Below are 114,508 nucleotides of genomic sequence, written 5' to 3'. Positions count from 1 at the left end.
CGACATCACCGACGCGCTCAAGCCCGGCCGCACCCAGGAGCTGATCGTCGGCGTGTACGACCCGACCGACGCGGCCGACGGCGAGAACCCGCCCGTCGGCAAGCAGCGCCTGGACCCCAGCGGCATCTGGTACACGTCGAGTTCGGGCATCTGGCAGACGGTGTGGATGGAACCGGTCGCCCGCGACCACGTCGATTCGCTCAAGGTCACGCCGGACGTCCAGAACGGCCGCGTCACCGTCGAGGCGAAGGGCGTCCGCGACGGCGTACCGATCACGGCGACGGCGTACGACGGCAAGCAGAAGGTCGCCGCGGCGCGCGGCCGGACCGGGCAGCCGCTGACGCTGACCATCGACGACCCGCACCTGTGGTCGCCGGACGATCCGTTCCTCTACGACCTGAAGGTGAGCGTCGGTTCGGATCGCGTCGGCAGCTACTTCGGGATGCGTTCCATCGCCGTGGAGAAGGTCGACGGCGTCCCCCGCACCATCCTCAACGGTGAGCCGATCTTCCTGATGGCCACCCTCGACCAGGGCTTCTGGCCCGACGGCCTGCACACCGCACCGACCGACGAGGCCCTGGCCTACGACCTGAAGGTGCACAAGCAGCTCGGCTTCAACTCGGTGCGCAAGCACATCAAGGTCGAGCCGGACCGCTGGTTCTACTGGGCCGACAAGCTGGGCCTGATGGTCTGGCAGGACATGCCCGCGATGACCGCCGGAGTGACCCCGAACGCCGCCTCGCGTGCCCAGTACGAGCGCGAGATGAAGGAGATGATCGACGAGCACATCAGCAGCCCGTCGATCGTCATGTGGGTGACCTTCAACGAGGGCTGGGGCCAGTACGACATCGGCCGCATCGCCGAGCAGGCCAAGGCCTGGGACCCGACCCGGCTGGTCAACGGCCAGTCCGGGCTGAACCTCGGGGCCGACGGCGGCACCGGCGACATCATGGACGAGCACGGCTATCCCAGCCCCGCCCTGCCACCCCGCCCCGACGGTGAACGCGCCCTGGTCAGCGGCGAGTACGGCGGCCTCGGCCTCGCGGTCCCCGGACACGCCTGGTCCGTGCAGCAGTCGTACGTCGACGTCGACCCGGCGACCTACACCGACGACTACCTCACCAAGCTCGACGAGGTGCGCGCCCTGGCCTGCCGGGGCGGCAACGGCGCCGTCTACACCCAGATCGCCGACGTCGAGGGCGAGCTCAACGGCCTGCTGACCTACGACCGCAAGGTCCTCAAGCCGGACGTGGCCCGCGTGAAGGCCGCGCACGAGGCGCTGATCCGTGACATCTCCCGGCCGGTGCCGGCCGGTTGCCCGTAACCCCCCGGAGGAATCGCAGGATGAGATGGACCCGGCACCTGCGCCTGTGGCTGGCCGGGGCGGTGGCAGCGTCCGCGCTGTGCACCGTCCCGGCCGCCCGGGCCGCCGAGCCGCACGACGGGCACCTCACCGATCTGGTCAACCCGTTCATCGGCACGGAGAACGAAGGCAACACCTACCCCGGCGCCGCCGTGCCGTTCGGCATGGTGCAGCTCTCGCCCGACACCGGCCACAACACCGGCTACGACTACTCCCACGACCGCATCCGCGGCTTCTCCCTCGTCCACCTGTCGGGTGTCGGCTGCGGTCTCGGCGGTGACCTGCCCGTACTGCCGACGACGGGTGACGTCACACAGACGGACTACGCGGCCTACGCCGCCGGGTTCAGCCACGACGACGAGAAGGCGAGCCCCGGCTACTACAAGGTCGGCCTGGACTCCGGCATCGACGCCGAACTCACCGCGACCGAGCGCACCGGCGTGCAGCGCTACACCTTCCCGGCCACCGGCAAGGCCAACGTCCTGCTCAACGCGGGCCAGTCGCTGCACAAGACGGTCGCCACGAAGGTCGAGATCCTCGACAGCCGTACCGTGCGCACCGCCATCACCGGCAGCGGCTTCTGCCAGGACACCGAGCCGTACACCGTCTACACGATCACCCGCTTCGACCGGCCCTTCACGGCGTACGGCACCTGGGACGGCAGCGCGGTGACCGCGGGCTCGAAGACCGGCCGGGACGGCGCGTACGTCCGCTTCGACACGACCCGGGACCGCACGGTCGAGGCGACCACCGCGCTGTCGTACGTCGACGCACACGGCGCGGCGGTCAACCTCCGGGCCGAGGGCGGGCGTTCGTTCGACTCCGTCCGTGGCCGGGCCCAGCAGGCGTGGGAGGACCGCCTGGACGACGTACGCGTCCAAGGCGGCGGCGACACCCTGCGCCGTACCTTCTACTCCTCGCTGTACCGGTCGTTCCTCGCGCCCAACATCGGCAGTGACGCCGACGGCCGCTACACCGGCTGGGACCAGAAGATCCATCGCGCGAAGGGCTTCACGTACTACCAGAACTGGTCCCTGTGGGACACCTACCGCACCCAGTCCCAGCTGCTCTCCCTGCTCGCGCCGCGTGAGGCACGGGACATGGCGATCTCGGTGATCAAGATCGACGAGGAGAGCGGCTGGCTGCCCAAATGGGGCTATGGCACGGTCGAGACGAACATCATGACCGGCGACCCGGTGACGCCGTTCCTGACCCATGCGTACCAGCAGGGGCTGCTCAAGGGGTACGAGGAGCGGGCCTACCGGGCGCTGAAGAAGAACGCCGACGGGGTGCCGCCGGCGGACTCACCGGCCGTGGGGCGGGAGGCCAACAAGGAGTACCTCGCCGAGGGCTTCGCGCCGTACATCAAGGGCCGTCCGCATGTGAAGCCCGGTGACTCGGACTACGACCACGGGGCTTCGGCGACGCTGGAGTACGCCCTGTCGGACGCGATGCTCGCACAGATGGCGAGGGACCTGGGCCACTCGGCGGACGCCGCGCGCTATGCCGCCCGCGCCCAGAGCTACCGGAACATCTTCGATCCCTCGACCGGCTTCTTCCGGGCCCGTGACGCCTCCGGCGCCTTCACCGGACCGGCCGACCCGGCGCAGAGCGAGGGCTTCCACGAGGGCACGTCCTGGCAGTACCAGTGGCTCGTACCGCAGGACCTGCCGGGCATGGTCGACCTGATCGGCGGAACGCAGGCCACCAACGACCGGCTCGACTCCTTCTTCGCCTACGAGCAGCTCCTGGCGGACCCGGCGAAGACCGCGCGCGAGGTGTGGGTGAACGGGCCGTACGACTACTACAACGCCGACAAGTACAACCCGCAGAACGAACCCGACCTCATCGCCCCGTACACCTACCTGTCCACCGGTCAGCCGTGGAAGACCACCGACGTGGTGCATGCCGCGCTGACCCTGTTCACCGATACGCCGACCGGCATGACCGGAAACGACGACCTCGGGACGATGTCCGCCTGGAACGTGCTGTCGTCGATCGGGATCTTCCCGGTCCAGCCCGGCTACGACACCTGGGGCCTGTCCACACCCGTCTTCGACCAGGTCGACCTGACGCTGGACCGCCGCTACTACCCGAGGGGCGGGCTCACGATCACGGCGCCCGGCACCTCGGACACCGACCGCTACATCCAGTCGGCCCGGACGGACGGATCGGCCTACGAGCGGACGTATCTGACCACCGCCACTCTGCGGTCCCTGCGGTCGCTCGATTTCACGGTCGGCTCGCGCCCGTCTGAGTGGGGAACGTCGGCGGAGGCGGCGCCACCTGCGCTGAAGTAACCCCAGACGCCTCATGAGTCCCGCCCCTTTCAGAAGGGGCGGGACTTAATCTCTTGTTAACTGTGCGTAGCTTGATCGTACTTGACCGTAATCGGTCGTGGGGGGTTGACTGCTGGCTCACCCTTCGTCGACGCGAGGCAAGCCATTGACTTCTGACCTGCTCGCACCTCTCGACCTGGCGTTCTGGAACATCGAGTCCGACCGGAACCCCATGCACCTGGGCGCGCTCGGCGTCTTCGCCGCGAACTCGCCCACCGCCGGTGCCCACGCGGCCGATCTGCTCGCCGCCCGGGCCGCCGCCGTGCCCGGACTGCGGATGCGGATCCGGGACGTCTGGCAGCCGCTGGCGTTTCCGCCGACGTTCGCGTCCGCCTTCGGTGGCGCCGCGCGTGTGCCCGCCGCCGACTTCGATCCGCTGGACCACATCCGGCTGCATGCCCCGACCGGGGACTTCCACGAGGTGGCGGGGCGGCTCATGGAGCGCCCGCTGGACCGTGCCCGCCCGCCGTGGGAGGCGCATGTGCTGCCCGGGGAGGACGGCGTCTCATTCGCCGTGCTGTTCAAGTTCCACCACGCGCTGGCCGACGGGCTGCGGGCACTGACGCTCGCCGCCGCGGTCCTGGACCCGATCGACCTGCCCGAGCGCCGGCCTCGCCCCGCACCGCCGGGGCGCGGCCTGCTCCCCGACGTGCGCAAGCTGCCGGGGCTGGTGCGGGGTGCCCTGTCCGACGTGGGCCGGGCCCTCGATATCGGCGCCTCCGTCGCCCTGTCCAACCTGGGCGTGAGCTCCTCGCCCGCGCTCACCACCGAGCCCAGCGGCACCCGCAGCACCGCCGGTGCCGTCATCGACATCGACGATGTGCACATCGTCCGCAAGGCCGTCGGCGGCACCGTCAACGACGTGCTGATCGCGGTCGTCGCGGGCGCGCTGCGCCGCTGGCTGGACGAGCGCGGAGACGGCAGCGAGGGCGTGGCACCCCGCGCCCTGATCCCCGTCTCCAAACGCCGCCCGCGGACCGCCCACCCCCAGGGCAACCGGCTCTCCGGCTACCTGATGAGGCTTCCCGTCGGCGACCCCGATCCGCTCGGCCGGCTCGGTACGGTCCGCGCGGCCATGGACCGCAAGAAGGACGCGGGACCGGGCCGGGGCGCCGGTGCCGTCGCGCTGCTCGCCGACCACGTCCCGGCGCTCGCCCACCGGCTCGGCGGCCCCCTGGTCAGCCAGGGCGCCCGCCTCTGGTTTGACATCCTCGTCACCAGCGTCCCCCTCCCCGGCCTCGGCCTGAAACTCGGCGGACACACCCTCACCGAGGTCTACCCCTTCGCCCCCCTGGCCCGCGGCCAGTCCCTCGCCGTCGCGATCTCCACGTACCGCGGCCGCGTCCACTACGGCCTGGTCGCCGACGCGGAGGCCGTCCCGGACCTGGACCGCCTCGCCGCCGCGCTCTCCGAGGAGGTGGAGGCATTGATCGCCGCTTGCGCACCGTGAGCGGTGGCGATGCCTCCCGGCGGGGGGCGCGGGTGGGTGGGGGTGCGCGTAGCGCCATCGGTGTGGGGTGGGGTCGGGGCCGCGGTGGGGGTGTCCGTCCTCGGAACGTCGCGGCTCGGTCCCTCACAGAGGTGCCCGTGTTGACGCGACAACCGCTGCGGGCGGACACCCCCACCACGTCCCCTTACCGCCGTGGGCGACCGCGGGTGCGTGGTCGCATCCGCCGCAGCACGCCGGGCCGCCCGGGCGCGTGGGCAGCTGCGGTCCAAGACCGCCGCGGGTGCGATCACGCGTGCGGGCTGGGCGTCATGGGGGCCAGTGGCCCCTGACTGGTGCGGATGTGATCACCGTTCGCCGTCCGTTGGCACCGCCGGTTCGATCACCGGCCGTAGTCCATGATCAGCGCAGGTTTGGCGTGTGGGCCGGGGCTCCGTAAAATTCCTCGTTCGAAAGCGGACTCGACCGGAGCGCCGCGCGGTGGATCAGGAAGCGGCAGCGGCGATGACGGTGACAGAGGACGGCTCGGCGACCACGGACGAGGTCGTGTACGGGCCCGGCATCGACCCTGAGCGGCTGGCCGTCTGCCTCAGCGTGCTCGAGGAACTCGACAAGCTGGAGGTCGACCACCCCGACGCGATCGCGGTGCGCCGGGCCACGGCCGGCGTCTACCGCACGGTCAAGCAGCGCCGCCGTCAGGAGCGCCGGGCCGCGAAGACCGCGCACGACAAGGCGGTCACGGAGGCCACGGCGACCGGCTCCGCCGAGCGTATCGACGACGAGACCGAGGGCCTGCTGCCCTCCTCACGCACCGAGGAGGGCAGGATCGCGGGGATACTCCAGCGCCCGCGCTCCTGCTACACCTGCAAGACCCGGTACGTCGAGGTCGACTACTTCTACCACCAGCTCTGCCAGCAGTGCGCCGCCTTGAACCGGGCCCACCGCGACTCCCGCGCCGACCTCACCGGCAGGCACGCCCTCCTCACCGGCGGCCGCGCCAAGATCGGCATGTACATCGCGCTGCGGCTGCTGCGGGACGGCGCGCACACCACGATCACCACGCGGTTCCCGAAGGACGCCATCCGCCGCTTCAAGGCGATGGACGACTCGGCGGACTGGATCCACCGCCTGGAGGTCGTCGGCATCGACCTGCGCGACCCCGCCCAGGCCGTGGCCCTGGCCGACCAGGTCGCCGAGCAGGGTCCGCTGGACATCCTGATCAACAACGCGACCCAGACGGTACGCCGCCTGCCCTCCGCGTACGCCGCCCTGGTCGAGGGCGAGAGCGCCCCGCTGCCCGCCGGTGAACTGCCCGCCCACCACGTCATCGGCGCCTTCAACTCCGGCGCCGTCGACGGCCTCGCCGCACTCCCCGTCGGCGTCACCGGCCTGGACGCGCAGAAGGTGGCCGATCTCGCCCTGGTCGCCGGCAACGCCAGCGTGGAGCGGCACCGCGACGGCACCGCCATCGACGCGGGCGGCCTGGTCCCCGACGTCGTCGACTCCAACACCTGGGTGCAGAGCATCGAGCAGATCTCCCCGGTGGAGCTGCTCGAGACGCAGCTGTGCAACTACACCGCGCCGTTCATCCTGATCAGCAAGTTGCGGTCGGTGATGGCCGAGGCCGCGCGCAAGGCGCCCAGCAAGCGCGCGTACGTCGTCAATGTCTCGGCGATGGAGGGCGTGTTCGGCCGCGGCTACAAGGGCGCGGGCCACCCGAACACGAACGCCGCCAAGGCGGCCATGAACATGGTGACGCGGACCAGCGCCCAGGAGATGTTCCAGACCGACGGCATCCTGATGACCTCCGTCGACACCGGCTGGATCACCGACGAGCGCCCGCACTACGACAAGCTGCGCCTCGCCGACGCCGGCTTCCACGCGCCCCTCGACCTGATCGACGGCGCGGCCCGCGTCTACCACCCGATCGTCAGCGGCGAGCAGGGCGAGGACCTGTACGGCGTCTTCCTGAAGGACTACGCGCCGGGCAAGTGGTGAGGCCCGGCGGACGACGAGGGGGCCGTCAGTCGACGGCCCCCAGCCGCGAGTTGCGGGCGGCCACCAGCTCCAGCACCGTGCGCCAGTCCTCCAGCACCCCGGCGTCGAACCCCGCGCTACGGCCCTCCTCCTCGGCCTGACGCAGGCTGACCAGGTCGTCGTCCACGGGGGTGCCGAGCCGGGAGTGGCGGCGTATCAGGCGGGCGACCCGTTCGCCGAGCAGGCCCCGCACCGCGTCGGCCGTACGGTCGTCGTGCCCGGCCGTGTCACCGGGCCACAGCAGCCGGCCGATGGGCTGCACCAGGCCCGCGACTTGGAGCTCCTTGTCGGCGGGACGGCTGCGGCGCAGCAGCGCGGCGGTCCGCAGGGCGTGATCGTGCAGATCGACGCGGTCACCGGCGCGCTGCCGGGTGTCCCACGTGCCCCTGCACGCGTGCAGTAGATCCATCAGCTCCTCGACGCTGCGCAGCTCCATGCGTCAGTCCTCCCGCGAGACAGCCGTTGTCTGACCGCAGCAGATCATGGCGAGCTTTCGGCACAGCCAACGGGACTTGAACTGCGCGACGACCGATACGGCTGTCTCGAATACGTCGTCGCCGGTGTAGGCCGAACGGGTGATGCTCGCGCACGGCATCTCATGACAAAGCCGTGCATTTCATGACCCACCGAACACGGGCGACTTGTGATAGTTACCCCAAGTTTTCAGCCCCATCGAGCGGACCCCCGCTCATTTGGGTACTCTGGAGGGGACGGACAGCAGCACGGGGTCCTACCCAACACCCAGAGTCCGTCCCGGGGACGAGCCGGATATCACAGCCTGCTCTCACCTGAGTTACCGGCGCCACCGCGTCCGAACAGTTCTCGACCCAGACCCGAGCGGGCGTCAGGCGCACAGCAGCAGAGTGGCCGGTATGCCCCGAGGGTGACCCGACACATAAGGAGTGCGCGGTGACACCGGAGAAGACGAATCGCGAACAGCGCCCCAAGGAACGCACGGAGCGCGCGGGCCGGCGGCCCGGGGAGATCGGCAGCCTCGACGTGTGGGCCCGTTCGGCCCCCATCCGCCTGGCCGGTTACGAGGACGACCTCGCCGAGCCCCACATCCTGCCCAGCGTCGACTGACGCCCTCAGTCAGGCCCCTTCGCGATCGCAGCCGCGGCCGATACGACCGGCCGCGGCTTCGGCGTTGCAGGACCCTGGGTGGGCCAGGCAGGTCGGGTGCGAAGTCCGCTGCGGCCCCGCGGCGGAGCCGCATATCGACACAGCCAGGTGCGCTCAGTCGAGCGGTGCCGTCCGCTGCCACGGACGCAGCTTCTCCATCTGCTCCGCCAGCTCCAGCAGCACCGCCTCCGACCCCGGCCGCCCCGCGAGTTGTACGGCACACGGGGCGCCCGAGGGCAGCGAGCCGAACGGGACGGCCAGCGCGGGCCAGCCGGTCAGGTTCCACGGAGGAGTCAGCGGCGAGTAGTTGGTGTCGGCGAGCACATTGCGCAGCCAGCCCCGCTCGTGCCAGGCCACGGCCTTGGGGGAGCGGCGGGCCAGCGCCGGAGTGAGCACCACGTCGTGCTCGGCGAAGAACGGCTCCAGCCTCCTGCGCAGCTGCTCCCTGCTGTCGCCGGAAGTGACACGGCCCACGAAGCGCCGCCCTACGGCGGCATGGACCCGGGTGCGCCGGGTCAGCAGACGCGGGTCGTAATCCCTGGCGTCCACCGCCGTGCCCGCCGTCCAGTGCGCGAGCGAGGTGAAGCTCAGCGACAGCGGATACGGCGGATCGGCACGCCGGATCTGGTGCCCGGCCTTGGCCAGCACCCCGGCCGCCTCCCGGGTCGCCTCCGCATACGGCTTGCTGATGGTGACGCCGGCGAGCGGGCTGCGCAGGGAGACGGCGACCTTGCGCGAGGCAGGCTCGTGCGGTCGTACGGCATCGGTGTCGGCGAGGACCGACAGCATCAGGCGGGCGTCCTCGACGGTCGTCGCCAGGGGGCCGTTCTCGGACATGCCGAACCAGTCGCCCTCGCCGATCCCCGCGGGCACGACACCGTTGCCCGGCTTGATGGTGACGAGGCCGCAGTTGGCCGCCGGGATGCGCAGTGAGCCCATGCCGTCGTTGCCGAGGGCGATCGGCACCAGCCCCGCGGCGACCGCCGCCGCGCTGCCGCCCGAGGAACCGCCCGCCGACCGGGAGGTGTCCCACGGGTTGCGGGCCGTGCCGTGGACGCCCTCGCTGGTACCGAAGACGCACAGCTCCGGCACGTTCGTCAGCCCCACCACCACCGCCCCCGCCGCCCGCAGCCGGGCCACGGTGACATGGTCGTGCTCGGCGGGGGTGTCCGCGGTCGCGGCCGAGCCGATGCGGTTCGACTCGCCCCGTACGGCGAGGTTGTCCTTCACGGCCACCGGCACACCGGCGAGCGGCAGTTCGGCCAGATCCCCGCGCGCCGCCACCTCGTCGGCCTCGGCGAGCGCCGCCTGGGCGCGCACCACACGGAACGCCCCGACGCGGCCGTCGAGCCGCTCGATCCGGGCCAGGTGCTCGGCCACCACCTCCCGGGGTGTGGCCCGCTTCTCCCGTACGGCGGCGGCGATCTCGACGGCGGTCCGGCCGGTCCAGTTGGTCACGTGCGCTCCTTCACAGTGCGTCTACCGGCGAGTATGTAGGGAGAACTGTGCCCGGGACCGGGCGGCACGTCGAGGGGGAGCGGGGCTTGGACATTCGGGCGGCGGTTCTTGGACTTTTCGCGCGGGTGTGCCCAAGAGCCGCCCGCTGAACAGCAGATCCTCCGATCAATCGCTCAACTCTCCTGCCGTTCCGCCCCATTGACAGGCTCAGAGGCCCGCTCAATCATCGGACATCCGATGAATTGGAGCCGCTCATGAGTACGTATCCAAGACGTCTGGTCCTGGGTGTCGCGGCGGGCGTGGCCGCCTCCGCAGCCCTTCCGCTCACCGTGACCGCCGAGGCGCACGCCGCCGGTCAGTGGGTTCCCGTCCCCGACCCGGTCCCCGTCCCGCTGGACGGGCTGTACGACAACGACGGCATCGACACCGCCGCCGCCCGCGGCGGGGACTTCGACGGCTCGGGCTACACCTTCCCGGGCGAGGAACTCCCCTCCGGCCGGGTCGAGGTCGACGGCATTCCCTTCCTCTTCCCGTCCGCGGACGCCGCGAACAACGTTGTCGCGCTCGGCCAGCGCATCGAACTGCCCAAGGGCCGTTACCTTTCGGCCTTCTTCCTCACCGCCGGCAGCTACGGCAACGCCTCCGGCAAGGCCACCGTCCACTACGCCGACGGCGCGACCACGACGGCAGGGCTCGGCGGCGCCGACTGGTACTCGGCGGGCGGCTCACTGTCGGCGCCGTACCGCTACGCCCCGGACGGGACGAAGGACGAGCACAGCGTCGGGATCGGCACGTCGGAGGTGTGGCTCGACCCGCAGCGGGAGGCGGTCGCCGTCACCCTGCCCGTCACCAACCCGGCGGAGGCGAACAAGGCGTCCCTGCATGTCTTCGCGCTCTCCCTCCAACCCGTCGCTCAGGGCCGGGCGTTGGCTCTCCGCGCCGCCCGTTCCACGAACTCGCTGCTGGAGGAGACCGGCGCCCAGAGCGTCGAGGCCACGATCGTCAACGCGGGCACCGTCGCCCTACTCGCCCAAGACGCCGTGTCGGTGCGCGTCGACGTACCCGGCGCCCGCACCGTAGAGCCCGCCCGCATCCGCCGTCTCGACCCCGGCGAGCAGGCCCGGGTCCGCATCGGCATCCGCAACCGCGCGGGCACGGCACCCGGCACCGTCCGGGACGGCTCGGTGACCGTGACCGGCCGAGGGGCACAAGTCACCGCCAAATCAAGCAAGTTGAACCTCGGTGTGGCCGACTACCAGCCCACCGAGGCCTCCCTCTCCGGCCATCAGGCGCCGTACTGGTTCCACTCCGCCAAGTTCGGCATCTTCATCCACTGGGGCGTCTACTCGGTGCCCGCCTGGTCGCCCGTCGGCAAGCAGTACGCCGAGTGGTACTGGAACCACATGCAGGACCCGGCGAACGCCGTGTACGCGTACCACCGCGAGACCTACGGCGAGGACTTCGCGTACGACGACTTCATCCCGATGTTCACGGCGGAGAGGTTCGACCCGCGCGCGTGGGTGGAGCTGTTCCGGGACGCGGGCGCCCAGTACCACGTCCTCACCTCGAAGCACCATGAGGGCTTCGCGCTGTGGGACACCAAGGTCTCCGACCGCAGCTCGGTGAAGATGGGCCCCCGACGGGACCTGATCAAGGAGCTGTTCGAGGCGTCCCGCCGCTACACGCCCGAACTCCACCGGGGCCTGTACTTCTCGATGCCGGAGTGGTTCAACCCGGACAACCCCTGGATGGGCCATGCCCCGCGCAATCCGTACACCCTCGAACCGGTGCCGTACACCGGCTACTCGGCCGGCAAGGATTATGTGAAGGACTATCAGGCGCCGCAGATGCTGGAGCTGATCCACGGCTACGACCCGTCGGTGCTGTGGTGCGACATCGGCGGCGTCAACGACAGCGTCCATGTGCTCGCCGAGTACTTCAACCACGCCAAGAACCGCGCCCGGCCGATCGAGGTCACCGTCAACAACCGCTCCGGCATCGGGTTCCACGACTTCACGACCCCCGAGTACACGACGTACGAGAACACGGTCGTCGCCAAGTGGGAGGCCAGCCGCGGACTCGACCCGTTCAGCTACGGCTACAACAAGGCGACCCCCGACGACGCCTATATGACGGCCGAGGAGGTCGTGCACAGCCTCGTCGACATCGTCTCGAAGAACGGCAACTTCCTCCTCGACATCGGCCCGCGCGCCGACGGCACCATCCCGGAGATCATGCAGACCCGGCTGCGCGAGACGGGCCGTTGGCTCCGCATCAACGGGGAGGCGATCTACGACACCACGTACTGGTCGCGGATGGCGCAACTCGGCGAGGACCTCAGGTTCACGGTCCGTCCGAACGAGGCCTTCTACATTCACTCCCTTGCCCGACCGGGCGCACAGCTCACCGTCGAGGCCCCCGTCCCGGTCCGGGCCGGCGACAAGGTGACGATGCTCGGCCATGACCGGCCCCTCACTTGGACCGTACGGAACGGAGCACTGGTGATCGACGTACCCGAGGCGGCCCGGAAGGCGGGTCGTTACGCGTGGGTGTTCAAGGTGGAGTGGCATGGCTGAGCGCGGGAAGAGACGGTTCGCACTGATCGGTCTCGTCGCGGTGCTGATGCTCTTCGGAGTACCGGCGCAGGCGGCACCGAAGGAGAAAGCGTCACCGGTCACCGTGCCCGCGCTGGCTAACTGGACGGCAGAGCAAGGCAGTTACGCCTACGGGAACGGGACTCGTCTGGTCGCCGGCTCCGGGGCCGAGCGCCGGGTCGCACAGACCCTCGCCGACGATCTGCGGGCCGCGGGACACGGCACGGTTCCTGTCGTACGGGGCGGGGCGCGCGCCGGTGACATCGTGATCGACGTACAGCGCGGGAGGACCTCGCTCGGCAGCCAGGGCTACGAACTCCACGCCGGCAAGCGGCTGTCGGTGACCGGCGCGAGCGAGACCGGCGCCTTCTACGGCACCCGGACCGTCCTGCAACTCCTCGCGCAGGGCGACAGGATCCCCGCCGGACGGACGGTCGACGTGCCGCGTTACGAGGAGCGGGGGGTCGGGGTCTGCGCCTGCTACATCCACATCTCGATGCCCTGGCTGGAGAACCTCGTCCGCGAGATGGCGTACCACAAGCTCAACCAGCTGCTCCTCGAGCTGAAGGTGAAGAGCGACGCCCACCCCGAGGCCAACACCTGGGGCTACTACACCAAGGTCGAGATACGCCGACTCGTCGCCCTCGGCGCCAAGTACCACGTCGAGATCATCCCCGAGATCAACTCCCCGGGCCACATGGACCCGTGGATAGAGAACCGTCCCGACCTGCAGCTCACCGATACAGACGGCAACAAGCAGCCCTCGCGCCTCGACATCACCCGGCCCGAGGCCTTCGCCTACTACACGAGCCTGATGGACGAGTACGCGCAGGTCTTCACGTCCACGTCCTGGCACATGGGCGCCGACGAGTACATGCTCGGCTCCGACTTCGCCAAGTACCCGCACGTCCTGCAGTACGCGCGGGAGAAGTACGGCCCCGACGCCACGCCCCAGGACGCGTTCGTCGACTTCGTCAACCGCGTCCACGCCTACGCGGCGGCCAAGGGCAAGAAGCTGCGCATCTGGAACGACGGGCTCACCGGCGCCAACACCGTGCCCGTGGCGGCGGGCACGACGGTCGAGCACTGGCTGAACGTGGCCGTGAAACCGAGCCAACTCGTTGACCAGGGCTACCCGTTGATGAATGCCGCCTATGCCCTGTACCTCGTCCGCGGCGGCTTCCACTCCGACACCCAGGGTTTGTACGAGCAGAGCTGGGATCCGCGCAGCTTCGAAGGCGAGAAACTCGCCTCGGCCGACGGCATCACCGGCGCGAAGATCAGTCTCTGGCCCGACAACGGCCGCGGGGAGACGGAGAACGAGGTCGCCGAGCGGCTGTGGCCCGCGCTGCGCCATATCGCCCAGGCCACCTGGGGCGATCCGCACCCCGACGCCACGTACGCCGAGTTCACCGCACGCGGTTCGGCCGTGGGGCATGCGCCCGGGTGGCGGGACCTGACCCGGTCGCCGGTGGCGGACGGGACGTACACCTTCCGGACGGACGGGCTGTCGTTCACGGCTCAGGTGAAGCGCACGGCTGACGGCTATCTGACCCTGCGGACCGCGGAGGGCTGCCTTGAGGTGCGCGGCGGAAAGCTGACGCTCAACGTGCCGCTCCAGCCGGGCGCCGAAGCGACCGCGCAGGTCTGCGACGCCACGAACACCATGCAGCGCTGGGAGCTGGAGCCGGTCGCCGGCGGCTACCGGCTCGTCAACGCCATCACGCGGATGACCCTGAGCCCGGACGACGGCCGGCTCGTGCAGTACCCGCCGGACCAACTCCCCTCTACCGTCTGGCACTTGAGCTGAGGAGTCTCACCGATGACTGTCTCCAGACGCCTCTTCGTCACCGGAGCAACCGCCGCCACCGCGCTCGCCGTGACCGGAATCCCCGCGGCGGCCGCACCCTCCGAGGCCGAAGGCCCCTTCTACCGCATCCCCGTCTCCCCGGACGACACCGAGGCGGACCTCGTCCGCAAGGCGTCCCAAGTCCGGCCCACCGCACGGCAGATCGCCTGGCAGCGGCTGGAACGGACCGCGTTCCTGCACTTCGGCGTGAACACCTTCACCGGTCTGGAGTGGGGCACCGGCGACGAGGACCCGGACGTGTTCCAGCCGGCCGGCCTCGACACCGACCAATGGGCCAGAGCCCTGCGCGACGGCGGCTTCCAACTCGCCATTCTCACCGTCAAGCACCACGACGGCTTTGTGCTCCACCCCTCCCGCTACACCGGCCACACCGTGGCCTCCAGCAGCTGGCAGAACGGACAGGGCGACGTGCTCCGCTCCTTCGCCGACTCCATGCGCCGCCACGGCCTCAAGGTCGGTGTCTACATCTCGCCCGCCGACGAGAACCAGTACCTGCACGGCGTGTACGCCAACGGCAGCGCCCGCACCACGCACACCATCCCCACGCTCGTCGAGGGCGACGACCGCACACCGCAGGAGTCGTACAGCCTCCCGGCCACCGACTACGGCGCCCACATGCTCAACCACCTCTACGAAGTGCTCACCGAGTACGGCCCGATCGACGAGGTCTGGTTCGACGGAGCCCAGGGGCGCATCCCGCCGGACAAGGTCGAGAAGTACGACTGGGACAGCTGGTACACCCTGGTGCGGTCGCTCGCCCCGGACGCGGTGATCGCGGTCTCCGGCCCGGATGTGCGGTGGGTCGGCAACGAGGGCGGGCTGGCCCGCGAGGACGAGTGGAGCGTCGTACCGGTCCAGGAGAAGGACTACGGCCGGACCGACTACGCCCTCGCCTATGACGCCCCCGACATGGGCAGCCGTGACGCGCTCGTGGCGGCGCAGCCGGTGGCGGACTACCTCCAGTGGTGGCCGGCCGAGTGCGATGTGTCCATCCGGGACGGCTGGTTCTACCATGCCGACCAACAACCCAAGAGCGTGGGGCAGTTGACGGACATCTACTTCCGGTCCGTCGGGCGCAACTCGGTGCTGCTGCTCAACATCCCGCCGGACACCGACGGGTTGCTGCCCGCCGCCGACGTGGTCCGGTTGCGGGAGTTCCGCGAGCGTGTCGACCGGGAGCTGCCCGAGGACCTGGCGCGGGGAGCCCGTGTCACGGCCTCACCCGGGCGGGTCACCGTCGACCTCGGAAAGGAGCGGGAAGTGGACCGTGTCCGGCTGGCGGAGGACATCCGGCACGGGCAGCAGGTGGAGAGCTTCGTCGTCGAGGCCCACGTGGACGGCGCCTGGACGGAGGTGACCGGGGCGGGGACGGTCGGCGCGAGCCGGATCCTGCTGCTGGCGGCTCCGGTGCGGGCCCGCCGGTGGCGGCTGCGGGTGACCGGCGCCCGGAGTGCCGTACGGATCGCGGAGTTCGGGCTGTACCGGTCCCGGGTCTGAGGGAGCAGGTGGCCACCAGGGCGTCGGCGACCTGGCGGCCACCGTTCAGCGCAGATGCTCCTCGAAGAAGTTCATCGTGGTCTCCATCGAGCGCGGCCACTGCCCGTAGAAGGTGTGGCCCTCGCCGCGATAGGTGCGCAGTTCGACATCCTTGCCCGCCTTCTCGAACGCGGCCACGGTGTGCCGGGTCCAGGCGATGGGGCAGGTGTCGTCGACGGTGCCGTGATGGATCAGGAGCGGCTCGGTGACCCGGTCGACGTACGTGAGCGGGGACACCTCGCGCCAGAACTTCGGATTCTCCTTGGGCGTGCCGTGCTCGGCCTCGATCTGGCCGACGAGCGGGTCCCCTTCGGGTCGCTGGAACTGGTCGATGTTCTCCTCCGGGTGCCCGCTGACCGGAGCGAAGGCGACGGCGGCGTCGAACAGACCGGGAGCCACCACCAGGGAGTTGTAGACGACACCCCCACCCATCGACCGCCCCAGCAGCCCGATCCGGTCACCGTCGATCTCCGCCCGCCCGGACGACCGCAGCGCCTTCGCCGCGCCGATCACGTCCTCGGTATACCCGAGCCGGAGATTGACGTCGTTGTCGGCGTCCTTGTCCGACCTCGCGTGATTGCGGTAGTCGGTGTGCAGCACGACATAGCCATTACGAGCGAGGAGATCCTGCTCGCGCGAGAGCCCCCGGCCGGTGGTGTAGACGTCCGGATCGATATACCCGTGCGCCAGCACCAGTGCCGGGAACGGCCCCTTGCCCGTGGGGATGTTCATAAGCCCGGAGATCGTCAGCCCGTTCGCCTCGTACGTAACTTCGTAGCTGGTGTAGGCGGAGGTGCGGGCCAGCACGGTGCCGAGCTTCAGCCCGGAACCGGTGTGCTCACGCTCGATCAGGCCGGGGATGGACACGGGGTTGACCGGGGTGGGGGAGGGCGTGGGGCTCTGCGTGGTGGTGCGGGCCGACGCCGGTGGACTAGGGCGCGCTTGGTCATCGCCGCCGCCGTCACTAGTCGTACAGCCGACGGCGCCCGACAGCACAAGAGCGAGCACGACACGAGCCGATCCCCTGAACCGCATACGGCCATTGTCCCTGACGAACTCGCCTACGGTCCGGCATCGCCGCCAAGGGGCGCGGGGAACTGCGCGACCAGCTCCTACGGCGCCGCAGACGACGCACGACCGACCCCGGCACTACCCGCGGAGCGCCCCGTACTGTCCCGCACAATCAACCGCGGCACCGGCACCCGAACCGTCCGCGCCGGCCCTCCGTCCACCAGGGCGGTCAGTTCCCTCGCCGCCGTACGCCCGAACTCCACGCTGTCCCGGGACAGGGCGGAGAGCCATGGCTTGACCATGCGGCACAGGGCCGAGTCCTCCCAGGCGACCACCGACACGTCCGCCGGCACCGAGAAGCCCAGCTCGGTGGCGGCGGCGACCCCGGCGAGGGCCATCACGTCGTTGTCGTAGATCAGCGCGGTCGGGGGAGTAGGGGCATCGAGTACGCGGCGGGTCACGGCCGCGCCCTCCGCGTCGGAGTAGTCGGTGGTCACCGAGTCCACGCCGGTGAGCCCGCGCCGGGCGGCCTCGGCGCGCAGCGTGCGGACCCGGCGTTCGGTGTGCGCGAGGCCCGGCAGTCCCGCGATGTGCATGATCCGCCGGTGCCCGAGCGCGTACAGCTCGTCGACGACCGCGGCCATCGCGCCGGCGTCGTCCGCCCACACGGTCGACAAGCCGGGGTGCCGTTCGTCCGGGGCGCCGCCGATCACCACGGCTGGCAGGCCCAGCTCGTCGAGCAGGTCCGGCCGGGGGTCGTCGGTGCGCGGGTCGACCACGAGGACGCCGTCCACGCGGTGCTCGGCCCACCAGCGCCGGTACACCGCGCACTCGTCCTCGATGTCCTCCACCACCTGGAAGAGCAGCCCGAGATGACGCTCCGCCAGCACTTCCTGGATGCCCGAGACGAGTTGCAGGAAGAACGAGTCCACACCCAGCGTCTCGGCCGGCCTGGCGAGGACGAAGCCGACCGTGGCCGCGCCCTCCCCGGACAGCGCGCGGGCGGCCGTACTCGGCCGCCAGCCCAGTTCCTCGGCGACCTGCCGCACCCGGTCGCGGGTGTCCTCGGAGACCCCGGGCCGGCCGTTCAGCGCGAAGGAGACGGCGCTCTGGGAGACCCCGGCGTGCCGGGCGATGTCCTTCATCGTCGGTCTGCGGGTCGGTGACCGCCTGCCTGACATGGTGATTCCTCATTCCCCGACGCATTACGCGGCCAGTATGCACTAATGCGGTTCAGCTCGGTGATCCTAATACGCATTAGTCACTAAAGAAATTAGCTCCGCGAAAGCCATTGACGGGCCGGTGAGGCGGCGTGCAAGGTCTGCGTCGTTGGCCAACTCCGCCGCAAAGGAGGCCGTTCACGGTGCCCATTTCCCGCAGAGCCCTTGCCGCCGCTTTCGCCGTTTCTGTCCTGCTGCCGCTGAGCGCCTGCGGGTCCGGCGACGACGGTGGCTCGACCGACGCCTCGGGCAAGGTCGAGGGCGACATCACCTTCCAGACCTGGAATCTCCGCGCCAACTTCAAGGACTACTTCGAGGGCGTGATCGCGGACTTCGAGAAGAAGTACCCCGGCACGAACGTCAAGTGGGTCGACCAGCCCGCCGAGGGCTACGCCGACAAGATCAGCGCGGACGCCGCCGGCGGCACCCTCCCCGACGTCGTCAACGTCTCGCCCGACCTCGTCGCCCCGCTCGCCAAGGCGGGCCTCGCGCTGGACCTCGACAAGGCCGCCGCCCAGTACAAGAAGGAGTACCTGGACGGCGCCTGGGCCAGCCATCAGATACCGGGCATGACGGGGACGTACGCCTTCCCCTGGTACCTCAACACCGGCCCGCTGTTCTACAACAAGTCCCTGTTCGAGGAGGCCGGACTCGACGCCGACCAGCCGCCGACGACGTACGACGAACTCTTCGCCGACGCCCTGCAGATCGCGGAGAAGACCGACGGCAAGGTCGCCACGCTCGCCAACGTCCCCACCATCGAGGACTTCGGCCGCTACGGCGTCCCCCTCATGAACAAGGAGGGCACCGCCTTCACCTTCAACGATGCGAAGGGCGTCGAACTGCTCACCAAGTACAAGGAGTTGTACGACGCCAAGGCCCTCGACTCGCAGGCGCTGACCGCCACCCCGGAGTCGTCCGGCAAGAAGTTCCTCACCGAGGCCGTCGCCATGAACCCCGGCAGCGCGCTGGACCTCGGTAACTTCAAGAAGCAGGCGCCGAACCTGTACAAGAACATCGGCATCACCGACCAGATCACCAGCACCGGTCACGTCAACATGTATGTGATGGGCGTGATGGTGAACGCGCAGACCAAGCGGACGCCCGCCGCGGTCGCCTTCGCGCACTACGTCACCGACGCCGCGCACCAGATGTCGTTCGCGAAGAAGGTCGCGATCTTCCCGAGCACCGCAGGCTCGCTCGACGACCCGTACTTCACCAAGGAGGACGGGACGGATGAGACGCGGGTGCGGGTGGCCGCCGCCAAGTCGCTGAAGACCGCGGTCAATTACACGCCCGTGCTGTTCAGCGAACAGATGAAGACGGAGCTGCGCAACGAGGTCGCCAAGGCGTTGCAGGGCAAGGAGAGCCCCAAGGAAGCCCTTGACAACGCTGTCGAGGCCTGCGACCGGCTCCTTCAGCAGCAGGGGTAGCGATGTCCACCGTGTCCCGGGTGCGGCGCCAACTACCGGTGAGTCCCTGGCTGTTCGCCACTCCCGGCCTGCTGGTCATCGGCGCCTTCATCCTCTATCCGTTCGTCTCCACGCTGGTCAACGCCTTCACCGACCGCCGCACCCTGATCCCCGGCGAGTTCGTGGGCCTCGCCAACTTCCGCGAGCTGCTGCACGACGACATGTTCTGGATCGGCCTGCGCAACAGCACGCTCTACGTCGTCGGAGTCGTCCCCGCGCTGGTGATCCTGCCCCTGCTCCTCGCACTGCTGGTGCAGAAGAACATCCCCGGCATCACCTTCTTCCGCTCCGCCTTCTACACCCCGGTCGTCGCGTCGATCGTCGTGGTCGGATTGATCTGGGTGTGGCTGCTCGACGAACGCGGCCTGGTGAACTCGCTGTTGGAGACGGTCGGCGTCGGCCGCATCGGTTTCCTCAGCGACCAGTGGCTGCTGCTGCTCAGCGCGATGGCGGTCACGGTCTGGAAGGGCCTCGGCTACTACATGATCATTTACCTGGCTGCGCTCGCCCATGTGCCGCGCGAACTGCACGAAGCCGCCGCTGTGGACGGCGCGGGTGCCGTGCGGCGCTTCCTCAACGTCACGGTGCCGGCTGTCCGGTCGACCATGGTGCTGGTCGGGGCGCTGTCGTCGGTGGCAGCCTTCAAGGTGTTCTCGGAGGTCTACCTGATGGCAGGGCCGAGTGGTGGTCCTGCCGGTGAGGACACGACGCTCGTGATGCTCGTCCAACGCACCGGTACGGGTCTGACGGGTCGTGTCGGTTACGCCTCCGCCATCTCGGTCGTCGTCTTCGTCGTCACCGTCGTGCTGATGCTGCTCGTCCTGAGGGCGGACCGGAGGAGCGAGGCGTGACCATTGCTGATGAACACGGCCGCCGTGTCCGTGGCTGGGAACTCGCCCTGCGGTACGCCCTGTTGCTGGCCGTCCTCGCCCTGACCGTCGGCCCGTTCCTCTGGCAGCTCTCCACGTCGTTGAAGGGCCCGACCGAGGACATCTACACCTCCCCGCCGAAGTTCCTGCCGAGCGACCCGACGCTCCACAACTACGAGCGGGTCTCCGAGACCATCCCGGTCTGGGACTACGCCCTCAACTCGCTCAAGGTCGCCACGGCCAACGTCGTCACCAACTGCGTCGGCTCGGCACTCGCGGGCTACGCCCTCGCCCGGCTCCGCTACCGGGGCCGCCGGGCCGCCACGCTCGCCTTCATCCTGGCGATGCTCGTTCCGGTGGAGGGCATCATCATCGCCCAGTTCACCACCATGCGGGAGCTGGGCCTCAACAACACCCTGGTCGGCGTGGTCCTGCCGGGCTGTATCGGCGCGATGAACGTGCTGCTGATGCGCAACGCCTTCCTCAACCTGCCGTACGAGATCGAGGAGGCGGCCTTCGTCGACGGCGCCAACGTGTGGCAGCGGTTCGCGCGGATCGCCCTGCCGTCCGTGAAGGGCACCCTCGCCGTCGTCGCCATCTTCGCCTTCATGGGCGCCTGGGACGACTTCCTGTGGCCGCTCATCGTGCTGAGCGATCCGTCCAAGTTCACGCTGACCATCGGCCTCAACTATCTGCACGGCACCTTCGCCAACGACGAACGGCTCGTCGCCGCGGGCACGGTCATCGCCGTGGCACCGCTGATCGTCCTCTTCGCCTGTCTCCAGCGGTACTTCTTCCGCGGGGTCGGCGAGGGAGCGGTGAAGGGCTGACACCCCTCCTTTCGTGTTTGACCGTGTTTGACAAGGACACCGCATGCCTGCTGCCGTGCGCTTCGGCGTCAACTACACCCCCAGCGTGGGGTGGTTCCACCACTGGCTCGACTTCGACCTGGATTCCATCCGCGCCGACCTCGACTCGATCGCCGCACTGGACCTGGACCACATCCGGGTCTTCCCGCTGTGGCCCTACTTCCAGCCCAACCGCACCCTCATCCGCCCACGGGCCGTCGAGCAGCTCCGCCAGCTCGTCGACGCCGCCGCCGAACGCGGACTCGACGTCAACGTGGACGGCCTGCAAGGGCACTTGAGCAGCTTCGACTTCCTGCCGTCCTGGACGCAGACCTGGCACCGCCGCAACCTGTTCACCGACCCGGACGTCATCGAGGGCCAGGCGACCTTCCTGCGCACCCTCGCCGCCGCGCTCGCCGACCGGCCCAACTTCCTCGGCATGACCCTGGGCAACGAGGTCAACCAGTTCTCCGCCGGTCCGCATCCCGACCCCGACCGGGCCACCGGCGCGCAGATCGACGCCTGGCTGGAGCGGATGCTCGCCGCCTGCGAGGAGGGCGCCCCCGGCAAGCTCCATCTGCACGCCGAGTACGACGCGACGTGGTACCAGGACGACCAGCCGTTCACCCCGGCCCAGGCCGCCCGGCGCGGCGCGCTGACGGCCGTACACTCCTGGGTCTTCAACGGCACCGCCCAGCGACACGGCCGTACGTCCGTGCCCACTGAGCACCACGCCGCCTATCTCATCGAGCTGAGCAAGGCGTGGGCCGACGATCCACGCCGGCCCGTCTGGCTCCAGGAGGTCGGCGCCCCCGCGCCGCTGATCCCGGCCGAGCACGCCGCCGCGTTCACCGAGGCGACCGTCACGCACGCGTTGGACTGCACGGACCTGTGGGGCATCACCTGGTGGTGCTCCCACGACGTGTCCCGGGACCTGGCCGACTTTCCCGAACTCGAGTACGGGCTCGGGTTGTTGACCAACGACCGGCGGCCCAAGGAAGCGGCGCTCGTGCTGGCGCGCGCTGCCCGGGAGCACACCTACGCCCCCAAGCCCCGGGTCATCGCACTCGTCGTACCCGACGACCCCGCAGCTCGCTCCGCGTGTGCTCCAGGCGGACCCGTCTTCGAGGCGTTCTTCCGGCTCACCGCCGACGGCGCCCGCCCCACCACCGTCCTCGACGTGCGCGCCGACGACAAGGACCACCTCGCCGCGCGTGGCATCACCGAGGTCGTACGTCCCGACCAGGTACTCCCCACCCCACAAGGAGGCACCCGCTCGTGAACCCCACCAGACGCACCGTCCTGCTCGCCGGAGCCGGCACAGCGGCCGCGCTGCTGCCCTCGTGGCAGGCGGTGGCCGCTCCGAAGGCCGCCGCCTCCGCGCCGTACGCCTCGTACTGGTACCCGGACTCGCTGCCCTCCGGCTCCCCGGGCACCGGCATCACCTGGCGCAGCCTCAAGGCGTGGCGCGCGGCCGACGACGCCGACCTGGCCTTCAACGCGGCGTCCGTTCCGCTCGCCGCGCGCTTCACGCCGGCCCCGGCGAATCCGACCGCCCGTGCCGGACAGGCCCGCATCCAGTCGCTGGTGTCCTTCGGGCCGACGGCGAGCAACCCCTCGCAGGGGTCGGCGACCGCCGACTACTACGCGCTCACGCACTGGGCGTACATCGACGAGCTGGTGTTCTGGGGCGGCTCGTCGGGCGAGGGGCTGATCCTCGCCCCCAACGCGCCGATCGTGGATGCAGCCCACCGCCATGGCGTGACCGTCCTCGGCAACATCTTCCTGCCGCCGGTCGCCTACGGCGGGCAGCTGCAGTGGACGCGGGATCTGGTGCAGAAGGACTCCGCCGGGCGGTATCCGCTCGCCGCTCGGCTCGTCGCGGTCGCGGAGGCGTACGGGTTCGACGGGTGGTTCGTGAACGCCGAGACCGGGGGCGGGAACGCCGCCCTCGGTGCGGACATGCTCGGGTTCATGCGGGAGCTGAAGACGCTCGCCAGGGCCAAGGGGCAGCGGGTGACCTGGTACGACTCGATGACCGTGAACGGATCGGTGAGCTGGCAGGGGGCGCTGAACTCGCAGAACCAGCCGTTCTTCGAGGCCGCCGACGACATGTTCGTGGACTTCCGCTGGACGGCGAGCAGTCTGGCTTCCTCGGGGCAGCGGGCGGATCAACTGGGCCGTAGCCGCTATGAGTTGTGGGCGGGGGTGGACGTCGAGGCCAACGGCTGGAACAAGTCCGTGAACTGGGACGCGATGGTGCCGACGGGCAGCGCGCATGTCGTGTCCGTCGGTTTCTACCGGCCCGAGTGGACACGCAACCATCTGCCCGAGGGCCGTACGCCCGGCGACTTCCACGCCGCCGACGACCGCTTCTGGACGGGACGGTCACTGGATCCCTCGAAGCCGGACGGTGCGGACAGCTGGCGGGCGCCCGCGGTGTCCGTCGCGGATCGATCCACGGTGACGTCCGTGCCGTTCGCCAGTGTGTTCAACACCGGGCACGGGCTGCGGTGGTACGAGGACGGGAAGGTCACGTCCCAGACGCCCTGGAACCATCTGGGGCTTCAGGACCGGTTGCCGTCCCGGCGGTGGGTGGTCCGTACGGAGGGTGAACGGCCGTCCGTCACCTTCGACTTCGCGGACGCCTGGCGGGGCGGCAGCAGTGTGCTGGTCGACGGTGCACTGGACGAGCCCACGATCGTGGATCTCTATGCGACGCGGCTGCCGGTCACCGGCGACACGGTGGTCGAGCTGACCCATCGGGTCGACGCCGGGGCCGTGAGCGTCGAGCTGGCCGTCGCGACCGCCGAGCCGGGCACGCCGGGCGGGACACCGCCGTACACCTACATCCCGGTGAACTCGGCAGGCGGCTGGCAGACCGTGACCGTCCCGCTCACCGGCCTGACCGGGACCGTCCGCTCCCTCGGCGTCCGGCTCACCGCCACCGACGGCCCCGTCCGCTGGCGGCTCGGCGCTCTGGCCGTACGCGGCGGTCGGCCCCCGGCCCCGGCCGCCCCCGTCGGCCTCCGGATCACCGGCGCGAGCGGTGGCGACCTGCGCTTCGCCTGGAACGCCACACCCGGCGACGTACGCCACTACACCCTCCACCGCCTCCTGTCCGACGGCACCCGGCGCTTCCTCGGCGGCACCTGCCAGCGGGCCTACTTCGTCGGCGGCCTGCGGCCCGAGCAGGGCGAGCAGGTGGCGCGGTTCGAAGTGCGTGCCGTGGGGGAGCTGTACACCTCGTCGGCACCTGTGACCATCAGCCACACCTGGTAAGCACCCGCACCCGGACGAACTGAGCACTCGGCCCGGACGACCTACGGAGCACCCCGCATGCATGACGACCGCAGCCTGGTCGAAGCCCGTCTCAAGCGCGTCCTCGACGAACGCGTCCGCCCCGCCGTGTACCCCGAGTCCGTACCGCTGGACGTGGCGGTGTGGCATGCGCCCGGTGAGCCCGTGCCGGTCGAGGAAGGGCTCGCGGCCGTACCCGAGCCGATCGAGGTGGGCGCCCGCTGGGGTGCTCCGTGGGGCACCAGCTGGTTCCGGGTCACCGGGACCGTCCCCGAGGCGTGGGCCGGGCGGACCGTCGAGGCGCTTCTCGATCTCGGCTTCGACGAGAACATGCCCGGCTTCCAGTGCGAGGGCCTGGTCTACCGGCCCGACGGCACCCCGGTGAAGGGACTCAACCCGCGCAACCAGTGGGTGCGGATCGGGACGCCCGTCGAGGGCGGCGAGGAGGTCCGGCTGCACATCGAGGCCGCGTCCAACCCCGTCATCCTCGACTATCACCCCTTCCTGCCGACGCAGTTGGGGGACAAGGAGACCGCGGGCAGCGACCCGCAGTACACGCTCACCCGCATGGATCTCGCCGTCTTCGACGAGACCGTGTGGCAGCTCGTCCTCGACCTGGAGGTGCTCGGCGAGCTGATGGCCGAGCTGCCGGTCGACTCGGCACGGCGCTGGGACATCCTGCGGGCGGTGGAGAGGGCCCTGGACGCCATCGACCTTCAGGATGTCAACGGCACCGCGGCGCGGGCGCGTTCACAGCTCACCGGTGTCCTCGCCACCCCCGCCGAGCCGTCCGCGCACCGCGTCAGCGCCGTCGGGCACGCGCACATCGACTCGGCGTGGCTGTGGCCGCTGCGTGAGACCGTGCGCAAGGTGGCCCGTACGACCTCGAACATGACCGCGCTGATCGAGGACGAGCCCGAGTTCGTCTTCGCCATGTCGCAGGCCCAGCAGTGGGCGTGGGTGAAGGAGCACCGGCCCGAGGTGTGGGCGCGGGTGAAGAAGGCCGTGGCGGACGGGCGGTTCGTGCCGGCCGGGGGCATGTGGGTGGAGTCCGACACCAACATGCCGGGCTCGGAGGCGATGGCCCGGCAGTTCGTGCACGGGAAGCGGTTCTTCCTCGACGAGTTCGGCATCGAGAACGACGAGGCCTGGCTGCCCGACACCTTCGGCTTCGCCGCGGGACTGCCGCAGATCATCAAGGCGGCCGGCTCCAAGTGGCTGCTTACGCAGAAGATCTCCTGGTCCCGGACCAACACGTTCCCGCACCACACCTTCACCTGGGAGGGCATCGACGGCACGCGCATCTTCACGCACTTTCCGCCCGTCGACACCTACAACTGCTCCATGAAGGGCAGCGAACTCGCCCACGCCGCCCGCAACTTCAAGGACAAGGGCAGGGCCCGGCACTCCCTCGCGCCCACCGGCTGGGGCGACGGGGGCGGCGGCACCACGCGCGAGATGGTCGCCAAGGCGGCCCGCCTTCGTGACCTGGAAGGATCGGCGACCGTGGTGTGGGAGACCCCGGCCGCGTTCTTCGAGAAGGCGGAGGCCGAATACCCGAACCCGCCGGTCTGGGTCGGCGAGCTCTACCTCGAACTCCACCGCGCCACCCTGACCAGCCAGGCGAAGACCAAGCAGGGCAACCGCCGCAGCGAACACCTCCTGCGCGAGGCCGAACTCTGGGCGGCCACCGCGGCCGTACGCACCGGATTCCCCTACCCCTACGAGGAGTTGGACCGCATCTGGAAGACGGTCCTGCTGCACCAGTTCCACGACATCCTGCCCGGCTCGTCCATCGCCTGGGTCCACCGCGAGGCCCGCGCGACGTATGAGCGACTCGCCGACGAGCTGAACGGGATCATCGCGGCGGCCCAGCGCGCGCTGGCGGGGGAAGGCTCGACTCCGCTCGTCTTCAACGCGGCCCCGCACGCGCGCGGCGGCGTCCCGGCCGGCGGCGCGCAAGCCCCCGTCACCGAAGGCCGTACCACGCTCGCCCCGCGCACCGACGGCAGCCACGTCCTCGACAACGGTCTGCTGCGGATCGAGATCGACAACCGGGGTCTCGTCGTCTCCGCCTACGACATCGAGGCCGACCGCGAGTCGATCGCCCCCGGACGGGCCGCGAACCTCCTCCAACTCCATCCCGACTTCCCGAACATGTGGGACGCCTGGGATGTCGACGAGTTCTACCGCAACACCGTCACCGACCTCACCGACGCCGACGAGATCACCGCAGGTGATGACGGCGTGTCGGTCCGGATCGTACGGTCCTTCGGCGCGTCGCGGGTCACGCAGGTGCTGTCGCTCGCGCCGGGGGAGCGGCGGCTGGTGCTGGACACCGAGGTCGACTGGCACGAGACCGAGAAGTTCCTCAAGCTCGCCTTCCCGCTCGACGTGCACGCCGAACGCTACGCGTCCGAGACCCAGTTCGGGCACTTCCACCGGCCCACGCACACCAACACCAGCTGGGAGGCGGCCAAGTTCGAGGCGTGCAACCACCGGTTCGTGCATCTGGAGGAGCCGGGCTGGGGTGTGGCGATCGTCAACGACTCGACGTACGGCCATGACGTGACCCGTGCCGTCCGCACGGACGCCGACGGCGGTACGACCACGACCGTGCGCGTGTCCTTGTTGCGCGCCCCGCGCTTCCCCGACCCGGAGACCGACCAGGGCATCCACCGGTTCCGGCACGCCCTGGTGCCGGGTGCGCACATCAGCGACGCCGTCCGCGAGGGCTGGCGGATCAACCAGCCGGAGCGGAGGATCACGGGCGCGTCCGACGTGGCGCCGCTGGTGAGCGTCGACCAGGACGCGGTCGTCGTCACGGCCGTCAAGCTCGCGGACGACGGCAGCGGCGATGTGGTGGTCCGGTTCCACGAAGCACACGGTGGCCGCGCCCGTGCGACGCTCACCGCCGGGTTTGAGGTCGCGGGCGTGGAGGTGACGGACCTGCTGGAACGCCCGCTGCCGGAAGCCTCGCCTCAGCGCGACGGCAACAGGATCACCGTACGACTGCGGCCTTTCCAGCTGATGACCCTGAGGTTGAAGCGGGCCTGACCCGATGGGTGCGGGCTCAGCCGGCCAGCTGGGCCCGCAGCCACTCCTCCACCTCGCCCACATGCGCGGCCGCCGCCGCTCGTGCCGCCTCCGGGTCGCGGGCGGCGAGGGCGCGGTGGATCGCGGCGTGTTCGCGGCGGGTGCGGGCGAAGGCGCCCTCTTCCTGGTAGCCGCGCCAGACGCGGGCGCGGAAGGTGCGGGAGGAGAGGCCCTCCAGGATGGCGGCCATGGTGTCGTTGCCGGCGGCGACGGCGATCTCGCGGTGGAAGGCGAGGTCGTGGGCGAGGATCTCGTCGGGGTCGTCGGTGGCGTTCATCGCCGTGAGGTGCTTCTCCACCTCGGCGAGCTGGTCCGGGGTGATGCGCGCGGCGGCCAGCGCGGTGGCCGTGGACTCCAGGATGCGGCGGACCTCCAGCAACTCCACCAGGCGCGGGCCGCGGGAGAGGTCAGCGACCACCCCGAACGTCTCCAGCAGGTCACCGGCCTGGAGCTGGGTGACGTAGATACCGGAGCCGTGCCGCGCCTCCAGGACGCCGAGCACGGTGAGCGCGCGGATCGCCTCGCGCATCGAGCTGCGGGAGATGCCCAGCTGGACCGCGAGATCGCGCTCGGTCGGCAGCCGCTGGCCCGGCTCCAGCCGGCCCTCGCCGATCATCGCCTTGATCTGCTCGATGGCGCGCTGCGTCACCGTGCCCTTCTGCGGGGCGGTCTCGTCCACGCCACTCCTCCTGTCGACGGTGCGCCCGCAGTCTAATCTCCGATGTGGTCGGACCACTATGGCCAGAAACCGGCAATATTTGCTGCGCGAGGGTGTTGTCAGGCCGAAGTGGTCTGATAAATATGCGGGCAACTGCTCGATCACGCTCGATGAGGAGCTGGCAGATGGCCGACGGATCTGTGCGGAACGGACGGTGGCGGGTTTCCCCGCGGATGGTGCGAGCGGCGGCGGTTGCCGTCTGCGGCGCCCTCGCGCTCACGGCATGCGGCAGCACCAAGGACACCGGGTCCGCGAGTGCCGGGGACGGCGGCACCGGCAAGGTCGGGGTGATCCTGCCCCTGCTGACCTCGCCGTTCTGGCAGTCGTACAACGACTACGTACCGAAGATGGCCAAGTCCGAAGGGGTGGACGCGCTGAAGACGGTCAACTCCAACAGCGATCCCTCCCAGCAGATCACCGACATCAACAACCAGCTCAACCAGGGCGTGAAGGGCGTGGTCGTGGCCCCGCTGGACAGCGCCGCCATCGAGGCCGGGCTCGACCAGGCCGAGCGCAAGGGCGTGCCCGTGGTCGCCGTCGATGTGGCGCCCGAGAAGGGCAAGGTCGCCATGGTCGTACGCGCCAACAACGTCGCGTACGGCGAGAAGGCCTGCGAGTACCTCGGCAAGCAGATCCCCTCCGGCAAGGTCGTACAGATCATGGGCGACCTCGCCTCGGTCAACGGCCGTGACCGCTCGGAGGCGTTCCGCGACTGCGTCAAGAAGAACTACCCGAAGCTGAAGGTCCTGGAGATACCGGCCAAGTGGGAGTCGGACACGGCGGCCTCCAAGCTCGACACGCTGTTGAACGCCAACCCGGACATCAAGGGCATCTACATGCAGGCGGGCGGCGTCTATCTCGCGCCCACGCTCCAGACCCTGAAGTCCAAGGGCATGCTGAAGAAGACGGGCCAGGCGGGCCACATCACGATCGTCTCCAACGACGGCATCCCGCAGGAGTACGACGCCATCCGCAAGGGCGAGATCGACGCCACCGTCTCCCAGCCCGCCGACCTGTACGCCAAGTACGGCATGTACTACATCAAGGCGGCGATGGAGGGGAAGACCTTCAAGCCGGGCCCGACGGACCACGGTTCCGAGATCGTCAAGCTGCCCAGCGGCATCCTCGAGGACCAGCTGCCCGCGCCGCTGGTCACCAAGGAGAACGTCGACGACCCCGAGCTGTGGGGCAACACGGTCGGATGAGCACCCCACTTGTCGAGGCGCGTGGCATCACCAAGCGGTACGGCCCCACCACCGCCCTGTACGAAGGCCAACTCACCGTGCTCCCCGGCGAGTCCCACGGTCTCGTCGGCCGCAACGGCGCCGGAAAGTCCACGCTGGTGAACATCCTCACCGGCCTCCAGCCCGCCGACGAGGGCACGGTCCGCTTCGACGGCGAGCCCGCACCGCCGCTCGCCGACCGGGACGCCTGGCGCCGCAAGGTGGCCTGCGTCTATCAGAAGCCCACGGTCGTCCCCGAGCTGACCGTCGCCGAGAACCTGTTCATCAACCGGCAGCCGTTGCAGCGCGGCTTCATCAGCTGGCGCACGCTCAGGTCCGAGGCCGCCGCGCTCCTCGACACCTGGGACGTGCGCGTCGACCCCGAGGCCCGCACCGCCGACCTCAAGGTCGAGGACCGCCAAATGGTGGAGATCGCCCGCGCGTTGAGCTTCGGCGCCCGGTTCATCGTGCTCGACGAACCCACCGCCCAGCTCGACAACCGGGAGATCGAGCGGCTCTTCACCCGCATGCGCGCACTCCAGGACTCCGGCGTCACCTTCCTGTTCATCTCGCACCACCTCCAGGAGGTGTACGAGGTCTGCCAGACCGTCACCGTGCTGCGTGACGCCCGCTGGATCACCACGGCTCCGGTCGCCGAACTCCCGCGGCAGGCCCTGGTGGAGGCGATGGCGGGGGAGTCCATCGAGACCATCGCCGAACAGGCCGTGGACCCCGGGGATGTCGACCACGACGCCCCCGTCCTCCTCGAAGCCCGCGGGCTCACCTCCCCGTCGTACCGGAACATCGACCTCACCGTCCGCCGCGGCGAGGTCGTCGGACTGGCCGGCATCAGCGGCAGCGGCAAGGTCGAACTCGCCGAGTCCTTCGCCGGACTGCACACCCCGACGGGCGGGAGTGCTCAACTGGACGGTGAGCGGCTCCCGTTCGGCGATGTGCAGGCCGCCCTCAAGGCGGGCGTCGGTTGTGTGCCGCGGGACCGGCACGAGCAGGGACTGGTCGCCGGCATGACCGTCGGCGACAACGCCACGATGAGCGTCCTGAACCGGCTCGGCCGGTACGGCTTCGTCGGCACCGACCGCAAGCGCGGATTCGCCACCGCCCTCATCGACCGCCTCGACATCCACACCGAGGGCCCCGACCAGCCCGTCTCCGACCTGTCCGGCGGCAACGCGCAGAAGGTCGTCATGGCCCGTGCCCTCGCCTCCGACCCCAAGCTCCTGGTCCTCATCAACCCCACCGCGGGCGTCGACGTGAAGTCCAAGGAGTCCCTGCTGGCCCGGATGGACAGCGCCCGCGAGGACGGCACCGCCGTGCTGGTCGTCTCCGACGAACTCGACGACCTGCGGCGCTGCGACCGCGTTCTCGTCCTCTTCCACGGCCGTGTCGTCGCCGAGCACCCGGCGGGCTGGCGCGACCACGAGCTGATCGCCTCCATCGAAGGAGTGGACCATGGCTGACACCAAGGCTCCGCCGGTGAAGCAGCTGCGGGTGCCCGAGGCCCGGGCGGCCCGCACGGTACTGCTGCGTCGCGCCCGCGAACTGGCCCTCGTACCGGCCCTGTTGCTGCTCATGGTGCTCGGCGCGGTGGTCAACGACTCGTTCCTCACCGAGCGTAACCTGATCTCGATCCTCGGCGCCTCGGCGGCGCTCGCGATGGTGGTGCTGGCCGAGTCGCTGGTGCTGATCACCGGAAAGTTCGACCTGTCGCTGGAATCGGTCGTCGGTATCGCGCCCGCCGTCGGAGCGCTGCTCGTGCTGCCCGTCGCGCAGTCCGGCTGGGGCACCGAATTCCCGGCCGCGCTCTCGCTGCTGGCGGTCCTGGTGGTCGGTGCGGCGATCGGCGGGTTCAACGGGATCCTGGTCGTGAAGTTCCGGCTGAACGCGTTCATCGTGACGCTGGCGATGCTGATCGTGCTGCGTGGTCTGCTGGTCGGCGCGACCAAGGGCAAGACGCTGTTCGGGATGCCCGACAGCTTCTACTCCCTCGCGACGACGACCTTCCTCAACGTCCCGATGTCGGTGTGGCTGGCGGCCATCGCCTTCGCGGTCGCCGGGCTGGTGCTGAAGTACCACCGCATCGGGCGCGCGCTGTACGCCATCGGCGGCAACGCGGACGCGGCCCGGGCGGCCGGAATCCGGGTCGAGCGCGTGATGCTCGGCGTGTTCGTCGTCGCCGGTGTGCTGGCGGCGGTCGGCGGGATCATGCAGACCGGCTACGTCGGTGCGATCAGCGCCAACCAGGGCAACAACATGATCTTCACCGTGTTCGCGGCGGCGGTGATCGGCGGCATCAGCCTGGACGGCGGCAAGGGGACCATGTTCGGCGCCCTGACCGGCGTACTGCTCCTGGGCGTCGTACAGAACCTGCTCACCCTCGCCCAGGTGCCGTCCTTCTGGATCCAGGCCATCTACGGCGGAATCATCCTCGTCGCCCTCATGATCGCCCGCGTCACGACGGGCCGCGCCCAGGACTGACCCGCGTTGTTCCCCGCCAGCGACCGAAAGGCCCTCTGTGTCCCAGACGCCCGTCCGCATCATCGCGGTCGATACCCATGACATCCGTTTCCCCACCTCGCGCGAGCTCGACGGCTCCGACGCGATGAACCCGGACCCCGACTACTCGGCCGCCTATGTCGTGCTGCGCACGGACGCCGAGGACGGTCCGGAGGGGCACGGTTTCACCTTCACCATCGGGCGGGGCAACGAGGTCCAGGTCGCCGCGATCCACGCACTGCGCCATCATGTGGTCGGACGGTCCGTCGACGAGGTGTGCGCCGACCCCGGAGTGCTGTTCCGGGATCTGATCGGCGACAGCCAACTGCGCTGGCTCGGGCCCGAGAAGGGCGTGATGCACATGGCGATCGGCGCGGTGACCAACGCCGTGTGGGACCTCGCCGCCAAGCGGGCGCGCAAGCCGCTGTGGCAGTTCCTCGCCGACGCCGACCCCGAGTGGCTGGTCGGCCAGATCGACTTCCGCTACCTCACCGACGCGCTCACCCCCGAGGAGGCGCTGATCCTCCTCCGACGTGGCCGGGACGGCGCCGAGGACCGCAGGGCCCGGCTCCTGGAGCGCGGCTACCCCGCCTACACCACCTCCGCCGGCTGGCTCGGCTACGACGACGAGAAACTCACCCGGCTCGCCGCCGAGGCGGTCGCCGATGGCTTCCGGCAGATCAAGCTGAAGGTCGGCGCCGATCTGGAGGACGACATCCGGCGCTGCCGGGTCGCCCGGTCCGTGGTCGGCCCGGACATCCGCATGGCGATCGACGCCAACCAGCGCTGGGACGTCGACGAGGCGATCCGCTGGACCAAGGCCCTCGCCGAGTTCGACCCGTACTGGATCGAGGAACCCACCAGCCCCGACGACGTCCTCGGGCACGCCGCGATCCGCAAGGCCGTGACCCCGGTGAAGGTCGCCACCGGAGAGCACGTCCACAACCGGGTCGTCTTCAAGCAACTGCTCCAGGCCGGCGCGATCGACGTCCTCCAGATCGACGCGGCCCGCGTCGCCGGCGTCAACGAGAACCTCGCGATCCTGCTGCTCGCCGCCAAGTTCGGCGTGCCGGTGTGCCCGCACGCGGGCGGCGTCGGCCTGTGCGAACTCGTCCAGCACCTCTCGATGTTCGACTACGTCGCCGTCTCCGGCACCACCGACGACCGCGTCATCGAGTACGTCGACCATCTGCACGACCACTTCCTCGACCCGGTGGTGATCCGCGACGGTCACTACACGGCACCCACCGCGCCGGGCTTCTCCGCGGACATGCGGCCCGAGTCCATCGCCCGGTACACGTTCCCCGGCGGCGCCTTCTGGGCCGCCGACCTCCAGACGCAGCAGAAGGGGCAGGCGGCATGAACGACTTCGAGGGACTGAGGGCCCTGGTGACGGGTGGTGCCTCCGGCATCGGCCGGGCCACCGCGGAACTCCTGGCCGCGCGCGGCGCCCAGGTCGCCGTCCTCGACCTGGACCCCTCCTCCGTGGAGAAGCCGCTGCTCGCCCACCGCGCCGACGTCACCGACGACGCCTCCGTCCGCGAGGCCGTCGCCGCCGCGGTCGCCGAACTCGGCGGACTCGACATCCTGATCAACAACGCGGGCATCGGCGCCCAGGGCACCGTCGAGGACAACGACGACGCCGAATGGCACCGCGTGATGGACGTCAACGTCGTGGGGATGGTGCGCGCCGCCCGCGCCTCCCTCCCGCACCTGCGCGAGTCCTCGCACGCCGCGATCGTCAACACCTGCTCCATCGCCGCCACCGCGGGCCTCCCGCAACGCGCCCTGTACAGCGCGACCAAGGGTGCCGTGTACTCCCTCACCCTCGCCATGGCCGCCGACCACGTCCGCGAGGGCATCCGCGTCAACTGCGTCAACCCCGGCACCGTGGACACCCCGTGGGTCGGCCGCCTCCTCGGTGCCGCCGCCGACCCGGCCGCCGAACGCGCCGCCCTGGAGGCCCGCCAGCCCACCGGCCGCCTGGTCAGCGCGGCCGAAGTCGCGGGCGCCATCGCCTACTTGGCGAGCCCCCTCTCCGGCGCCACCACCGGCACGGCCCTGGCCGTCGACGGCGGCATGCAGGGTCTGCGCCTGCGCCCGGCGGCCCAGTGAGCACCCCGCCTGCGCCCGGCGCGCGGCCGGTGAACACCCTCGGGGGAAGCGGCGTCGAGGTCACCCCGCTCGCCCTCGGCGCCGCCCCCATCGGCAACCTCTTCGCCGAGGTCACGGAAGAGCAGGCGCACGAAACTGTCGCCGCCGCCTGGCAGCAGGGCATCCGCTACTTCGACACCGCCCCGCACTACGGCCTCGGCCTGTCCGAACGCCGCCTGGGCGCCGCCCTGCGCGAGCACCCACGGGACGCGTACACGATCTCGACGAAGGTCGGCCGCCGCCTGGAACCGGTCGACACCCCGGGCGACGACCTCGCGCACGGCTTCGCCGTACCCGCCTCCCACCGCCGCGTCTGGGACTTCAGCGCCGACGGCATACGACGCACCCTCGACGCCAGCCTGGAACGGCTCGGCCTCGACCGCGTCGACGTCGTCTACCTCCACGACCCCGACGACCACGCCGAACAGGCCTTCCACGAGGGCTATCCGGCGCTGGAGAAGCTGCGCTCCGAGGGCGTCGTCGGCGCCATCGGCGCGGGCATGAACCAGGCCGGGATGCTGACCCGCTTCGTCCGCGACACGGACGTCGACGTGGTGCTGTGCGCCGGCCGTTACACGCTGCTCGACCAGAGCGCGCTCACCGAACTCCTGCCCGCCGCCGTGGACCGCGGCACGTCCGTCGTCATCGGCGGCGCCTTCAACTCCGGCCTGCTGGCGGACCCGAGACCGGAATCGACGTACAACTACGACCGGGCACCACAGGAGATGCTGGACCGCGCCCTGCGCATGCGGTCCGTCGCCGACCGCCACGGCATCACCCTGCGGGCCGCCGCCCTCGCCTACTGCGCCGCGCACCCGGCCGTCGCGAGCGTCCTCGTCGGTGCGCGATCGGCGGCCGAAGTCCGGGACTGCGCCGAGCAGTTCGCGTCTCAGGTGCCGGAGGCGTTCTGGCGGGAGCTGAGAGAGACCGGCCTGCTGTCCGACGAGGAGCCGTCATGAGAGTCGCCCTGCACACCAAGGTCCGCGCGGACCGGGTCGCGGAGTACGAGGCCGCGCACCGCGAGGTCCCGAAGGAGCTGACGGACGCCATCCGCGCCGCCGGCGCCACCTCCTGGACGATCTGGCGCAGTGGCACCGACCTCTTCCACGTCCTGGAGTGCGCGGACTACGCCCGGCTCCTCGCCGAGCTGGAGCAGCTACCGGTCAACGTCGCCTGGCAGGCGCGGATGGCGGAACTCCTCGACGTGGTGCACGACTACAGCGACGAGGGAGCCGACGCGGGCCTGCCCGTCGTATGGGAGCTGCCGTGACCGTCGACGCCCACCACCACGTCTGGGACCTGTCCGTACGCGACCAGGACTGGATCACCGGAGAAGAACTCCGGCCGATCCGGCGGAACTTCGGCCTCGCCGACCTGGAACCCGAGGCGCGGGCCGCCGGAGTGGTCCGTACCATCCTCGTCCAGACGGTCACCGTGCCCGACGAGACCCCGGAGTTCCTCGCCCTCGCCGCCGCGCACCACCTGATCGCCGGGGTCGTCGGGTGGACGGACCTCACCCGCCCGGACGTCGCCGACGAGCTGGCGCGGCTGCGTGAACTCCCCGGCGGCGACCACCTGAAGGGCATTCGCCACCAGGTCCAGGGCGAACCCGACCCGGAGTGGCTGCTGCGTCCCGACGTCCGCCGCGGACTCGCCGCCGTCGCCGACGCGGGCCTGGTCTACGACCTCGTCGTCCTGCCCCACCAGCTGCCCGCCTGCGCCAAGGCAGCCGCGGACCACCCGAACCTCACCTTCGTCCTGGACCACCTCGGCAAACCCCCCATTGCCTCCGGCCGGCAGGAACCCTGGGCGAGCGCCGTCCGCACTCTCGCCGCACTGCCCAACACGGTCTGCAAGCTCTCCGGCATGGTCACCGAGGCCGACCCGAGGTCCTGGACGGCCGACGACCTGCGCCCGTACGCCGACACCGTCCTCGAGGCCTTCGGCCCGGACCGCCTGATGTTCGGCTCGGACTGGCCGGTGTGTACGCTGGCCGCGACCTACGGTGAAGTGCTGTCGGCGGCAAGGGAGTTGACGGACGCGAGCGACCGCTCCCGTATCTTCGAGGCCACCGCCACCCGCGTCTACGACCTCTGAGCCACCTCCGCCAGCCGCGTCGGCGGCAGATACTCCCGCACATACGTCCGCTCCCAGCACGCGCCCGTCTCCCGCAGCTCACGCCAGGTCGTGTAGCGGTAACGGAAGAGACGGGCACGGACGAACCGCGGAGGCTCGTCGGGCGGGAAGGGCGAGCGGCGCAGCAGCTTCAGCGTGGCGCGGTCGTTCTCCAGGAGCCGCTCCACCAGCGCGCCGAACCAGGAGCCGGCATACGCGGGCGACAGCGCGGCGAACCACATCATCCAGTCGAGCCGCAGATGGTACGGCGCGAACTGGCGCGGCCAGTGCCGGGGATCACCCGGCTTGCCCTTGAACTCGTACTCCCGCCAGTCCGAGTCCTCGTGCGGCACCGGATCGGTCGTGCCCTCGACGACCACCTCGTAGCGGATCCGGCTGACGCTGCCGAACGCCCCGTACGTGTTGACCAGGTGCAGCGGATCGAAGGAGCGGTTCATCACCTGGCGGCGGGAGATCATGTTGCGGACTGGCTGGTAGCTCAGGCCCACGAGCAGCGCGGCGACGGCGAGGACGACGATCTCGTACCAGAGCGGTGCGTCGGCGACGGACGGCGGCGTGGTGGGGAACTCGATCGCGGACAGGGCCAGCACGATCGTGATCCAGTTCAGCCAGGAGAAGTTGCCCGACAGGACCAACCACAGCTGGGTGACGATCATCAAGGACGCCGCGGCCGTCGCGATCGGCTGCGGGGTGAACAGCAGGACGGGCACGACGAGCTGGGTGACGTGGTTCGCGGCCACCTCCGCGCGGTGCAGGGGCCGGGGGAGATGGTGGAAGAACCAGCTCAGCGGGCCCGGCATCGGCTGGGTCTCGTGGTGGTGGTACAGGCACGTCAGGTTCCGCCAGCAGGCGTCACCGCGCATCTTGATCAGCCCGGCGCCGAACTCCACCCGGAACAGGATCCAGCGCAGCAGGAAGAGGACGACGATCGGCGGGGCCACTTCGTCATTGCCGAGGAAGACCGCGAGGAAGCCGACCTCCAGGAGCAGCGACTCCCAGCCGAAGCCGTACCAGGTCTGGCCGACGTTGACGATCGACAGATACAGCACCCACGGCACCAGCCACAGCAGCATGCCGCCCCACAGCGGCAGCAGCGAGTCCAGCCCCGCCAGCAGCGCCGCCGACACCGCGCAGCCCGCCCAGGCCGAGGCCGCGAAGAACCGGTCCGAGTAGTGCAGTTGGAACAGGCTCGGCGCCTGCTTGAAAGGCACCCGCGCGACGAACCGGGGGATCGGCAGCATGCCGCGCTCGCCCAGCAGCGCACGGAACTGCAGCGCCGCCGTGAGGAACGCGACCAGATACACGGCGGCCAGAGCCCGCTGGAAGACCAGCCGACTCAGCCAGTAGTCGGGTGCGATGAACCACTCCACGGCCCTCTCCTGACCCCATTGTCGCGCCGGAACCTCAGGTCACTCTCTGTATCCATTGGTATGCCGTACCCACCGGCACCGTCGTCATGGCCCGCGCTCTCCCGACGACCGCCAGATTGTTTGCGGGAACTCCGCTCACCGGTCGAAGAATCAGTCGAATCCTGGCAAGGTAGGCCCATGGTTGATCGGGGAGCGAGCGCCCTGTCACTCCCGGACGACTGGCCCGCCCACCCGGATCCGATCCTGGCGCTCAATCGCATGGGCAGCTTCGACTGGGACCTGGACACCGGCCTCTTCCACATGGACGCCCAGGCCCACGAGGTCTTCGACCTGCGCCCCGACGAATACGACGGCAACCCCGAGACCCTCGGCGTCCGGGTCCCGCCCCCGGAGGGCTACCGGCTCGACGGCCTGGTCGCCCAGGCCATGAAGGACGGCAGCGAGAACTACGGCACCTACTTCCGCATCCGGCGCCGCGACGGCAGCCTCCGCTGGACCCACACCCAGGGCTACATCCGCCGCGACGAGACCGGCCGGCCGCGCCGGATCATCGGCATCGTCCGGGACGCCACCCAGGAATTCGAAGAGATCGAGGCTCGCCGGGACCAGGCGGCCCAGGACGAGGCCCGCCGCCGGCAGACCAACGTCGTCCAGCTCACCACCGCCGCCCTCGCGCACGCCCGTACCGTCCAGGACGTCATCGACGTCCTCAAGGACACCCACGGCCTCACTCATCTCGGCGCCACCAGCCTGGTCATGGGCCTGGTCGAGGCCGGCCGGATCCGGCTGATCGCCGAGGGCCCTGCGGGCAGCTTCGTGCCCGGCACCCTCGTCACCCGCATCGACGAGCCCTACCCCATGGGCGAGGTCGTCCGCACCCTCGCCCCGCGGTTCATCGAGTCGCCGGAGGAGTTCGCCGAGCGCTATCCGATCCTGTGGCCGCACATCACCGACCTGAACATCACGTCGGCCGCCTATCTGCCGCTGATCGCCCAGGCGAAACCCATCGGCGCGATGGGCCTGCTCTACAGCGACCGGCGCGGCTTCACCCCCGACGAGCGCAACGTCCTCGTCGCCCTCGGCTCCAGCATCGCGCAGAGCCTGCAGCGGGCCATGTTCTACGAGCAGGAGAAGGACCTCGCCACCGGCCTCCAGCAGGCCATGCTGCCGCGCACCATCCCCAGCGTGCCCGGCGCCGACATCGCCGTCCGCTACCGCGCCGGTTCCGCCGCGGGCTCCCTGGGCCGGGACATCGGCGGCGACTGGTACGACCTGATACCGCTGCCGGGCGGCCGGGTCGGCGCCGTCATCGGCGACGTCCAGGGCCACGACACACACGCCGCCGCCGTCATGGGACAGCTCCGCATCGTCCTGCGCGCCTACGCCGCCGAGGGCCACACCCCCGCCACCGTGATGGCCCGCGCCTCCGTCTTCCTGCACGAACTCGACACCGACCGCTTCGCGACCTGCCTGTACGCGGAGGCCGACCTGTCCACCGGAGTCGTCCAGGTGGTCCGGGCCGGCCATATCGACCCGCTGATCCGGCAGACCGACGGGACCTGCCGCCGGATAGCCGTCGAGGGCGGGCTGCCGCTCGGTCTGTCCGCCGAGTTCGGCCGCCTCGAATACCCGGTCGGCACCATCGAGCTCGACCCCGGCCACACCCTGCTGCTGTGCACCGACGGTCTGGTCGAACAGCCCGGCGCCGACCTCGACGACGGCATGCAGACTCTCGTGGCCATGATCAAGACCGGCCCGGACGACGTACACGACCTCGCCGAGCGGCTCATCGACGTGGCCGAGGAACGCGGCGGCGGCGACGACGTGGCCCTGCTCCTGCTACGCCGCCGCACCCTGGACACCCCCCAGTCCGGCGGCCGGCTCCAGCAGCACGTCGCCCCCGGCGACCCCGAGGCCCTCACCCAGGCCCGGCACATGATCCGCGCCGCAGTCCTCGCCTGGGGCGCCCGCGAGCGCGCCGACGAGATCGAACTCGTCGCCGACGAGCTGATCACCAACGCCCTGATGCACACCGAGGGCTCCGCCGTCGTCACCCTGCGGGTACTGACCGCCACCGACCGGCGGCTGCGCGTCGACGTCGAGGACTCCTCCAGCGCCCTGCCCCGCCGCCGCGACGCCGGCGAGTCGGGCGTCTCCGGGCGCGGACTGCTCCTCGTCGACCTGCTCACGGACGTGTGGGGCGTGGAGGCGCGGGGCGGCGGGAAATGCGTGTGGTGCGAGTTCGTGGTGGGGGAACGGGGCTGAGTCCGCCGGTCCCGGATGGCACTCTGGACGTATGCCGGAACTGCCCGAGGTGGAAGCGCTCAAGGACTTCCTGACCGAGAACCTGGTCGGCCACGAGATCGTCCGGGTGCTGCCCGTCGCGATCAGCGTGCTGAAGACGTACGACCCTCCGCTCACGGCGGTCGAGGGCCACGCGGTCACCGCCGTGCACCGGCACGGCAAGTTCCTCGACCTCGAGACCGACGGCGGCCCGCACTTCGTCACCCACCTCGCCCGCGCCGGCTGGCTGCACTGGAAGGACAAGCTCCCCGACGGTCCGCCCAAGCCCGGCAAGGGCCCCCTCGCGCTGCGCGTCGCCCTGGAGACCGGCGAGGGCTTCGACCTGACGGAGGCCGGCACCCAGAAGCGGCTCGCGGTGTATGTCGTCCACGACCCCCAGGAGGTCCCGGGCGTCGCCCGCCTCGGCCCCGACCCGCTCGCCGACAACTTCGACGAACCCCGGTTCGCGGCCCTGCTCAAGGGCGAGCGACGGCAGCTCAAGGGTGCCCTGCGCGACCAGAGCCTGATCGCCGGCGTGGGCAACGCCTACAGCGACGAGATCCTGCACGCCGCGAAGATGTCCCCCTTCAAACTGGCCGCGTCCCTCACCCCCGAGGAGACCACCCGCCTGTACCAGGCGCTGCGCGGCACCCTCACCGAGGCCGTCGAGCGCACCCGCGGCCTCGCCGCCGGACGCCTCAAGGCCGAGAAGAAGAGCGGCCTGCGCGTACACGGCAAGACGGGCGAGCCCTGCCCGGTGTGCGGCGACACGATCCGCGAGGTCTCCTTCAGCGACTCCTCACTCCAGTACTGCCCGACCTGCCAGACGGGCGGCAAGCCACTGGCCGACCGGAGGATGTCCCGGCTGCTGAAGTGAGACGTCGGTCAGCTCACCGGTCTCCGCCGTCGCCGCCTGGTCTACTGCGCGTCGAGTGTCACCAGATGCTCGCCGTCCGTCGTGCGGACCTCGTACCGGGCGATCTGGTCCGTGTGCATCGACGAACTGCCGTGCATGGTGTTCGGGCGGGCGTCGTGGCGGGGTGTCATCCAGTGGGTGACCGTCTCCTCCGAGCCGTCCTGGCCCAGGACGACCAGGCGGCAGGGGCGCGGTCCGGCCCCGTCCTTCACCCGCAGCTCGATCTGACTGCCCGAGGCCGCGTTCTCCGCCGTGACCTGCGCCCATACGCCCGACCGCTCGTCGGTCGCGGTGATGCGCACGGAGCCGTCGCCGCCGCCCGCCGTGATCGCCACCGCGGGCGCCGCCACAGCGATCGCCACCGAGGCCGCCACGGCGTACAGCACCCGCCTGCGCCCGACCCGTCGCCGTGCCGTCACCTCGCCGAGCAGCCGGTCCAGCAGCCGGTTTCCGGGCTGGGTCAGGGGGTTCACAAAGCGCGGCGTGGCCCGTCGGTACAACATCAACTGCCGGGTCACCGGCCCGAACTCGGTCACGTGTGCCGAACAGCTGGGGCACTCCATGAGGTGGTCCTCGAAGCGGAAGGCGTCCGCCTCGTCCAGCACGCCGAGCGCGTACGCGGCGACGTCGCGATGCCTCTCCAGGGACCTCATGCCGAATCCTCGTGCCGTTGGGTGCGGGTGGGGTTACTCCTTGCTCCCATCGGTACGCACCAAGCCGAAGAATCACTCAAGCCCCTTACCGAATCGCAACCTAAGGATTCGGAGCGGCTCGGGCCGAGGATTGGTCGGATCGGCGCCGAATCTCAAAAAAGATGGATGGCGAGATGTCCCAGCGGCAGCCCCAGCTGCCAGGCCGGCGTCCACACCTTCGGCCCCTCGTCCTCACCGGCCATCGCGGCGCCTCCAGGCACCGCGTTCAGGTCGGGCGCGAGCAGCTCGGTCTCCTCCAGCCAGCGCCAGGCCGCCTCCGCCAGCTCCAGGTCGGGTGCGGGGTCCCCCGTCTCGATCGTCTCGGCGGCGAGCTTCGCAAGACGCTCGCGCACCCAGTCCTGCCACGGCTGGTCGTACGCCGTCAGCGAAAGCCAGGTCTCCAGCTGGGTGACGACCCGGATGCCCGACAGCTCGCCGTCGGTGTCGGACAGGAAGATGGTCAGCGCCAGGGCATCCCGTCCGGCGCGGAACTCGAAGGACGTCGGCGGCATCAGATCGCCGGTCCGCAGCAGCTCGTCGGCAATGTACTCGGCGTACAACCACGCCATGGGGACGGTCAGTTCACCGCCGCCGGTGCCGTCCGTGCTCTCTTGACCTCTGTGCAGCATCCCTTCCTGCCTTCCTCCGGTGCGTGCGCGTCGCCCGACCCCGGGCCCCAGTCCGGAACACGGATGAAGACAGCTGATTGCTCAACGGGGGTCTTCAGCAAGGCGCTTTACGGAGGTTTGACTCACCCATTGGTTTCACCGCAGGTCGGCCGCGTATCCCGGAAGCACCCTGCGCAGGGCGCGCAGCGCATAGTACGCGCGGGACTTCACCGTACCGGGAGGAATTCCGAGCGCCGCCGCGGCCTCCGCCACACTCGCCCCGTGGAAATACACGAGCACCAGGACTTCACGGTGCTCCGGAGTGAGTGTCTTCACAGCCTCGCGCACATCGAGTGCCGCCGCTGCCCGTTCGGCATGGTCGGCGATCACACGCGCGTTCTCCAGGACCGCGTCCCCGACCTCGGCGGGCCGCGCCTGCCGGGCCCGCCGCGCGTCGATGGCGAGCCGCCGTCCCACGGTCAGCAGCCAGGGCCGTACGGAGTCGAAGTCATCGGCGCGTAGCGCCTCGGGATGCTGCCAGGCGCGTACGAGCGTCTCCTGCACGAGGTCCTCGGCGCGCTGCCGGTCACCGTCGCAGAGCCGGAGCAGCAGCGCGAAAAGAGGCCGGCCGTGCTCCCGCTGCAGTGCGGCGAGCTCGTGCTCGGCGGTCGTCGTCCCGTTTGAGAGGGTGATTCCGGCCGTCATGGCCGTATGGCATCGCAGGGTGTGCCTTTCGGACAGAGCGCGCACACGGATCTGCGGCGGACGGTCGATCGCGTCGACGAACGGTACGACGAACGGTTCGTTCCGCTGCCGGTGAGCGCCGGACGGGCTAATGAAACCAGTCAGGTTGTTTGCGGAAGCGTTCAGATTCATACCTATTTGTCTGTAAATATGATCGCGACGGGGTGAGCGATGATTGCACGCAGACAGCAGGTTGCCCTGGCCCTCACGGCCGTCCTCGCCGCAGGCGCCGCCTGCCAGGCCGAGGCCCGCGACGACACCGATCCGGCGGGGCGTCCGGCCCCCTCGGCGGCCGGTGGATTCACGCTCGTCGCCTCCGGCGACGTCCTCCCGCACAGCACGATCATCGACCGGGCGCGCTTCGACGCGGGCGGCACCGGCTACGACTTCCGCCCGATGTTCTCCGGGGTCGAACCCGTCGTCTCCCGCGCCGACCTGGCGCTGTGTCACATGGAGACGGTGTACGGAGAGAACGGCGAGTACACCGGCTACCCCACCTTCAAGTCCCCGCCCGAGGTCGCGACCGGCCTCGCCGCCAGCGGCTACGACGGCTGCTCCACCGCCTCCAACCACAGCCTGGACGACGGCGCGGACGGCATCCGCCGCACGCTGGACACCCTCGACCGCGCGGGCGTACGGCACGCCGGATCGGCGCGCAACGAAGCCGAGGCGCGCACCGCCACCGTCCTGCCCGCGGGCAAGGCGAAGGTCGCCCACCTCGCCTACACCTACGGCACGAACGGCTTCCCGCTGCCGCCGGGACAGCCCTGGGCCGTCAACCTGATCGACGAGCAGAAGATCATCGCGGACGCCCGCGCCGCCCGGCAGTCCGGCGCCGACGTGGTCGTGGTGTCCATGCACTGGGGCACGGAATGGCAGGACGCCCCCGACCGGCGCCAGCAGTCCCTGGCCCGGACCCTCACCGCCGCCCGCACCGGGAACCGCCCGGACATCGACCTGATCCTCGGCACCCACGCCCACGTCCCGCAGGCCTACGAGAAGGTCAACGGCACCTGGGTCGTCTACGGAATGGGCGACCAGATCGCCGGCGCCATGTTCAACCACCAGGGCGTACAGGACCCGCGCGGCAACCAGTCCACCCTCGCCCGCTTCACCTTCACCCCGCCCGCGAATCCCGGCGCCCGCTGGGCGGTGACAAAGGCCGAGTTCATCCCACAACTGTTCGACATCGACGCCGGCCGCGTGGTGAACCTCAACGAGGCACTGAAGAACGGCGCCGAGGTACAGGGCGTACGCGACCAAATCAGAGACGCGGTCCTCAGCCGAGGCGCAGCAAAAGACGGCCTGGTGATGAGCGCCCCGTAGGGGCGCGGGGAACTGCGCGACCAGCCACGACGACGCTGCAGCCGACCGACGGCGTAACCCGGCACTACCAGCGGAGCGTCACGGCACGACCGTCACCGGCCACCGCCCCGCCTTCACCAGCCGAATCGCGACCGACCCGATGATCCGGTGGCCCGCCTGCTCCGACGCGCCCACCACCACGGCGTCCGCCTTGAGCTCGTCGGCCGCCTTGACCAGGCCGCTGTAGGGGTCGCCGCGGAACGTGTGGAACTCCCAGCGGACGTCGAATATCCCCTTCACGCGCTCCGTCGCGTCCCTGATCTCCGCGACGATGCCCTCGGCGATCGCGTCCGTCGTCTCCGCGACCGGCGCCCCGAGCGCCGCGCCGGCGCTCATCACGGGCTGGACGTACACGATCGCGAGGAGTGCGCGTTGCCGCCGGGCCAGTCCACCGGCGTAGGCCGCGGCCCGCAGCGAGGAGTCGGAGCCGTCCACGCCGACGACGATGACCTTCGGCCCGTCCGTGCCCCGTTCGAACCCTTGCGAGGGCGAGTGCTGCTGATCCGTCACGCCTGTGAGGCTATCGGAACCCGCAGGTCCCCCAGCCGTTGCCGGGCTTCCCATCGATTCGCCCACCCGGGAGACACCCGCCGTTTCCCTGACGAACCGTCATACGCCGCCCGGGTGGAATCATGCCGCCGCTGAGGTGCCTGCGTGGTGCGTCGGGGCCCCGAGGGGCGACTGATGAGTCATGAAGAAGGATCAGTTGCTCACCCGGCGCCGGGCGTTGGCCGTCGGCGCCGCCACGGTCGGGGCGGCCGGCACCGCCGGACTGCTCACGGTGCGCGCGGGCGACCAGCCGGTCCGGCCGCCCGCCGCGGGGGCCGCGGGCCCGCAGGCGCGCAGCGCCCTCAAGCCCTCCGCGTACCGGCTGCAGCCCCTGCCCGGGCTGGGTGCGGGGCGGCGCGCGGCTGGGCGGCTCTTCGTGCGGCGCGAACTCTTCGTGGGCATCTCCGGCCGCGGCCGGACCATGGTGCTGACCTTCGACGACGGCCCGGACCCCCGCTACACCCCGGACATCCTGGACACGCTGCAGGCGTACGACGTCCGCGCGATGTTCTTCGTCTGCGGCGAGATGGCCGCCGAGAACCCGGACCTGGTGGAGCGCATGGCCGACGAAGGGCATGTCGTCGGCAACCACACCTGGTCCCACCCGCTGCTCACCCGCCTCACCCGGAGGCAGATCCGCTCCGAGATGAAACGTACCTGCGAGGTCATCGAGGACGCGTCCGGCGAGTGGCCCCGCTGGTTCCGCGCCCCCTACGGTGCCTGGAACCGCGCGGCCTTCCAGCTCGGCGCCGAACTGGGCATGGAGCCGCTGGCGTGGACGGTCGACACCCTCGACTGGACCGAGCCCGGCGCCCGCACCATCGTCGACCGGGTCGAGAACGGCGCCGCCCCCGGCGTCGTGGTACTCGCGCACGACGCCGGGGGCGACCGCTCGGAGAGCGTCCGGGCCCTGCGCGACTATCTGCCCCAACTGCTGGACGACGGCTACCACATCACCGTCCCGCGCCGACGGCACGTCTGACGGGCCGCGCCCGCCCGGCCGCGACGCTCAGCGCACCTCGACCAGGCGGGCGAAGACGACGACGTTCCCGTCGTAGCCGTTCTGCTTGGAGAAACCGCCGCCGCAGGTGATGACCCGCAATTCGGGGCTGCCCTTGGAGGCGTAGACACGGTCGCCGGGGAAGTTGTTCTTCTCGAAGACCTCGATGCCGTAGATCTCGAATACGGCCGTCTTCGCGTCCTTGCGCGCGACCTCGACGCGATATCCCTTCTTGAGGGCCCCGAGTCCGTAGAACACGGCGGGACCCTGCGTGTTGTCGACATGGCCGACGATCACGGCGGTGCCCTTTTCGCCGGGGGTGACGGCGCCGGTGAACCAACCGGCGAGATTCGGGTCCTCCGGCGGTGGTGCGTCGACCCAGCCGGCCGCGTCCAGGCCGACCGGCATCATGGGCGCGTCGACCTGGATCGCCGGGATCCTGACTCGGTCCGGCACGGCGTACGGCAGCGCGTCCGGGGCCCGCAGGAAGGCGCCCTGCGGTGTCCGGGCCTCCGCGGCGGCTGCCGAGGCGGGCTGCGGGGGCCCCTCGTCGAACTCTCCCGAACCATTGCGAATGAGCGCGAGGCCGGTCAGCAGAACAAGCGCTATCACGCCCCAAGGAGCGCGCTTCTTCCGATGCTCCTCCTCTTCGGCCACCTCGTACCCAGACATTCGACTTCCCCTCTCGACGCGGCCGTCGCCACGTCAATGGCGCATAGGAGAACGCTAAGTCCCGCGGGCACCGCCAGCGACGGGGCAGAAGCGAACGGGTGGCCCGAACGCCACCGTGGTGCGCCATCCGAGTCGCCGCGAACAGGAATTTTCTGACGGTGCGTGACCTGCGGCAATATCCGATTGTGTGGTTTTCCTTCGGCGTGTCTTCTCACCAGGACGGACCATTCCCGAAATGCGGGCGCGAGCAGGGCATCTGAGGGTCTTTCTTGGAGGCGCTTTCTCGCCGATCGACCGGGGACGGGTCCCGGGGCGTCTTCCGCGGAGGATCACATGCGTACTACTCGTTCCCTGGCGGTCTCGGCCGCCGCGGTCGCCGTCCTCGGGCTCGCCGCTCCCGCGGCCGTCGCCTGGGACGGCATGAACGACGCCGACGGCAGCGGCGGCTACGGCGGTGGGTTCGGTGGCAACGGCGACCACCACGGTGGCTTCGGCGGAAATGGCGGCTTCGGCGGCGACGGCTTTGGTGGCGACGGCTTCGGTGGCAATGGTGGTGGGTTCGGTGGCAATGGCGACCACCACGGTGGCTTCGGCGGAAATGGCGGCGGACACGGCGGGCACCACGGCGGCAACGGCCGGTTCTTCCCGAGCAATATCGTCGTGCTGCCCCGGGTCATCGCCCGAGGCGGTCAGCTGACCATCACGGTCGACGGCTGCCCCAACGGCGGCACCGCGACCTCCCGTGCCTTCCCACGGGCCAGGCTGTTCCCGATCAGAGGCGCCAACGACACAGCGAGAGGCACCGCGACCGTCCACACCAACGCCAGACCCGGCCCGTACGACGTCACCGTCCACTGCTCCGGCTCCACCCTGACCCGGCCGAACGCCTTCACCGTCATCGGCGGTGTCCGCGGCGGCATCGGCGGCAGCAGCTCCACCGGGGCGACCCCGACCGACATGGTCATCGGCGGCGGTCTCGTGGCCGCGGCCGTCGTCGGCGGCGGAGTGTTCTGGATGCGGCGCCGGTCCGAGAAGCGGATCTGACCGCCACCGATCCCCGGAACCGATTCGCCCCGGACCCTTCGAAGGGTCCGGGGCGAAGGTCTGTGCGGGTGGGGGGAGAGGGTCGGTCAGGCGCCGTCCTCGTCCGTGCGGCGCCGTGAGAAGTGGTACGCCGCTCCGACCGCGCCGGTGATGAGCGCGAGGCCGAGCCCGATCTCCTGGAGGTTGAAACCGCCGAGGCTGCCGCCTTCACCGGCGTGGACGCCCTTCGGCGGGACCCGGTGGTGGCCCGGGCGGCCCTCGGCGATGGTGAGGTCCACCTCCTGCCAGAAGGTGCCGCAGCTGAACTTCACCGAGTACACCGCGCCCTCGCGCGCGTCCCGGTCGACCACCGCCGTGGCCGAGTTCTGGCCCCTGCGGATCGTCACCGTGTCGAAGACCCCCGAGGAGACGTACACATCCTGGTCGCAGCCGGTGACGCGCAGGGACACCTGCCCGCCGGGCTCGATGGTCGTCGGCAGCACACTGGCCCGGAAGCCGGTGTGCTCGTCACCGCGTGCGTGAGCGGCGGGAGAGGCCAGTGCCAGGGCGGTGGCGCCCAGCAGTGCGGCCGAGGCGACGCGTATCGCGCGCATGGTGGATCCTCCGGTCCCCGAGGAGCAGCTGCGGACCTTTTCCGCTTGCGCCAGAAATGCACCTCGATGATCGAAACGCTAGAAAGGTGCATGCGGGGGCGCGATCGCAGTAGCGCGAACGGGTCAACCGTGTGGGCCGTACAGGGGACGGTGCTGCCTCGATCGGGGGACCGCCGCGGTGTGGCGGCCGTCCCCCGAGGATGTCCCGGCGCGGGGTCCGTCAGCCGCCGATGTGGGGGAAGAGGTCCAGGAACGGATCGGCCGAGGCCGTGACACCCCGGCTGTAGGGCGCGTCGAAGTCCCAGATGAGGAAGAGCAGGAAGGCGATCAGCGCCGAGAACAGCCCGGCGAGGATCAGCTCCCGTGTCGTACGTCGGATCTGCAGGGCGAAGATCATCCCGATCGTCACCACGGCCCCGGCAATCAGCCCGAACCACACCACCCCCGGCATCGTCTCCCCGGTCGCGCCGGCGCGGGCACTGCGTGCCTGGTCCGCAGCGGTGACCTGGTCGACGAGCGGCTGGTAGGCCTGCGCCTCGAAGTCGGTCCTCGGCTGGTAGTCGGTGACGTCCTCGCGGATGCGGTCGAGGAGCTCGGTGCCGCGCTCGGTGACCTTGCCGTCGTCAGACATCACCTTCCACTCGGTGTTCACGACGTGTCCGACATAGGTGTTGACATCGTCCCGAATGCGGTCGCGGATGTCGGTGGGATAGACCCGCACCCGCTCCGAGATCTCGTGCAGGGCGACCGCCTCGGCCTGGACGTGGTCCTGCGCGGCGCTGCGGCCCTCCCAGACACCGGCGATGGCCAGGCCCAGGACGATGGCGTACACCACTCCGATCCACATCGTCATGTACTCGATGACGTCGGGTGTCTCGTTGGGATCCTCGTCGTCCGCCGCCGTCCGATGGCGGAGGACGGTGATGATGACCACCACGACGCAGACAGCCAGCATCGCGAGGATGAGAACAAGCCATTCCGGCAAGAGGTGCCTCCAGAAATCAGCGGGGACGCAGCGCGGCGATCGCGGCCACCGCGGGCACGGTGATGAGCAGGACGAAGGTGAGCGGCGACGTAGCACTGTGCGTCGCCCGCTTGCGCGGTGCCGGGTGGTACGCCGGATAGCTCACGGGGGTCACGGACGGACGCGGGGTCGGCTTGGCCGACGGTGTCGGTGTCGGTGTGGGGCTGGGCGGGGGTGTGGGTGCCGGACGTGAGGCCGCGGGCTGCGGAGCCGGTGGGGCCGGTGCGGGCGGCGGCTCGGGGGGCGGCGTGGGCCGTGGCTTCGGCGGCGGCTTCGGCGTGGGCGTCGGGTCCGGGGTGGGGGTGGGCTTCGGCGGCTCAGGCGTCGGCGTCGGGGTGGGCGTCGGTGTCGGTGTCGGCGTGGGGGCCGGGCACGAGGGGTGGGTGGGCCAGGTCGCGGGAGTGGGCCAGGTGGCGCTCCCGACGACCGCCACCGCCTCCGTGCCGCCGGGGCCGGTCGACGCGTACGCGCAGACGTCGGCGACCGCCGTGCCCGCCGGGGCGCCGACGACCATCCATGCCAGCGTGACGAGGGACAACACCCGTATGGCGATGGTGCCTTGGGTCGGTTCGGGTCCATGCACGACGAAGATCATGGGCCTTTGCGCACCGGCGTACGCCCGAGCGCCGGGGGAATGCCCCGAAGGAGGGACAGCGGGGCGTCGCCGGTTTGATCCGCGCGCGTCCGCGTGTCCGGGGAACCGCACGCTCATACGAGCGTCGTCGCGGCAGGGGCGCAGGTCGCGGGCGCGGTGTGGCACACGTTTCGGAAAGAAATCCGCGGGGCGTTTGAACACAACGGCGGTCACTGCTCGTACATAGGACCGTGCGCGGCGCAGCAGGGCGCTGCAACATCGTTGCGATGATCGGGGAGTTGAAGATGAAGACCTCCTGGCGGAGCGCCTCACTCGTGGCGAGCGCTGCGGCTGTTCTGGCGCTGACGACGGCGTGCGGTCAGGAAAGCAGCCCGTCGCCGAGCCAGAACGTGGGCGCCACGGCCGCGGCCGGTGACTACGGACAGGCAGGCGCCGGGGCCGGAGCCGGCACCGGCGCCCAGAACGAACAGAGCAACGCCAACCAGGCTTCTCTCGCAGGCCAGTTGGCAGTCTCCGCCAACGCGGAAGTCGGCAACATGGTGACCGACAGTGCGGGCATGACCCTGTACCGGTTCGACCAGGACACCGCCGAGCCGCCGAAGACGAACTGTGACGGCGACTGTGCCACGACCTGGCCTCCGGTACCGGCGGACGACGCCACGGCCGGCGCCGGCATCGACAAGGCGCTGCTCGGCGAGGTCACCCGCGCCGACGGCACCAAGCAGCTGACCGTCGGCGGCTGGCCGGCGTACCGCTACGCGAAGGACACCACCCCCGGCGACGTCAAGGGCCAGGGTGTGGGCGGCAAGTGGTACGCGCTGGCGCCCGACGGCAAGAAGGCCCAGCAGGGCGGTGACGCCGATCAGGGCGGTGGGGTCGAGCAGGCCGGACTGCCCGGGCTGTCCACCCGCAACGACCCGGAACTCGGCGAGATCGTCGTCGACAAGAACGGCCACACGGTCTACCGCTTCCTGAAGGACTCGCCCTGGCCGATGAAGACGGCGTGCACCGGCGACTGCCTGGAGAAGTGGCCGGTCATCGAGCCGGTCGACGCCAAGAACACCAAGGGCATCGACCTGAAGGGGTCCGGTCCCAGGGGTCAGGGTTACGTGGTCTTCGACCGGCCCGACGGACTGAAGCAGCAGACCATCGACTGTGTCCCGATCTACACCTTCGCCGGTGACAAGAAGCCCGGGGACACCAACGGCCAGGGTGTGGCCGGTGCTTGGTACGCCGTCGCACCCGACGGAAAGGCCGTGAAGGGCTGACCACAGCCTTCCGCCATCAACCCCGGTTCGCCCCCTCCGCGCCGCACGGAGGGGGCGGCCGGTTTTGCCGTTGGGAACTCTCCGGAACGCCTCGGACACTTTTAGTAGAGGCGATACAGGGCATCAATTCGGCACGTGCCGCAGGCAGTGACCGGGAACGGATGGTCAATTTCCGTTTCCGCTCGCTCCTTTGGCGGGCGATCAGTAGCCTCAGCTCGAACACCGGATCGCCTACGCCTTGGAGAGATTGATGGAGCGTCCCGCCTGGGCCCCCCGGAGCATCGACATCTCGGTGCCCAGCGTGTCCCGGATCTACGACTTCTACCTGGGCGGTTCGCACAACTTCGAGGTCGACCGGGAGGCGGCCCGCAAGGCCATGGAGTTCATGCCGGGGCTCCCCAAAATCATGCAGGCGAACCGGGCGTTCATGCGCCGCGCGGTGCGCTTCGCCGTCGACGAGGGCATCACCCAGTTCCTGGACATCGGCTCCGGCATCCCGACCTTCGGCAACGTCCACGAGGTGGCCCAGACGGCGAGCCCCGGCGCGCATGTCGTCTACGTCGACCACGACCCGGTGGCCGTCGCGCACAGCCAGGCGGTCCTCGAGGGCAACGCCGGCACCGACGTGGTCGCGGCCGACCTGCGCAAGCCCCAGGAGATCCTCGCCGCCCCTCAGGTGCGGCGACTGATCGATCTGAACCGCCCGGTGGCGCTGCTTCTCGTTGCCATACTGCACTTCGTGGAAGACGCGGACGACCCGTACGGAGCGGTGGCCGAGCTGCGCGACGCGCTCGCGCCCGGCAGCCTGCTGATCCTCACCCATGCCTCGTACGAGGGAATCCCTCTTCCGGCGGAGCGGGCCGAGGGCACGGTGGGCGTATACAAGGACATTCGCAACCCGCTGATCATGCGCTCGCGCGAGAAGATCGCGCAGTTCTTCGAGGGGTACGACATGGTGGAACCCGGACTGGTGGCTATGCCGCGCTGGCGGCCGGACACCGCGCCGGAGGACGAGGATCCGTATGCCTTCTCCGGCTTCGCCGGCGTGGGGCGCAAGGCGTGAGCGCGGAGGAGCCGGACGGGCCGGAGGACAGACTGCGCCGGTTCGCGACGATCTGGAGCCGGGCGGTCTTCCCGGTGACCTCGACGTCGCTGACCCGGCCCGAGCTGGAGGAGCAACTGCTGCCGCTCGCCCGGCGGTTGAGCGAGGGGCTGCGGGCCAGGACCTTCCAGGCGGACGAGGCACAGGCGGTGGGCGCCGCGCTGGTCGCCGCGCACTGCACCGACCCGGAGGCGCTCAGCCGCACCCTGGACTGCGTCGACGCCTACCTGGTGCTGTACTGCGGCGGGGACGGCACGCAGGACCAACTGCGCGCGCGTTCCTCGCGGTTGCAGCACGCCATGGCCGCCGGGTTCGCCACGGCGCTGCGTGAGCGGACCCTCGTCGAGCAGGAGGCGATCTCCTCGGCCGCGCTGAAGGCGCAGGGCGTGGTGGCGCAGGCCCTGCACGCGACCGAGGCCCGCTTCCGCGCGGTCTTCGAGGGCGCCGCCATAGGCATCGGGATCGCCGACCTGGAGGGCAACATACTGCAGGTCAACGAGGCGTTGGTGCGGATGTTCGGCGGCGTCGAGCAGACGGTGCGCACCCGCAACGTGATGGAGTGGACCCACCCCGAGGACGCGCCCCAGATCTGGCGGCTGTACGAGGAACTCGTACGCGGCGAGCGCGAGCACTACCACGTGGAGAAGGCGTTCTACCGCCCCGACGGAACGGTCCTGTGGACCAATCTGACGGTCTCGCTGCTCCGCGACGCGGACGGCAACCCCGAGTACCAGCTCGCCCTGATGGAAGACACCACCGAGCGGCGGCTGCTCAACCTCCGGCTGCGCTACGAGGCGACGCACGACGCGCTCACCGGACTGCCCAACCGCACGCTGTTCTTCGAGCGCCTGGAGAAGGCCCTCACCGCGGGCGAGGGCCAGCGCTTCGGCCTGTGCTATCTCGACCTCGACGGCTTCAAGACCATCAACGACAGCCTCGGCCACGCGGCCGGCGACCGGCTGCTCGTCGAGGTCGCCGACCGGCTGCAGTCCTGCGCGACCGCGCCCGGCGAGATGGTCGCCCGGCTCGGCGGCGACGAGTTCGTGGCGCTGACCACCGGCACCGACACCGAGCGCGAGGTCGACGAGCTGGCCGCGCGCATCATGAACGCGTTGGTCGCCCCGGTCAGCGTCGACGGCCGGGAGCTGACCGTGCGCGGCAGCATCGGCATCGTCGAGGGGCCGGCGGGGGAGCGGAGCGCGGCCGAGGTGCTGCGCAGCGCCGACATCACCATGTACCGCGCCAAGTCGGCGGGCGGCAACCGCTTCGAGCTGGCCGACGCCGAGGCCGACGCCCGCGCCATCACTCGGCACGGGCTGACCACCTCACTGCCGACGGCCCTGGACCGCGGCGAGTTCTTCATCGAGTACCAGCCGCTGGTGCACCTCGGCGACGGCAGCGTCCGCGGCGCCGAGGCCCTGGTGCGCTGGCTCCATCCGCAGCACGGCGTCCTCAGCCCGGACCGGTTCATTCCGCTCGCCGAGCACACGGGGCTGATCGTTCCGCTGGGCCGCTGGGTGCTGGAGCAGTCGGTGCGCCAGGCCCGCGAGTGGCGGGAGCGGTACGGCGCGACCGGGGCCGGTGGCCCGCTGCGCATCAACGTCAACCTCTCGCCCTGCCAGCTCACGCATCCCGGACTGGTCCAGGACACCGTCGACATCCTGGAGCGCGCGGGCGTCGCACCCGACGCGCTCTGCCTGGAGGTGACCGAGTCGGCGTTGATCGGCGCCGACGACGCCCTGCTCAAGCCGCTGCGCCGGCTGGCCGAGATGGGCGTCGATATCGCCCTGGACGACTTCGGCACCGGCTACTCGAACCTCGCCAATCTGCGCCGGCTGCCGGTGAGCATCCTCAAGCTGGATCGGTCCTTCACCCAGAGCATGCAGCGCTTCCCGGCGGACTCCGTCGACCTCAAGATCGTCGAAGGGATCGTTTCTCTCGCCCACAGCCTGAACCTCGCGGTGACGGTGGAGGGCGTGGAGACGGGCGCTCAGGCCGAGCAGCTCCGGATACTGGGCTGCGACACGGCCCAGGGCTGGTACTACGCCCGCCCGGGCCCACCGGAGCGGCTGCACGAGCTGGCGTTGGTCGACGCGACGGGGTGAGCCGTCACGGTCGTACGGCCTCGGCCACGGTCGTGGGGGGGGGGGGCGGCCCCCCCCCCGCGGCCGGGCGGGGGCGGGGCGGGCGGGGCGTGTGGAGGGGAGCGGGGGGGGGGGGGGGCCCCCGCCGGGGGGGGTGTCCCGTTGGGGGGTTGGGCCGCCCGGCGGGGTTCCCCCTTCCGGGTCTCCGGCCCGCCCCCCGGGGGGGGGGGGGGGCCCCCCGCCCCCCCACGGCCGTCGACCGGGACTGCTGCGGCCAGGCGATGACGAGGACCGCGGGCGGGGCGTCCAGCACCGGCCGGTAGACGACGCCGGGGCGCGGATAGCGGGCGGCGACGGAGGCCGGCAGGAGCGGGACGGCCTCGCCCAGGCCGACGAGCGTGAGCAGTTGGGCGAGGTCGCGGCCCCTGCTGCGGGTCGCGCGGAGGTACGGGCCCACGGTGCCGGGGTCCAGGCCAAGGCCGGCGAGGGTCAGCTGCTCGTGGGCGGCGAGCGGATGCCCGGCGGCGAGCGCCGCGACACGCGGCTCGGTGGTCAGCGCCTCGGTGTCCAGGCCGGTGCGGTCGAACGGCTCGTAGATCAGCGCCGCGTCGGCTTCGCCCTGGCGCAGGAGTCCCGGCTGTTCGAGCCAGCCGCTCAGCTGGATTGAGACCGGGACGGCTGCCTCCTCCGACGCGTAGCGCGCCAGGATCGGTTCCAGCAGACCCGCGTCCCCGTCCGCTTTGACGGTCAGGATCAGTTTCGGCTCCGGGGCGGCCGCGCGCTGTGCTCGCCGTCCGGCGGCCTCCAGGGCATCCAGGGCGACCCGTGCCTCGTCGAGGAGCACCGTGCCGGCCGGCGTGAGGGCCACACTGTGGGTGGTCCGCTCGAAGAGGGTCACGCCGAGGTCCGACTCCAACTGACGGATCGCGCGGGACAGCGGCGGCGGGGAGATGCCCAACCGCTCGGCGGCGCGGGCGAAGTTGAGTTCCTCGGCGACGGCGACGAAGTAGCGCAGCGGGCGGGATTCCATGGTCTCTCCCTGGCCTCGGTATTGCCCTGAGGGTAACAAGCGGGAGCGGATCGATCCTTCAGTTCGGGGGCGCCAGCCAGCAGGCTCGACGGCATCCACTGAAGCATCCCCCTTGGAGCTCTTCATGATCGTCGTCACCACCCCGACCGGCCAGATCGGCCGACTGGTCCTCGACCGTCTCCTCGACTCCCCGGACGCCACTCCCGGCATCCGGGTCATCGCCCGTGACCCCGACCGTCTCCCCGCGCGCGTGCGTGAGCACGTCGAGGTCGTCCAGGGATCGCACGCCGACCCCGCCGTCCTGAAGGAGGCGTGCGCGGGCGCCGACCGCGTGTTCTGGCTGGTACCCCCGATGCCCTCCACCGACAGCGTCGAGGACCACTTCCACGCCTTCACCGGGGCCCTCTGCGAGGCCATCGGAAGCCAGGGCATCGAACGGGTCGTCGCCGTCTCCTCACTGGGCCGCGGCATCGCCGAGAACGCGGGCCAGATATCGGCGTCGCTCGCCATGGACGACACCATCGCGGCCACGGGCGTGCACTACCGGGCGCTGTGCGCGCCGTTCCTGATGGAGAACTTCCTGCGCCACACCGAGTCGCTCGCGACCGGGGGCGCGTTGCCCATAGCACTCGCCCCCGACCGCGTCCTGCGCACCTGCGCCGTCGCCGACATCGCCACCACAGCGGCCCGGCTCCTGCTGGACACCACCTGGACCGGCCGTGCCGACGTCCCGCTCGTCGGCCCCGACGACCTGACCCTTGAGGACATGGCGCAGATCATCGCCGACGTCCTGGACCGCCCCGTACACATGAAGCCGGTCACCAGCACAGACCAGAAGCAGATGCTCCTGAACCGCGGCATGAGCGAGGCCTGGGCCCAGGCATACGCCGACATGGTGAACGCCCAGAACGACCAGGGCCTGTACGGCGCCACAGCCCCGAGCACACCCGAGGAAGCGCCCACATCATTCCGCCAGTGGTGCGAGGAGGTACTCAAGCCAGCTGTATTGGCCTAAGTAAGACGCGCCCCATAGGGGCGCGGGGAACTGCGCGACCAGCCACAACGGCGCCGCAGACGACAAACGACCCATCGCTGCCCGCCCCCGCAGAGCGCAGCGTCACCGCTCCAGCAGCATCCGCTGCAACTCCCGCGCCGCCCGCGGCGGAGCCACATCACTGCGATGCGCCAGCGCAATCGTCCGATGCAGCCCGGGCCGGGCCAACGGCGTCACCCGCAGCCCGCGCCCGGCCCGCGTCGCCACCATGCGCGGCACGACGGCCATCCCCAACCCGGCCCGCACGAAGCCCAGGACCGCGTCCATCTCCCCGCCCTCCACCGCGAAATCCGGCTCGAACCCAGCGGAGCGACACGCGGCCACGGTCAGTTCGCGCAGGTCGTAGCCGTGCCGGAACATCACAAGCCGTTCGCCCTCCAGGTCGGCGATGCGCACGGTACGCCGGCCGTGGCCGGGCTTGGGGGCGTCCGGCGAGGAGACCACGACGAGGTCCTCGCGCAGCAACTCCACCGAGGTGAGCGCCGGGGAGGGCGTCGGCAGCGGCAGGACGATCAGCGCGAGGTCGAGGGCGCCGCGCGCGAGTTCCCGTACGAGATCGTGCGAGCCGCCTTCCTCGATCATCAGCCGGATGCCGGGATAGCGGTCGTGGAAGGCGCGCAGCACGTCCGGCAGCAGACCGGTGCACAGGCTCGGAGTCGCGCCCAGCCGGACCCGTCCGCTACGCAGCTGCACCAGTTCCTGCACCTCGTGCCGGGCCGTGTCCGCGTCGGCCAGGATCCGGCGGGCCAGCGGCAGCAGCGCCTCGCCCGCGTCGGTGAGCGTGATGTTGCCGCGCGCTCGCAGGAACAGATCCGCGCCCAACTCCCGCTCCAGCGCCTTGATCTGCTGCGACAGGGAGGGCTGCGCCACGTGGACCAGATCGGCGGCCCGGGTGAAGTGCCGGGTCTCGGCGACCGCCACGAAGTACTGGAGCTGCTGGAACTGCATAGCCCTACGATAGCCATCACCTATGGAATCGAGCCGGACCATGTCTTGGACCGATCGGCTGCCCGGGCCCTAGCGTCTTGAGTCATGGCTCTGGTAACGCGGACGGACCGACGGCCGTCCATGGCACGCACGGTGTGGGACAGCTCCGTCGGCAAGAAGACCGTGATGGCGGTCAGCGGGCTGATCATGCTGCTGTACCTGGTCGTCCACATGATCGGAAACCTGAAGATCTTCTTCGGGCCCGGCGAGTTCAACCACTACGCGCACTGGCTGCGCACCATCGGCGAGCCGTTCATGCACTACGAGTGGACGCTCTGGCTCATCCGTGTCGTCCTCGTGGTCGCGGTCGTCGCCCACGCCACCTCCGCCTACCAGCTCAGCCGCCGCGACATCAAGGCACGCCCCACCAAGTACGTGCACAAGAAGCCGCGGGCCAGCTATGCGACGCGCACCATGCGCTGGGGCGGGATCATCCTCGGCCTGTTCATCGTCTGGCACATCCTCGACCTGACGACCGGCACCGTGCACTCCGGCGGCTTCCAGGAGGGCCACCCCTACCAGAACGTCGTGGACACCTTCTCCACCTGGTACGGCAACGTCATCTACCTCGTCGCGATGCTCGCCCTCGGCCTGCACATCCAGCACGGCTTCTGGAGCGCCGCCCAGACCCTCGGCGCCGGCAGCCGCACCCGCGACCGCGCCCTGAAGACCACCGCCAACGCCCTCGCGCTGCTCCTCACAGTCGGCTTCATCGCCGTACCCGTGGGTGTCATGACTGGAGTCGTGAGCTGATGACCTACACCGACTACGAGACCGGCGCACCGGTCGTCGACACCAAGGCCCCTTCCGGGCCCGTCAACGAGCGCTGGGACAAGCGCCGTTTCGAGGCCAAGCTGGTCAACCCCGCCAACCGGCGCAAGCACACCGTCATCGTCGTCGGCACCGGCCTCGCGGGCGGCTCCGCGGGCGCCACGCTGGCCGAACAGGGCTACCACGTCGTCCAGTTCTGCTACCAGGACTCCCCGCGCCGCGCTCACTCGATCGCCGCGCAGGGCGGCATCAACGCGGCGAAGAACTACCGCAACGACGGCGACTCCATCCACCGGCTGTTCTACGACACCGTCAAGGGCGGCGACTTCAGGGCGCGCGAGTCCAATGTGCACCGGCTCGCGCAGATCTCCGTGGAGATCATCGACCAGTGCGTGGCGCAGGGCGTGCCGTTCGCGCGGGAGTACGGCGGTCTGCTCGACACCCGCTCCTTCGGCGGCGTCCAGGTGTCCCGCACCTTCTACGCCCGCGGTCAGACGGGCCAGCAGCTGCTGCTCGGCGCCTACCAGGCCCTGTCCCGGCAGATCGCCGCGGGCAACGTCGAGATGCACCCGCGCACCGAGATGCTGGACCTGATCGTCATCGACGGACGGGCGCGCGGGATCGTGGCCCGCGATCTGATCACGGGTCGCATCGACACGTACTTCGCGGACGCCGTCGTACTGGCGAGTGGTGGTTACGGAAACGTCTTCTACCTGTCGACCAACGCCATGAACTCCAACGCCACCGCGATCTGGCGGGCGCACCGGCGTGGCGCGTACTTCGCCAACCCCTGCTTCACCCAGATCCATCCGACCTGCATCCCGCGCACCGGCGACCACCAGTCCAAGCTCACGCTGATGAGCGAGTCGCTGCGCAACGACGGCCGGATCTGGGTGCCGAAGGCCAAGGGGGACACCCGGCCCGCGAGCCAGATCCCCGAGGACGAGCGCGACTACTACCTGGAGCGCATCTATCCGTCCTTCGGCAACCTGGTCCCGCGCGACATCGCCTCCCGCGCCGCGAAGAACGTCTGCGACGAGGGCAGGGGAGTGGGCCCCGGCGGACAGGGCGTCTATCTGGACTTCGCGGACGCCATCAAGCGCATGGGCCGAAAGGCCGTCGAGGCGAAGTACGGCAACCTCTTCGACATGTACCAGCGGATCACCGACGAGGATCCGTACGAGGTGCCGATGCGGATCTACCCCGCCGTGCACTACACGATGGGCGGACTGTGGGTCGACTACGACCTCCAGACCACGATCCCCGGTCTGTTCGCGATCGGCGAGGCCAACTTCTCCGACCACGGGGCCAACCGGCTCGGCGCCTCCGCGCTGATGCAGGGCCTGGCCGACGGCTACTTCGTGCTCCCGGCGACGATCAACGACTACCTCGCGCGCAACCCGCACCAGGAGTCCGTCACCGCCGAACACCCCGTTGTACAGGAGGTGTTGGCCGAGACCGAGGACCGGCTCAACCTTCTCCTGTCCGTCGACGGCGACCGCACTCCCGACTCCTTCCACCGCGAGGTCGGCGAACTCATGTGGGAGTTCTGCGGTATGGCCCGCACCGACTCCGGACTGCGCAAGGCGCTGGAGCGGATCCCGCAGATCCGCGAGGAGTTCTGGCGGCGGATCAAGGTGCCCGGGACCGGCGAGGAGTTCAACCAGTCGCTGGAGAAGGCCAACCGCGTCGTCGACTACCTGGAGCTCGCCGAGCTGATGTGCCTCGACGCGCTGCACCGGTCCGAGTCCTGCGGCGGCCACTTCCGCGAGGAGTCCCAGACCCCCGACGGCGAAGCCGCCCGCAGGGACGACGAGTTCACCTACGCGGCCGCCTGGGAGTTCACGGGCACGGGCGAGGCCCCGGCCCTGCACAAGGAAGACCTGGTCTTCGAGTACGTCCACCCCACTCAGCGGAGCTACGCATGAAGCTCACCCTGCGCGTCTGGCGGCAGCCGAACGCCGACGCCGACGGCGCCATGTCCACATACGAGGTCGATGGCATCTCTTCGGACATGTCCTTCTTGGAGATGCTCGACACGCTCAACGAGGAACTCATCCTCAAGGGCGAGGACCCCGTCGCCTTCGACCACGACTGCCGCGAGGGTATCTGCGGGGCCTGCTCGCTCGTGATCAACGGCGACGCCCACGGACCCGAACGCACCACCACCTGCCAGCTGCACATGCGGTCCTTCAAGGACGGCGACACGATCGACGTCGAGCCGTGGCGGGCTTCCGCCTTCCCGGTGATCAAGGACCTGGTGGTGGACCGGACCGCGTTCGACCGGATCATCCAGGCGGGCGGCTACATCACCGCCCCGACCGGCGCAGCGCCGGAGGCCCACGCGACGCCCGTGCCGAAGCCGGACGCCGACTTCGCCTTCGAGCACGCCGAGTGCATCGGCTGCGGCGCCTGTGTGGCCGCCTGCCCGAACGGCGCCGCGATGCTCTTCACCTCCGCCAAGGTCAACCACCTGAACGTGCTGCCGCAGGGCACGCCAGAGCGCGAAACCCGGGTGCTCGACATGGTGGCGCAGATGGACGAGGAGGGCTTCGGTGGCTGCACGCTTACCGGAGAGTGTGCCACCGCGTGTCCGAAGGGCATCCCGCTGGTGTCCATCACGAGCATGAACAAGGAGTGGCTGCGCGCGACCCGGAAGGTGACCGGGCGCTAGACGCCGCAGCTCAAGGAACGTTCGCCGACAGGGTGCGGACGGGCGGGACCGGGGTGGTGCTCAGGCCCGGTCCCGCCAGGCACCCCTGGCATTCAACAAGCCCACACCCGCTCTCCCTTCGCGGGTCACGCGCACGACGCCCGGCATAGGAAGAACTGTTGCGGCCGGACGTAGTGAACCGGCCAGCAAGCCGCTCAGCCGTCCCCGGCCCGTGTTCAGGAGAGTGCCATGACCGGCGTTTCCACGCTCGACCGCCCCCCGCAGCCGTCGGCGCCCACCCGCTACACCGTCACCGTCGCGCGAACGGAGGAGGACGTCCGGGCCGCGCAGCGGCTGCGCCACGACGTCTTCGCCGGTGAGATGGGCGCGCTCCTGTCCACCCCGCAGCCGGGTCACGACATCGACGCCTTCGACGCGTACTGCGACCACCTGCTGGTCCGCGACACGATCACCGATCAGGTCGTCGGCACGTACCGGCTGCTTCCGCCGGACCGCGCCGCGGTCGCCGGACGCCTGTACTCGGAGGGCGAGTTCGACCTCTCCGCGCTCGACCCGATCCGCCCGGGCCTCGTCGAGGTCGGCCGCTCCTGCGTCCACCCCGACCACCGGGACGGCGCGGTCATCGGCCTCATCTGGGCCGGGATAGCGCGTTACATGGTCGCGGGCGGCCACGAGTGGCTCGCCGGCTGCTGCTCCATCCCGCTCGCCGACGGCGGCGCCCTCGCGGCCGGCACCTGGGACCGGGTGCAGGACAAGTACCTGGCTCCTGAGGAGTACCGGGTCCGTCCGCTGCTGCCCTGGAGCGCGGAGGGCGTGGCACGTCCCGCCACCCGGACCGAGCTGCCGCCCCTGCTGCGCGGCTACCTCCGCCTCGGCGCCTGGGTGTGCGCGGAGCCCGCTCACGACCCGGACTTCGGGGTCGCCGACCTGTACGTGCTGCTGTCGATGCGCCGGGTCAACCCGCGCTATCTGAAGCACTTCCTCTCCCTCGTCCCGGCCTGATGAGCGTCCTGCGCACGGGACTGCCGCAGCGCCTCGGCCCGGCCGCGGCCGTCGGACGGACCTGGACCCAGCGGCGCGGGGCCGGGGCGACGGCCGTGCACCGCCCCGTCATACCGAGCAGCGCCTGGCTGCCCACCGCACCCTGCTCGCCGCAGATCTGTGTCACGTCCGTGCGGTCTCTGGCGGACGTGCCGCGCGCCGTGCTGCGGATCGTGGCGATGCTGTCGGTGCTCCTGTTCGGCATCATGCTGATGCCGGTGTTCGGGAGCTTCCCCGCGGCCCGGCGCGACGCGCTGGTCCGCTACTGGAGCCGGACCGTGGTGCAGGCGGCCGGCGTCCGCGTCCGCATCACCGGCGCGGCCGCGCCCACCGGGGGCATGCTGCTCGTCGCCAACCACATCTCATGGCTGGACATCCCGCTGCTCGCCGCCGTACGCCCGGCCCGCATGCTCGCCAAGGCGGAGATCCGGCAGTGGCCGGTGGCGGGCGGGCTCACCGCCGCCAGCGGCGCCCTGTTCATCGAGCGGGACCGCCTGCGGGCGCTGCCCGAGACGGTCGCCCGGATCGCCGAGGCGATGCGGGCGGGAGCCGCGGTCGTGGCCTTCCCGGAGGGCAGCACCTGGTGCGGCCGGGCTCAGGGACCCTTCCGCCGGGCGGTGTTCCAGGCCGCGCTCGACGCGGGCGTGCCCGTCCAGCCGGTCCGCCTCCACTACCGGTTCGACAACGGGCCGTCCAGCACGGCTCCCGCCTTCGTCGGCGAGGACTCCCTGCTCTCCTCGATGTGGCGGGTGGTCACGGCCCGTGGGCTCGTCGCCGAGGTCGAGATACGGGACGAGATCCCCGCGGGCAGCCACCCCGACCGCCGCGCACTCGCCCATGCCGCCCAGCCCGGCATGATGGGCGCCGAACTGGGCTGGGCCCACGCCGCCCTGATCTCCGAGGAGTCACGGGCACGCACGCTCGCCGTCTCGGCCAGGGGCTCCTCGCAGAGCCAAGCAGGAACGGAGGGTCTTCCCTCCGACGACTACGCGGAGGGAAGACTCGCCCGACCCGCGATCCGGGCGAGCCGCCGGTAGGAGTCCAGCAGGGCCTCCCGGTCGTACGTGCTCGTGGTGACCAGGACCTCCTGCGCGCCCGTCTCCTTGAGCGCCGTCTCCAGTTCGTCGGTGACCTGCTCCTCGGTTCCGGCGAGATGTCCGGTGAGGCCGGACTCGTAGAAGCCGCGCTCCTTGGTGGTCATGGCAAGGGTCTCGACGCGTTCGGCGGGTGGCAGGGGCGGGAAGATGCCGTGGGTGCGTGAGTGGGCCATCGACCAGGCCTCGGGGACGAGGAGGCGCCGGGCTTCTTCGGGGGTGGCGGCGACGGCGATGGTGCCGGAGATGACGACGTACGGTTCGCTCGCCCAAGGCGACGGGCGGAAGTGGGCGCGGTAGTGGTCGATGCCGCGCTGCATCTTGTCGCGGTTGCGCAGGTCGCCGATCACCATCGGCAGGCCCGCGCGGGCGGCGATCGCGGCGCCCTCGCCCATGGCCAGCACGAACGGCGGGACGGCCAGGCCCTCCGCGGGACGCGCGTGCACACCCGTCGGGGACGTACCGGTGAACCAGCTCAGCAACTCGTCGAGTTGGGCCGCGAAGTCCTCGGCGTCGTCCTTGTCGCGCCCCAGTGCCCTGCGGACGCCGTCCGTGAAGCCGACGGACCGGCCGAGACCCATGTCGATCCGGCCCGGGTAGAGGGACTCCAGCACCCCGAACTGCTCGGCCACGACCAGGGGCCGGTGATTGGGCAGCATCACACCGCCCGTCCCGACCCGGATCGTCCGGGTCGCCCCCGCCACGGCGGCGGCCAGCACGGTGGGCGCGGAACCGGCGACACCGGGGACGCCATGGTGCTCCGAGACCCAGAAGCGGTGATAGCCGAGCTCCTCCAGCTGCCGCGCGAACCGTACGGTGTCGCGCAGTGCCTCGGCGTTGGTGCCGCCCTCGCGGGTGCGGGAACGGTCGAGCACGGAGAAGCGGGTCGAGGCGATCAGGGAGCTCATACGGGGTTCAACGCCCGGGTGACGGTGGCATTCCCGCCGTCACCCAGGATGGCGCCCGGTCAGCTTTCGGGTCGCAGCAGGCCGCGCTCGTAGGCCTTGACCAGGTGCTGCGGTACAAGGTGACGGACGCCGTCGACCGTGACCGGAACCAGCTGCGCGGGCGTGGCCTTCCACTGGGCGCGGCGGTGCCGGGTGTTGCTGCGGGACATCTTCCGCTTGGGGACGGCCATGGGACTCCTTCTTCGCGAGCGGTGCGGGGTGCACCGGCGTGCACCCCGCGACGCTATATGAAAATGGATCCCATTAACAAACGAGGCTTGCCCCCTTGGCTAGAGTGAGGGCGTGACAGACAGCAACCACCGCCCGTTGGCCGTGTTCGATCTGGACAACACCCTCGCCGATACGGCCCATCGGCAGCGGTTCCTGGAGCGCAAGCCGCGCGACTGGGACGCCTTCTTCGCCGCCGCACCGCAGGACCCGCCGATCGCGGAGGGCGTCGCGCTGCTGCTGGAGAGCGCCGAGGAGTGCGAGGTCGTCTATCTGACCGGGCGGCCCGAGCGCTGCCGGCGGGACACGCTCGACTGGCTGGCGGCGCAAGGGCTGCCGGAGGGGCGGGTCTTCATGCGGCGCAACGCAGGGCGGGCGGGTGGGAGAAGAGGTGACTTCCGGCCCGCTCGGCACACCAAGCTGGAGATCCTGCGTCGCCTCGCCCGGGACCGGGAGATCAAGGTTCTCGTGGACGACGACGAGCTGGTGTGCGAGGACGCCGAACGGGCCGGGTTCACCGTCGTACGGGCGCGCTGGACCGCCCCTTCCGCCGCGCTGAAGGTGGCGCAGGAACGGGAGGGGCGGACCTGAGCGCCGGTGTCCGAACCTCAGCCCGGCTCGTCCAGCCGGAACCCCACCTTCAGGCCGACCTGCCAGTGCGCGATCTGCCCCTCCTCGATCTGGCCCCTCACCTGGGTCACCTCGAACCAGTCCAGGTTGTGCAGGGTCTGCGAGGCACGGGTGATGCCGTTGCGGATGGCCTGGTCGACACCGTCTGGCGAGGTGCCGACGATCTCGGTGACCCGGTAGATGTGGTTCGTCATGCGGGTGCTCCTCTCCGCCGTGACACCTGCGTCACATCGTCACTCCACCGTGCCCCAAGGCGCGGCGGAACGCGACACGCGGCGGCCAGGGGCCGCCGCGCCACGGAGTGTTCGTCGGGTGTGCGGGATCAGCCGGGCGCCGCTGTTGCCGCCGTGGGGGACACGGCGCGACCCGTCTGCGTGGAGATCATGCCGGCGCACAGATTGCGTGCGGCCAGCCCCTGTGCGATGCGTGGGATCGCGGCGACCGTGTTGGCGGGCCCGTCGTGCATGAGGATGACCTGGCCGTTGGTGAGCCGGCCGGCGGCTGCCACGATCGCGTCGGTGCCGGCGCCGTTCCAGTCCTGCGAGTCCACGTCCCAGAGGATCTCGGTGAGCCCGTACTTGGCCGCGACCGCTTTCACCGTCGCGTTGGTCTCGCCGTAGGGCGGGCGGAACAGTTTCGGCGTACCACCGCCCGCGCCCGCGATGGCCTGCTGGGTCCGGGAGATCTCCGCGTCGATCTGGGCCTGGCCGAGCCGGGTCAGGTGCGGGTGGGTGTAGGTGTGGTTGCCGACCCACATGCCCGCGGCGACCTGGGCCCTCACCTGTGCCGGGTAGGCGGCTGCGTCCTGGCCCTCGTTGAACATCGTGGCCCGCAGCCCGTTCTGCTGCAGCGCGTTGAGCAGGGCGGGTGTGGTGCCGGAGGGGCCGTCGTCGAAGGTGAGTCCGACGTATCCGTTGCAGGCGGCGGCCTGCGCCGGGGTGGCGTGGACGGTGAGGGCGCCCGTGGCGGCCAGCGTGACGGCGGCCAGGGTCGCCGTCAGGGGACGTAACGGGACACCCGGTGCGGTGCTCATCCCGCCACCGTGATGTTGGAGTTCCCGCTGCTCTGGTATCCCTCGGTCGCCATGATCATGTAGTACCGGAAACTGCCGAGGGGCATCCCGGCGCGGCCCCAGGCATCGAAGTGGTTGCCGGTGGTGATCGAGCCGCCCGTCCGCTTCTGCTGCCGCACGCTCCAGTACTGGTTGAAGGTCCTGGTGCCTTCGACGGAGGGGGCGTTGTACCGCGTCGTCTGGTAGATGTCGTACGTACCGCCGTCGCTGTTGACGGTGCCCTTGTACGTTCCCGTGGGCCGGTAGGTGCCCCAGTTGTCGACGATGTAGTACTCGACGAGCGGACTCGACGTCCATCCGTACAGCGTCAGGTAGGCGTTGCCGGACGGGTTGAAGCTGCCCGAGTAGGACACGGTCCTGCGTGAGCCGTTGCTCCAGCCCTTGCCGGCGACGAAGTTCCCGGTGTTGCGCCAGCTGGTGCTGTAGTTGCCGCCGTTGTTCAGGGTCATGGAGACCGTGCCCTGCGCGTCGGTCCAGAACGAGTAGTAGAAGCCGTTGTTGGTGCCCTCCTGGTTCGTGGTGATGACCGTGGCGGCGCGGGCGGTCCCGGGCAGGGCCAGCGCCGTCGTCGTGCCCAGCAGCAGCGCGCAGGCGGTCCTGCGGTTCATCGGGTGTGCGGATGCGATGTTCATGTGCGGGTTTCCTCCTCGTTGGCCGGGGCCGGGTTTTGGTCCATCAGTGTTGGCCTGTCTCTGTCAAGCGTCAACAGTTTCGGCAATGATCGCGAAACATTCGTGGTTCTGTGCAGCTGGTATGTGTTGATGTGTGTAATTGAGAGGCCATGGCCGAGAGTCATCGTTCGAATGTTTCGAAGAAATTCCGGACAAGAAAGTGGGGCAGGTGCCAAAACGGCACCTGCCCCAGCTGCGTGGGCAAACGTCAGCGCACGACGCTCAGCGACAGTGCGAACCGGCCCTCGCCGTCCGTCCACCAGTGGGCCAGATCGAGCCCCGCCGCGGACAACTCGGCGCGCACGCCCTCCTTCCGGAACTTCGCCGACACCTCCGTGCGCAGTTCCTCGCCCGCCGCGAAATCGATGGCGAGATCGAGCGCCGGCACCTTCACGGTCTGCACGGTAAGGGAGCGCAGCCGCATCTCGATCCATTCGTTCTCGGTGTCCCAGAGCGCCACGTGCTCGAACGCCTCGGGGTCGAAGTCGGCGCCCAACTCACGGTTGACGACGGTCAGTACGTTCTTGTTGAACGCGGCCGTCACCCCGGCCGCGTCGTCGTACGCCCGCACCAGGACCTGCTCGTCCTTGACCAGGTCCGTGCCGAGCAGCAGCGTGTCGCCGGGGGAGAGCAGGGCACGGATCGAGGCGAAGAAGGTCGCACGTTCCGCGGGCAGCAGATTGCCGATCGTGCCGCCGAGGAAGGCCAGCAGCCGGGGGCCCGGCGTGTCCGGCAGCTCCACCCGGGCGGTGAAGTCGGCGATCAGCGCGTGCACGCTCAGCCCCGGCCGCTCCTCGATGAGGGCGTGCCCGGCCTGGGTGAGGGCGCTGTCGCTGACGTCGACCGGGACGTAGGTGTGCAGGTCGGTGAGTGCGTCGATGAGGTAGCGGGTTTTCTCGGAGGAGCCGGAGCCGAGTTCGACCAGGGTGCGCGCGTGGGTCGCTGCGGCGATCTCATCGGCCCGGGTGATCAGGATCTCCCGTTCGGCGCGGGTCGGGTAGTACTCGGCCAACTCGGTGATCTGCTCGAAGAGTTCGCTGCCGTGGGCGTCGTAGAACCACTTCGGCGGCAGTGTCTTGGGCGTGCGGGTCAGGCCGTGCAGGACGTCGGCGCGCAGGGCGGCCTCGGTGGCGTCCTCGGGAAGGGTGCGGGTGAGGTGGAACGGGCTCACGTACGGGGCTCCTTCGGTGGTGCCGTTGCCATGTCGCCGGTGGGGTCCTTGAGCGGGGTGAGCAGCACGTCGGTGCGGCTCGCCGTGAGGAGGGTGCGGTCGGGGACCTCCTGCCAGCGCGGGTCGTCGTCGTAGGGCTCGGAGGCCACGACCGTGCCGGGGCCCGGGAGGTACCAGAGGGTGTCGCCCCAGGCCGTCGCGGCGATCGTCGCGCCGTCCGTGAGGAGCAGGTTGAGCCGGGAGCCGGGGGCCGCCGCGGCGACCTCCGTGACCGTGTCGGCGAGCGCCTGGCCGGCGTCGTCGCCGGTGCGCAGCCGGTTCAGCACCACGGCCCAGACGAGTGCCGAGTCGCAGCGGGCCTCCAGTGACAGCAGGTCCGCGGCGGGCAGTTGACGGGCGAGCGGGGCGAGTGAGCCGGGCCAGCCCTTGACGGCGCCGTTGTGGCTGAACAGCCAGCGGTCCGCGGCGAACGGTGCCGCCGCGGCCTCCCCGTCCGCGCCTGCCTCGGTCGCGTCCCGGACGGCGGCGAGCAGCGCCGTCGTCCGGACGACCCGGGCGAGGTCCGCGAAGGAGAGGTCCGCCCAGATGGGCCCGGCGCGGCGGTAACGTGCCGGGACCGGGTCTCCCTCCGCGTACCAACCGACGCCGAAACCATCGGCGTTGACGGTGCCGTACCGCTGCCGCCGGGGCGCCCACGACTGCTGGTACAGGCCGTGCGGCGGCTCCACCAGCAGTCGGCGCGCCGGCAACAGCGGGCCGACGTACGCCAGATGACGGCACATCAGACGTCCCCCGAGCGGGCCGTGCGGAAGCCGGAGAAGATCTGCCGCCGGATCGGATAGTCCCAGTTGCGGAAGGTGCCCCGGCACGCGACCGCGTCCACGGCGAACGCGCCGCCGCGCAGCACCTTGTAATCGGGGCCGAAGAACACCTCCGAGTACTCCTTGTACGGGAACGCCTGGAACCCCGGGTACGGCAGGAAGTCGCTCGCCGTCCACTCCCACACGTCGCCGATCAACTGCCGTACGCCCAGCGGCGATTCGCCCTCCGGATAGCTGCCCGCCGGGGCCGGGCGAAGGTGCCGCTGACCCAGGTTGGCGTGTTCCGGCGCCGGATCGGCGTCGCCCCACGGGTAGCGCATCGAGCGGTCGCCGGCCGGGTCGTGGCGGGCCGCCTTCTCCCACTCCGCCTCGGTGGGCAGCCGGCGCCCGGCCCAGCGGGCGTAGGCGTCCGCCTCGTACCAGCACACGTGCAGCACCGGCTCGTCGGTCGGCACGACCTCGGTCACGCCGAAGCGGCGGCGCAGCCACTGCTTGCCGTCGCGGTTCCAGTACAGCGGCGCGGTGACGGCGTTCTTGCGGATGTGCGCCCAGCCCTCGGACGTCCACCAGCGCGGGTCGTCGTAGCCGCCGTCCTCGATGAACGCCTGGTAGGCGCCGTTCGTCACCGGAGTCGTGTCGATGTAGAAGGGCGCCACCTCGCGCCGGTGCGCGGGACGTTCGTTGTCCAGGGCCCAGGGCTCGGTGGAGGTGCCCATGGTGAACGGGCCGCCGGGGACCAGGACTTCGGCCGGACCGGTGAACAGAGGAACGGGCTCAGGGTCCGGGGCGGTGAGTGCCTGCGGGCCCTTGCGGAGCTGATGGGTGATCAGCATCGTCTCGTCGTGCTGCTGTTCGTGCTGGGCGATCATCCCGAAGGCGAACCCGGCCTCCGTGAGCCGCGTCCCGTGGAACGCGGTGCTCTCCAGCACGTCCATGACCCGTCCGCGCACCTCCGACGCGTACCGCCGGGCCTCGTCGGGCGGCAGCAGCGGCAGCGAGGGGCGCTCCGCGCGCGGGTGCTCGAAGGCGTCGTACAGGCCGTCGATCTCGGGCCGCATCGCCTCCCGCCCGGCGACGGTCCGCAGCAGCCACTGCTCCTCCTGGTTGCCGATGTGGGCGAGGTCCCACACCAGCGGGGACATCAGCGGCGAGTGCTGCGCGGTGAGGTCGGGGTCCTCGACACAGGAGGTGAGGAGCGTGGTGCGGTCGCGGGCCGTGGTGAGAGTGGCCAGCGCCTGCTCCCGGAGCTTGTCTTCTTCGGGGGCGGTCATGTGCGGATGTCCTTCCCGTGTGAGGGCCCGTGCGAGGGGCTGCTCGTGCCGTTCAACCCGTCCAACAAGTCGTCGGCTGGACAGCGGCCCTTGATGACATAGCGGTCCAGGTACGCCTGGACGGCGTCCGTGACCTGGGTGGTGGCGCCGAGCCGGGGCAGGGCGTCCAGCGTGGCCGTGAAGCAGGCGACCGCCGCCTCGTGCAGCTCGGGGTCGGCCAGCCCGTGCCGGGCCGCGTCGAGCCAGAGCGGATTGTGCGGCGCGGGCAGCGCCACGGCGCGCTCGGCCAGCGGTTTCACGGTCCGGTAGGCGGTCTCGGCGGCCTCCGGGTCGTCGAAGAGGGCCGTCGTCACGGCAAGCGGCACGATCCACCCGTCGTCGCCGGGCTGCGCGTCGATCATGCGCAGTTCCAGATGGCCGCGCGGTCTGACCGGCGGGAACAGGGTCGTGAGGTGGTAGTCGAGATCCTCGTGGGTCGGCGGCCGTGGAGCGGCCGATCTGGTCCACTCCCGGAAGGTCAGCCCGTCCGGGACGTCCCAGGGGCCGCCGTCCTGCCGTACGCACATCACGGGCGAGTCCAGCACATGCCGGGCCCAGGTGGCACGAGGGTCCCCGTCCAGCGGGGGCGCTCCCGCGCGGCCCGCGCCGATCTCGACCCACTGCAGCTGCCGGCTGGAGCGCCAGCCGGTGGGCTGCCGAGCGGCGAGCGGGGAGTTGGCGAACGCGGCGAGGAGCACCGCGCCCAGCTGGTGCGCCAGCCACCAGCGCCGCCCGTGCCCGAGGGGGCCGGGCTCCTCGTATCCCGCGTCCAGGCAGACCTGCACCGATGCCGAGGTGCACATCATGGCGCGGCCGGCCGGGCCGGTGCGGTCGAAATAGGTCTCCATGGCTTCGTAGCGCGGTTCGTGGAGGAACCGGCGGGGCGAGTGCCAGGGATCCTGGCCGACGCCGACGAGGCCGAGATCACTCCCGGCGAGCACCGTACGGACGGCGTCGAGGTCGGCGGAGACGGTACCGATGCACTCCATCAGGGAGGCGGCGGGCGGCGAGCTGAGCTCCAGCTGGCCGCCGGGCTCGACGGTGAGCGCCGACCTCAGGGGCACGGTACGCAGTGCGGCGTAGGCCGCCGCGAGTCGTTCGGGTGTCACGGGGAGCTGCGGTGTCCGCAGCTCGTGGACGAGCCATTCCACTTCGACCCCGAGGCTGCGGGGCGGGCCGGTCTTGAAGCAGATGCCGCGGACGAGCGCTTCGACCTCGGCTTCGGAGATGGATGTACGAGGCTTCGTACAACCACTTGCCGAATCGGACATGTCGGGATCCTCCTGAGATTCCACCATGCCGCCGGCCCGGCTTCCGGGTAGGCCGGAGGCGGCACACCGATCCACCCAAGACCCTCGCGTCGCTTCGCACAAGAGTGCGTACCGGCACGTTCGGGACCCGTAACCTCCGCGTCCCGGGTGCTTGTCCGGGCGTTTTCCGGGGGCGGAAAACTCTGTTGCACCGCATGACCAGCATCGCTCACGATGCCTGCATGAGCACGACGGGGGAGCGCGCGGGGCGCGCGTTCATGACGCCTACGGGGGTGGCGCCATGAGCGCGCGCCTCCGTGGCATCGCACGAGAGACCGAGCAGATCGTGGCGGCCGGCGCGTACCGCGCCTCCGACGGCCGCGAGGTGTCCCTCGCGGCGGCGATCGAGGCCGCCCGGTCCGGCACGCGGATGTACGGCCCGGACCCGGTGCCGGTGACTGCGACGCCTTCGGCGGACACGTTCTTCGAGGTCACCGGCGAGAGCAGCCTCGAGGCGGCCCGCCGGCTCGGCCCCGGAACGGCCGTCCTGAACTTCGCCTCGGCCCGCAACCCCGGCGGCGGCTTCCTCAACGGCGCGCAGGCCCAGGAAGAGGCCCTGTGCCGGGCCTCCGCGCTGTACACGTGCCTGGTCGGGGTGCGGGAGTTCTACGACCACCACCGCGCCCACCGCGACGTCTTTTACACGGACCGCGTCATCCACTCACCGGCCGTACCCGTCTTCCGCGACGACCGCGGCCACCTGCTGGACGAGCCGCACACCGCCGGATTCCTGACGGCGGCGGCACCGAATGCGGGGGTGGTGCTGCGTACGGTGCCGGAGCGCGCGCAAGAGCTGCCGCGGGCCCTGGCGGTGCGGGCCGAGCGCGTACTGGAGACGGCCGCGGCGAACGGCTACCGACGGCTGGTGCTGGGCGCCTGGGGCTGCGGGGTGTTCCGCAACGATCCGGCGCAGGTGGCGGGGGTGTTTCGGGGACTGCTGGTCGAGGGCCGGTTCGCCGGGTGCTTCGAGCACGTGGTGTTCGGGGTGCTGGACCGCACGCCGGGAGCCGGGGTGCGAGAAGCGTTCGTACGGGCGTTTCCGGAGCGTCAGCTCCAGCCGTAACGCAACCGCAGCCGGTGCACCACCAGGTTGAACCTCATGCGGTCCAGCGCGCACGCCTCCCGCCGCATGCCCTGCTCGTGCAGCCGCAGCACCCGGTCGACGTCGACCCACGAGTCGCGCCCGGACTTGTCCCACGGCCCGTTCCCGATCGGCACCCACTCACGGTCGCCGTCATGCCGCTTGCTGGACAACTGCACGGCGAGAAACGTCCCGGCGGCCTCGCGGGCGACCACGAGAACGGGCCGGTCCTTGCCGCGCCCGTCGTTCTCTTCATACGGCACCCACGTCCACACGATCTCCCCGGGATCGGGGTCGCCGTCGTGCGCGGGCGAGTACTCGGTGCGCACCCGGCCGACCTCACGGGGGTCGGCCTCGATGGTGGCGGTGGGACCGTAGCGGCCGGGGATGTCATCGGTGGGTGCGCTCACCCGGCTCACAGTAGAGGGTGAGTGCGGGCCCCCGGCAACGAGGGCCCGCGGTCGGTCAGTTCGGGTCCTTCTCCACCGGCACCGGCTGCGCGGGCGTTGGCGTCCCGTTCGGGCTCTGCCCGTTCTGGTTCATGGACGCCAGCAGCTGCCGGGCCAGCCCCAGCCCCGTGCCGCCCATCGTGAGTGCCTTGGCCAGCATGTCGGCCATACCGTCGGCGCCGTTGAGCACCACCATGTTGTCGACACTGCCGAAGGCGCTCGCGCCCGCCTTCACGATCTCCGGCCAGTTCTCGGCGAGTTGCTGGGCGACCACGGCCTCCTGGTTCTCCGCCAGCGCGGCGGCCCGCGCCTTGATGGTCTCCGCCTCGGCGAGGCCCTTGGCCTTGGTCGCCTCGGCCGCCGCCAGACCCTTGGCCTGAGCGGCAGCCGCCTCGGCCTCACCGGTGGCCTTGGTCGCCGTAGCCGCCGCGGCGCCCCGCGCCTTCGTCGCCTCGGCCTCGGCGCCCGCGGCCGTCTTCACCCGCGTCGCCTCGGCGGCGGCCGCCAGCTCCGTCTCCTTCGCCTTGGCCTGCGCGGCAGAGATCCGCGCGTCGCGTTCCGCCTCCGCCAGCGTCCGCTTCTCGTACGCCTGCGCGTCCGCGGGCTTACGGACGTCCGCCTGGAGCTGCTGCTCACGCCGGTGCGCCTCCAACTCGGCGACCCGCGTCTCCTGGACGACGACTTCCTGGCGGGACGCGGCATCGGCGAGCGGCCCCGCCTGACGCGCCTCGGCCGCCGCCTTGTCCCGCTCCGCCTGGTAGCCGGCCTGGAGGATCTCGCTGTCCCGGGTGGCCTCCGACATCCTGGCCGCCGCCTGCTGCTCGGCCTCGGTGGCACGCCGGTTCGCCTCGGCCTGCGCGATGCGCGCGTCCCGCTGCACGGCGGCGGCGTGCGGCATCGCGAGATTCTTGATGTACCCGGTCGGATCCTCGATCTCATGGATCTGCAACGAGTCGACGATCAGACCCAGCTTCTCCATCTCCGTGCCGCACGCGGCCCGGGTCTGCCCGGTCAGTTTCTCCCGGTCCCGGATCATGTCCTCGACCGTCAACCCGCCCACGATGGACCGCAGATGACCGGCGAACACGTTGTGCACCCGCTCCGCCATCAGCTTCTGCTGGTCCAGAAAGCGGCGGCCGGCGTTGGCGATCGACACGAAGTCGTCGCCCACCTTGAAGATGACCACGCCGCGCACCTTGAGCGGAATGCCCTGGTGGGTCACGCAGTCCACGGACAGTTCGGTCTCGTTCAGGTCGAGCGAGAGCTTGCGCACCGCCTGCACACCGGGCAGCACCAGCGTGCCGCGCCCGGTGACGATGCGGAATCCCATGCCCTCCTCGAGGCCCTCGGTCCGGTGTTTGGACCCGGAGATGATCAATGCCTCGTTCGGTTCCGCGACCCGCCACATCAGCTTGAACAGACCGATCACGACGAGGACGGCGACCAGCGCCACCCCCGCTACGACGCCGACAACCATCGGCATTCGCCCCCTTTTCATGGTGCCCGCTCGGCACCGAATGAAGGGGAGTGTGCGCCTGTCCGGGGCCGGGGTGAAGACGCTGGCGGATCCTTGTCACAACCTTGACGCATACGGCTCTCACCTGCGCCGGTGCGGACTCAACTGTCGTACGCCGCCTGGACGTAGACGGTCCTCGGCGGCAGGTACTCCACGACCATCACCACTGTGCCGCGCTCGATGCGGTCCGTCCCCGACGCGGGATAGGCGAGGAAGTGCTCGGCGCCCCCGCGCACCCGGACGATCACCTCGCCGACCAGCCCGGGCCCGATCGTCCCGGTGACCCGCCCCATGAGCCCGACCATCGACGCATCGTCCATCGTCACAGCGTACGGGCTCCATGGTCACGGCGTTATGGGGCGAACGCCCTTACGCCGCCGGGGAATCAGCGGTGGCCTGCCGCGGCGGCCACCGGTCGTGCCAGCGCCGGTCCGCCTCCAGCTGGGCGGCCAGGGACACCAGCAGGGGCTCGCTGTTCGCCGGTCCGAGGAGTTGCGCGCCGACCGGCAGTCCGCCGGTGGCGAAGCCCGCGGGGACGTTCACGCCGGGCCAGCCCAGCACGTTCCACGGCCAGGCGTAGGGGCAGGCGGCGATCATCGCGCGGTCGGTGGCCAGGCCGCCGAGGTTCAGCATCGAGCCGATGCGCGGCGGGGGAGCGGCCGTCGTGGGCGCGAGGATCACGTCGTACGACGTGAAGAACGCGCCGATACGGCGGTGCAGGACCGCCTCGGCCCGCCGCGCGGCACGCAGCGGGGGCCCGCCCAGCAGCCTGCCGAGGCGCGCGGCGTCCCGGGTGCGCCGGTCGAGGAGGTCGGGGAAGGGCACGTCGCGGACGCGCTCGGCGATTCCGACGGTCGCGCGGGGGACGAAGGTCAGGCCGATCTGCCCGTACGGTGGGTCGGCCTCCTCGACGGTGTGCCCCAACCGGCCCAGTTTCTCGGCGAGTTCGATGACGCGGTCCCGCACTTCCGGCAGCAGCCGCGCGGGCAGGGCGGTGAAGGGCGGTTTGAGGGAGAGCGCGATACGCAGCCGTCCGGGGTCGCGCCCCACCGCCTCGGAGAGGTTCAGGGCGGGCGGCCGGTGCGGGTCCTGTGCGTGGTTGCCGCTTGCCGCGTCGAGGAGCAGGGCGGCGTCGGCGACCGTGCGGGCGAGGGTGCCGTTGACGGTGATGCCCTGGAACGACTCGCCGCGCGGCCAGGTGGAGATGCGCCCGCGCTGCGGCTTGATGCCGATCAGATGGGTCCAGGACGCCGGGATCCGCACCGAACCGGCGCCGTCCGAACCGAGCGCGGCCGGCACCAGGCCTGCGGCGACCGCTGCCGCCGAGCCGCCGGACGAGCCGCCCGGAGTGTGCTCCGGGTGCCATGGATTGCGGGTCGCGCCGAAGGACGGTCCCTCGGTGAACGGCCACTGACCCAGCTCGCAGGTGTTGGTCTTGCCGACGATCACGGCTCCGGCCGCGCGCAGCCGCCGTACCGCCTCACCGTCCTCCGCGACGGGCGGGAACTCGCCCGCACACCCGAACGCCGTCGGTTCCCCCGCCACGTCCATGTCGTCCTTCACGGCCACCGGCACCCCGAGCAGCGGCCGGCGCACCCCGGACGCCAGTTCCTTGTCGGCGGCGTCCGCCTCGGCGAGCGCGGCCTCGGCCCGTACGATCCGAAAGGCGTTCAGCGATCCCTGGCTCGCCTCGATCCGCGCCAGGGCCTCGGCCACCATGGCCCGGGACGTCATCTCCCCGTCGGCCAGCGCACGGACGGACTCCGTGAGGCCTGCGGCACGGTCGAGCGTCATACGGACACCTCCGGAAGGACATTGTCTACCGAACGGTAACGTCCGCGCGGCGGTGACGGAACGTCCCTGGCCGGACAGGCGCTTTCCCGGATGTCACACCGGTGTCACCGGCTCGCGTCCAAAGCATTGACGGCCCTCCACCTCGCCCTTACCTTCTGATCGACTTGCCGAACTGTGTTCGACATCTCGTACACCCGTGTTTGCGGCCCAGTGTCTTTTGCGGGCCCAGTGTCTGAGGGAGAGCCGCCCGTGACCACCACACGTCCCCCCACGCCGTCCCGCCGCACCCTGCTGCGCGCGATGGCCGCCCTGCCCGCCACGGCACTCGTACTGGGCGAAGTGCCGGGCCTCCTCGGCACGGCCGCGGCCGCGGCACCGCCGAGCGGGTCGGCCACCCGCTACACGATCGTGCCGTTCCTCAACAGCGACGACGGCACGGTGAACGTCTACACGTCGGACGACGCGACCGACTTCCGCCTGGCCCGGTCCTCCGCGTACACCCCGCCGAGCAACCGCATCCGCGACGCGAGCATCTTCAGACACACGAACGGCTACTACTACATCACCTACACCACACACACCTGGCAGGACACCAGCACCACCATCGGCTTCGCCCGCAGCTCCGACCGCGTCAACTGGACCTTCCTGTACGACTACACGGTCCCGATCGCCAACCTGTCCCGAGCCTGGGCGCCGGAGTGGTTCGTCGACAGTGACGGCAGCGTGAACGTGATCGTGTCCTGCTCGACCACGAACGACGAGTGGATCTTCACGCCGTACCTGCTGAAGGCGACCAACTCGGCGCTCACGGCGTGGAGTTCACCGGTGGCCCTGTCGGGCATCGGCGCCAACCACATCGACACGTTCATCGTGAAGACCGGCTCGACGTACCACGCGTTCACGAAGAACGAGACGACGAAGTACATCGAGTACGGCACCGCGTCGAGCCTCACCGGCCCCTACACCATCAGCCGGACCGGCAACTGGGCAGGCTGGGGCAGCTACCGCGAGGGCCCGGCGCTGGTGCAACTCGACAACGGCGGCTGGCGCATCTTCTTCGACGGCTACGGCGACGGCACGTACTACTACAGCGACAGCTACGACACGTTCGCCGCTTGGTCCGCCCCGGCCGGACTCCCCGCCGTATCCGGAACGGCCCGCCACTTCACGGTGATCAAGGAGACGGTCTCCGGCGGCCCGGCCCTCGCCAAGGGCATCACCCGCTCCTTCCAGTCCGCCAACTACCCCACCCGCTACTGGCAGACCCAGTCCTCCCTGCTCAACCTCCCCGTGGTCAGCGGCTCCAGCACGACGGCGGAGAAGCAGGCCGCCACCTTCTCGGTGGTCGCCGGCCTGGCCGACGCGAACGCCTACTCCTTCCGTGACGCGTCCGGCAACTACCTGCGCCACTACGACTTCCGCGCCCGCTTCGACGCCCACGACGGCACGACCACCTTCGCCAGAGACGCCACTTTCATCGCCCGCACCGGCACGAGCGGCGGCGCGCTGCGCTTCGAGTCCTACAACTACCCGGGCCACTACCTGCGCCACTACGGCTACCAACTACGCGTTGAGCGCTCGAACGGGACGGATCTCTTCCGGCAGGACAGCTCGTTCGTGCCGGTGGGGGCCTGGGGCTGAGCTGAGTACTTGCTGACCTGGGGAGTTGCTGTAGCGACTGCGGAATACTTCCCTCCAGTTCTCTGGATTTCCCGGGAGTTCCCGGCCACAACAGTTGTGGCTGAGCACGCTGGTTGGTGCTGACCGCTCTTCCGTGGTGGCTACGCCCCTTGCCGGAGCACCAGGTCCTGTGTGAGGCGGTGCAGGCGCAGTGCGGCGTCCTGGTCGAAAGCTGTGCCTTTAAGGGGTAGTTGGCGTGTGGTGCGGTAGGCGGTGAAGCGTTCGTCCGGCGGTTCGTCCAGGAGATGAGACATCGGGATGACGGCCTTTGCCACGGAGGTGGCGAGCAGGGCGAAGGACGTCTTGGTGAGGGCGCGCAGCGGCTGTGAAAGGTGGTTGGGCATGCCGGTCGCTACGACGCCAGGGTTGTAGCCGATGTAGCGGATCGGGGTGTTGGCGTGCACCGCGGCGAAGGCCACGCCGAGCAGGTCGTTGGCGCGGAAGGACTGCAGGGTGGCTTGGGTGCCGTTGTAGCGGCGCGTCAGCTGCAGGTCGTCCCAGTGGATCCGGCCCAGGGGGATGCCGGGGGTGCCGACGTTCATGATGACCGGTCGCGGTGCGGACTCCAATGTCTTGCGCAGGCCGTGGCTGAGGAAGTATCGGCTCAGGTAGGCGAGGGCGAAGCTGTGCTCGAATCCTTCGCGGGTGACGGTGCGGGGGCCGAAGAGCCGGTATCGCTGGGCGCACAGGATGAGTTTGTCCACCGAGGAACAGGTGCTCTCGATCGTGGTGATGAGTTCCTGGGTCGCTGTTACGGAGGTCAGGTCGGCCTGCAGGAAAGTGGCACGGTCACCGGCTGAGAGGGTCGTCGCCTCCGCCAGGAGGGCCTCGCCCTTGGCGGGCGTGCTGCCCACGGCGAGCACGCGCGCTCCTTGGTGCAGGTAGTGCAGTGCGAGCCCTTTGCCGAGCCCGTCGGTTCCTCCGGTGATGACCACGGTCTGCATCCCTGACTCTCCTTCCCCTCCGAGCTGTGCGACCGGCACGCAGCCCGATGCCACGGAACCACTATGTGGATATCGCGTATCCGCTTACGCGAGGACCGTACCACGAAGCGGATATGATTTATCCGGTTCGGGTTCGGGCACAGCAGAAGGAGTCGTTCATGGGCAGGCAGACTGCAGGCGCGGAACCCGCTGCGGCAGGGGGGCGTCCGCTGAGGCGGGATGCCGAGCTCAATCGTCGGCGCATTCTCGAGGCCGGACGCGAGGTCTTCGCCGCACGCGGCCTTCAGGCCACGCTCAACGATGTCGCGCACCACGCCGGCCTCGGAGTCGGCACCGTCTACCGGAAGTACCCCGACAAGCAGGCGCTCGCGGAGGCCGTCTTCGGTGCAGAGCTCGGCGAGATCGCAGCGATGGCGCGGGAGGCTCGGGCCGAGGACGACGCATTCGCCGCCTTGGCCAGCTTCCTTGAGAGGGCCCTGGCGCGGGCCGCGCACAACCGCGGGCTGCGTGAGCTGATGCGGCACGGCATCATCGAAGGCACCGGCCTTGCCCGAGCGCGGCAGGAGATCACCTCGCACTGCGAGCAACTACTGGCACGGGCCCGTACGCAGGGCGCGCTGCGTGACGGAGTCACCGAGGCCGACATCGCACCCATCGCCGCGATGATCGACGCCGTCATGGCCCTGCCCGCCGAACACCCCTCCGAGACGTGGCGACGCTATCTGGCGATCCTTCTCGACGGGCTGCGCGCCCGTCCCCACCAGGCGCCGCTGCCCAGTCTTGGCCGCGCTGACTGACCTCGGCTTTCACCAGGCCGCCTTCAGCAGCCCCAATCTCTGACTCCGCAGTGGCCCCGGCTTGGCACAGCCCGGACTGCAGGACCGTTCCGCCTGGGAATCCCGCTGGCATGCGGGTGGAGACGCGCGAGGATGTCCTCTTGCCGGGCGTGAACCTCGAAGTACGGCAACTCGTAGTCAACGCCGGACCGTCGTGGAACAGGTGACGGGCCTGACCGAACCGCGGCGCCGTTCTTCCGCGCCAGCACGCTCGGCGACGAGGGAGGTCGCGAGAGAACTCGGCGGGCGCCCCGGGCTAGCGTCTAAACACTGACTGCACCGGCGACACCCCTCCTTGACCAAGTACGCCAACGCCACAGGGACGTGAACGAACTGGCCACTGGGCGCCGTAGTTGGCCATTCCGGCGCTCAGTGGCAAAGGGCATCTGTTCAGTCGAGGACCGCGGTGGCTTCGATCTCGACCAGATGGTCGGGGACGTCCAGTGCCGCGACGCCTATCAGCGTGGCCGGCGGGGCCGGGGTGATCCCGAGCTTCGCGGTTGCCCGGGAGATGCCTTCCAGGAGTGAGGGCATCTTGTCGGGGGTCCAGTCGACGACGTAGAAGGTCAGCTTCGCCACGTCGTCGAAGGAGCCACCGGCCTCGGCCAGGGCGGTGCCGACGTTGAGATAGCTCTGCTCGACCTGGGCGGCGAGGTCGCCTTCGCCGATCGTGACGCCCTCGGCGTCCCAGGCGACCTGCCCGGCGATAAAGACGAGCCTCGACCCGGATGCGATCGACACCTGCCGGTAGACGTCGATCTTGGGCAATCCGTCGGGGTTCACAAAGGTGATGGCCATGCTGTCTGTCTCCTCGTCCTGAGCGCCTGTGGGCTCGCGCGCGCGCCGACCAAGACGCTGTCGGTCTCTTGTGGTTACTCGGGAACTGTAAGAGAGTGGGCGCTGACGTGGAAGAACGCACTTTTCAGTGACTGGAGAACCTTATGGTGACCAAGCAGTTCACAGGCTTGCCCGAGGATGCAGACCTGGCGCGTGCGGACTCCTTGGCACGAGAGATCTTCTCCGACGTCGCCAACAAGTGGGCGTTCCTCATCGTCGAGGGTCTCGGTGATCGCACCCTGCGCTTCACCGAACTGCGGAACGAGATCGAGGGCATCAGCCACAAGATGCTCACCCAGAACCTGCGCATGCTGGAGCGCAACGGCCTGGTCGAGCGCACCGTGCACCCCACCGTTCCACCGCGGGTTGAATACACCCTCACCGAGCCGGGTCAAGCCCTGCGCGCAACGGTCGACGGAATGTGCGGCTGGACCCACCAGTACTTCGGTCACATCGAGGCCGCTCGCCGCCGCTTCGACGCCTGACGGTCGGCTGCGTGCTCAGCGTAGCCAACCAGCGGGTTGTGACCGCCCTTCCGTGAGTCCTCGATCTTGTAGAGGCGGGTCCGCTGGCCTGCAGGGCTGAGGTGTCGGTTGCGGTGGGTGGGCGTCGTTGAGTTGAGTTACTCGCGGACCTGAGCGTTCGCCGTGGGATGCGCGTCGCCGCTGTCCGCGCCCAGGCCCGCGAGCAGGCGCAGCCCGTCCTCGGCGGGGCTGCCGGGGGCCGGGGACAGCACCAGCAGCTCCATGCCTGATTCGTCCGGTAGTGCGAAGTTCTCCTGGTGCAGTTCCAGGAGTCCGACCAGCGGGTGCCGGTACGCCTTGCGTCCATGTGTGCGGGCGCGCACGTCCGCGCGGGCCCAGAGGCGGCGGAAACGCTCGCTGCCCATCGCCAGCTCGCCGATGAGCGAGGCCAGGCGCGGGTCCTCGGGGTATTTGCCGGCGGCCAGCCGCAGGTGCCCGACCACGTCGAGGGTGCATTTCTCCCAGTCCGCGTAAAGACCGCGCTCGGCCTCCTCGAGAAAGATGTGCCGGGCGGTGTTCAGACCCGGCATCGGCCGGCCGTAGAGGAGCCCGGCGAGGCGGTTCCCGGCGAGCACGTCCAGGCGGTGGTCCACGATCAGCGCGGGTGCGTCGGCGACCAGGTCGAGGACGCGCAGCAGCTCCGGCCGGACCCGCCCGCCCGGCGCCTTCGCGCGGCGGCGGCGCTGCCGGGCGAGCCGGTAGAGGTGCCCGCGTTCGGTCTCGTCGAGGCCGAGGACGCGGGCGAGTGCGTCGAGGACCTGCTCGGAGGGCTGGGTCGCGCGGCCCTGCTCCAGGCGTACGTAGTAGTCGACGCTGACTCCGGACAGGTGCGCGACCTCTTCGCGGCGCAGCCCTTCGACCCGGCGGCGGCTGTCGGTGGGGATGCCGACGGCCGCCGGGTCGACCCGGGAACGCCGGGTCCGCAGGAAGCCCGCAAGATCGTCCATGTTCCCAGTATCGCGTCGGTGGCGCCCTTGAAGGTGGTCCTGCCAGTACCAGGAAGTCCCGTCCGATGGAAGAGGAGCCCCTGAACGCCGGACGCCGCTGCGCCCAGGATCGACGGCATCCGATCCGAAGGAGTTCCCATGAAGACGCTGATCGTCTACGCCCACCCGGAGCCGCAGTCGCTCAACAGCTCGCTGAAGGACCTCGCGGTGTCCACGTTGGAGACCGCCGGGCACGAGGTACGGGTGAGCGATCTGTACGCGATGAACTGGAAGGCGGTCGTGGACGCCGCGGACTACGGCCCCAACGCCTCAAGTCCGCTGAAGGTCGCCCTGGACTCGGGCCGGGCCTTCGACGCCGGGACGCTCACCCCGGACGTCCTCGCCGAGCAGGAGAAGCTGCTGTGGGCCGACACGATCATCTTCCAGTTCCCGCTGTGGTGGTATACGATGCCCGCGATCCTCAAGGGCTGGGTGGACCGGGTGTTCACCTACCACTTCGCGTACGGCGTCGGCGAGCACAGCGACACCAAGTACGGCGAGCGCTTCGGCGAAGGCACCCTCGCAGGCAGGAAGGCGCTGCTGTCGGTGACCGCCGGCGGCCCGGAGTCGCATTACGCCGCTCGCGGGATCAACGGCCCCATCGACGATCTGCTGTTCCCGATCCACCACGGCATCCTCTACTACCCGGGCATCGAGGCGCTGCCGCCGTTCGTGCTGTACGGCACCGACCGGATGCGCGACGAGGACTACCCGGACGTCGCCAAGGCATGGGAGCAGCGCCTGCTCACCCTGGAGTCGACCGAGCCGATCGCGTTCCGGCGGCAGAACTTCGGTGACTACGAGATCCCCTCGCTGCACCTGAAGGAGGGACTGGAGCCGGCGGGCCGCACGGGTTTCGGGCTGCACGTGCGCGGCTGACCGCCGACCCGACACCCTGAGCTGGGCGGCCGCTGGAGTCGGCCTCTCCGTGCGCGTACGCGACTCCACAGCTCCTCTTGTGGAACAGGGTTCCTCACGGCAGGCCGCCGGGCAGCCGGCTCGCGTCGAAGGCGTCCAGGATGCGCCGTTTCAGACGGCGAGTAGACGGGGCGCAGGAGAAGGGACCTCCCACACGCAGGCAGGACTCAGCCCGACCTCGACATCACGCGGCGCCGGTCGCGCCGGAACAGGACAAAGGGCGTAGTCCTACGATGACGTCGGCGAGGGGAGGCAGGGTGGCGAAGGACTTGAGCAGGCGGGCCTACCGCACGCAGAGATGGGCGGCGAGGACAGCGCTGGCCGCGGCCGCGCTCGCGGTCGTCGTCCCCCTCGCCTACGACGGCATCGGCGGCGTACTGCTGCTGGTGGCCGCGGCGGCGGGCCTGGCCGTCACCGCGGCCGCGGTGTGGTGGACGCTCACCCTGCGCGGTCCGGTGCGCGCAGCCGCGGCGGTCCTGGCCGTGGCGGTGCCCGCTGTCCTCGTCGTCCTGTTCGCAGCCACCTTCTTCTGGGCCCTGCCGCTGTCCCTGGCGCTGTGGGCGGTGGCCGTCTGGGCTGGCCGGTACGCCCTGCGAGGCACCGGCGATCACCGGAGCCGTGTGATGAGGGAGCGCCGTACGCCGCCACCCCGGCGCCCGTTCCTGATCATGAATCCGCGCTCCGGCGGCGGCAAAGTGACCCGGTTCGACCTCAAGGACAAAGCGGAACGGCTGGGCGCGCGCGTCGTTCTGCTGGACCCGGAGTCCCCCCACGACGTCGCCGCCCTCGCCCGTGACGCCGTCGCGTACGGCGCGGACCTGCTGGGCGTCGCCGGCGGCGACGGCACCCAGGCACTGGTCGCGGCCGTCGCCGCCGAGCACGACATCCCCTTCCTGGTGATCAGCGCGGGGACCCGCAACCACTTCGCCATGGACCTCGGCCTCGACCGGGCCGACCCCGCCACCTGCCTCGACGCACTCACCGACGGTGTGGAGGTCCGCGTCGACCTCGGCTTCGCCGGCCGGCACCCCTTCGTCAACAACGCCTCGTTCGGCGCGTATGCGGCCGTCGTCCAGAGCCCCGCGTACCGCGAAGACAAAATCGGCACCAGTCTCGACCTGCTACCCGATCTCCTCACCCGGCAGCAGGGCCCGCGGCTCACCGCCCGCGCCGGGGTCAGCACCCTCACCGACCCGCAGGCCGTGCTGGTCAGCAACAATCCCTACCGCACGGACGACCCCTTCGGATTCGGTCGGCGCGAACGCCTCGACAGCGCCGCGCTCGGCGTCCTGGGCGTCCGGGTGGACAGCGCGGCCGAGGCCGCCGCGCTGCTCCTGGACCCCGAACCGGACGGTCTCACCATCCTCACCGCTCCCGAGGTCGTCATCGACGCCGACCGTGCGGAGATCGAGGTCGGCCTCGACGGCGAAGCCCTTGTCCTGCCCACCCCGGTGCACTGCCGAATCGCCCCCGGCGCGCTGCGCGTCCGCCTTCCCCGCAAGCGGCCCGGCGTTCCCAAGCGTCAACCGCCCCTGAACTGGCGCCGCTTGCGCAAACTGGCGGCCACGGTCGGCCGCACGGCGGCACCCCGCCGCGGTCACGGACACGGTCACTCGAGCATGCGCTGACCCGACCCTCCGTGAGGACGGACCACGTCGACCTCGGCCGTGCGGGCGCGCTTGGGAAGGGTCTGGGCGAGCGGGACCTCGGTCGGTTGGTCAGCCAGCGGTGCCTGTGGGCGAGTGGGCGCCAGGCTCGTCGACGGGGACCCGTCGGGCGTGGGCCATCCGCTCCGCGGGAGTGTTCGAGTGGCGTCGTGAGGTGTGCAGGAGGCCGCCGCCGTACGGGGTGATCCGGGGCAGCACCTTTTCCTCGTTCCTCGGTGGTCAAGCGCTCGGTTGCTCAGCCCCCGTCGGGCTCTGCCCGTATTCCGCTCGCGTGAACCCGTGGCTCCGCTCCACTTTCGCCACGTGCAGCGTGTAGCTCTGGTACCACTCGGCTCGCCCGCGCTTTTGTGCCGCGCGGTGCTCGGTGTTGGTCCGCCACTCCGTGAGGGCGTCGGCGTCGCGGAAGTACCCGACGGTGATGCCCAGCCCGCCGGGAGTCTGGGCGTGGTCCATTCCCAGGAACCCAGGGATGTCCTTCACCAGGTCTTCCATGCGTGCGTTGGTCTCGCTGTAGCCGCTCTGGTCCTGGGTTCGCACCGTGGTGAAGACGGCGACGTAGTAGGGAGGTTCATGGGCCTCGACGGGCGCGACAGGCGCTTCCGAGTGATCGCTCATGACGCCACCGTATGCGGAGCACACGATGTAATTCCGGGGGAACTGTCGATCCGGCCGTCTCCCATTCGACGCAGGGGTGAGAGGCAGGGAAGGCCCCGCCCGGCGACAGCACAGGAGAACCCATGGATCAGCTGCTGAGAGTGCAGAACTTCAACGTCTCGAGTGACGGAGTGGGCGCCGGCGTGGACCAGAGCTTCGAGAGTCCGTTCGGCCTCCCCGATGCCGCGAGGCTGTTCTCCTGGGCCGGTGCCACGGCGAGCTGGCCCAACCGCACCGACCCCGGGGGCAGCCGGGGCCTCGACGACTACTTCACTCGGGACTTCGCATGCAACATCGGCGCCGAGATCATGGGCCGCAACAAGTTCGGCCCCCAGCGTGGGCCCTGGCACGACCATGAGTGGCGCGGCTGGTGGGGGGACGAGCCCCCGTTCCGTACGCCGGTGTTCGTCATGACGCACCACAAGCGTCCGTCGTTCACCCTCTCCGACACGACGTTCCACTTCGTCGACGGGGACCCTGCCACCGTCCTGGAGCAGGCCCGGGAGGCGGCGCAGGGCAAGGACGTCCGGCTCGGCGGCGGGGTCACCACCATCCGGCAGTTCCTTGACGCGGACCTCGTCGACACGATGCATGTGGCGGTCTCGCCGGTGAAGCTCGGGTCAGGAATTCGCCTCTGGGAGTCGCCCGATGAACTGCTCGACCGGTTCCACCTGGACGTCGTGCCCAGCCCGAGCGGCGTGACGCACCACCTCTTCTGGCGGAAGTGACACTCCCCTCAGGACTCCCTCAGGAGGACTCCCCTCAGGATCGCCCCGCCGAGAACACCGCCCGCACCTCCCACCCCGCGCCGCCCCGCGGCCCGGCCTCCAGTTCGCCGCCCAGGGCGGTCACCCGTTCCTTCAGGCCGACGAGACCGAAGCCGCCGCCGTGGGCGGCGGCCGGGAGTTGGGTGCCGCCGCGGCCGTCGTCCGCCACCGACACCACCAGGCGCTCGGTGTCGGTGTCGTATCGCAGGCGGACCTCGATGTGCGTGGCGTCGGCCGCGTGCCGGCGGATGTTGGTGAGGGCCTCCTGGACCACCCGGAAGGCCGCCGCCTGCACCTCGTGGGGGAGGGTGTCGGGGGACAGGGCGGGGTCGCGGTGCAGGGCGACCTGCTGGCCCGGCGTCGCGAAGCCCTCGACCAGTTCCGCGATGCCCGCGAGGTCGCCTACCGGGCGGCGGTCGGCCGCCTCGGGACCGGTGTCGCGCAGCACGCCGACGGTGCGCCGCATCGAGGCGAGGGCCTCGGTCGCGGCGCGTTCGATGCCGGCCAGGACGGGGTCCAGGTCCTGTGGCTGGGTGGTCGCCATCATGCGGGCCACCTGGGTCTGCACGAGGATGCCCGTCACGTGGTGGGCGACGAAGTCGTGCAGGTCGGCGGCGATGGCCAGGCGTTCGCTGCGGCGGGTATCGCTGACGGCGACGGTGCGGCGGTAGTCCATCGAGCGCAGATAGCCCGCGAACCCCGCGACGAGGCCGACCAGCAGCAGACCGAGGATCTGCAGGCCCAGCACATCGCTGCTCAGCGCTACGCCGTGGCGCACTGGCAGAACCAGCAGCGCGCCCGCGTCGAGGGCGCCGCATACCACGGCCCAGCGCGGCGGGCAGTGCCGTACAGCGATGAAGAGCAGGCACAGCAGGATCATGATCTCGCCCGGGCCGAGCATGACCGCCTCCAGGACCAGCAGCGAAGCGGCTGTGAGGAGGGCCGAGAGGAGAGCGGGCACGGCAGTGCGCACCTGCGGCGTGAGCCACTCGGGCCGCCGCCCGGTCGGCCACAGCACGGCGGCCAGCCCGACGAGCACCATGGCCAGGGTCGGCCAGACGGGACCCGCCATCGGCAGGACGCTCGTCCCGTCGGAGCCCGCGAAGAGCACGTCGACGACACATGCGGCGAGCAGGACACCGACGGCGAGGCCGCGGACGCAGCCCTGGGCGGAAACGGAGTTCATGCCGATCACCGTAGGCCGAACCCCCGGCAGCGGGATCGGCCGAATGACCGAGGGAGCTGCCGAGACGCCGACCTTATGGCCGAGGCGCGCTGGGGCGCGCGGGCGAGGGTGGGCCCGCACCCTCACCACGGGCATCCCTCACCCCGGACATCAGGAGTACGCGACGCGGCGCAACAAGTTCCGACTTCACCGACCACAAGCCTGCTCGCGCCCCCGCCGTCCGCCCCGCGCACCACAGCCTGACCGAATCACCGAGCTCCGCTCGAACGTCGTCGCCCCCTACGTCACCCTGGACCGCGACAGCGAGGGCCCCATCACCCGGCACGCCGACGGCACCGCCGTACGCGACTACACCTACGACCCCGCGGGCCAACTCGTCGCCGCGCACCTCACGCGCGCCGGTACGACGGTCGCCACCGACGCCGGCTACGACATCGCCGGCAACCGCACCATGACTGTCACCGACGGCCACGCCACGCGCTATCTGTACGGCGCCGCCGACCAGTTGGTCGCCATCGAGTCGACGGGACGGCGGATCCGCTACACCTACGACGGTGCCGGACGCCTGACGCGCGCGGACGACGGCGACGGCTACCTGGTCCGCCGGCAGGGCCGTACCGGCGACGACTCCGCTCCGCACACCGAGGTCTGCTACCAGTGGACGGTCGGCGACAGCCTCCCGCAGATCCTCCACCAGCACATCGACACGAAGGTGCCGCAGAACTCCAACACCGCCCCTGTCGGCCGTGACTTGGCCACCGCGCGCTTCTCCTACGGAACAGCAATTGGACCAATACCTGACGAACGGCGCCGTGCGGAACCTGCTGTTCCTCAAGGGCAAGGAACTCCAGGACTGGGCCGACTCGGTAGACGTCATCACCGGGCTGCGCTGAAGGCCGAGGGGAACCGCGAACAGCGCGAATTCAATCAGCAGCAACCGCCGCTCCCGATCCCCATCCCCATCCCCATCCCCGTATCCGTCCCGGTGCCGGTCTGACGGAACGGCCCGACCGGAGAACACCATGCCGAACAGCAACGGCCCTCAGGACATCGAGATCACCTCCCAACTCGTGGAAGCGCTGCGCGACTACGCGGACGTCACGCTCAGCATCACCGTCTTTGCCGACGCTCCGCCCGAGCGCGTCAAGCCCGCACTCCGCCGCATCTGGGAGGCCCTGTGGGAGGTGGGCAGCACCACCCCGCTGCCCACCGGCGACCTCCCGACGCCGTCCTACATCTCCCAGCCGGCGGGCGCGGGGCACGGGCCCTGGGACATCACCGTGGACTTCGGCCACGCCCCGAGGGACGAACGGGGCCGCGTGCCGGCCTTGATCGCCGACATCCTCTGCGAGTACGACGCCACGCCCGCGGTCCTGGACGTCGCCCCGCTCACGGAGGAGGACTAGGCACCAAAATGTTGAAGAAGTGACGTATTGCCACGCCTGGGAAAAGATGCGTGCTCTGTGACTCTGTGGTGATCTGGGTTGTGGAGGGGGTGAACCCAGAGGAGATGGTGATATGCCTTCCACTGACAAGGCGTTCAAGGAATTCACGGAGGTCCGGAGCATCGACATCGAGGCGGCGCTAGACCCCGCGGAGCCCGACGGTGTCTTCCGCGACAGCCGGGAGTGCGCCGCACTGGCGCTGCTCTCCGCCGACACCAAGCTGCTGCTGTCCCCGCCGACCCCTCGCCCCAAGAAGGGCTGAGCGGACGACGGGAGCAGCTGAGAATGGAGCAGTCAGGCGCTACGACCCTCTTGCAGGGCGCGGTGCAGGACGTTGCGTCGGACGTGGTCTCCGCCCTGCGTGGCGGGGACCACGTGCGAGTGTCCGGCACAGAGGCCGTCGACGGCCATGGGGGAAGCCTCGCGCTCGCAGCCGTACGCGTGTTGGGAGCGGATCTGCTGCTGCCGCACGTCCTCTTCCGCACCCCGCCCGCTCCGGAGACCCTCACCGTGTTCCGGGAGACAGTGGAGGCCTTTCCGCCTCGCGCGGACGCGGCTCCCACCGTCATGTGGAGCCACTGGGCCATGCGTCGCACGCTACGGCGGCTCGACCCACCCACGACCGGCCCGCCCGGCACGGACGCGACCGCGGAGCCCGACGCCCGCTGGCTCGACGAGGCGACCTGGCAGGTGCTGACCCACCAACTCGCCGTCCTGGCCCCGCTCGCGGTGCCCGGCGAGGACTGCGCGGTGGCGCGCGCGGCCCGGCGCCGCACGGTCGACGTGGCCCGGGGCTTCGTACGGGCGGTGCGCCGCAGGGACTGGCAGCAGGCGGCCGGCGCCGGACGCTGGCTGACCCTGCTGGAGGACGTACCGGACGCACTCGGCCTCGAGGCGGGACTGGACTTCGTGGAACTGATGGGCGGCACGGACCCCCGTGTGGCTCTCCAGGCACAGGCGGCACGCGTCATACGGGCCGCCGGAGCGCTCGTATGACGGCAATGGACGTCGGCGAGATCCGGGACGTGGCAGCGGGCGCCTTCGCCTGGCTGTCCGCGCACCGCGTCGACTTCACGCTGGGGGAGGACGCGCTCACCGCGGACGGCCACGTGGACGCGACCTGGAAACCCCTCGGGGAACTCGCCCAGACCTGCGCGAGCGTACGCGCGCACACCCCACCGTCGGACCCGCTGCACGCCTGCGCCTCCGACCTGTTGGGGTTCGCGTGGCGGCAGACCGGCCGGGGTGAGCTGTTCCTGCGGCTCCAGGCGCTGGAGCCCTTCGCGACGTACCCCCTGGAGGTCTACTCCGTCTTCGCCTCGGCCGGACTGCGGCACTCCGGGTACGAGGCCGCCGCGGCCACGACGGCCCGCACGCGGGGCTGGCGGCTGACCGAGCAGGAACCGACCCGCAGGCTCGGCGTCCTGAAGGCCGAGCACCGCAGCGGCATCCACCGGCCGGAACAGGACACGCGGTTACTGCGCCGCACCTGGCTGGGCGGACTGCCGGAACCATGGACGTTCGAGCGCTCCTCGGGGTACGCGCTCACTCACGTCGTCTTCCACCTCACCGCCTGGGGCCGCACCCCTGAGGGCGTCCCCGCGGACCTGGCCGCCTACCTCGCCGACTGGCTGCCCCCCTGGCTCGACACCTGCCTGGACGCCGGGATGTGGGACCTCAGCTGCGAGCTGCTGATCGTCGCCGCGAGCCTCCCGTCCCCGCCCGACCCCGCGACCCTTCAGCACGCCTGGCCGCGGATCGCGCAGGCGCAGCACGCCTCGGGTGCGCTCCCGGAACAGGGCCCGCAGGGCGACGAAGGAGCAGATCCGGAGCCGGACTTCCGCCGCTGCTACCACTCCACCTTGATGGCCGCGTTCGCGGCGGCACAGACCCTCAAGTGCCTTACGGACGAGGGCGGTACGCACCACGGGTACGAGGAACAAGGAGCGCCCGGATGACCGACACCCGTCTCATACACACCGTCGGCGTCCGCGCCCTGGAGTGGCTGTGGGCCCATCGCGACGGATTCCGCCTGGAGCCCGACGTCGATCCGGAAGTGGGCTTCCTCGAGCGCTTCAAACCGGTCGGCGAACTGGCCCTGATCTGCCGGGTGTTGTTCCGCGAGGGCGTGGCCGGATCGCAGCAGGCCGAGCTGGCGCGCAAGCTCGTGGACCACACCTGGCGGCACACCCTGGACGGCGGCCGCATGCTGGTCCGCGGGCAGCGCATCGAGCCGCTCTCGCCCATCCCCTTCGAGGTGTACCTCCCTTACAAGGAACTCGGGTACAGCGAACCCGAGGTGGAGCGCGCCACCGTCCTCTACCACCGGCTCGACAGCTGGGCGGCCCTCGAACTCGATCCGACCCGACGCCTCGGACTGGCCGCGTTCCAGCGCCGTTTCGGCCTCACGCCCAGCCCGCCCGAGGCGGACCTCGTCGGCGCCACCTGGCTGGCCCGCACGCCCGAGCCCTGGACGGTCAGCGGGCACATCGCCTACGACGTCACCCACGCGGTGTTCCACCTCACCGACTGGGGAGAGCACCCCGACGGCCTGCCCCCGGACATCGCCGACTACCTCGCCATGTGGCTGCCGGTCTGGATCGACGACTGGCTGGACCTGAAGCGCTGGGACCTGCTCGGCGAACTCCTCGTCGTCGACGCCTGTCTGCCCCGCCCCACCCTGGACGTACGGGCATGGGAGGGCTTCGCCGCCGCACAGCAGCCCGACGGTGCCATGCCCGCCTTCGGGACGATGCCCGAGGGCGACCCGGACGAGGTGTTCGACCTCGTCTACCACCCGACGCTGGTCGCCGCCTTCGCATCCGTGCTGGCCACCTCCCGCGCCCTGACCGAGCTGGCGCACGCCACCCCATGACCGGCCGCTCCACGCCCTGGCCGGGCGGCGCCGACGACATCGACCGGCACGGCACGGGCGGCACCCCCGGCAGCGACGACACGGTGCGGGAGCGGCTGGAGAGCGCCGTCCACGCCGTCGACGCGCCCGACGCCGTCTTCGCCGTCTCACGGGCGGGCCGTCGCACCCTGTACTGCGGCGGCACGGCCCCGCCCCCGCCGGTCCCCCGCGAAGACCTGCGGTACGAGATCGGGTCGGCGTCCAAGACGTTCACGGGACTGCTGCTGGCCCAGCTCATCCAGCGCGGCCTGCTGACCGGCGGCGAGCCGGCCGCCGCCTGCCTGGACCCGGCCCGGCGGACCGAACCGGCCCCGGTGACGCTCGCCCACCTCATCACGCACACCGCCGGACTGCCCACCCTGCCGGCCGACTTCTACGTGCGGGCGCTTCCCGCCTGGCGCACCAACCCCTACGGCCGCTATCCCGCCGAGCGCGTGACCCGGGCGTTCCTGCGACACCGCCCCCGGCACCGGCCCGGCACACGATGGGAGTACTCCAACTTCGGCGTCGCCGTGCTCGGCCACGCCCTCGCCGCGGTCACGGGCACGGCCTGGGACGAGCTGCTCGGCGCGCACATACTGCGTCCTCTCGGCCTGAGCGGCACCGCGCTTCGGCCGGAGGACCCCAAGACCGACGCCGTCGGACACGGCAAGGACGGCCGCACCCGCACCGCCGCCTTCGACGCGGGCGGCTTCCCGGCGGCCGGTGCCGTCCGCGCCACCCCGCACGATCTGCTGACCTTTCTCGAAGCCCACCTCGACCCGGTCGGCTCCCCGCTGGCCGGCGCACTGCGGGCGGTACGCACGCCCCTGCTGCGCCGCGGTCTTGGACACCGGCACACGCACACGATGGCGTGGTTCCGGCATCCCACGAACGGCGGACCGATGTACTTCCACAGCGGGGCGACCCTCGGCCAGCAGGCCTTCCTCGGCTTCAGGCCCGACACGGGCACGGCCCTGGTCGCGCTGTGCACCCGACGGTTCCGCGCCCGCGACTCCTTCGTCGCCACCGCGTACGCGCTCCTCGCGGAGGAGTAGCAGGCGATGGGGGAGCGGACGGTGCGGGAGCAGCGCCCCCGCACCCGACGTCGTACAACGCTTACAGCTTCTGCCACAGGGCCGGAGTCGCACTCGGCGACCACACGCCCTGCGCCTGGTGGGTCTGCAGGCACAGGTAGCGCACACCGGAGTGGGTCACCGTGTCGCCGGCCTCGTAGACGCGGCCGGCGGCCCATGCGCCCTGCACCGCGTTGTCCTGCTGACCGGGCGGCAGGGCCTCGGCGGACGCGGTCTTCAGGACGAGGCCGAAGTCCTTGAGGATCGGGTTGACCGGCTGGTAGTAGGTGGTCCCGCCGCTGGTGCAGTCGCCCGAGCCGCCGGAGGTCACGCCCTGCGCCTGGCTGCCGGAGACGTACGGGCCGCCGGAGTCACCCGGCTCGGCGCACACGCTGGTCTTGGTGACGCCGTCGACGGTGCCCTGGGAGTAGTCGACACTCGTGTCGTGCTGCTGGACGGTGCCGCAGTGCCATCCGGTGGTGGAGCCGGAGCGGCAGACCGACGCCCCGACGAGTGCCTGGACCGAGCCGGTGATCTCCGTCTTCTCGCCGCCCTCGCCCTTGACGTCGGGCGTGGCGGTCCATTCGGTGTTGACGGCGACCCAGGACATGTCCTTGCCGGGGAACGTGGAGGCCTTGAACGTGCCCTGGTCGGCCTTGTTGTAGCCGGTGGTCTTGTCGCCGCTGTCGCCGCAGTGGCCGGCCGAGGCGAAGCCCTGCTGCGTGCCCTTGGTGACGGAGAAGCCGATGGAGCAGCGGGCCGTGGTCTCGATGTAGTAGGCGTCGCCGCCGACGATGTCCGCCAGCAGCCGTGGCCGCGCCGACGACACGCGGACGCCGACGTCCTGGCCCTGGAGGCCGGCCGCCTTGATGAAGGCGGTGGCGGCCGACTGTCTGACCGCCTCGACGACGACCCGGTTCGCCGGTACGTCGACGTACCAGACCGGAGTGTCCCGTGTCGTGACCCGGGTGGCGGCCGTGTCCAGCTTCTCCTTGACGGCCTGCAGCTGGCTCAACGACCGCTTGACGACCGCGGCCTTCGCGCCCTGGGCCCGGATGGTGGCCACGTCGGCGGCCCGCGTGGTCGCGACGGTGAGCTCGGCGGAGGTCGCCCCCCGCAGCCAGGCCCCCGCGAAGCGCTCGCCCAGGGCGCTGCGGAGGCGGCCCGCACGGACGCCCGCCTCCGCCTCGTTGACCAGTCGCTCGGCCGCCTGGCCCGGCGTCAGCCCGAGGTCACGCTGCAGCGCACGCAGCAGCGCCGCCGACGGCCGGTCGGCACCGACCGTCTGGGCGGCGGTGGACCCGGGCACCGGCTTGGGCGGCTCGGCCGCCGCGGCCGAGGTGATCCCGGTGAGGGCGAGGATCCCGAGAGCGGTCAGGGCGGTGCGGCGACCGGCCGCGGCATGTCTGCCGATCATGCGATGTACCTCCATCGAGTACGGGTGAGAATGCGACGGAGTCAAGGCGTTCACGGAAAGACATGAGTTCATGTCAAAGGCGCTGATTTTTCGCGCTTTGGGGGACGTTGAGCGTGCCATGTGCGCTATGCAGGCCGCACGCGAACCGGAGGAGAGGAAGGACCGAAGTGGCCGACTACGCACTGACCCTCAGCGACTCGGAGATCGAGCGCTACCGGCTCATGGCCGATGCCGCCGAGCGGCGGGAGCACGATCTGTGGGTGGCCGCCGGCGCGGTGCCCGGCGCGCGGATCGCCGACGTGGGATGCGGACCGGGCGCGATCGCGGTGCGGCTGGCGGGCATGGCGGCCCCGGACGGTGCCGTGTGGGCGGTCGACCGGGACGGCGACACGCTGGCTGTCGCCTCCGTACTAGCCGCACGAACCGGCGTACCCGTGCACACTTCTGCCGGGTCCGCCGACGCCACCGGGCTGGCCGAGGGCACCTTCGACCTGGTGATGCTCCGGCATGTGCTGGCCCACAACGGCGGCCGTGAGCAGGCGATCGTCGACCACCTCGCCGCGCTGGCCCGGCCCGGCGGCGGCGCGGTGTACCTCGTGGACATCGACCTGAACTCCTCCGGTCTGCGGAACGCCCCTCCCGAGTTCGACGAGATGGACGCCCGCTACCGCGAACTGCACCGGCGCCGCGGCAACGACCTGACCGTGGGCACCCGGCTCGACGAACTGCTCACCGCAGCGGGCCTGGACGTCGTCACCTTCGAAGGCCACATCGACGTCTTCACGCCCCCGCCCGGGATGCGCGGACCCGTCTGGGCCGCCCGCGACACCCTCGTCGCCGAGGGCCTGGCGACCCCGGACGACATCGCCCGCTGGGACGACGCCTTCCGCCGGGCCGAACAGACCGCGAGCGGACACCGCTTCTTCGCCGCCCACTTCATCGCCGTGGGCCGACGCCCCTGAGAGCCGCTTCGGCAGACGGTCAGCCCGCGCGGCGCAGCGCCGCCGGTGTCGTACCGAGGTGGGAGCGGAGCACCCTGGTCAGGTGCTCCTGGTGGGAGAAGCCGCACGCGGCGGCCACTTGCGCGATCGGCAGGGTGCCCGCACGCAGCAGCCGGGCCGCCTGCTCCACCCGCAGCCGCACGAGATACCGGTGCGGAGGGCACCCGGTGCGGGCCTTGAACCGCCGGGCGAACTGGCTGACGCTCAGCCCGGTGGCCGATGCGAGGTCCGCCAGCGAGAGCGGCTCGGAGAGCCGGGCGTCGAGAAGTTCCCGGACGGCCGCGAACTGCCGGTCGCTGAGCCCCACTTGCCGCTGGGGCTCGTCGGTGTCGCGCTGACGCACACTGTGTCTCCGGCCCAGCTGCGCCGCGGTCATGAGGGCGAGTTGGTCCGCGTAGACGGCCCCGCTGGGCTCCCAGCGCCGTACGACTCCGTCGAGCGCGAGCACGAGCTGTTCCAGCAGCGGGTCCGTGGTGCCGAACTCCTCCTTCAGCCGCACGGTCCGCTCGTCGTCCGCCGTCGCCTGGAGCGCGGCGTCCGAGAGGTAGACATGCACCGTGTTGAGATGGCCGCCGAGTTCCACGTCCAGCTCCGTGGCGGCCGGATGCAGGAACAGTCCGCCCGGGGGCACCTGCCGGGCGGCGGTCAGTCCTCGGCGTCCGCGCCGGACGGTCACGGGTCCGTCCAGGTGCAGGATCAGCAGATGGCTGTCGGCTCCGGGGAAGGCGTCCCGGTACGGCACTTCCCGCTGCGTCGACACGAACAGCCGCTCCCAGCCGAGCCCCGCGCTGCTGCGGACGGGACGCACGCCCGGCCGCGCCAGGATGCCGTGGGTGTCACCGAGTCCCATCTCGCCCATACGGCCCTCCTTCGCGCCCCGGTCAGTCTCCCGTTCCCGCGCTCACGTGGGCAAGCGGCAGCGAATGTCGCCGTTTTCGTGCAGCGGGATGCGGCGATTGTGCAGGCGCGAGGCGCCACCGGGTACGGATACTGCCGCAGACGCCTCGACCCCCACAGAGCACAGCATGGAGAGCGGCCTCATGAGGAGTTTCGTCCATACGGCCGGACCGAGCCGGGTGATCTTCGGTGCGGGCACCCTCGACCGGGTACGCGAGGAGGCCGAGCGGCTCGGCGGGTCCCGCGTGATGCTCCTGTCGGGCGGGTCACGCGCGCTGCGCAAGGACACCGAGCGGCTCCGTGGAGTCCTGGGCGAGCTGGTGACGGCCGAGTTCGCGGGTGCGGCCATGCACACGCCCGTCGAGGTGACCGAGCAGGCCCTGCGCCTGCTGCGGGACCGGAGTGTGGACTGCCTGGTGGCGATCGGCGGCGGTTCGACGACCGGCCTCGCGAAGGCGCTGGCGGTCCGCACGGATCTGCCTCAGGTCATCGTGCCGACCACGTACGCCGGGTCCGAGGTCACCCCCGTGCTCGGCGAGACCGTCGACGGCCGCAAGACCACCCGCTCCGCGCCCGCGATCCTGCCGGAAACGGTCGTGTACGACGTCGAGCTCACCCTCGGCCTGCCCGTCCCGGCGACAGTGACCAGCGGCATCAACGCCCTGGCCCACGCCGTGGAGGCCCTCTACTCGCCGGACGCCACTCCGGTCACCGACGCCATGGCCGTGGAGGCGGTCACCGCCATCGGCAGGGCGCTCCCCGCCCTCCACGACGACCCGACCGACGCAGAGGCACGGGCCGAGCTGCTGCAGGCCGCCTGGCTGGCGGGCATGTGCCTGGGGGCCGTAGGCATGGGGCTGCACCACAAGCTCTGCCACACACTGGGCGGCGCCTTCGGCCTGCCGCACGCCGAGACCCACACCGTGGTCCTCCCGCACGCGATGGCGTACAACGCGCCCGCCGCACCGGAGACGATGGAGCGCGTCGCACGCGCCCTGGGCGTGCCCGACGCCCCCGCGGGCGTCTTCGACCTGATCCACCGGGTCGGCGGCCCCACCTCCCTGCGCGAACTCGGCCTGTCCGAATCCGACCTGGACCGCGCGGCGGAACTGGCCACCGCACAGCCGTACCCCAACCCGCGCGAACTGACCCGCACCGGAGTCGCCGGCCTGCTGCGGAACGCCTGGCAGGGCCGCCGCCCCGAAGGGCCTCCCGACCTGCGTCCGCTCACCGAAGAGGTCGTGGCGAGCTTCGCCGGCTGCGAGAACCCGCGCCTCAGACAGCTCCTGACCGATCTCGCCCGCACCCTCCACGGCTACACGATCCGCAACGACCTCACCCCGCAGGAGTGGCAGTTCGCGATCGACTTCCTCACCGAGGCCGGTCACATCACCACCGACACCAGGCAGGAGTTCATCCTGCTCTCCGACACCCTCGGCGTGTCCAGCGTGGTCGACGCCCTCACCAACTCCCGTACGCCCGACACCACTTCGTCGGCGATCCTCGGCCCCTTCTACGTGGCCGGGCCACCCTCCGCCGAACATGGCAGCGACATCGCGGGAGACTTCACCGGCACACCGCTGTGGGCGGACATCCGGGTCACCGACCGCGAGGGCGCACCGGTCCCCGGGGCCGTCGTGGACGTGTGGCAGTCCAACGAGGAGGGCTTCTACGACGTCCAACTCCCGGATCTGGACGGGCCGGTGCTGCGCGCCCGGTTCACCACCGACGAGGACGGGCGGTTCACGTTCTGGTCGATCCTCCCGTCCGAGTACCCGATCCCGGACGACGGGCCGGTCGGCAGGATGCTCTCCGCGGTGGGCCGCCACCCCTACCGCGCACCGCACGTGCACTTTCTGATCGATGCCCCCGGATACCAGCCCCTGATCACCCAGCTGTTCGTCCGCGGCGGCGCCTACCTCGACGGCGCCCCCGGGCAGCGCGACGCGGTCTTCGGCGTCAAGGACGACCTGATCACGGACTTCGTCCCGCGCACCGGCCCCACACCCGACGGCCGGCCGGTCGAGGGGGAGTGGCGGCTGCTCGAGTTCACGTTCCACATCGCGCGCCTCGGCGACTGAACAGCCCTTCTTCTCACGGTTTTTGACACTGCTTCACGGAGACAGCATGAGTACGCCTGAGCAGCACTACGACACCGACGTCCTCGTCATCGGCAGCGGCCCCGCCGGCGGTACCGCGGCCCTGCTGCTGGCGACCTACGGTGTGCGCACCCACCTGGTCACCAAGTACGGGTGGCTCGCGGACACCCCACGCGCCCACATCACCAACCAGCGCGCGATGGAGGTCTTCCGCGACCTGGGAATCGAGCAGGAGGCCCTGGAGAAGGGCACACCGAGCCATCTGATGGGTGACACCGTCTTCGCCACGTCGCTCCTCGGCGACGAGATAGGCCGCATCCGTACCTGGGGCACCGCGGACGAGAGCCTGACCGAGTACGCGGCACAGAGCCCCTGCGGGATGATCGACCTTCCGCAGACCTACCTGGAGCCGATCCTCCTGTCCAACGCGGCCAAGCGGGGCGCCGTGGTCAGGCTCAACACCGAACTGGTCGACTTCGAGCAGGACGCGGACGGCGTCACCGCCACCCTCCGCGACCGGCCCGGCGGCACCGAACACACCGTACGCGCCCGGTACATGATCGGCGCCGACGGCGGCCGCAGCCTCGTCGCGGAGAAGCTCGCGCTGCCCATGGAGGGGCAGATGGGCAAGGCGGGCAGCATGAACATCGTCTTCAAGGCCGACCTCGCGCGGTACGTCGAGCACCGCCCCAGCGTCCTGTACTGGATCATGCGCCCGGGCGCCGACGTCGGCGGGATCGGCATGGGCCTGCTGCGCATGGTGCGGCCGTGGGACGAGTGGCTCATCGTCTGGGGCTACGACATCGACAACCCTCCGCCGGAGGTCACCGACGAGACGGCGGCGGCGATCGTCCGCGACCTCGTCGGCGACGACCAGCTCGACGTCCGCATCGACAACGCCTCCCTCTGGACCGTCAACCACGCCTACGCGACCCGGCTGCACGCCGGACGCGTCTTCTGCGCCGGGGACGCCGTCCACCGGCACCCGCCGTCCAACGGCCTCGGCTCCAACACCTCCGTCCAGGACTCCTACAACCTGGCCTGGAAGCTGGCGGCCGTCCTCAAGGGGCACGCCGGGCCCGAACTGCTGGACACCTACTCCGACGAACGCGCCCCGGTCGCCCGGCAGATCGTCGAGCGCGCGAACCTCTCCCGGGACCAGTTCCTGCCCCTCTTCGAAGCCCTCGGCGTCGTCGGCGGGGACGAGGAGGGCATCACCAAGGCCCTGCACGCGGCGCGGCAGCCGGACGCCGAGGGCGCGAAGAAGCGACGGGCCATCCGCGAGGCGATCGAGCTGAAGCACTACGAGTTCAACGCCCACGGCGTCGAGCACAACCAGCGCTACGAGTCGGCCGCCGTCCTCCCCGACGGCACCGTCGAGACGATCACCCGCGACGACGAACTCTTCGGCTGCCCGACGTCCCGCCCCGGCGCCAAGCTGCCGCACGCCTGGCTCGTCGACCACAAGGGCGGCCGTATCTCGACGCTCGACCTGGTCGGCAGGGGCGGATTCCGCGTCGTCACCGGTCTCGCCGGTGTGCGATGGGCCGAGGCCGCCGACGCCCTGGCCCAGGAACTCGGCCTCGACCTGCGCGGCGTCGTCATCGACCGCGACGCCCATGACGCGTACGGCGAGTGGAGCCGCCGCGCGGAGATCGACGAGGAGGGCGTGCTGCTGGTCCGGCCCGACGGGTACGTGGCCTGGCGCCGGGGGAGTGGCGCCGCTGACGCCGACGAAGCCGTAAGCCTGCTGCGGGACGCGCTGACGGCGGTTCTCTGCCGGCCTGCGTAACGGTCGGTCCTGCGCCCGCTCGTTCTGATCGATTGATCGGTAGAATGGAGATGTCGCGGGCGATCGATCGGAAACGGTGAGGGCATGCGGGAGTCGGCGGAGCAGCGGCAGGCCCGGATCGCGGAGCTGGTGCGGGTGCGGGGTGTCGCGCGCCTCACCGATCTCGCCGACGAACTCGGCGTCTCGGTCGTCACGATGCGCCGGGACGTCGAGGACCTGGCCCGACGCGGAGAGGTGCGCCGGGGGCACGGGGTGGCGCGGTCGCTGCGGCCGGTAGCCGAAGAGAGCCTGGCCGGGGGCGACGCCGTCGCCATGATCGTGCCCGAGCGGAACACGTATCTCACCGAGGCCGTCCAAGGCGCCCGCGAGGCCGCGGAGAAGGCCGGGCTGCGGCTCGAACTGCACATCGCGGCCGACGACGGCGGGGCGGAGCGGGAGGCGGTGCGGCAGGCGCTCGACGGCGGCGCGCGCGGGCTGCTGCTGTCGCCGCACTGGCGCACGCGCGCCGAGGAGATGGACGCGGACCATGCGTGGCTGGCCGCCCTGGACGTACCCGTCGTGCTGGTGGAGCGGCGCCCCGCCCGCACCAGCGCCATCTACCCGCTGGACTCCGTGCGCTCGGATCACGCGTACGGCGTGCACCTGGCGCTGGAGCATCTGGCCGGCCTCGGCCACCGGCGGATCGTCCTGGCCGCACGCGACGACAGCCCCACCGCGCGCGTGATCCGTGACGAGTTCGCCGGGCAGACCGCCGCCCGGGGTCTCGCCGCGGGCTGCCGGACCATCCTCAGCTCACGTACCGCGGGCCCCGACCCGTCCGCCGCCGACCCGCGCTCGGCGGACCTGGTGGACGCGGTGCGGAAGACCGGCGCGACGGCGGTGCTGATCCACAGCGACATGGACGCGCTGGTGCTGGTGCAGCGGCTGCAGGCGGCCGGGATCGATGTGCCGGGGCGCTGCTCGGTGGTGGCGTACAACGACGTGGTCGCCGACATGGGCCCGGTCCCGCTGACGGCCGTCGCCCCGCCCAAGACCGAGCTCGGCCGGATCGGTTTCGGCCTGCTGCTGCGCCGCCTCCGTGCGGCCCGCGAGGGACTGCGCCCCGGGGCGACACGGCACGTGGAGTTGCTGCCGAGCCTGGTGATCCGGGAGTCCACGGGCACGCGCACCGGTCGCTGACACCCACGACTTGTTCGTTTGACCGCTTTAGTTTCTTCTGTTCGATGTATTGACGCCTTTTTCGTCTCCCGCTCAGGATTTGGGTAACCCAGCAAGGACGCGGGAGGCCCCATGCCGGCTCGACGACGCGTACGCCTGGCCACAGCCGCCCTGTTCACCGCCATGACCCTGTTGCTCGCCGGCTGCTCCTCGGGCGGCGGCGACACCGCCGGGACCGGGCCGGTGCGTCTCACCTTCTGGTCGGCGCTGCGCGGCACCCAGGAGGTCGTGGACGAGTACAACCGCAGCCAGGACAAGATCCGGGTCGACTATCAGCAGGTCCCGTCCGGCCCCCAGGGCGGCTGGGCCAAGCTCAGCAACGCCGCCCGCGCAGGCAACGCCCCCGACGTCGCCACCATCGAGTACCCCCAGCTGCCCGGCTACGCCATCGACGGCGTGCCCCGCGACCTCACCGACCTGCTCCCCGACGACGTACGCCGAACGTTCCTCCCGCAGGCCCTCGACCTCACCACCCTCGACGGCCGCATCTACTCCGTGCCGGTGGACATCGAGCCGATGATGTTCTTCTACCGCAAGGACGTGCTCACCCGGTACGGCATCCAAGTCCCCCGGACCTGGGCCGAGTTCGAGACCGCGGCCCGTGCGCTGAAGAAGGCCGACCCCGGCTCCCGGCTCGCCAGCTTCTTCACCAACGGCTCCCAGCACATGGCCGGTTTCGCCTGGCAGGCCGGCGCCCAGTGGTTCCGGACCGCCGACGACACCTGGCGGATCACCATGGACGACGCCCCGACCCGCAAGGTCGCCGCCTACTGGCAGCGCCTCGTCGACCAGGACCTGGTGCGTGTCGAGCCCGTGGACAGCCAGCAGTGGCGGGCGCACCTTCAGAACGGCGAGACCGTCGGCTATATGGCGGGCGCCTGGGCGGCCGGCTCGCTGATGAACTCCACCCCCGGCGGCAAGGGCAAGTGGGCGATCGCGCCGCTCCCGCAGTGGGACCCCGCGAAACCGTCCCTCGGCACCCAGGGCGGCTCCACCTTCGCCGTCACCAAGGACAGCCAACACCCCGAAGAGGCGCTGGAGTTCATCATCTGGATGGTCACCAGCCCGGACGCCCTGCGCGCCAAGCTCTCCAGCGGCATCAGCAGCGCCTACCCCGCCGTACCCCCGCTCGTCCCCGTGGCCCGCAAGGAGATGGACACCGCCTACTACTCCGGCCAGGACATCTTCGGGCTCTTCCAGCAGTCCGCCCGGCTGGTCTCCCCGCGCTGGCAGTGGGGCCCGCGCATGACCTCCACCATCACCTCCGTCGAGGACGGGTTCGCCAAGGCCGGAGCCGGCAGCGGCAGCATCATCGGCGCCCTGCGCCAAGGGGAGCGCAGAACGCTGCCCGACCTCAGCAGCCTCGGCCTGTCGGTCACCACCCACTGAGGAGCAGCCGTGAGCACAGTGCTCTCCGAAGAAGAACGCACGGGAACGAAACCCCCCGCCACGCGTCCCGCCCGCACCCGCCGCGCCGGACGCCGCCAGCAACTCCTCGCCTGCGTCACGCTCCTCGCCCCGTTCACGGCCCTGCTCATCGCCGTGTTCCTGGTCCCCGTCGGCTACTCGGTCTACCTCAGCCTCTTCTCCCAGGACCACGAGGGTCTCGGCTTCGGCGGCGGCACCACCGTCTTCACCGGGCTGCGCAGCTATCTCGCGGTCCTCGACGACCCGAGCTTCCGCTCCGGCTTCGCCGTGATCGCCCTGTACTGCGTGATCTTCGTCCCGGTGGTCGTCGTCGGCGCCCTCGCACTCGCCCTGCTCCTCGACTCCGGCCTCGTCCGGCTGCGCCGCACCGCGCAGATGATGCTGTACCTCCCGCACGCGGTGCCCGGCATCATCGCCGCGGTGATCTGGCTGTACCTGTACACGCCCGGTCTCAGCCCCGTCATCAAGGTGTTCGCCGAGGCGGACATCCACATCGACTTCCTCGGCCTGCACACCGTGCTGCCGGCCATCGTCAACATCGCGCTGTGGAGTGGCCTCGGCTACAACATGGTGATCTTCTACGCCGCCCTCCAGGCCCTGCCGCGGGAGGTGATCGAGGCCGCCCGCATCGACGGCGCGGGCGGCCTGCGCACCGCGCTGTGGGTCAAGGTGCCCATCATCCGCGGCTCGGTCGTCATGGTCTGCATGTTCGCCCTGATCGGCGCGCTCCAGCTGTTCACCGAACCCACCCTGATGAACCAGGCCACCCCGATGGTCAACTCCCGCTACACGCCGAACATGTACATCTACGACGCCGCCTTCCGCCGCAACAACTACGGCCTGGCCTCCGCCGCCTCCGTGATCCTCCTCGTCGTCACCTGCGCTCTGTCGTACGCCGTCACCCGCTGGGCCGGCCGCCGCGAACGGAGCCCGCGATGACCACGAGCAGACTCACCAGCCGCGCCGTCGCCAACGTCGTCGTCCTCGTCGCGGCCCTCTACACCCTGCTGCCCGGCCTGTGGCTGCTGCTGGCCTCCACCAAGAACTCCGACGCGCTCTTCAGCAGCGACATCCTCAGCCTCGGCGACTTCTCGCTCGGGCGGAACCTCGCCGACCTGTTCGCCATGGAGGGCGGCGTCTACGGCCGCTGGTACCTCAACAGCCTGCTGTACGCGGTCGTCGGCGCCCTCGTCGGTTCGCTGATCAGCGTCGCCGCCGGGTACGCCTTCGACAAGTACGACTTCCCGCACAAGGAGAAGCTGTTCGGCCTGGTCCTCACCGGCGTCATGGTCCCGCCGACCGTGCTCGCCCTGCCGCTCTACCTGGTGGCGTCCAACATCGGCCTGGTGAACACCTTCTGGGCGGTGTTCATCCCGGTGCTGTTCAACCCCTTCGGCGTCTACCTGGCCCGGCTGCTCAGCAGCGGCTATGTGCCGACCGAGGTGCTGGAGGCGTCCCGGGTGGACGGCGCGGGGGAGTTGCAGACGTATCTGCGGGTCAGCCTGCGCATGCTCGGCCCCGGCTTCGTCACCGTCTTCCTCTTCCAGCTCACCGCGATCTGGAACAACTTCTTCCTGCCCATGGTGATGCTCTCCGACCAGAACCTGTATCCGCTCAGCCTCGGCCTCTACACCTGGAACAGCTCCGCCACCGTCTCGCCCGAGTATTACCCGCTCGGCGTCATCGGCTCGCTGCTCGCCGTCGTCCCGCTGATCGTCGCGTTCGTGACGCTGCAGCGGTACTGGAAGTCGGGCCTGACCGCCGGAAGCGTGAAATGACCGAACCCCGCCCTCACCGGCGCCGCCCGCGCGCCGTCCTGGCCATGGCGCAGCGGACCGCCCGCCAGGTCCTCGACGCCGACGCGCGGGCCCGCCTCGCCGACCTCACCGACATCGACCCGCACCTCGTCCTGGACGACCTGACCACGTCCGCCGCCCACCGAGCCCTCGCCGACGCCGAGTTGCTCGTCACCGGCTGGGGCTGCCCGCCCCTCGACGCGGCCGTGCTGCATGCCGCGCCCCGGCTGCGTGCGGTCATCCACACCGCGGGCACGGTACGCCACCACATCACCCCGGCCTGCTGGGAGCGCGGCCTCGCGGTCTCCTCCGCCGCCGCGGCCAACGCCGTACCGGTCGCCGAATACACCCTCGCCATGATCCTGCTCGCCAACAAACGCGTCCTGGAGACCGCCCGCGTCTACCGCGCCGAGCGCCGCCGCGTCGACTGGAACGAACGCCACCCCGACGCGGGCAACTACCGCCGCACGGTGGGCATCCTGAGCGCCTCGATCATCGGCCGCCGCGTCATCGACCTGCTCCGCCCGCACGACCTGACGGTGCTCCTCCACGACCCCTACGTATCCGACGCCGAGGCCCGCGCCCTCGGCGCCCAGCCGGTGCCGCTGCCCGAGCTGTTCGCGCGCTGCGACACCGTCAGCGTCCACACGCCGCTGCTGCCCGAGACCCGCGGCCTCGTCAGCCGCGACCTCCTCGCCGGGCTGCGCACCGGCGGCACCCTGATCAACACCGCACGCGGCGCCGTCGTCGACCAGGACGCCCTCACCGACGAGGTGGTATCGGGACGACTCCACGCCGTCCTGGACGTCACCGAGCCGGACGTCCTGCCCGCCGACTCCCCGCTCTACGACTGCCCGAACGTCCTGCTCACCCCGCACATCGCCGGCTCCAAGGGCGGTGAGCTGCGCCGCCTCGCCGAACTGGCCCTGGCCGAGGTCGAGTCGTACGTCCTCGGCCGCCCCTTCGCCCACCCCGTCCGGCCCGAACGCCTGGCACGTCTCGCCTGAGGCGAGCCCGAGACGAACAGGAGGCGTGGCCCGGCCATGCCCGAACTCCCGCTCCCGCCCGAAGACCGCACCCTCAGTCCGTACACCGGCTACACCCGCGCCCACTGGGAAGCCGTGGCCGACCACCTGCTCACCGCCGCGCTCCGCTACACCACCCCCGGCCAGGCCCTCATCGACCTGCCCGGCCCGCCCTCGAAGTCCGGCGTGCGCTCCGACGGCCTGGAGGGCTTCGCCCGTACGTTCCTGCTCGCCGCCCTCCGCACCGCCGGGGCCTCGGGCAAGGACCCGCACGGCTTCCTGGACCGCTACACCGCCGGCCTCGTCCGCGGCACCCGCGCCCCGGGCCGCGACGACACCGAGTCCTGGCCGGAGATCGGCCACCACGGCATCCAGGGCCAGCCCATGGTGGAGTCCGCGTCGGTGGCCCTCGCCCTCCGTCTCACCGCGCCCTGGACCTGGGACACCCTCTCCGCCGCCGACCAGGACCGCGTCGAACGCTGGCTGCGCGGCGCGCTCACGCACACGCCCGCACCCAACAACTGGTACCTCTTCCCGCTGACGGTCGCCGGTTTCCTGGAGTCCGCGGGCCGGGGCGACACGGAGACGCGCCGAGCGATCCAGCGGGGCCTCGACCTGCTGGACGGCTGGTACCAGGGCCAGGGCTGGTACTCCGACGGCGACGGCCGCGCCTTCGACCACTACAACGGCTGGGCCCTGCACCTCTACCCCCTCCTCCACGCCCACCTGGCCGGAGACGGCCCCCTCCTGGAGCGGCTCGGCCCCCGCCTCCGCGAGTTCCTCGACGGCTTCGCCCTCCTCTTCGACGCGAACGGCGCCCCGATCCACCACGGCCGCTCCCTGACGTACCGCTTCGCCGCGACCGCGGCCGTGGCCCTGGGCGCCCTCACCGACCGCACCCCACTCGCCCCCGGCACCACCCGCCGCATCCTCAGCGGAGCCCTGCGCCACTTCCTCGACCGAGGCGCCCTCACCGAGGACGGCATCCTCACCCTCGGCTGGTACGGCCCGCACGCGGCAACGCTCCAGCGCTACTCGGGGCCGGGCTCCCCGTACTGGGCGTCGAAGGGCTTCCTCGCCCTGCTGCTCCCGCCCGAGGACCCGGTGTGGACGGCGACGGAGGAGCGAGCCCCCGCCGAGGGCCCCGACCGCGCACTCGCCCTGCGAGCCCCCGGACTGCTCGTCCAGACCACCGCCCGGGACGGCCTGGTCCGCCTGCACAACCACGGCAGCTACAAGCTCGACTCCCGCGAGCCGGAGCGGGCGCCCGGCAACCCCCTCTACGCCCGCCTCGCCTACTCCACCCGCACCGGCCCCACCAGCGCCGCCAACACCCCCGACAACCACATCGCCCTGGAGGCCCGCGGCACCCGCAGCGCCCGCATCCGCATCAACCCCCTTGCCGGCGGCCCGAACTGGCTCGCCTCCTGGCACCGCCCGGTCTTCCCCGAAGGCGGCCCCGTCCTGCCGTCGGCCCGCATCGAAAGCCTGACCCTCGCCCACGGCAACCTCGAACTACGCGTGCACCGCACGGTCGGCGTACCGCCGGGAACGCCCGTCCACCACACCGGCTGGGCGGTCGCCCTGTCACCAGAGGCGGCCCCCGAAGCCGGACAAGCCGACGAGATCCGCATCACCGGCGAGGAGGTGACCAGCCAACTCCTGGGCCTGCACGGCTGGCACCACCAGAGCATCGCCCGCGCCCCCCAGGGCACGGCCTACGGCCCCTGGGCCCTCCTCCCCGAACTCACCGGAACCGTCACCGACACCCCCTCCGGCACAATCTTCGCCGCCCTGGCCTCCCTCACCGCCGAACCGGACCCACCTCCACTCACAGACCAAGTCACCGCCGAGGTGGACGACTTGACCCTCACCGCCCACTGGATGGACGGCACCAGCACGATCGTCCACCTCGGCGAGGCCGGCCCCATGGTCACCACGTTCACAACAGCGCCCCGATAGGGGCGCGGGGAACTGCGCGACCAGCCCCCACGACCCGCACGGTGAACCACTACCCGCAGCTCACACGCCCTTCTTCCGCCGGACAAACCCGCGCAGCAAACCCACCGTTCGCAGGCACATCCACAACAAGCCGTGAATCAGCAGTCACCTCACGCGTCTCGACGCCAAGACCACCACCCGGAGCATCCCAATAGAGATCGAGGAGCCAGTGCCCGGACCCAAGGAACCCGAGCGACGCGTCCAGCGTCCGCGCACCCCCAGAAGTCACCGCCCCCAGGAACCACTCACCCCCCGCCCGCCGAGCGAACACCGCCCGATCCCCAGGCGCCCCATCAACCAACTCGGTGTCGTCCCAAACCGTCGGCACCCCCGCCAGGAACCGCTCCGCAAGCGGCCGGGCCGCATACGACTCGACACTGTCGGCGAAGTGCTGCACCCCGGACTCGTACACCACCGACAACGCCAACTCGGCCGCATCACTGGTGGGCCGCACACCGGTGAAGGTGACCGGCGTGAAGTCCATGGACCCGGTGAGATTACGAGTGAACGGCAGCGTCGTGTAATGCCCCGCAGGGAACGGCTCACGCCCCGGCCGCGGACGCGTACCCTCCGCGCCCCGCACCGCCTCGACGGTCATCAACTGCGGCCACGTCCGCTGCTGCCCACGGGGAATCGTGCCGCCGTGGAAGTTCAGCATCAGCTCGTACTTCGCGCTCCCGGCGAAGATCGCGTCGTACCAGCGCATCCGGTCCTGCCCGTCCGACTCCATGAAGTCGATCTTCAGCCCGACCGCACCCCAGGACTTCCAGCGCGGCAGCAACGTGTTGATCTCGCTCGCCGCGTCGATGGTCTGCCACCGCACCCACAGCCAGACTCCGACGCCCTTCTCCCGGGCGTACGCGGTGAGTTCGGGCATCCAGTCGTTGCTCCAGCCCGAGTCGACGAGCACATACTCCCAGCCCTGTTCCGCGGCGAAGTCGACGAACTTCTTCTGCGCGGCGAGGCTGGTCGGGCTCTGCCCGTCGGACCACCAGGACCAGGCCGCCTTGCCGGGTTTGATCCACGAGGTGTCGGCGACCTTGGACGGCGCCGCGAGATCGGTGATCAGGTCGCTCTCGGTGACGGTGGCGAGATCGCCGATCACCATCGTGCGCCAGGGAGTCGCGAAGGGCGCCGTGGCCACCTCGGCGGGGTCGGGCAGCTTCAGGCTGAAGCGGCCCGCGTCCGCGTCGACGCGGTCGAGGGTGAGGCGGGAGCCCGCGTAGGAGCTGTCGAGGCCGGACTCGCCGAGGAGCATCCAGCTGTCGGCGTCGACGCGGAACAGGGACGGGTAGCCGTAGTCGGTACCGGTCTTGGCCTGCGCGAGCGTCGTGTGCTGGTGGATGGACTCGTAGTCCTGGCGGCCGTTGTCGTACGGCAGCAGATACGAGTCCGCCTGCGCGGGCACCGCGTACTGCGAGGTCTCGCCCAGCACGGTGACGGTTCCGGAGTCGCCGTCGCCCCGCGGGAGTTCATAGTGGTAGGCGACGCCGTCTGCGGCGACCCGCAGGGCGATCCGCAGCATGCGGTCCTGCTTGCGGAAGGTGAAGACGGATTCGGTGGCGTCGAGGGTGTGCCGGGTCCGGGCGCCGCTGGTCGTCGTGTACGTCTCATGGACCGTCTGGTCCCGGCGGCTGACGAAGCTCAGCCCGGCGGAGAAGTCGGTGACGGCGGTACGGATGCCGAGGGCGGACGGCCGCAGCACCGTCGTACGGCCGTCGCGGGCGGTCAGGGTCAGGCCGCCGGAGTCGGTGAGGGACAGCTGGGCGGAGACGGGGCCGTTGCCGGGGGCCGCGGTGCGCCAGCTCCGCTCCGGGCCGGCGTCCTGGCCTTCGGCGGCGGTCGGAACGCACAGCGCCGCCAGGCAGGCGGCGACCGTCAGGGCTCTGGTGACTGTGGATCGTACGACACGCATGTGTGCCTCCCACTCACGAGTCATCGGGTGAATCTGTCGTGCTGTTCGGTGTATTGACGCATCATTAGCCGCTTCTTACGCTCCCGTCTAGCCAAGTCATCGGATCAATCTGAGGGAGATCGATGATGAGAGTCAGCAGACGAGGCTTTCTCGGAGGTGTCGCCGCCGGTGCCGCGACGTCGGTCGCCGCACCGGCGGCGGCCGCTCAACAGGGCGGCGGCGCCGGGGGCCTGGTCGGTATGCGGACCGACCGCGAGTGGCAGGAGTTCCTCGCCGCACAGGACCCGGTGTGGAGGCGGCTGCCGCGCACCTGGTACGAGGGGCCCTTCCTCGGCAACGGGCTGCTCGGCTCGATCGTGTACCAGGAGCCCGGCCGCAACGCCCTGCGCTTCACCGTGCACCACAGCGAAGTCCAGGACCACCGGCCGGAGTTCGGCAGCGACTGGGGCGTGGCCCGCCTCCCGGTCGGCAACCTGCTGTTACACCCCGTCGGCACCATCACCGGCGCCGATCTGCGCCTCGACCTGTGGAACGCGGAGGTCACCGGCACCCTCACCACCGACAAGGGCGCCATCCGGCTGCGCGCGCTGGTCCACAACGACCGCACGCTGCTGGTCGTCACGGCCCGCGCGGACGCGGGCGAGCGGAACTTCCGCTGGGAGTACGTCCCTTCACCCGCCGTCAGCCCGCGCATCGTCCGCGAGGATCCGCCCGACGACCTGGAACCCAACCCCGCACCGGTGACCACGAAGGAGCCGGACGGCACGACTCTGGTGGTGCAGTCGCTTGTCGCGGGCGGGCAGACGGCCAGCGCCCACCGCGAACGCGCCCACGGCGACGACCGGACGTTCTGCCTGGCCGTCACCCACTCCCACCCCGGCACCGACGCCGAGGGCCGGGCCCGCACGGCGGTCCGCAAGGCGTCCGCGCTGCCCGTCTCCACCCTGCTGCGCACCCACCGCGACTGGTGGCACGCCTTCTACCGCAAGAGCTTCGTCTCACTCCCGGACGGCATGCTCCAGAGCTTCTACTGGCTCCAGCTCTACAAGCTCGCCTCCGCCGCCCGCGAGCACGCCCCCGTCATGGCCACCACCGGCCCCTGGCTGGAACCCACCCCCTGGCCCGCCGTCTGGTGGAACCTCAACGTGCAGCTGGAGTACTGGCCGGTGCACGGCTCCAACCACCTGGAGCTGGACGCGATCCCCCGCACCCTCGCCGAGAACACCGACATCCTCATCGGCGCCCTGAAGCCGGAGTACCGGGCCGACTCGGCGGGCCTGCGCCGCTCCACCGACGCCCAGTGCGAGGACAACGGCAGCGTCGCCGTCCCCGGCGGCTCCGGTGACCCGGAGGTCGGCAACCTGCCCTGGGCGCTGCACAACGTCTGGCTCACCTACCGCCACACCATGGACCGGGGCCTGCTGGAGGACATCCTCTACCCGCTTCTGCGCCGCTCCACCACCTACTACCTGCACTTCCTGTCCGAGGGCGACGACGGCCGGCTCCACCTCCCGAAGACCTTCTCACCGGAGTACGGCAGCGCCCCCGACTGCAACTACGACCTGGCGCTGCTGCGCTGGAGCTGCGCCACCCTGCTCGACACCGTCGAACTGCTCGGCGTGGAGGATGAGTTGGCGCCCAAGTGGCGGCACGTCCTGGACCGGCTCACCGACTACCCGGTGGACGCGAACGGCTTCATGATCGGCGCCGGGGTTCCCTTCGCGAAGTCGCATCGCCACTACTCCCACATGCTCGCCGTGTACCCCCTCTACCTCGTCAACTGGGAACAGCCCGAGCAACGCGACCTCATCGAGCGGTCGTTGAAGCACTGGATCGGCTTCGAGGGCGCCCTGCGCGGCTACAGCTTCTCCGGTGCCGCGTCCCTCTCCGCGATGATGGGCCGGGGCGACGACTCGCTGACGTATCTGCGGGAGCTGGTGGCCCGGTTCGTCCAGCCCAACACCATGTACTACGAGGCCGGCCCGGTCATCGAGACTCCGCTGTCGGCCGCGCAGAGCCTGCACGACATGCTCTGCACGAGCTGGGGCGACACCATCCGGATCTTCCCCGCGGTGCCGGGGGAGTGGCGGGACGTCACGCTGCACGACTTCCGCACCCAGGGCGCGTTCCTCGTCAGCGCCGTCCGCCGGGGCGGCCGTACCCGCTGGGTACGCGTCCGCAGTCTCGCCGGAGAGCCCTGCCGGGTGCGCCATTCACTGGGCGGGCGCGTCACGGTCGCCGGGATCGGCGGCCCGGCTCCCGACTGGCGCGACCTCGGCGACGGCGTCGTCGAACTCGACCTGCCCCAGGGCGCGGAGGCCGTGATCCACCCGGCGGGCCGGCGCCCCGAGCTGCGGATCGCCCCCGTACCGATCTCCGCTCCCGCCGACCGGTGGGGCCTGCCGGAGCTGCCGCAGACCGGTACCGTCACCCAGCTCGACCTGACGGGCCACTTCGACAACGACGGCATCACCACCGAGATGTACTACGGCGACGGGGACTTCGACGGCACCGGCCGCACCTACCCCATGGCCCAGCTCCCGCAGACCGGCCAGACCTCCGACAGCGGGATCGGCTTCGCCTTCACCAACGGCAGCGAGGGAACGAACAACAACGTCGTCGCGGGCGGCCAGGACATCTCCGTACCGCAGGGCGCCTACGGCACGTTGCATGTGCTCGGTGCGGGCGACACGGGGAACGTCACCGTCCCGGCGACGCTCCGGTACGCCGACGGGACCACCGCCTCCACACAGCTCCGGCTCACCGGCTGGCTGGCGTCGGGACCCGCGTACGGCGAGACGGCAGCGGTGACGACCAGTCAGGTCCATACGCGCAACGGGCCGTTGGGCACCAAGGCGGCCATCTTCCACCAGGTCGTCGAGGTCGACGCGACCCGGCAGCTCACCGGGATCACCCTGGCCGCGCCGACGGGTGGCACCGCCCGGGCCCACGTCTTCGCGCTCTCGCTGGAGGCGGTCGGCGGGTAGGCGGGGCACCGCATGAGTCGAGGCCGCGGCACGGGTCCACCGTGTCCGCGGCCTCGGTCCCGCCCGCTCAGGCGCCGTCCCGCTTCGCGGAACGCCCGGTCTGCTTGATCCGCTCCTGCGCCTTCCCCTTGAGCTTCTTGGCTTCTGCGCGCGCTTGCTCGAGCTTGCCCTCGGTCTGCATCTCGCGATCGCCGGTGACCTTTCCGGTCATCTCCTTGGCCTTGCCCTTCATCTTGTCCGCGCGGCCCTTGTCGGCCATGGCTCCTCCTTGGGTGAGACAGGGCTTGCCCGCCCAAAGTAAGCGGGTGGGGCAGACCCCGCGCGTCGGACGATGACGCTGTGTGAGCACCGCGCCGCCGAACGGCCGGGGCGGGCCTTCCGGACGCGGTCAGCCGTTCAGCCGCGTACGCAGCAACTGCTTGCCCAGTTCGGCGCCCTTGCGGCTGTCGGCCTGCGCCTTGCGGAACAGGTCCACGACCTCCGTGTCCTTCTCGCGCTCCGCGTCCTGGATGTACGTCTCGAGCCGCAGCGCGTTGCTCAGGCAGGCCTCGACGTACCAGATCAGGTTGTAGTCCTTGTCCGGCGTGCCCGTGACGCCACCGGTCTCCGTGCTGCTGGTCATGGTGAACCTCCTCCGGTCCCGAACGGAACGATCGAGTACCCCGAGCGGCGAGGCGTACACGGCCTCCCGAGCGCTGGTGACCAGGGGATGACGACGGCCGTGGCGGGCACCTGGAGCGGATGGGTGCTCTGCTCGCCCTGGCCTCCGCGGTCTGCTACGGCATCGTCGACTTCGCCGGCGGACTGCTGTCCCGCCGCGTCCACTTCGCCGTCGTCACCTTCCTCGGACAGGTCGGAGGCTTGCTCCTGGCGGTCGTCGCCGCGCTGCTGATACCCGCGACGGCGGTCCGGTCCACGGATGTCGCCTGGGGCGCGGCCTCCGGCGCCGGAAGCGCCGTGGCCATGCACTTCCTCAACCGCGGTCTGAGCCGTGGCGCCATGAGCATCGTGATCCCCGTGAGCGCGGTCACCGGGGTGGCGCTGTCCGTGCTGTGCGGGGTCTTCCTGCTGGGCGACCGGCCCACTCCGCTCGCCTGGCTGGGCATCTGCGCCACCGTTCCCGCTCTGTGGTTCGTCTCCGCCGGCGGCGACGGCCACGGAAGCCGAGCCCCGTCCGGGCGGCGGCTGCCGGTGGACGGTCTGATCGCCAGTGGGGGCGTGGCGGTCCAGTACATCGGCCTCGCCCAGGCGGACCCGGCGAGCGGCCTGTGGCCCGTGGCGGCCGGCCGGGTCGCCGCGGTTCTCCTCCTGCTCCCGGGCATCCGGCGGCACGCTTCCGAGTTCCGCCGGCCCGTCCGGTCGCTGGGCTGTGCGGTGCTGATCGGGACGGGAGCGGCGCTCGGGCTCATTCTGTATCTGCTCGCCGCCCACCAGCAGATGCTCGCCGTCGCCGTCGTCCTGGCCTCCCTGTACCCGGCGGTCCCGACGGCCCTGGGACTCGCCGTTCTGCATGAGAAGGTCACCCGGACCCAGACGTCGGGTCTGCTGATCGCGGGCGTCGCGATCGTCCTGCTCAGTCTGGGGTGAGCAGACGGCTGCCGTACGGCCGCGTCGACCGGACCTGCGACGGGTACCCGGAGCACCTCGGAATTCTGTTGGATCGGTGGCTGACGATGACTGCGAAGACCGACAACGCGGTGGTCCGGGCCCTGCTCGACCGGCAGGAGCGCACCTACGCGGCGCAGGCCGGGATCAGGCTGCGCAATACCCCCGGCCCCCTCTACCAGACGCTCGTGCTGGCGATCCTGCTCAGCGCCCGGATCAAGGCCGATATCGCGGTGGCGGCGGCAAGGGCGCTGTTCGACGCCGGGATGCGCGACGCCCGCTCGATGGCGGAGGCGTCCTGGCAGGAACGCGTCGACGCGCTCGGTGAGGGCGGCTACCGCCGCTACGACGAGCGGACCGCGACCCTGCTCGGCAAGGGGGCCGAGCTGCTGCTGGAACGCTACAAGGGCGATCTTCGGCGACTGCGCGAGGAATCCGACCCCAAGAAGGCCCTGCAGGACATACCCGGGATCGGTCCCACGGGAGCCGATATCTTCCTGCGCGACGTGCAGGGCGTATGGCCGGAGTTCGCACCGTACTTCGATCGCAAGGCCCAGGACGGTGCGCGCCGGCTCGGACTGCCGACGTCGCCCGACAAGCTGGCCGGATTCGTGGGCAAGCGTGACGTGCCCCGGCTCGCGGACGGCCTGGTCCACGCGGCCCTCGACAAGCCCCTGGCCGACGAGGTGCTCGACGCCGCGAAGGCGGCGTGACAAGGCGTTCCGGAGTACGGGGCCAGGGCACGGCCGGGATGGCGCGTTACGCTGGCGCCGTGCCGGACCTGATCGAAGCCGCGCGGGGGTACAGCCCTGACACACACAGCCGCCTTGCGTACGGGCACCCTCGCTCATGACCGCCGGAACCCCGCTTGCGGCTGCGGCGCGACTCACCGGGCGCCAGGTGACCCACGAGCGTCGGCTCAACGCCGCACTCTCCGAAGTCACCCTCGACGACGGCCTCATGGTGATGGTCAAGCGCGGTGACGGCCCGGCCGCCGCGCAGGCCGAAGCGGCCGGGCTGCGCTGGC

At 70.7% G+C, this 114,508-nt stretch carries 100 protein-coding genes and 3 pseudogenes (1 of these 103 cut by a window edge); 64 read left to right on the top strand and 39 right to left on the bottom strand.

What is annotated here, in order from left to right; translation table 11 throughout:
• From AB0I98_RS23945 to AB0I98_RS23930, 4 genes are all read left to right on the top strand, one after another.
• A protein-coding gene (locus tag AB0I98_RS23945; protein ID WP_362944895.1) for a PA14 domain-containing protein crosses the window boundary here: on the top strand, positions 1-1,324 show its 3' portion. 1,274 nt of this gene lie to the left of the window's left edge; the window shows 1,324 of its 2,598 coding nt (coding positions 1,275-2,598); the start codon falls outside the window, past its left edge; the stop codon is at positions 1,322-1,324.
• A 20-nt stretch (positions 1,325-1,344) separates the two neighbouring features.
• Complete coding sequence (locus AB0I98_RS23940) at positions 1,345-3,663, top strand: GH92 family glycosyl hydrolase (RefSeq protein WP_362944893.1); 2,319 nt, start codon at positions 1,345-1,347, stop codon at positions 3,661-3,663.
• A gap of 145 nt (positions 3,664-3,808) precedes the next feature.
• The gene (locus AB0I98_RS23935; protein ID WP_362944891.1) at positions 3,809-5,152 is read left to right on the top strand and encodes a wax ester/triacylglycerol synthase family O-acyltransferase; all 1,344 of its coding nucleotides are present in this window, start codon (positions 3,809-3,811) and stop codon (positions 5,150-5,152) included.
• Between the two features lie 501 nt (positions 5,153-5,653).
• A complete protein-coding gene (locus tag AB0I98_RS23930; protein ID WP_362944889.1) occupies positions 5,654-7,147 on the top strand; it encodes an SDR family NAD(P)-dependent oxidoreductase in 1,494 nt (497 codons plus the stop codon).
• A 25-nt stretch (positions 7,148-7,172) separates the two neighbouring features.
• Here the strand turns inward: AB0I98_RS23930 and AB0I98_RS23925 are convergent, their stop codons facing one another.
• Positions 7,173-7,622 carry a hypothetical protein gene (locus AB0I98_RS23925; RefSeq protein WP_362944887.1) on the bottom strand — a complete coding sequence of 150 codons (450 nt, stop codon included), beginning with the start codon at positions 7,620-7,622 and terminating at the stop codon, positions 7,173-7,175.
• A gap of 473 nt (positions 7,623-8,095) precedes the next feature.
• Here AB0I98_RS23925 and AB0I98_RS23920 point away from each other — a divergent pair, with 473 nt between their 5' ends.
• Complete coding sequence (locus AB0I98_RS23920) at positions 8,096-8,269, top strand: hypothetical protein (protein ID WP_107082809.1); 174 nt, start codon at positions 8,096-8,098, stop codon at positions 8,267-8,269.
• Positions 8,270-8,422: 153 nt separating this feature from the next.
• Here AB0I98_RS23920 and AB0I98_RS23915 read toward each other — a convergent pair whose 3' ends face one another.
• On the bottom strand, positions 8,423-9,766 hold the full coding sequence (locus tag AB0I98_RS23915) for an amidase family protein (protein ID WP_362944885.1): 1,344 nt from the start codon (positions 9,764-9,766) through the stop codon (positions 8,423-8,425).
• 254 nt (positions 9,767-10,020) lie between these two features.
• Between AB0I98_RS23915 and AB0I98_RS23910 the strand changes: the two genes are divergently transcribed.
• From AB0I98_RS23910 to AB0I98_RS23900, 3 genes are read left to right on the top strand one after another with little or no spacing between them, the layout of a single operon-like run.
• Positions 10,021-12,342 (top strand): alpha-L-fucosidase, encoded by a 2,322-nt coding sequence (locus tag AB0I98_RS23910; RefSeq protein ID WP_362944883.1) that lies wholly within the window; start codon positions 10,021-10,023, stop codon positions 12,340-12,342.
• Complete coding sequence (locus tag AB0I98_RS23905; protein ID WP_362944881.1) at positions 12,335-14,170, top strand: family 20 glycosylhydrolase; 1,836 nt, start codon at positions 12,335-12,337, stop codon at positions 14,168-14,170. Before AB0I98_RS23910 ends, AB0I98_RS23905 begins: the two co-directional genes overlap by 8 nt.
• A gap of 12 nt (positions 14,171-14,182) precedes the next feature.
• On the top strand, positions 14,183-15,727 hold the full coding sequence (locus tag AB0I98_RS23900) for an alpha-L-fucosidase (protein WP_362944879.1): 1,545 nt from the start codon (positions 14,183-14,185) through the stop codon (positions 15,725-15,727).
• 45 nt (positions 15,728-15,772) lie between these two features.
• Here AB0I98_RS23900 and AB0I98_RS23895 read toward each other — a convergent pair whose 3' ends face one another.
• The gene (locus AB0I98_RS23895) at positions 15,773-16,633 is read right to left on the bottom strand and encodes an alpha/beta fold hydrolase (RefSeq protein WP_362944877.1); all 861 of its coding nucleotides are present in this window, start codon (positions 16,631-16,633) and stop codon (positions 15,773-15,775) included.
• A 245-nt stretch (positions 16,634-16,878) separates the two neighbouring features.
• The gene (locus AB0I98_RS23890; protein ID WP_362944875.1) at positions 16,879-17,958 is read right to left on the bottom strand and encodes a LacI family DNA-binding transcriptional regulator; all 1,080 of its coding nucleotides are present in this window, start codon (positions 17,956-17,958) and stop codon (positions 16,879-16,881) included.
• Positions 17,959-18,140: 182 nt separating this feature from the next.
• On the opposite strand from AB0I98_RS23890, the gene AB0I98_RS23885 reads away from it, so the two are divergent.
• The 6 genes from AB0I98_RS23885 to AB0I98_RS23860 are packed head-to-tail and all read left to right on the top strand — an operon-like array spanning position 18,141 to position 27,543.
• Positions 18,141-19,430 (top strand): sugar ABC transporter substrate-binding protein, encoded by a 1,290-nt coding sequence (locus AB0I98_RS23885; protein ID WP_362944873.1) that lies wholly within the window; start codon positions 18,141-18,143, stop codon positions 19,428-19,430.
• 2 nt (positions 19,431-19,432) lie between these two features.
• Positions 19,433-20,320, top strand: a complete 888-nt coding sequence (locus AB0I98_RS23880) for a sugar ABC transporter permease (RefSeq protein WP_362944871.1) — start codon at positions 19,433-19,435, stop codon at positions 20,318-20,320.
• The gene (locus AB0I98_RS23875) at positions 20,317-21,168 is read left to right on the top strand and encodes a carbohydrate ABC transporter permease (RefSeq protein ID WP_362944869.1); all 852 of its coding nucleotides are present in this window, start codon (positions 20,317-20,319) and stop codon (positions 21,166-21,168) included. The genes AB0I98_RS23880 and AB0I98_RS23875 overlap by 4 nt, the downstream gene beginning before the upstream one ends.
• Before the next feature lie 43 nt (positions 21,169-21,211).
• Positions 21,212-22,468 (top strand): glycosyl hydrolase, encoded by a 1,257-nt coding sequence (locus AB0I98_RS23870; protein ID WP_362944867.1) that lies wholly within the window; start codon positions 21,212-21,214, stop codon positions 22,466-22,468.
• Entirely contained in the window at positions 22,465-24,468 is a 2,004-nt protein-coding gene (locus tag AB0I98_RS23865; RefSeq protein ID WP_362944865.1) for an endo-beta-N-acetylglucosaminidase, read from the top strand. Before AB0I98_RS23870 ends, AB0I98_RS23865 begins: the two co-directional genes overlap by 4 nt.
• Positions 24,469-24,525: 57 nt before the next feature.
• On the top strand, positions 24,526-27,543 hold the full coding sequence (locus tag AB0I98_RS23860; protein WP_362944863.1) for a glycoside hydrolase family 38 C-terminal domain-containing protein: 3,018 nt from the start codon (positions 24,526-24,528) through the stop codon (positions 27,541-27,543).
• 16 nt (positions 27,544-27,559) lie between these two features.
• Here AB0I98_RS23860 and AB0I98_RS23855 read toward each other — a convergent pair whose 3' ends face one another.
• On the bottom strand, positions 27,560-28,261 hold the full coding sequence (locus AB0I98_RS23855; RefSeq protein WP_362944861.1) for an FCD domain-containing protein: 702 nt from the start codon (positions 28,259-28,261) through the stop codon (positions 27,560-27,562).
• 212 nt (positions 28,262-28,473) lie between these two features.
• Here AB0I98_RS23855 and AB0I98_RS23850 point away from each other — a divergent pair, with 212 nt between their 5' ends.
• From AB0I98_RS23850 to AB0I98_RS23815, 8 genes are read left to right on the top strand one after another with little or no spacing between them, the layout of a single operon-like run.
• Positions 28,474-29,505, top strand: a complete 1,032-nt coding sequence (locus AB0I98_RS23850; RefSeq protein WP_362944922.1) for a sugar ABC transporter substrate-binding protein — start codon at positions 28,474-28,476, stop codon at positions 29,503-29,505.
• On the top strand, positions 29,502-31,001 hold the full coding sequence (locus tag AB0I98_RS23845; protein WP_362944859.1) for a sugar ABC transporter ATP-binding protein: 1,500 nt from the start codon (positions 29,502-29,504) through the stop codon (positions 30,999-31,001). Before AB0I98_RS23850 ends, AB0I98_RS23845 begins: the two co-directional genes overlap by 4 nt.
• Positions 30,994-32,019, top strand: coding sequence for an ABC transporter permease (locus AB0I98_RS23840; RefSeq protein WP_362944857.1), 1,026 nt, complete (start codon positions 30,994-30,996; stop codon positions 32,017-32,019). Before AB0I98_RS23845 ends, AB0I98_RS23840 begins: the two co-directional genes overlap by 8 nt.
• A 37-nt stretch (positions 32,020-32,056) precedes the next feature.
• Positions 32,057-33,400: an L-fuconate dehydratase gene (locus tag AB0I98_RS23835; protein WP_362944855.1), complete on the top strand. Its 1,344-nt coding sequence runs from the start codon at positions 32,057-32,059 to the stop codon at positions 33,398-33,400.
• The gene (locus AB0I98_RS23830; protein WP_362944853.1) at positions 33,397-34,152 is read left to right on the top strand and encodes an SDR family oxidoreductase; all 756 of its coding nucleotides are present in this window, start codon (positions 33,397-33,399) and stop codon (positions 34,150-34,152) included. The genes AB0I98_RS23835 and AB0I98_RS23830 overlap by 4 nt, the downstream gene beginning before the upstream one ends.
• Positions 34,153-34,181: 29 nt before the next feature.
• Positions 34,182-35,150: an aldo/keto reductase gene (locus AB0I98_RS23825; protein WP_362944920.1), complete on the top strand. Its 969-nt coding sequence runs from the start codon at positions 34,182-34,184 to the stop codon at positions 35,148-35,150.
• A complete protein-coding gene (locus AB0I98_RS23820; RefSeq protein ID WP_362944852.1) occupies positions 35,147-35,461 on the top strand; it encodes an L-rhamnose mutarotase in 315 nt (104 codons plus the stop codon). Before AB0I98_RS23825 ends, AB0I98_RS23820 begins: the two co-directional genes overlap by 4 nt.
• Positions 35,458-36,288 (top strand): amidohydrolase family protein, encoded by an 831-nt coding sequence (locus AB0I98_RS23815; protein ID WP_362944850.1) that lies wholly within the window; start codon positions 35,458-35,460, stop codon positions 36,286-36,288. Before AB0I98_RS23820 ends, AB0I98_RS23815 begins: the two co-directional genes overlap by 4 nt.
• On the opposite strand, the gene AB0I98_RS23810 is transcribed toward AB0I98_RS23815, so the two are convergent.
• Positions 36,276-37,697 (bottom strand): lipase maturation factor family protein, encoded by a 1,422-nt coding sequence (locus AB0I98_RS23810; protein WP_362944848.1) that lies wholly within the window; start codon positions 37,695-37,697, stop codon positions 36,276-36,278. The genes AB0I98_RS23815 and AB0I98_RS23810 overlap by 13 nt on opposite strands.
• Positions 37,698-37,874: 177 nt before the next feature.
• Here AB0I98_RS23810 and AB0I98_RS23805 point away from each other — a divergent pair, with 177 nt between their 5' ends.
• Positions 37,875-39,962, top strand: a complete 2,088-nt coding sequence (locus tag AB0I98_RS23805; protein WP_362944846.1) for a SpoIIE family protein phosphatase — start codon at positions 37,875-37,877, stop codon at positions 39,960-39,962.
• A 31-nt stretch (positions 39,963-39,993) separates the two neighbouring features.
• The gene (locus AB0I98_RS23800; RefSeq protein ID WP_362944844.1) at positions 39,994-40,857 is read left to right on the top strand and encodes a DNA-formamidopyrimidine glycosylase family protein; all 864 of its coding nucleotides are present in this window, start codon (positions 39,994-39,996) and stop codon (positions 40,855-40,857) included.
• A gap of 41 nt (positions 40,858-40,898) precedes the next feature.
• Here the strand turns inward: AB0I98_RS23800 and AB0I98_RS23795 are convergent, their stop codons facing one another.
• From AB0I98_RS23795 to AB0I98_RS23785, 3 genes are all read right to left on the bottom strand, one after another.
• Complete coding sequence (locus AB0I98_RS23795; RefSeq protein ID WP_362944842.1) at positions 40,899-41,549, bottom strand: zf-HC2 domain-containing protein; 651 nt, start codon at positions 41,547-41,549, stop codon at positions 40,899-40,901.
• Positions 41,550-41,701: 152 nt separating this feature from the next.
• Complete coding sequence (locus AB0I98_RS23790; RefSeq protein ID WP_362944840.1) at positions 41,702-42,217, bottom strand: hypothetical protein; 516 nt, start codon at positions 42,215-42,217, stop codon at positions 41,702-41,704.
• Between the two features lie 135 nt (positions 42,218-42,352).
• Complete coding sequence (locus AB0I98_RS23785) at positions 42,353-42,901, bottom strand: sigma-70 family RNA polymerase sigma factor (protein ID WP_210569617.1); 549 nt, start codon at positions 42,899-42,901, stop codon at positions 42,353-42,355.
• Positions 42,902-43,111: 210 nt separating this feature from the next.
• On the opposite strand from AB0I98_RS23785, the gene AB0I98_RS23780 reads away from it, so the two are divergent.
• The gene (locus tag AB0I98_RS23780; RefSeq protein WP_362944838.1) at positions 43,112-44,266 is read left to right on the top strand and encodes a CapA family protein; all 1,155 of its coding nucleotides are present in this window, start codon (positions 43,112-43,114) and stop codon (positions 44,264-44,266) included.
• A 78-nt stretch (positions 44,267-44,344) separates the two neighbouring features.
• On the opposite strand, the gene AB0I98_RS23775 is transcribed toward AB0I98_RS23780, so the two are convergent.
• Positions 44,345-44,815: a universal stress protein gene (locus AB0I98_RS23775; protein ID WP_362944836.1), complete on the bottom strand. Its 471-nt coding sequence runs from the start codon at positions 44,813-44,815 to the stop codon at positions 44,345-44,347.
• Positions 44,816-44,996: 181 nt separating this feature from the next.
• Here AB0I98_RS23775 and AB0I98_RS23770 point away from each other — a divergent pair, with 181 nt between their 5' ends.
• Positions 44,997-45,836 (top strand): polysaccharide deacetylase family protein, encoded by an 840-nt coding sequence (locus AB0I98_RS23770; protein WP_362944834.1) that lies wholly within the window; start codon positions 44,997-44,999, stop codon positions 45,834-45,836.
• A gap of 27 nt (positions 45,837-45,863) precedes the next feature.
• Here the strand turns inward: AB0I98_RS23770 and AB0I98_RS23765 are convergent, their stop codons facing one another.
• Positions 45,864-46,526 carry a class F sortase gene (locus AB0I98_RS23765; RefSeq protein ID WP_362944832.1) on the bottom strand — a complete coding sequence of 221 codons (663 nt, stop codon included), beginning with the start codon at positions 46,524-46,526 and terminating at the stop codon, positions 45,864-45,866.
• A gap of 645 nt (positions 46,527-47,171) precedes the next feature.
• Here AB0I98_RS23765 and AB0I98_RS23760 point away from each other — a divergent pair.
• Positions 47,172-47,570 (top strand): annotated as a pseudogene (locus AB0I98_RS23760) (hypothetical protein); the annotation flags it as partial.
• Positions 47,571-47,656: 86 nt separating this feature from the next.
• On the opposite strand, the gene AB0I98_RS23755 reads toward AB0I98_RS23760, so the two are convergent.
• The 3 genes from AB0I98_RS23755 to AB0I98_RS23745 all read right to left on the bottom strand — a co-directional run bounded on the left by AB0I98_RS23755 (position 47,657) and on the right by AB0I98_RS23745 (position 49,770).
• Positions 47,657-48,163: a hypothetical protein gene (locus tag AB0I98_RS23755; protein ID WP_362944830.1), complete on the bottom strand. Its 507-nt coding sequence runs from the start codon at positions 48,161-48,163 to the stop codon at positions 47,657-47,659.
• 220 nt (positions 48,164-48,383) lie between these two features.
• Positions 48,384-49,148 (bottom strand): DUF4239 domain-containing protein, encoded by a 765-nt coding sequence (locus AB0I98_RS23750; protein WP_362944828.1) that lies wholly within the window; start codon positions 49,146-49,148, stop codon positions 48,384-48,386.
• Positions 49,149-49,164: 16 nt separating this feature from the next.
• The gene (locus AB0I98_RS23745; RefSeq protein ID WP_362944827.1) at positions 49,165-49,770 is read right to left on the bottom strand and encodes a hypothetical protein; all 606 of its coding nucleotides are present in this window, start codon (positions 49,768-49,770) and stop codon (positions 49,165-49,167) included.
• A 296-nt stretch (positions 49,771-50,066) separates the two neighbouring features.
• On the opposite strand from AB0I98_RS23745, the gene AB0I98_RS23740 reads away from it, so the two are divergent.
• From AB0I98_RS23740 to AB0I98_RS23730, 3 genes are all read left to right on the top strand, one after another.
• Positions 50,067-51,050, top strand: a complete 984-nt coding sequence (locus AB0I98_RS23740) for an SCO0930 family lipoprotein (RefSeq protein ID WP_362944919.1) — start codon at positions 50,067-50,069, stop codon at positions 51,048-51,050.
• Positions 51,051-51,300: 250 nt separating this feature from the next.
• Complete coding sequence (locus AB0I98_RS23735) at positions 51,301-52,113, top strand: SAM-dependent methyltransferase (RefSeq protein WP_362944825.1); 813 nt, start codon at positions 51,301-51,303, stop codon at positions 52,111-52,113.
• Positions 52,110-54,257, top strand: coding sequence for an EAL domain-containing protein (locus AB0I98_RS23730; protein ID WP_362944823.1), 2,148 nt, complete (start codon positions 52,110-52,112; stop codon positions 54,255-54,257). Before AB0I98_RS23735 ends, AB0I98_RS23730 begins: the two co-directional genes overlap by 4 nt.
• A gap of 229 nt (positions 54,258-54,486) precedes the next feature.
• Here AB0I98_RS23730 and AB0I98_RS23725 read toward each other — a convergent pair.
• Positions 54,487-55,266: pseudogene (locus tag AB0I98_RS23725) on the bottom strand (LysR family transcriptional regulator); the annotation flags it as partial.
• A 124-nt stretch (positions 55,267-55,390) separates the two neighbouring features.
• Between AB0I98_RS23725 and AB0I98_RS23720 the strand changes: the two are divergent.
• A complete protein-coding gene (locus AB0I98_RS23720; protein WP_362944821.1) occupies positions 55,391-56,281 on the top strand; it encodes an NAD(P)H-binding protein in 891 nt (296 codons plus the stop codon).
• 102 nt (positions 56,282-56,383) lie between these two features.
• On the opposite strand, the gene AB0I98_RS23715 is transcribed toward AB0I98_RS23720, so the two are convergent.
• Positions 56,384-57,268, bottom strand: a complete 885-nt coding sequence (locus AB0I98_RS23715; protein WP_362944819.1) for a LysR substrate-binding domain-containing protein — start codon at positions 57,266-57,268, stop codon at positions 56,384-56,386.
• 120 nt (positions 57,269-57,388) lie between these two features.
• Here AB0I98_RS23715 and AB0I98_RS23710 point away from each other — a divergent pair, with 120 nt between their 5' ends.
• The 5 genes from AB0I98_RS23710 (at position 57,389) to AB0I98_RS23690 (ending at position 62,830) form a co-directional block, all read left to right on the top strand.
• Positions 57,389-58,060 (top strand): succinate dehydrogenase, encoded by a 672-nt coding sequence (locus AB0I98_RS23710; RefSeq protein WP_210570884.1) that lies wholly within the window; start codon positions 57,389-57,391, stop codon positions 58,058-58,060.
• Positions 58,060-60,006 carry a fumarate reductase/succinate dehydrogenase flavoprotein subunit gene (locus AB0I98_RS23705; RefSeq protein ID WP_362944817.1) on the top strand — a complete coding sequence of 649 codons (1,947 nt, stop codon included), beginning with the start codon at positions 58,060-58,062 and terminating at the stop codon, positions 60,004-60,006. Before AB0I98_RS23710 ends, AB0I98_RS23705 begins: the two co-directional genes overlap by 1 nt.
• Positions 60,003-60,752 carry a succinate dehydrogenase/fumarate reductase iron-sulfur subunit gene (locus AB0I98_RS23700; protein WP_362944815.1) on the top strand — a complete coding sequence of 250 codons (750 nt, stop codon included), beginning with the start codon at positions 60,003-60,005 and terminating at the stop codon, positions 60,750-60,752. Before AB0I98_RS23705 ends, AB0I98_RS23700 begins: the two co-directional genes overlap by 4 nt.
• Before the next feature lie 228 nt (positions 60,753-60,980).
• Positions 60,981-61,754: a GNAT family N-acyltransferase gene (locus AB0I98_RS23695; RefSeq protein WP_362944813.1), complete on the top strand. Its 774-nt coding sequence runs from the start codon at positions 60,981-60,983 to the stop codon at positions 61,752-61,754.
• 110 nt (positions 61,755-61,864) lie between these two features.
• Complete coding sequence (locus AB0I98_RS23690) at positions 61,865-62,830, top strand: lysophospholipid acyltransferase family protein (protein WP_362944917.1); 966 nt, start codon at positions 61,865-61,867, stop codon at positions 62,828-62,830.
• Here AB0I98_RS23690 and AB0I98_RS23685 read toward each other — a convergent pair.
• Positions 62,779-63,795 carry an LLM class flavin-dependent oxidoreductase gene (locus AB0I98_RS23685; protein WP_362944811.1) on the bottom strand — a complete coding sequence of 339 codons (1,017 nt, stop codon included), beginning with the start codon at positions 63,793-63,795 and terminating at the stop codon, positions 62,779-62,781. The genes AB0I98_RS23690 and AB0I98_RS23685 overlap by 52 nt on opposite strands.
• A 59-nt stretch (positions 63,796-63,854) precedes the next feature.
• Positions 63,855-64,025 (bottom strand): 50S ribosomal protein L32, encoded by a 171-nt coding sequence (gene rpmF, locus AB0I98_RS23680; RefSeq protein WP_210569650.1) that lies wholly within the window; start codon positions 64,023-64,025, stop codon positions 63,855-63,857.
• A 112-nt stretch (positions 64,026-64,137) separates the two neighbouring features.
• On the opposite strand from rpmF, the gene AB0I98_RS23675 reads away from it, so the two are divergent.
• A complete protein-coding gene (locus AB0I98_RS23675) occupies positions 64,138-64,653 on the top strand; it encodes a hypothetical protein (RefSeq protein WP_362944809.1) in 516 nt (171 codons plus the stop codon).
• Positions 64,654-64,670: 17 nt separating this feature from the next.
• Here AB0I98_RS23675 and AB0I98_RS23670 read toward each other — a convergent pair whose 3' ends face one another.
• From AB0I98_RS23670 to egtA, 7 genes are all read right to left on the bottom strand, one after another.
• A complete protein-coding gene (locus AB0I98_RS23670) occupies positions 64,671-64,886 on the bottom strand; it encodes a dodecin (RefSeq protein WP_362944807.1) in 216 nt (71 codons plus the stop codon).
• Positions 64,887-65,014: 128 nt separating this feature from the next.
• Complete coding sequence (locus tag AB0I98_RS23665; protein WP_362944805.1) at positions 65,015-65,725, bottom strand: polysaccharide deacetylase family protein; 711 nt, start codon at positions 65,723-65,725, stop codon at positions 65,015-65,017.
• Complete coding sequence (locus AB0I98_RS23660) at positions 65,722-66,396, bottom strand: glycoside hydrolase family 11 protein (RefSeq protein ID WP_362944803.1); 675 nt, start codon at positions 66,394-66,396, stop codon at positions 65,722-65,724. The genes AB0I98_RS23665 and AB0I98_RS23660 overlap by 4 nt, the downstream gene beginning before the upstream one ends.
• Before the next feature lie 247 nt (positions 66,397-66,643).
• On the bottom strand, positions 66,644-67,606 hold the full coding sequence (egtD, locus tag AB0I98_RS23655; protein WP_362944801.1) for an L-histidine N(alpha)-methyltransferase: 963 nt from the start codon (positions 67,604-67,606) through the stop codon (positions 66,644-66,646).
• The gene (gene egtC, locus AB0I98_RS23650; protein ID WP_362944799.1) at positions 67,603-68,388 is read right to left on the bottom strand and encodes an ergothioneine biosynthesis protein EgtC; all 786 of its coding nucleotides are present in this window, start codon (positions 68,386-68,388) and stop codon (positions 67,603-67,605) included. The genes egtD and egtC overlap by 4 nt, the downstream gene beginning before the upstream one ends.
• Positions 68,388-69,698: an ergothioneine biosynthesis protein EgtB gene (egtB, locus tag AB0I98_RS23645; RefSeq protein ID WP_362944797.1), complete on the bottom strand. Its 1,311-nt coding sequence runs from the start codon at positions 69,696-69,698 to the stop codon at positions 68,388-68,390. The genes egtC and egtB overlap by 1 nt, the downstream gene beginning before the upstream one ends.
• A complete protein-coding gene (gene egtA, locus AB0I98_RS23640; protein ID WP_362944795.1) occupies positions 69,695-71,008 on the bottom strand; it encodes an ergothioneine biosynthesis glutamate--cysteine ligase EgtA in 1,314 nt (437 codons plus the stop codon). Before egtA ends, egtB begins: the two co-directional genes overlap by 4 nt.
• A 280-nt stretch (positions 71,009-71,288) precedes the next feature.
• Here egtA and AB0I98_RS23635 point away from each other — a divergent pair, with 280 nt between their 5' ends.
• The gene (locus tag AB0I98_RS23635; protein ID WP_362944793.1) at positions 71,289-72,110 is read left to right on the top strand and encodes a TIGR02452 family protein; all 822 of its coding nucleotides are present in this window, start codon (positions 71,289-71,291) and stop codon (positions 72,108-72,110) included.
• On the opposite strand, the gene AB0I98_RS23630 is transcribed toward AB0I98_RS23635, so the two are convergent.
• From AB0I98_RS23630 to AB0I98_RS23615, 4 genes are all read right to left on the bottom strand, one after another.
• A complete protein-coding gene (locus AB0I98_RS23630; RefSeq protein ID WP_362944791.1) occupies positions 72,095-72,538 on the bottom strand; it encodes a type II toxin-antitoxin system PemK/MazF family toxin in 444 nt (147 codons plus the stop codon). The two genes, AB0I98_RS23635 and AB0I98_RS23630, sit on opposite strands and share 16 nt — an antisense overlap.
• Before the next feature lie 55 nt (positions 72,539-72,593).
• On the bottom strand, positions 72,594-74,060 hold the full coding sequence (locus AB0I98_RS23625; protein ID WP_362944789.1) for an SPFH domain-containing protein: 1,467 nt from the start codon (positions 74,058-74,060) through the stop codon (positions 72,594-72,596).
• 134 nt (positions 74,061-74,194) lie between these two features.
• Positions 74,195-74,413 (bottom strand): hypothetical protein, encoded by a 219-nt coding sequence (locus AB0I98_RS23620; protein ID WP_030044637.1) that lies wholly within the window; start codon positions 74,411-74,413, stop codon positions 74,195-74,197.
• 49 nt (positions 74,414-74,462) lie between these two features.
• Complete coding sequence (locus AB0I98_RS23615; RefSeq protein ID WP_362944787.1) at positions 74,463-75,887, bottom strand: amidase; 1,425 nt, start codon at positions 75,885-75,887, stop codon at positions 74,463-74,465.
• 300 nt (positions 75,888-76,187) lie between these two features.
• Here AB0I98_RS23615 and AB0I98_RS23610 point away from each other — a divergent pair, with 300 nt between their 5' ends.
• Positions 76,188-77,528, top strand: a complete 1,341-nt coding sequence (locus tag AB0I98_RS23610; RefSeq protein WP_362944915.1) for a glycoside hydrolase family 43 protein — start codon at positions 76,188-76,190, stop codon at positions 77,526-77,528.
• 140 nt (positions 77,529-77,668) lie between these two features.
• Here AB0I98_RS23610 and AB0I98_RS23605 read toward each other — a convergent pair whose 3' ends face one another.
• The gene (locus tag AB0I98_RS23605) at positions 77,669-78,511 is read right to left on the bottom strand and encodes an SDR family NAD(P)-dependent oxidoreductase (RefSeq protein WP_362944785.1); all 843 of its coding nucleotides are present in this window, start codon (positions 78,509-78,511) and stop codon (positions 77,669-77,671) included.
• 158 nt (positions 78,512-78,669) lie between these two features.
• On the opposite strand from AB0I98_RS23605, the gene AB0I98_RS23600 reads away from it, so the two are divergent.
• Positions 78,670-79,308: a helix-turn-helix domain-containing protein gene (locus AB0I98_RS23600; protein WP_362944783.1), complete on the top strand. Its 639-nt coding sequence runs from the start codon at positions 78,670-78,672 to the stop codon at positions 79,306-79,308.
• A 429-nt stretch (positions 79,309-79,737) separates the two neighbouring features.
• On the opposite strand, the gene AB0I98_RS23595 is transcribed toward AB0I98_RS23600, so the two are convergent.
• Positions 79,738-80,145, bottom strand: a complete 408-nt coding sequence (locus tag AB0I98_RS23595) for a RidA family protein (RefSeq protein WP_362944781.1) — start codon at positions 80,143-80,145, stop codon at positions 79,738-79,740.
• Positions 80,146-80,288: 143 nt separating this feature from the next.
• Between AB0I98_RS23595 and AB0I98_RS23590 the strand changes: the two genes are divergently transcribed.
• On the top strand, positions 80,289-80,669 hold the full coding sequence (locus AB0I98_RS23590; protein ID WP_362944779.1) for a helix-turn-helix domain-containing protein: 381 nt from the start codon (positions 80,289-80,291) through the stop codon (positions 80,667-80,669).
• Between the two features lie 137 nt (positions 80,670-80,806).
• Here the strand turns inward: AB0I98_RS23590 and AB0I98_RS23585 are convergent, their stop codons facing one another.
• Complete coding sequence (locus AB0I98_RS23585; RefSeq protein WP_362944777.1) at positions 80,807-81,655, bottom strand: helix-turn-helix transcriptional regulator; 849 nt, start codon at positions 81,653-81,655, stop codon at positions 80,807-80,809.
• 138 nt (positions 81,656-81,793) lie between these two features.
• On the opposite strand from AB0I98_RS23585, the gene AB0I98_RS23580 reads away from it, so the two are divergent.
• Together AB0I98_RS23580 and AB0I98_RS23575 are read left to right on the top strand one after the other, a co-directional pair.
• Positions 81,794-82,573 carry an NAD(P)H-dependent oxidoreductase gene (locus AB0I98_RS23580; protein ID WP_362944775.1) on the top strand — a complete coding sequence of 260 codons (780 nt, stop codon included), beginning with the start codon at positions 81,794-81,796 and terminating at the stop codon, positions 82,571-82,573.
• A gap of 296 nt (positions 82,574-82,869) precedes the next feature.
• Positions 82,870-84,240: a diacylglycerol kinase family protein gene (locus tag AB0I98_RS23575; RefSeq protein ID WP_362944773.1), complete on the top strand. Its 1,371-nt coding sequence runs from the start codon at positions 82,870-82,872 to the stop codon at positions 84,238-84,240.
• Positions 84,241-84,498: 258 nt separating this feature from the next.
• Here AB0I98_RS23575 and AB0I98_RS23570 read toward each other — a convergent pair whose 3' ends face one another.
• Positions 84,499-84,894, bottom strand: coding sequence for an antibiotic biosynthesis monooxygenase (locus tag AB0I98_RS23570; protein ID WP_362944771.1), 396 nt, complete (start codon positions 84,892-84,894; stop codon positions 84,499-84,501).
• Positions 84,895-85,016: 122 nt separating this feature from the next.
• On the opposite strand from AB0I98_RS23570, the gene AB0I98_RS23565 reads away from it, so the two are divergent.
• Positions 85,017-85,661 carry a dihydrofolate reductase family protein gene (locus tag AB0I98_RS23565; protein WP_362944769.1) on the top strand — a complete coding sequence of 215 codons (645 nt, stop codon included), beginning with the start codon at positions 85,017-85,019 and terminating at the stop codon, positions 85,659-85,661.
• A gap of 34 nt (positions 85,662-85,695) precedes the next feature.
• Here the strand turns inward: AB0I98_RS23565 and AB0I98_RS23560 are convergent, their stop codons facing one another.
• Positions 85,696-86,886, bottom strand: a complete 1,191-nt coding sequence (locus AB0I98_RS23560; protein WP_362944767.1) for a histidine kinase — start codon at positions 86,884-86,886, stop codon at positions 85,696-85,698.
• A gap of 43 nt (positions 86,887-86,929) precedes the next feature.
• Between AB0I98_RS23560 and AB0I98_RS23555 the strand changes: the two genes are divergently transcribed.
• The 7 genes from AB0I98_RS23555 to AB0I98_RS23525 all read left to right on the top strand — a co-directional run bounded on the left by AB0I98_RS23555 (position 86,930) and on the right by AB0I98_RS23525 (position 92,282).
• On the top strand, positions 86,930-87,883 hold the full coding sequence (locus AB0I98_RS23555; RefSeq protein WP_362944766.1) for a hypothetical protein: 954 nt from the start codon (positions 86,930-86,932) through the stop codon (positions 87,881-87,883).
• A 25-nt stretch (positions 87,884-87,908) separates the two neighbouring features.
• Entirely contained in the window at positions 87,909-88,292 is a 384-nt protein-coding gene (locus AB0I98_RS23550; protein WP_362944765.1) for a hypothetical protein, read from the top strand.
• A 112-nt stretch (positions 88,293-88,404) separates the two neighbouring features.
• Entirely contained in the window at positions 88,405-88,593 is a 189-nt protein-coding gene (locus tag AB0I98_RS23545) for a hypothetical protein (protein ID WP_362944763.1), read from the top strand.
• Positions 88,594-88,616: 23 nt separating this feature from the next.
• Positions 88,617-89,327, top strand: coding sequence for a hypothetical protein (locus AB0I98_RS23540; protein ID WP_362944761.1), 711 nt, complete (start codon positions 88,617-88,619; stop codon positions 89,325-89,327).
• Complete coding sequence (locus tag AB0I98_RS23535) at positions 89,324-90,289, top strand: hypothetical protein (RefSeq protein ID WP_362944759.1); 966 nt, start codon at positions 89,324-89,326, stop codon at positions 90,287-90,289. The genes AB0I98_RS23540 and AB0I98_RS23535 overlap by 4 nt, the downstream gene beginning before the upstream one ends.
• Positions 90,286-91,206: a hypothetical protein gene (locus AB0I98_RS23530; protein WP_362944757.1), complete on the top strand. Its 921-nt coding sequence runs from the start codon at positions 90,286-90,288 to the stop codon at positions 91,204-91,206. The genes AB0I98_RS23535 and AB0I98_RS23530 overlap by 4 nt, the downstream gene beginning before the upstream one ends.
• Entirely contained in the window at positions 91,203-92,282 is a 1,080-nt protein-coding gene (locus tag AB0I98_RS23525) for a serine hydrolase domain-containing protein (protein ID WP_362944755.1), read from the top strand. Before AB0I98_RS23530 ends, AB0I98_RS23525 begins: the two co-directional genes overlap by 4 nt.
• Positions 92,283-92,343: 61 nt before the next feature.
• On the opposite strand, the gene AB0I98_RS23520 is transcribed toward AB0I98_RS23525, so the two are convergent.
• Positions 92,344-93,717, bottom strand: coding sequence for an alpha-lytic protease prodomain-containing protein (locus tag AB0I98_RS23520; protein ID WP_362944753.1), 1,374 nt, complete (start codon positions 93,715-93,717; stop codon positions 92,344-92,346).
• A gap of 167 nt (positions 93,718-93,884) precedes the next feature.
• On the opposite strand from AB0I98_RS23520, the gene AB0I98_RS23515 reads away from it, so the two are divergent.
• Positions 93,885-94,679 (top strand): methyltransferase domain-containing protein, encoded by a 795-nt coding sequence (locus AB0I98_RS23515; RefSeq protein WP_362944751.1) that lies wholly within the window; start codon positions 93,885-93,887, stop codon positions 94,677-94,679.
• A gap of 19 nt (positions 94,680-94,698) precedes the next feature.
• Here the strand turns inward: AB0I98_RS23515 and AB0I98_RS23510 are convergent, their stop codons facing one another.
• Positions 94,699-95,577, bottom strand: coding sequence for an AraC family transcriptional regulator (locus AB0I98_RS23510; RefSeq protein WP_362944749.1), 879 nt, complete (start codon positions 95,575-95,577; stop codon positions 94,699-94,701).
• A 181-nt stretch (positions 95,578-95,758) separates the two neighbouring features.
• Between AB0I98_RS23510 and AB0I98_RS23505 the strand changes: the two genes are divergently transcribed.
• The 8 genes from AB0I98_RS23505 to AB0I98_RS23470 all read left to right on the top strand — a co-directional run bounded on the left by AB0I98_RS23505 (position 95,759) and on the right by AB0I98_RS23470 (position 106,935).
• Positions 95,759-97,696 carry a maleylacetate reductase and hydroxyquinol 1,2-dioxygenase domain-containing protein gene (locus AB0I98_RS23505; RefSeq protein ID WP_362944747.1) on the top strand — a complete coding sequence of 646 codons (1,938 nt, stop codon included), beginning with the start codon at positions 95,759-95,761 and terminating at the stop codon, positions 97,694-97,696.
• 46 nt (positions 97,697-97,742) lie between these two features.
• The gene (locus AB0I98_RS23500) at positions 97,743-99,506 is read left to right on the top strand and encodes an FAD-dependent monooxygenase (RefSeq protein WP_362944745.1); all 1,764 of its coding nucleotides are present in this window, start codon (positions 97,743-97,745) and stop codon (positions 99,504-99,506) included.
• A gap of 84 nt (positions 99,507-99,590) precedes the next feature.
• Positions 99,591-100,685, top strand: a complete 1,095-nt coding sequence (locus tag AB0I98_RS23495) for a LacI family DNA-binding transcriptional regulator (protein ID WP_362944743.1) — start codon at positions 99,591-99,593, stop codon at positions 100,683-100,685.
• 111 nt (positions 100,686-100,796) lie between these two features.
• Positions 100,797-102,113 carry a sugar ABC transporter substrate-binding protein gene (locus AB0I98_RS23490; protein WP_362944741.1) on the top strand — a complete coding sequence of 439 codons (1,317 nt, stop codon included), beginning with the start codon at positions 100,797-100,799 and terminating at the stop codon, positions 102,111-102,113.
• Positions 102,114-102,131: 18 nt separating this feature from the next.
• On the top strand, positions 102,132-103,091 hold the full coding sequence (locus AB0I98_RS23485) for a sugar ABC transporter permease (protein WP_362944913.1): 960 nt from the start codon (positions 102,132-102,134) through the stop codon (positions 103,089-103,091).
• Entirely contained in the window at positions 103,088-103,930 is an 843-nt protein-coding gene (locus tag AB0I98_RS23480) for a carbohydrate ABC transporter permease (protein ID WP_362944739.1), read from the top strand. The genes AB0I98_RS23485 and AB0I98_RS23480 overlap by 4 nt, the downstream gene beginning before the upstream one ends.
• Entirely contained in the window at positions 103,927-104,955 is a 1,029-nt protein-coding gene (locus tag AB0I98_RS23475; RefSeq protein WP_362944737.1) for a hydroxyacid dehydrogenase, read from the top strand. The genes AB0I98_RS23480 and AB0I98_RS23475 overlap by 4 nt, the downstream gene beginning before the upstream one ends.
• Positions 104,956-104,991: 36 nt before the next feature.
• The gene (locus tag AB0I98_RS23470; RefSeq protein WP_362944735.1) at positions 104,992-106,935 is read left to right on the top strand and encodes a DUF2264 domain-containing protein; all 1,944 of its coding nucleotides are present in this window, start codon (positions 104,992-104,994) and stop codon (positions 106,933-106,935) included.
• Between the two features lie 49 nt (positions 106,936-106,984).
• Here the strand turns inward: AB0I98_RS23470 and AB0I98_RS23465 are convergent, their stop codons facing one another.
• A complete protein-coding gene (locus AB0I98_RS23465; RefSeq protein WP_362944733.1) occupies positions 106,985-108,889 on the bottom strand; it encodes a glycoside hydrolase family 97 catalytic domain-containing protein in 1,905 nt (634 codons plus the stop codon).
• Positions 108,890-109,128: 239 nt separating this feature from the next.
• Between AB0I98_RS23465 and AB0I98_RS23460 the strand changes: the two genes are divergently transcribed.
• Complete coding sequence (locus tag AB0I98_RS23460; RefSeq protein WP_362944911.1) at positions 109,129-111,876, top strand: Tat pathway signal sequence domain protein; 2,748 nt, start codon at positions 109,129-109,131, stop codon at positions 111,874-111,876.
• A 67-nt stretch (positions 111,877-111,943) separates the two neighbouring features.
• On the opposite strand, the gene AB0I98_RS23455 is transcribed toward AB0I98_RS23460, so the two are convergent.
• Positions 111,944-112,135 (bottom strand): CsbD family protein, encoded by a 192-nt coding sequence (locus tag AB0I98_RS23455; RefSeq protein ID WP_362944731.1) that lies wholly within the window; start codon positions 112,133-112,135, stop codon positions 111,944-111,946.
• Positions 112,136-112,264: 129 nt separating this feature from the next.
• On the bottom strand, positions 112,265-112,498 hold the full coding sequence (locus AB0I98_RS23450; protein WP_362944729.1) for a hypothetical protein: 234 nt from the start codon (positions 112,496-112,498) through the stop codon (positions 112,265-112,267).
• A gap of 119 nt (positions 112,499-112,617) precedes the next feature.
• On the opposite strand from AB0I98_RS23450, the gene AB0I98_RS23445 reads away from it, so the two are divergent.
• From AB0I98_RS23445 to AB0I98_RS23435, 3 genes and pseudogenes are all read left to right on the top strand, one after another.
• Positions 112,618-113,463, top strand: a complete 846-nt coding sequence (locus AB0I98_RS23445; RefSeq protein ID WP_362944727.1) for an EamA family transporter — start codon at positions 112,618-112,620, stop codon at positions 113,461-113,463.
• A gap of 86 nt (positions 113,464-113,549) precedes the next feature.
• A complete protein-coding gene (locus AB0I98_RS23440; RefSeq protein ID WP_362944725.1) occupies positions 113,550-114,194 on the top strand; it encodes an endonuclease in 645 nt (214 codons plus the stop codon).
• 136 nt (positions 114,195-114,330) lie between these two features.
• Positions 114,331-114,508 (top strand): annotated as a pseudogene (locus AB0I98_RS23435) (fructosamine kinase); the annotation flags it as partial.

The organism is Streptomyces sp. NPDC050211 (assembly GCF_040656035.1).
GTDB lineage: Bacteria > Actinomycetota > Actinomycetes > Streptomycetales > Streptomycetaceae > Streptomyces.
Note: the sequence above shows the minus strand (reverse complement) of the source record. Positions and strands in the feature narration are given on the sequence as shown.

Coding starts and splice junctions, on each gene's coding strand:
- AB0I98_RS23940 (WP_362944893.1), top strand. CDS start 1,345: ATGAGATGGACCCGGCACCTGCGCCTGTGGCTGGCCGGGGCGGTGGCA.
- AB0I98_RS23930 (WP_362944889.1), top strand. CDS start 5,654: ATGACGGTGACAGAGGACGGCTCGGCGACCACGGACGAGGTCGTGTAC.
- AB0I98_RS23925 (WP_362944887.1), bottom strand. CDS start 7,622: ATGGAGCTGCGCAGCGTCGAGGAGCTGATGGATCTACTGCACGCGTGC.
- AB0I98_RS23910 (WP_362944883.1), top strand. CDS start 10,021: ATGAGTACGTATCCAAGACGTCTGGTCCTGGGTGTCGCGGCGGGCGTG.
- AB0I98_RS23905 (WP_362944881.1), top strand. CDS start 12,335: ATGGCTGAGCGCGGGAAGAGACGGTTCGCACTGATCGGTCTCGTCGCG.
- AB0I98_RS23900 (WP_362944879.1), top strand. CDS start 14,183: ATGACTGTCTCCAGACGCCTCTTCGTCACCGGAGCAACCGCCGCCACC.
- AB0I98_RS23890 (WP_362944875.1), bottom strand. CDS start 17,958: ATGTCAGGCAGGCGGTCACCGACCCGCAGACCGACGATGAAGGACATC.
- AB0I98_RS23880 (WP_362944871.1), top strand. CDS start 19,433: ATGTCCACCGTGTCCCGGGTGCGGCGCCAACTACCGGTGAGTCCCTGG.
- AB0I98_RS23870 (WP_362944867.1), top strand. CDS start 21,212: ATGCCTGCTGCCGTGCGCTTCGGCGTCAACTACACCCCCAGCGTGGGG.
- AB0I98_RS23860 (WP_362944863.1), top strand. CDS start 24,526: ATGCATGACGACCGCAGCCTGGTCGAAGCCCGTCTCAAGCGCGTCCTC.
- AB0I98_RS23850 (WP_362944922.1), top strand. CDS start 28,474: ATGGTGCGAGCGGCGGCGGTTGCCGTCTGCGGCGCCCTCGCGCTCACG.
- AB0I98_RS23845 (WP_362944859.1), top strand. CDS start 29,502: ATGAGCACCCCACTTGTCGAGGCGCGTGGCATCACCAAGCGGTACGGC.
- AB0I98_RS23840 (WP_362944857.1), top strand. CDS start 30,994: ATGGCTGACACCAAGGCTCCGCCGGTGAAGCAGCTGCGGGTGCCCGAG.
- AB0I98_RS23830 (WP_362944853.1), top strand. CDS start 33,397: ATGAACGACTTCGAGGGACTGAGGGCCCTGGTGACGGGTGGTGCCTCC.
- AB0I98_RS23820 (WP_362944852.1), top strand. CDS start 35,147: ATGAGAGTCGCCCTGCACACCAAGGTCCGCGCGGACCGGGTCGCGGAG.
- AB0I98_RS23805 (WP_362944846.1), top strand. CDS start 37,875: ATGGTTGATCGGGGAGCGAGCGCCCTGTCACTCCCGGACGACTGGCCC.
- AB0I98_RS23800 (WP_362944844.1), top strand. CDS start 39,994: ATGCCGGAACTGCCCGAGGTGGAAGCGCTCAAGGACTTCCTGACCGAG.
- AB0I98_RS23795 (WP_362944842.1), bottom strand. CDS start 41,549: ATGAGGTCCCTGGAGAGGCATCGCGACGTCGCCGCGTACGCGCTCGGC.
- AB0I98_RS23790 (WP_362944840.1), bottom strand. CDS start 42,217: ATGCTGCACAGAGGTCAAGAGAGCACGGACGGCACCGGCGGCGGTGAA.
- AB0I98_RS23785 (WP_210569617.1), bottom strand. CDS start 42,901: ATGACGGCCGGAATCACCCTCTCAAACGGGACGACGACCGCCGAGCAC.
- AB0I98_RS23780 (WP_362944838.1), top strand. CDS start 43,112: ATGATTGCACGCAGACAGCAGGTTGCCCTGGCCCTCACGGCCGTCCTC.
- AB0I98_RS23770 (WP_362944834.1), top strand. CDS start 44,997: ATGAAGAAGGATCAGTTGCTCACCCGGCGCCGGGCGTTGGCCGTCGGC.
- AB0I98_RS23765 (WP_362944832.1), bottom strand. CDS start 46,526: ATGTCTGGGTACGAGGTGGCCGAAGAGGAGGAGCATCGGAAGAAGCGC.
- AB0I98_RS23755 (WP_362944830.1), bottom strand. CDS start 48,163: ATGCGCGCGATACGCGTCGCCTCGGCCGCACTGCTGGGCGCCACCGCC.
- AB0I98_RS23740 (WP_362944919.1), top strand. CDS start 50,067: ATGAAGACCTCCTGGCGGAGCGCCTCACTCGTGGCGAGCGCTGCGGCT.
- AB0I98_RS23735 (WP_362944825.1), top strand. CDS start 51,301: ATGGAGCGTCCCGCCTGGGCCCCCCGGAGCATCGACATCTCGGTGCCC.
- AB0I98_RS23720 (WP_362944821.1), top strand. CDS start 55,391: ATGATCGTCGTCACCACCCCGACCGGCCAGATCGGCCGACTGGTCCTC.
- AB0I98_RS23715 (WP_362944819.1), bottom strand. CDS start 57,268: ATGCAGTTCCAGCAGCTCCAGTACTTCGTGGCGGTCGCCGAGACCCGG.
- AB0I98_RS23710 (WP_210570884.1), top strand. CDS start 57,389: ATGGCACGCACGGTGTGGGACAGCTCCGTCGGCAAGAAGACCGTGATG.
- AB0I98_RS23705 (WP_362944817.1), top strand. CDS start 58,060: ATGACCTACACCGACTACGAGACCGGCGCACCGGTCGTCGACACCAAG.
- AB0I98_RS23700 (WP_362944815.1), top strand. CDS start 60,003: ATGAAGCTCACCCTGCGCGTCTGGCGGCAGCCGAACGCCGACGCCGAC.
- AB0I98_RS23695 (WP_362944813.1), top strand. CDS start 60,981: ATGACCGGCGTTTCCACGCTCGACCGCCCCCCGCAGCCGTCGGCGCCC.
- AB0I98_RS23685 (WP_362944811.1), bottom strand. CDS start 63,795: ATGAGCTCCCTGATCGCCTCGACCCGCTTCTCCGTGCTCGACCGTTCC.
- rpmF (WP_210569650.1), bottom strand. CDS start 64,025: ATGGCCGTCCCCAAGCGGAAGATGTCCCGCAGCAACACCCGGCACCGC.
- AB0I98_RS23670 (WP_362944807.1), bottom strand. CDS start 64,886: ATGACGAACCACATCTACCGGGTCACCGAGATCGTCGGCACCTCGCCA.
- AB0I98_RS23665 (WP_362944805.1), bottom strand. CDS start 65,725: ATGAGCACCGCACCGGGTGTCCCGTTACGTCCCCTGACGGCGACCCTG.
- AB0I98_RS23660 (WP_362944803.1), bottom strand. CDS start 66,396: ATGAACATCGCATCCGCACACCCGATGAACCGCAGGACCGCCTGCGCG.
- egtC (WP_362944799.1), bottom strand. CDS start 68,388: ATGTGCCGTCATCTGGCGTACGTCGGCCCGCTGTTGCCGGCGCGCCGA.
- egtB (WP_362944797.1), bottom strand. CDS start 69,698: ATGACCGCCCCCGAAGAAGACAAGCTCCGGGAGCAGGCGCTGGCCACT.
- egtA (WP_362944795.1), bottom strand. CDS start 71,008: ATGTCCGATTCGGCAAGTGGTTGTACGAAGCCTCGTACATCCATCTCC.
- AB0I98_RS23635 (WP_362944793.1), top strand. CDS start 71,289: ATGAGCGCGCGCCTCCGTGGCATCGCACGAGAGACCGAGCAGATCGTG.
- AB0I98_RS23625 (WP_362944789.1), bottom strand. CDS start 74,060: ATGCCGATGGTTGTCGGCGTCGTAGCGGGGGTGGCGCTGGTCGCCGTC.
- AB0I98_RS23620 (WP_030044637.1), bottom strand. CDS start 74,413: ATGGACGATGCGTCGATGGTCGGGCTCATGGGGCGGGTCACCGGGACG.
- AB0I98_RS23615 (WP_362944787.1), bottom strand. CDS start 75,887: ATGACGCTCGACCGTGCCGCAGGCCTCACGGAGTCCGTCCGTGCGCTG.
- AB0I98_RS23610 (WP_362944915.1), top strand. CDS start 76,188: ATGGCCGCCCTGCCCGCCACGGCACTCGTACTGGGCGAAGTGCCGGGC.
- AB0I98_RS23605 (WP_362944785.1), bottom strand. CDS start 78,511: ATGCAGACCGTGGTCATCACCGGAGGAACCGACGGGCTCGGCAAAGGG.
- AB0I98_RS23600 (WP_362944783.1), top strand. CDS start 78,670: ATGGGCAGGCAGACTGCAGGCGCGGAACCCGCTGCGGCAGGGGGGCGT.
- AB0I98_RS23595 (WP_362944781.1), bottom strand. CDS start 80,145: ATGGCCATCACCTTTGTGAACCCCGACGGATTGCCCAAGATCGACGTC.
- AB0I98_RS23590 (WP_362944779.1), top strand. CDS start 80,289: ATGGTGACCAAGCAGTTCACAGGCTTGCCCGAGGATGCAGACCTGGCG.
- AB0I98_RS23585 (WP_362944777.1), bottom strand. CDS start 81,655: ATGGACGATCTTGCGGGCTTCCTGCGGACCCGGCGTTCCCGGGTCGAC.
- AB0I98_RS23580 (WP_362944775.1), top strand. CDS start 81,794: ATGAAGACGCTGATCGTCTACGCCCACCCGGAGCCGCAGTCGCTCAAC.
- AB0I98_RS23570 (WP_362944771.1), bottom strand. CDS start 84,894: ATGAGCGATCACTCGGAAGCGCCTGTCGCGCCCGTCGAGGCCCATGAA.
- AB0I98_RS23565 (WP_362944769.1), top strand. CDS start 85,017: ATGGATCAGCTGCTGAGAGTGCAGAACTTCAACGTCTCGAGTGACGGA.
- AB0I98_RS23560 (WP_362944767.1), bottom strand. CDS start 86,886: ATGAACTCCGTTTCCGCCCAGGGCTGCGTCCGCGGCCTCGCCGTCGGT.
- AB0I98_RS23555 (WP_362944766.1), top strand. CDS start 86,930: ATGACCGAGGGAGCTGCCGAGACGCCGACCTTATGGCCGAGGCGCGCT.
- AB0I98_RS23550 (WP_362944765.1), top strand. CDS start 87,909: ATGCCGAACAGCAACGGCCCTCAGGACATCGAGATCACCTCCCAACTC.
- AB0I98_RS23545 (WP_362944763.1), top strand. CDS start 88,405: ATGCCTTCCACTGACAAGGCGTTCAAGGAATTCACGGAGGTCCGGAGC.
- AB0I98_RS23540 (WP_362944761.1), top strand. CDS start 88,617: ATGGAGCAGTCAGGCGCTACGACCCTCTTGCAGGGCGCGGTGCAGGAC.
- AB0I98_RS23535 (WP_362944759.1), top strand. CDS start 89,324: ATGACGGCAATGGACGTCGGCGAGATCCGGGACGTGGCAGCGGGCGCC.
- AB0I98_RS23530 (WP_362944757.1), top strand. CDS start 90,286: ATGACCGACACCCGTCTCATACACACCGTCGGCGTCCGCGCCCTGGAG.
- AB0I98_RS23525 (WP_362944755.1), top strand. CDS start 91,203: ATGACCGGCCGCTCCACGCCCTGGCCGGGCGGCGCCGACGACATCGAC.
- AB0I98_RS23520 (WP_362944753.1), bottom strand. CDS start 93,717: ATGATCGGCAGACATGCCGCGGCCGGTCGCCGCACCGCCCTGACCGCT.
- AB0I98_RS23510 (WP_362944749.1), bottom strand. CDS start 95,577: ATGGGCGAGATGGGACTCGGTGACACCCACGGCATCCTGGCGCGGCCG.
- AB0I98_RS23505 (WP_362944747.1), top strand. CDS start 95,759: ATGAGGAGTTTCGTCCATACGGCCGGACCGAGCCGGGTGATCTTCGGT.
- AB0I98_RS23500 (WP_362944745.1), top strand. CDS start 97,743: ATGAGTACGCCTGAGCAGCACTACGACACCGACGTCCTCGTCATCGGC.
- AB0I98_RS23495 (WP_362944743.1), top strand. CDS start 99,591: ATGCGGGAGTCGGCGGAGCAGCGGCAGGCCCGGATCGCGGAGCTGGTG.
- AB0I98_RS23490 (WP_362944741.1), top strand. CDS start 100,797: ATGCCGGCTCGACGACGCGTACGCCTGGCCACAGCCGCCCTGTTCACC.
- AB0I98_RS23480 (WP_362944739.1), top strand. CDS start 103,088: ATGACCACGAGCAGACTCACCAGCCGCGCCGTCGCCAACGTCGTCGTC.
- AB0I98_RS23475 (WP_362944737.1), top strand. CDS start 103,927: ATGACCGAACCCCGCCCTCACCGGCGCCGCCCGCGCGCCGTCCTGGCC.
- AB0I98_RS23470 (WP_362944735.1), top strand. CDS start 104,992: ATGCCCGAACTCCCGCTCCCGCCCGAAGACCGCACCCTCAGTCCGTAC.
- AB0I98_RS23465 (WP_362944733.1), bottom strand. CDS start 108,889: ATGCGTGTCGTACGATCCACAGTCACCAGAGCCCTGACGGTCGCCGCC.
- AB0I98_RS23460 (WP_362944911.1), top strand. CDS start 109,129: ATGCGGACCGACCGCGAGTGGCAGGAGTTCCTCGCCGCACAGGACCCG.
- AB0I98_RS23455 (WP_362944731.1), bottom strand. CDS start 112,135: ATGGCCGACAAGGGCCGCGCGGACAAGATGAAGGGCAAGGCCAAGGAG.
- AB0I98_RS23450 (WP_362944729.1), bottom strand. CDS start 112,498: ATGACCAGCAGCACGGAGACCGGTGGCGTCACGGGCACGCCGGACAAG.
- AB0I98_RS23445 (WP_362944727.1), top strand. CDS start 112,618: ATGGGTGCTCTGCTCGCCCTGGCCTCCGCGGTCTGCTACGGCATCGTC.
- AB0I98_RS23440 (WP_362944725.1), top strand. CDS start 113,550: ATGACTGCGAAGACCGACAACGCGGTGGTCCGGGCCCTGCTCGACCGG.